General features: G+C 69.0%; 103 protein-coding genes (2 of these 103 running past the window's edge). 63 read left to right on the top strand and 40 right to left on the bottom strand.

All coding sequences use genetic code 11. The features are described from left to right. The 3 genes in view from POL67_RS50465 to POL67_RS50455 are tightly spaced (at most 11 nt apart) and all read right to left on the bottom strand, a layout consistent with a single transcriptional unit that may run on beyond the window. Window positions 1-711: the 5' end (the start) of a transglutaminase TgpA family protein gene (locus POL67_RS50465; protein WP_271929745.1), read on the bottom strand. 1,461 nt of this gene lie to the left of the window's left edge; 711 of the gene's 2,172 nt are visible here — the first part of the coding sequence; its start codon is at window positions 709-711; its stop codon lies off the left edge, out of view. Beyond that, the gene (locus POL67_RS50460; protein WP_271929742.1) at window positions 708-1,910 is read right to left on the bottom strand and encodes a DUF58 domain-containing protein; all 1,203 of its coding nucleotides are present in this window, start codon (window positions 1,908-1,910) and stop codon (window positions 708-710) included. Before POL67_RS50460 ends, POL67_RS50465 begins: the two co-directional genes overlap by 4 nt. A gap of 11 nt (window positions 1,911-1,921) precedes the next feature. Next, window positions 1,922-2,887, bottom strand: a complete 966-nt coding sequence (locus POL67_RS50455) for an AAA family ATPase (protein WP_271929741.1) — start codon at window positions 2,885-2,887, stop codon at window positions 1,922-1,924. Window positions 2,888-3,138: 251 nt separating this feature from the next. On the opposite strand from POL67_RS50455, the gene POL67_RS50450 reads away from it, so the two are divergent. The 8 genes from POL67_RS50450 to POL67_RS50415 all read left to right on the top strand — a co-directional run bounded on the left by POL67_RS50450 (window position 3,139) and on the right by POL67_RS50415 (window position 14,975). After that, window positions 3,139-4,125 (top strand): decaprenyl-phosphate phosphoribosyltransferase, encoded by a 987-nt coding sequence (locus POL67_RS50450; RefSeq protein WP_271929740.1) that lies wholly within the window; start codon window positions 3,139-3,141, stop codon window positions 4,123-4,125. Further along, on the top strand, window positions 4,125-4,850 hold the full coding sequence (locus POL67_RS50445; RefSeq protein WP_136926846.1) for a CPBP family intramembrane glutamic endopeptidase: 726 nt from the start codon (window positions 4,125-4,127) through the stop codon (window positions 4,848-4,850). Before POL67_RS50450 ends, POL67_RS50445 begins: the two co-directional genes overlap by 1 nt. After that, window positions 4,847-5,095, top strand: coding sequence for a YXWGXW repeat-containing protein (locus tag POL67_RS50440; protein WP_271929736.1), 249 nt, complete (start codon window positions 4,847-4,849; stop codon window positions 5,093-5,095). Before POL67_RS50445 ends, POL67_RS50440 begins: the two co-directional genes overlap by 4 nt. Window positions 5,096-5,147: 52 nt before the next feature. After that, window positions 5,148-6,275 carry a UTP--glucose-1-phosphate uridylyltransferase gene (locus POL67_RS50435; RefSeq protein WP_271929733.1) on the top strand — a complete coding sequence of 376 codons (1,128 nt, stop codon included), beginning with the start codon at window positions 5,148-5,150 and terminating at the stop codon, window positions 6,273-6,275. 83 nt (window positions 6,276-6,358) lie between these two features. After that, on the top strand, window positions 6,359-6,862 hold the full coding sequence (locus POL67_RS50430; RefSeq protein ID WP_271929731.1) for a DUF2505 domain-containing protein: 504 nt from the start codon (window positions 6,359-6,361) through the stop codon (window positions 6,860-6,862). Further along, the gene (gene sppA, locus POL67_RS50425) at window positions 6,859-9,339 is read left to right on the top strand and encodes a signal peptide peptidase SppA (RefSeq protein WP_271929729.1); all 2,481 of its coding nucleotides are present in this window, start codon (window positions 6,859-6,861) and stop codon (window positions 9,337-9,339) included. The genes POL67_RS50430 and sppA overlap by 4 nt, the downstream gene beginning before the upstream one ends. After that, entirely contained in the window at window positions 9,336-10,268 is a 933-nt protein-coding gene (locus POL67_RS50420) for an ABC transporter ATP-binding protein (protein ID WP_271929727.1), read from the top strand. Before sppA ends, POL67_RS50420 begins: the two co-directional genes overlap by 4 nt. A gap of 27 nt (window positions 10,269-10,295) precedes the next feature. Continuing rightward, the gene (locus POL67_RS50415) at window positions 10,296-14,975 is read left to right on the top strand and encodes a metallophosphoesterase (RefSeq protein ID WP_271929725.1); all 4,680 of its coding nucleotides are present in this window, start codon (window positions 10,296-10,298) and stop codon (window positions 14,973-14,975) included. Here the strand turns inward: POL67_RS50415 and POL67_RS50410 are convergent. Then, window positions 14,968-16,197: a hypothetical protein gene (locus tag POL67_RS50410; RefSeq protein ID WP_271929724.1), complete on the bottom strand. Its 1,230-nt coding sequence runs from the start codon at window positions 16,195-16,197 to the stop codon at window positions 14,968-14,970. The genes POL67_RS50415 and POL67_RS50410 overlap by 8 nt on opposite strands. A gap of 170 nt (window positions 16,198-16,367) precedes the next feature. On the opposite strand from POL67_RS50410, the gene POL67_RS50405 reads away from it, so the two are divergent. The 6 genes from POL67_RS50405 (at window position 16,368) to proB (ending at window position 22,798) form a co-directional block, all read left to right on the top strand. Then, window positions 16,368-17,945 carry a SulP family inorganic anion transporter gene (locus tag POL67_RS50405; RefSeq protein WP_271929722.1) on the top strand — a complete coding sequence of 526 codons (1,578 nt, stop codon included), beginning with the start codon at window positions 16,368-16,370 and terminating at the stop codon, window positions 17,943-17,945. Next, window positions 17,945-18,598: a carbonic anhydrase gene (locus POL67_RS50400; protein ID WP_271929720.1), complete on the top strand. Its 654-nt coding sequence runs from the start codon at window positions 17,945-17,947 to the stop codon at window positions 18,596-18,598. The genes POL67_RS50405 and POL67_RS50400 overlap by 1 nt, the downstream gene beginning before the upstream one ends. A gap of 99 nt (window positions 18,599-18,697) precedes the next feature. Then, a complete protein-coding gene (locus POL67_RS50395) occupies window positions 18,698-19,150 on the top strand; it encodes a hypothetical protein (protein ID WP_271929718.1) in 453 nt (150 codons plus the stop codon). Next, a complete protein-coding gene (locus tag POL67_RS50390) occupies window positions 19,147-20,973 on the top strand; it encodes an FAD-dependent monooxygenase (protein WP_271929717.1) in 1,827 nt (608 codons plus the stop codon). Before POL67_RS50395 ends, POL67_RS50390 begins: the two co-directional genes overlap by 4 nt. 42 nt (window positions 20,974-21,015) lie before the next feature. Further along, window positions 21,016-21,684: a hypothetical protein gene (locus POL67_RS50385; protein WP_271929715.1), complete on the top strand. Its 669-nt coding sequence runs from the start codon at window positions 21,016-21,018 to the stop codon at window positions 21,682-21,684. Beyond that, window positions 21,677-22,798 (top strand): glutamate 5-kinase, encoded by a 1,122-nt coding sequence (proB, locus tag POL67_RS50380; protein ID WP_271929714.1) that lies wholly within the window; start codon window positions 21,677-21,679, stop codon window positions 22,796-22,798. Before POL67_RS50385 ends, proB begins: the two co-directional genes overlap by 8 nt. Before the next feature lie 46 nt (window positions 22,799-22,844). Here proB and POL67_RS50375 read toward each other — a convergent pair whose 3' ends face one another. Beyond that, entirely contained in the window at window positions 22,845-23,351 is a 507-nt protein-coding gene (locus POL67_RS50375) for a hypothetical protein (protein ID WP_271929712.1), read from the bottom strand. A 509-nt stretch (window positions 23,352-23,860) separates the two neighbouring features. Between POL67_RS50375 and POL67_RS50370 the strand changes: the two genes are divergently transcribed. From POL67_RS50370 to POL67_RS50320, 11 genes are all read left to right on the top strand, one after another. Further along, window positions 23,861-24,406, top strand: a complete 546-nt coding sequence (locus POL67_RS50370; protein ID WP_271929710.1) for a hypothetical protein — start codon at window positions 23,861-23,863, stop codon at window positions 24,404-24,406. Continuing rightward, entirely contained in the window at window positions 24,403-24,924 is a 522-nt protein-coding gene (locus tag POL67_RS50365; RefSeq protein WP_271929708.1) for a hypothetical protein, read from the top strand. Before POL67_RS50370 ends, POL67_RS50365 begins: the two co-directional genes overlap by 4 nt. 457 nt (window positions 24,925-25,381) lie before the next feature. After that, entirely contained in the window at window positions 25,382-25,621 is a 240-nt protein-coding gene (locus POL67_RS50360; protein ID WP_271929706.1) for a hypothetical protein, read from the top strand. Between the two features lie 524 nt (window positions 25,622-26,145). Further along, window positions 26,146-27,000: a hypothetical protein gene (locus POL67_RS50355; RefSeq protein ID WP_271929704.1), complete on the top strand. Its 855-nt coding sequence runs from the start codon at window positions 26,146-26,148 to the stop codon at window positions 26,998-27,000. Window positions 27,001-27,020: 20 nt separating this feature from the next. After that, window positions 27,021-27,785 carry a hypothetical protein gene (locus POL67_RS50350; RefSeq protein WP_271929702.1) on the top strand — a complete coding sequence of 255 codons (765 nt, stop codon included), beginning with the start codon at window positions 27,021-27,023 and terminating at the stop codon, window positions 27,783-27,785. A 76-nt stretch (window positions 27,786-27,861) separates the two neighbouring features. Continuing rightward, the gene (locus tag POL67_RS50345; protein ID WP_271929700.1) at window positions 27,862-28,404 is read left to right on the top strand and encodes a hypothetical protein; all 543 of its coding nucleotides are present in this window, start codon (window positions 27,862-27,864) and stop codon (window positions 28,402-28,404) included. A gap of 144 nt (window positions 28,405-28,548) precedes the next feature. Continuing rightward, on the top strand, window positions 28,549-29,460 hold the full coding sequence (locus tag POL67_RS50340; RefSeq protein WP_271929699.1) for a trypsin-like serine peptidase: 912 nt from the start codon (window positions 28,549-28,551) through the stop codon (window positions 29,458-29,460). Between the two features lie 71 nt (window positions 29,461-29,531). After that, window positions 29,532-30,170 carry a signal peptidase I gene (gene lepB / locus POL67_RS50335; protein ID WP_271929698.1) on the top strand — a complete coding sequence of 213 codons (639 nt, stop codon included), beginning with the start codon at window positions 29,532-29,534 and terminating at the stop codon, window positions 30,168-30,170. A 77-nt stretch (window positions 30,171-30,247) separates the two neighbouring features. Continuing rightward, on the top strand, window positions 30,248-31,120 hold the full coding sequence (locus tag POL67_RS50330) for an FHA domain-containing protein (RefSeq protein ID WP_271929696.1): 873 nt from the start codon (window positions 30,248-30,250) through the stop codon (window positions 31,118-31,120). Next, a complete protein-coding gene (locus POL67_RS50325) occupies window positions 31,117-31,365 on the top strand; it encodes an FHA domain-containing protein (protein WP_271929694.1) in 249 nt (82 codons plus the stop codon). Before POL67_RS50330 ends, POL67_RS50325 begins: the two co-directional genes overlap by 4 nt. A gap of 11 nt (window positions 31,366-31,376) precedes the next feature. Then, window positions 31,377-31,766 carry a hypothetical protein gene (locus POL67_RS50320; RefSeq protein ID WP_271929692.1) on the top strand — a complete coding sequence of 130 codons (390 nt, stop codon included), beginning with the start codon at window positions 31,377-31,379 and terminating at the stop codon, window positions 31,764-31,766. Here the strand turns inward: POL67_RS50320 and POL67_RS50315 are convergent, their stop codons facing one another. The 5 genes from POL67_RS50315 to POL67_RS50295 all read right to left on the bottom strand — a co-directional run bounded on the left by POL67_RS50315 (window position 31,767) and on the right by POL67_RS50295 (window position 37,360). Beyond that, the gene (locus POL67_RS50315) at window positions 31,767-32,432 is read right to left on the bottom strand and encodes a GbsR/MarR family transcriptional regulator (protein ID WP_271929690.1); all 666 of its coding nucleotides are present in this window, start codon (window positions 32,430-32,432) and stop codon (window positions 31,767-31,769) included. Window positions 32,433-32,451: 19 nt separating this feature from the next. Continuing rightward, entirely contained in the window at window positions 32,452-33,120 is a 669-nt protein-coding gene (locus tag POL67_RS50310) for a TlpA family protein disulfide reductase (RefSeq protein WP_271929689.1), read from the bottom strand. Between the two features lie 43 nt (window positions 33,121-33,163). Continuing rightward, a complete protein-coding gene (locus tag POL67_RS50305) occupies window positions 33,164-33,415 on the bottom strand; it encodes a glutaredoxin family protein (RefSeq protein ID WP_271929687.1) in 252 nt (83 codons plus the stop codon). Then, window positions 33,412-34,893: a B12-binding domain-containing radical SAM protein gene (locus POL67_RS50300; RefSeq protein ID WP_271929684.1), complete on the bottom strand. Its 1,482-nt coding sequence runs from the start codon at window positions 34,891-34,893 to the stop codon at window positions 33,412-33,414. The genes POL67_RS50305 and POL67_RS50300 overlap by 4 nt, the downstream gene beginning before the upstream one ends. A gap of 82 nt (window positions 34,894-34,975) precedes the next feature. Further along, complete coding sequence (locus POL67_RS50295; RefSeq protein WP_271929682.1) at window positions 34,976-37,360, bottom strand: DNA internalization-related competence protein ComEC/Rec2; 2,385 nt, start codon at window positions 37,358-37,360, stop codon at window positions 34,976-34,978. 313 nt (window positions 37,361-37,673) lie between these two features. Between POL67_RS50295 and POL67_RS50290 the strand changes: the two genes are divergently transcribed. From POL67_RS50290 to POL67_RS50265, 6 genes are all read left to right on the top strand, one after another. Then, on the top strand, window positions 37,674-38,894 hold the full coding sequence (locus tag POL67_RS50290; RefSeq protein WP_271929680.1) for a S1 family peptidase: 1,221 nt from the start codon (window positions 37,674-37,676) through the stop codon (window positions 38,892-38,894). After that, complete coding sequence (locus POL67_RS50285) at window positions 38,891-39,748, top strand: ABC transporter substrate-binding protein (RefSeq protein WP_271929677.1); 858 nt, start codon at window positions 38,891-38,893, stop codon at window positions 39,746-39,748. Before POL67_RS50290 ends, POL67_RS50285 begins: the two co-directional genes overlap by 4 nt. Beyond that, window positions 39,745-40,506 carry a TlyA family RNA methyltransferase gene (locus tag POL67_RS50280; protein ID WP_271929674.1) on the top strand — a complete coding sequence of 254 codons (762 nt, stop codon included), beginning with the start codon at window positions 39,745-39,747 and terminating at the stop codon, window positions 40,504-40,506. The genes POL67_RS50285 and POL67_RS50280 overlap by 4 nt, the downstream gene beginning before the upstream one ends. A 109-nt stretch (window positions 40,507-40,615) precedes the next feature. After that, entirely contained in the window at window positions 40,616-41,824 is a 1,209-nt protein-coding gene (locus tag POL67_RS50275; protein ID WP_271929672.1) for an ABC transporter substrate-binding protein, read from the top strand. A gap of 27 nt (window positions 41,825-41,851) precedes the next feature. Beyond that, complete coding sequence (locus POL67_RS50270) at window positions 41,852-42,733, top strand: branched-chain amino acid ABC transporter permease (protein WP_136927177.1); 882 nt, start codon at window positions 41,852-41,854, stop codon at window positions 42,731-42,733. Window positions 42,734-42,782: 49 nt separating this feature from the next. Then, window positions 42,783-43,361, top strand: coding sequence for a hypothetical protein (locus POL67_RS50265; RefSeq protein ID WP_271929668.1), 579 nt, complete (start codon window positions 42,783-42,785; stop codon window positions 43,359-43,361). A gap of 59 nt (window positions 43,362-43,420) precedes the next feature. Here the strand turns inward: POL67_RS50265 and sdhB are convergent, their stop codons facing one another. Genes sdhB through POL67_RS50250 form a run of 3 tightly spaced genes read right to left on the bottom strand, consistent with a single transcriptional unit; the run spans window position 43,421 to window position 47,042 of the window. Then, complete coding sequence (gene sdhB, locus POL67_RS50260; protein ID WP_271929665.1) at window positions 43,421-44,206, bottom strand: succinate dehydrogenase iron-sulfur subunit; 786 nt, start codon at window positions 44,204-44,206, stop codon at window positions 43,421-43,423. A 2-nt stretch (window positions 44,207-44,208) separates the two neighbouring features. Then, entirely contained in the window at window positions 44,209-46,245 is a 2,037-nt protein-coding gene (gene sdhA, locus POL67_RS50255) for a succinate dehydrogenase flavoprotein subunit (RefSeq protein ID WP_271929663.1), read from the bottom strand. 11 nt (window positions 46,246-46,256) lie between these two features. Next, window positions 46,257-47,042: a succinate dehydrogenase/fumarate reductase transmembrane subunit gene (locus tag POL67_RS50250; RefSeq protein WP_271929662.1), complete on the bottom strand. Its 786-nt coding sequence runs from the start codon at window positions 47,040-47,042 to the stop codon at window positions 46,257-46,259. Window positions 47,043-47,104: 62 nt separating this feature from the next. Between POL67_RS50250 and POL67_RS50245 the strand changes: the two genes are divergently transcribed. The 5 genes from POL67_RS50245 (at window position 47,105) to POL67_RS50225 (ending at window position 52,248) form a co-directional block, all read left to right on the top strand. Next, window positions 47,105-48,895 carry a type 1 periplasmic-binding domain-containing protein gene (locus tag POL67_RS50245; RefSeq protein ID WP_271929659.1) on the top strand — a complete coding sequence of 597 codons (1,791 nt, stop codon included), beginning with the start codon at window positions 47,105-47,107 and terminating at the stop codon, window positions 48,893-48,895. 140 nt (window positions 48,896-49,035) lie between these two features. Continuing rightward, window positions 49,036-50,238, top strand: a complete 1,203-nt coding sequence (locus tag POL67_RS50240; protein WP_271929656.1) for a hypothetical protein — start codon at window positions 49,036-49,038, stop codon at window positions 50,236-50,238. Between the two features lie 11 nt (window positions 50,239-50,249). Then, window positions 50,250-50,732: a tRNA (adenosine(37)-N6)-threonylcarbamoyltransferase complex ATPase subunit type 1 TsaE gene (tsaE, locus tag POL67_RS50235; protein ID WP_271929653.1), complete on the top strand. Its 483-nt coding sequence runs from the start codon at window positions 50,250-50,252 to the stop codon at window positions 50,730-50,732. Between the two features lie 35 nt (window positions 50,733-50,767). Next, entirely contained in the window at window positions 50,768-51,559 is a 792-nt protein-coding gene (locus tag POL67_RS50230; protein WP_271929650.1) for an MlaE family ABC transporter permease, read from the top strand. A 2-nt stretch (window positions 51,560-51,561) separates the two neighbouring features. Continuing rightward, window positions 51,562-52,248, top strand: a complete 687-nt coding sequence (locus POL67_RS50225; protein WP_271929648.1) for a class I SAM-dependent methyltransferase — start codon at window positions 51,562-51,564, stop codon at window positions 52,246-52,248. 16 nt (window positions 52,249-52,264) lie between these two features. Here the strand turns inward: POL67_RS50225 and POL67_RS50220 are convergent, their stop codons facing one another. Continuing rightward, entirely contained in the window at window positions 52,265-53,056 is a 792-nt protein-coding gene (locus POL67_RS50220; RefSeq protein WP_271929645.1) for a hypothetical protein, read from the bottom strand. Between the two features lie 10 nt (window positions 53,057-53,066). After that, window positions 53,067-54,125: an eCIS core domain-containing protein gene (locus POL67_RS50215; protein WP_271929643.1), complete on the bottom strand. Its 1,059-nt coding sequence runs from the start codon at window positions 54,123-54,125 to the stop codon at window positions 53,067-53,069. A gap of 533 nt (window positions 54,126-54,658) precedes the next feature. Here POL67_RS50215 and POL67_RS50210 point away from each other — a divergent pair. Further along, window positions 54,659-55,720 carry an SMP-30/gluconolactonase/LRE family protein gene (locus POL67_RS50210; protein WP_271929641.1) on the top strand — a complete coding sequence of 354 codons (1,062 nt, stop codon included), beginning with the start codon at window positions 54,659-54,661 and terminating at the stop codon, window positions 55,718-55,720. A gap of 6 nt (window positions 55,721-55,726) precedes the next feature. Here the strand turns inward: POL67_RS50210 and POL67_RS50205 are convergent, their stop codons facing one another. Further along, window positions 55,727-57,574, bottom strand: coding sequence for an OPT family oligopeptide transporter (locus POL67_RS50205; protein WP_271929638.1), 1,848 nt, complete (start codon window positions 57,572-57,574; stop codon window positions 55,727-55,729). A 127-nt stretch (window positions 57,575-57,701) separates the two neighbouring features. Between POL67_RS50205 and POL67_RS50200 the strand changes: the two genes are divergently transcribed. The 4 genes from POL67_RS50200 to POL67_RS50185 all read left to right on the top strand — a co-directional run bounded on the left by POL67_RS50200 (window position 57,702) and on the right by POL67_RS50185 (window position 65,304). Then, window positions 57,702-58,349: a hypothetical protein gene (locus tag POL67_RS50200; RefSeq protein ID WP_271929636.1), complete on the top strand. Its 648-nt coding sequence runs from the start codon at window positions 57,702-57,704 to the stop codon at window positions 58,347-58,349. A gap of 55 nt (window positions 58,350-58,404) precedes the next feature. After that, window positions 58,405-60,036, top strand: coding sequence for a vWA domain-containing protein (locus tag POL67_RS50195; protein WP_271929633.1), 1,632 nt, complete (start codon window positions 58,405-58,407; stop codon window positions 60,034-60,036). A gap of 197 nt (window positions 60,037-60,233) precedes the next feature. Further along, window positions 60,234-64,172, top strand: a complete 3,939-nt coding sequence (locus POL67_RS50190; RefSeq protein ID WP_271929631.1) for a serine/threonine-protein kinase — start codon at window positions 60,234-60,236, stop codon at window positions 64,170-64,172. Window positions 64,173-64,239: 67 nt separating this feature from the next. After that, a complete protein-coding gene (locus POL67_RS50185; protein ID WP_271929628.1) occupies window positions 64,240-65,304 on the top strand; it encodes a hypothetical protein in 1,065 nt (354 codons plus the stop codon). A gap of 10 nt (window positions 65,305-65,314) precedes the next feature. On the opposite strand, the gene POL67_RS50180 is transcribed toward POL67_RS50185, so the two are convergent. Together POL67_RS50180 and POL67_RS50175 are read right to left on the bottom strand one after the other, a co-directional pair. After that, window positions 65,315-66,076: a hypothetical protein gene (locus tag POL67_RS50180; protein WP_271929626.1), complete on the bottom strand. Its 762-nt coding sequence runs from the start codon at window positions 66,074-66,076 to the stop codon at window positions 65,315-65,317. A 48-nt stretch (window positions 66,077-66,124) separates the two neighbouring features. Continuing rightward, on the bottom strand, window positions 66,125-67,414 hold the full coding sequence (locus POL67_RS50175; RefSeq protein WP_271929624.1) for a hypothetical protein: 1,290 nt from the start codon (window positions 67,412-67,414) through the stop codon (window positions 66,125-66,127). Between the two features lie 161 nt (window positions 67,415-67,575). Between POL67_RS50175 and POL67_RS50170 the strand changes: the two genes are divergently transcribed. Together POL67_RS50170 and POL67_RS50165 are read left to right on the top strand one after the other, a co-directional pair. Further along, entirely contained in the window at window positions 67,576-68,550 is a 975-nt protein-coding gene (locus tag POL67_RS50170) for an SMP-30/gluconolactonase/LRE family protein (protein ID WP_271929622.1), read from the top strand. 312 nt (window positions 68,551-68,862) lie between these two features. Next, on the top strand, window positions 68,863-70,038 hold the full coding sequence (locus POL67_RS50165; protein WP_271929619.1) for a hypothetical protein: 1,176 nt from the start codon (window positions 68,863-68,865) through the stop codon (window positions 70,036-70,038). Window positions 70,039-70,054: 16 nt separating this feature from the next. On the opposite strand, the gene POL67_RS50160 is transcribed toward POL67_RS50165, so the two are convergent. Next, window positions 70,055-70,687, bottom strand: coding sequence for a hypothetical protein (locus POL67_RS50160; protein ID WP_271929617.1), 633 nt, complete (start codon window positions 70,685-70,687; stop codon window positions 70,055-70,057). A gap of 205 nt (window positions 70,688-70,892) precedes the next feature. On the opposite strand from POL67_RS50160, the gene POL67_RS50155 reads away from it, so the two are divergent. Both POL67_RS50155 and POL67_RS50150 read left to right on the top strand, forming a co-directional pair. Further along, entirely contained in the window at window positions 70,893-72,302 is a 1,410-nt protein-coding gene (locus tag POL67_RS50155) for an FHA and sigma-54 interaction domain-containing protein (RefSeq protein WP_271929615.1), read from the top strand. A 527-nt stretch (window positions 72,303-72,829) separates the two neighbouring features. Then, window positions 72,830-73,573 (top strand): hypothetical protein, encoded by a 744-nt coding sequence (locus POL67_RS50150; protein WP_271929613.1) that lies wholly within the window; start codon window positions 72,830-72,832, stop codon window positions 73,571-73,573. On the opposite strand, the gene POL67_RS50145 is transcribed toward POL67_RS50150, so the two are convergent. The 3 genes from POL67_RS50145 to POL67_RS50135 are packed head-to-tail and all read right to left on the bottom strand — an operon-like array spanning window position 73,545 to window position 76,791. Further along, window positions 73,545-75,008, bottom strand: a complete 1,464-nt coding sequence (locus POL67_RS50145; protein WP_271929612.1) for a hypothetical protein — start codon at window positions 75,006-75,008, stop codon at window positions 73,545-73,547. The genes POL67_RS50150 and POL67_RS50145 overlap by 29 nt on opposite strands. Beyond that, entirely contained in the window at window positions 75,005-76,384 is a 1,380-nt protein-coding gene (locus POL67_RS50140; RefSeq protein ID WP_271929611.1) for a ParA family protein, read from the bottom strand. The genes POL67_RS50145 and POL67_RS50140 overlap by 4 nt, the downstream gene beginning before the upstream one ends. Before the next feature lie 2 nt (window positions 76,385-76,386). Next, entirely contained in the window at window positions 76,387-76,791 is a 405-nt protein-coding gene (locus tag POL67_RS50135) for a hypothetical protein (protein WP_271929610.1), read from the bottom strand. A 204-nt stretch (window positions 76,792-76,995) separates the two neighbouring features. Here POL67_RS50135 and POL67_RS50130 point away from each other — a divergent pair, with 204 nt between their 5' ends. The 3 genes from POL67_RS50130 to POL67_RS50120 all read left to right on the top strand — a co-directional run bounded on the left by POL67_RS50130 (window position 76,996) and on the right by POL67_RS50120 (window position 78,733). Continuing rightward, window positions 76,996-77,487, top strand: coding sequence for a flavin reductase family protein (locus POL67_RS50130; RefSeq protein ID WP_271929608.1), 492 nt, complete (start codon window positions 76,996-76,998; stop codon window positions 77,485-77,487). Window positions 77,488-77,633: 146 nt separating this feature from the next. Then, window positions 77,634-78,530 carry a universal stress protein gene (locus POL67_RS50125; RefSeq protein ID WP_271929605.1) on the top strand — a complete coding sequence of 299 codons (897 nt, stop codon included), beginning with the start codon at window positions 77,634-77,636 and terminating at the stop codon, window positions 78,528-78,530. A gap of 80 nt (window positions 78,531-78,610) precedes the next feature. Further along, entirely contained in the window at window positions 78,611-78,733 is a 123-nt protein-coding gene (locus tag POL67_RS50120; protein WP_271929603.1) for a hypothetical protein, read from the top strand. Between the two features lie 58 nt (window positions 78,734-78,791). Here the strand turns inward: POL67_RS50120 and POL67_RS50115 are convergent, their stop codons facing one another. Next, window positions 78,792-79,499 (bottom strand): hypothetical protein, encoded by a 708-nt coding sequence (locus POL67_RS50115; RefSeq protein WP_271929601.1) that lies wholly within the window; start codon window positions 79,497-79,499, stop codon window positions 78,792-78,794. Window positions 79,500-79,842: 343 nt separating this feature from the next. On the opposite strand from POL67_RS50115, the gene POL67_RS50110 reads away from it, so the two are divergent. Continuing rightward, window positions 79,843-81,483 (top strand): hybrid sensor histidine kinase/response regulator, encoded by a 1,641-nt coding sequence (locus POL67_RS50110; RefSeq protein WP_271929598.1) that lies wholly within the window; start codon window positions 79,843-79,845, stop codon window positions 81,481-81,483. Between the two features lie 3 nt (window positions 81,484-81,486). On the opposite strand, the gene POL67_RS50105 is transcribed toward POL67_RS50110, so the two are convergent. Next, window positions 81,487-82,788: a beta/alpha barrel domain-containing protein gene (locus POL67_RS50105; protein ID WP_271929595.1), complete on the bottom strand. Its 1,302-nt coding sequence runs from the start codon at window positions 82,786-82,788 to the stop codon at window positions 81,487-81,489. Window positions 82,789-83,103: 315 nt separating this feature from the next. On the opposite strand from POL67_RS50105, the gene POL67_RS50100 reads away from it, so the two are divergent. Beyond that, window positions 83,104-83,673, top strand: a complete 570-nt coding sequence (locus POL67_RS50100; protein ID WP_271929593.1) for a hypothetical protein — start codon at window positions 83,104-83,106, stop codon at window positions 83,671-83,673. A gap of 24 nt (window positions 83,674-83,697) precedes the next feature. On the opposite strand, the gene POL67_RS50095 is transcribed toward POL67_RS50100, so the two are convergent. Beyond that, entirely contained in the window at window positions 83,698-84,654 is a 957-nt protein-coding gene (locus tag POL67_RS50095; protein ID WP_271929592.1) for an AraC family transcriptional regulator, read from the bottom strand. A 164-nt stretch (window positions 84,655-84,818) separates the two neighbouring features. Here POL67_RS50095 and POL67_RS50090 point away from each other — a divergent pair, with 164 nt between their 5' ends. Further along, window positions 84,819-85,919 (top strand): Gfo/Idh/MocA family protein, encoded by a 1,101-nt coding sequence (locus POL67_RS50090; protein WP_271929590.1) that lies wholly within the window; start codon window positions 84,819-84,821, stop codon window positions 85,917-85,919. A 25-nt stretch (window positions 85,920-85,944) separates the two neighbouring features. Here POL67_RS50090 and POL67_RS50085 read toward each other — a convergent pair whose 3' ends face one another. Then, window positions 85,945-86,928, bottom strand: coding sequence for an ArsA family ATPase (locus POL67_RS50085; protein ID WP_271929588.1), 984 nt, complete (start codon window positions 86,926-86,928; stop codon window positions 85,945-85,947). Between the two features lie 100 nt (window positions 86,929-87,028). Here POL67_RS50085 and POL67_RS50080 point away from each other — a divergent pair, with 100 nt between their 5' ends. The 4 genes from POL67_RS50080 to POL67_RS50065 all read left to right on the top strand — a co-directional run bounded on the left by POL67_RS50080 (window position 87,029) and on the right by POL67_RS50065 (window position 91,044). Beyond that, window positions 87,029-87,805 (top strand): phosphoadenosine phosphosulfate reductase family protein, encoded by a 777-nt coding sequence (locus tag POL67_RS50080; protein WP_271929585.1) that lies wholly within the window; start codon window positions 87,029-87,031, stop codon window positions 87,803-87,805. 204 nt (window positions 87,806-88,009) lie between these two features. Further along, entirely contained in the window at window positions 88,010-88,669 is a 660-nt protein-coding gene (locus POL67_RS50075) for an HAD family hydrolase (RefSeq protein ID WP_271929583.1), read from the top strand. A 34-nt stretch (window positions 88,670-88,703) separates the two neighbouring features. Continuing rightward, complete coding sequence (gene larAH, locus POL67_RS50070; RefSeq protein ID WP_271929581.1) at window positions 88,704-90,329, top strand: NPN-dependent hydroxyacid isomerase, LarAH14/15/16 family; 1,626 nt, start codon at window positions 88,704-88,706, stop codon at window positions 90,327-90,329. A gap of 43 nt (window positions 90,330-90,372) precedes the next feature. Further along, window positions 90,373-91,044, top strand: coding sequence for an HAD family hydrolase (locus POL67_RS50065; RefSeq protein ID WP_271929580.1), 672 nt, complete (start codon window positions 90,373-90,375; stop codon window positions 91,042-91,044). 2 nt (window positions 91,045-91,046) lie between these two features. On the opposite strand, the gene POL67_RS50060 is transcribed toward POL67_RS50065, so the two are convergent. Together POL67_RS50060 and POL67_RS50055 are read right to left on the bottom strand one after the other, a co-directional pair. Further along, window positions 91,047-92,093, bottom strand: coding sequence for an aldo/keto reductase (locus POL67_RS50060; protein ID WP_271929578.1), 1,047 nt, complete (start codon window positions 92,091-92,093; stop codon window positions 91,047-91,049). A 55-nt stretch (window positions 92,094-92,148) separates the two neighbouring features. Beyond that, the gene (locus tag POL67_RS50055; protein ID WP_271929577.1) at window positions 92,149-92,781 is read right to left on the bottom strand and encodes a hypothetical protein; all 633 of its coding nucleotides are present in this window, start codon (window positions 92,779-92,781) and stop codon (window positions 92,149-92,151) included. Window positions 92,782-92,841: 60 nt separating this feature from the next. Here POL67_RS50055 and POL67_RS50050 point away from each other — a divergent pair, with 60 nt between their 5' ends. Then, window positions 92,842-94,140 (top strand): aKG-HExxH-type peptide beta-hydroxylase, encoded by a 1,299-nt coding sequence (locus tag POL67_RS50050; protein ID WP_271929574.1) that lies wholly within the window; start codon window positions 92,842-92,844, stop codon window positions 94,138-94,140. Between the two features lie 11 nt (window positions 94,141-94,151). Further along, on the top strand, window positions 94,152-94,631 hold the full coding sequence (locus POL67_RS50045; RefSeq protein WP_271929571.1) for a hypothetical protein: 480 nt from the start codon (window positions 94,152-94,154) through the stop codon (window positions 94,629-94,631). A gap of 18 nt (window positions 94,632-94,649) precedes the next feature. Here the strand turns inward: POL67_RS50045 and purB are convergent, their stop codons facing one another. Then, entirely contained in the window at window positions 94,650-95,951 is a 1,302-nt protein-coding gene (gene purB, locus POL67_RS50040) for an adenylosuccinate lyase (protein ID WP_271929569.1), read from the bottom strand. A gap of 131 nt (window positions 95,952-96,082) precedes the next feature. Between purB and POL67_RS50035 the strand changes: the two genes are divergently transcribed. From POL67_RS50035 to POL67_RS50025, 3 genes are all read left to right on the top strand, one after another. Next, entirely contained in the window at window positions 96,083-97,621 is a 1,539-nt protein-coding gene (locus POL67_RS50035; RefSeq protein ID WP_271929567.1) for a serine/threonine protein kinase, read from the top strand. Then, the gene (locus tag POL67_RS50030; RefSeq protein WP_271929564.1) at window positions 97,593-98,546 is read left to right on the top strand and encodes a tetratricopeptide repeat protein; all 954 of its coding nucleotides are present in this window, start codon (window positions 97,593-97,595) and stop codon (window positions 98,544-98,546) included. The genes POL67_RS50035 and POL67_RS50030 overlap by 29 nt, the downstream gene beginning before the upstream one ends. 265 nt (window positions 98,547-98,811) lie before the next feature. After that, window positions 98,812-99,453: a universal stress protein gene (locus tag POL67_RS50025; protein WP_271929561.1), complete on the top strand. Its 642-nt coding sequence runs from the start codon at window positions 98,812-98,814 to the stop codon at window positions 99,451-99,453. Here the strand turns inward: POL67_RS50025 and ggt are convergent. The 5 genes from ggt to POL67_RS50000 form a co-directional block, all read right to left on the bottom strand. After that, on the bottom strand, window positions 99,450-101,345 hold the full coding sequence (gene ggt, locus POL67_RS50020) for a gamma-glutamyltransferase (RefSeq protein ID WP_271929560.1): 1,896 nt from the start codon (window positions 101,343-101,345) through the stop codon (window positions 99,450-99,452). The genes POL67_RS50025 and ggt overlap by 4 nt on opposite strands. Window positions 101,346-101,387: 42 nt before the next feature. Further along, window positions 101,388-102,272, bottom strand: coding sequence for a hypothetical protein (locus tag POL67_RS50015; RefSeq protein ID WP_271929559.1), 885 nt, complete (start codon window positions 102,270-102,272; stop codon window positions 101,388-101,390). A 191-nt stretch (window positions 102,273-102,463) separates the two neighbouring features. Further along, entirely contained in the window at window positions 102,464-103,510 is a 1,047-nt protein-coding gene (locus POL67_RS50010) for a hypothetical protein (protein ID WP_271929556.1), read from the bottom strand. Further along, window positions 103,507-104,196, bottom strand: coding sequence for a hypothetical protein (locus tag POL67_RS50005; protein ID WP_271929554.1), 690 nt, complete (start codon window positions 104,194-104,196; stop codon window positions 103,507-103,509). The genes POL67_RS50010 and POL67_RS50005 overlap by 4 nt, the downstream gene beginning before the upstream one ends. 2 nt (window positions 104,197-104,198) lie before the next feature. Beyond that, on the bottom strand, window positions 104,199-105,281 hold the full coding sequence (locus POL67_RS50000; protein ID WP_271929551.1) for a hypothetical protein: 1,083 nt from the start codon (window positions 105,279-105,281) through the stop codon (window positions 104,199-104,201). Between the two features lie 175 nt (window positions 105,282-105,456). Between POL67_RS50000 and POL67_RS49995 the strand changes: the two genes are divergently transcribed. Then, a complete protein-coding gene (locus POL67_RS49995) occupies window positions 105,457-105,681 on the top strand; it encodes a hypothetical protein (protein WP_136926940.1) in 225 nt (74 codons plus the stop codon). A gap of 87 nt (window positions 105,682-105,768) precedes the next feature. Here POL67_RS49995 and POL67_RS49990 read toward each other — a convergent pair whose 3' ends face one another. Continuing rightward, window positions 105,769-107,070, bottom strand: a complete 1,302-nt coding sequence (locus tag POL67_RS49990; protein ID WP_271929548.1) for a citrate synthase — start codon at window positions 107,068-107,070, stop codon at window positions 105,769-105,771. 238 nt (window positions 107,071-107,308) lie between these two features. Here POL67_RS49990 and POL67_RS49985 point away from each other — a divergent pair, with 238 nt between their 5' ends. Then, the gene (locus POL67_RS49985; protein ID WP_271929546.1) at window positions 107,309-107,956 is read left to right on the top strand and encodes a hypothetical protein; all 648 of its coding nucleotides are present in this window, start codon (window positions 107,309-107,311) and stop codon (window positions 107,954-107,956) included. A 102-nt stretch (window positions 107,957-108,058) separates the two neighbouring features. On the opposite strand, the gene POL67_RS49980 is transcribed toward POL67_RS49985, so the two are convergent. From POL67_RS49980 to POL67_RS49960, 5 genes are all read right to left on the bottom strand, one after another. Further along, window positions 108,059-108,394 (bottom strand): HU family DNA-binding protein, encoded by a 336-nt coding sequence (locus tag POL67_RS49980; protein WP_271929543.1) that lies wholly within the window; start codon window positions 108,392-108,394, stop codon window positions 108,059-108,061. A gap of 419 nt (window positions 108,395-108,813) precedes the next feature. Next, on the bottom strand, window positions 108,814-109,773 hold the full coding sequence (locus POL67_RS49975) for an NAD(+)/NADH kinase (protein ID WP_271929540.1): 960 nt from the start codon (window positions 109,771-109,773) through the stop codon (window positions 108,814-108,816). Then, window positions 109,770-110,435 carry an NUDIX hydrolase gene (locus POL67_RS49970; RefSeq protein ID WP_271929538.1) on the bottom strand — a complete coding sequence of 222 codons (666 nt, stop codon included), beginning with the start codon at window positions 110,433-110,435 and terminating at the stop codon, window positions 109,770-109,772. The genes POL67_RS49975 and POL67_RS49970 overlap by 4 nt, the downstream gene beginning before the upstream one ends. A gap of 37 nt (window positions 110,436-110,472) precedes the next feature. Next, complete coding sequence (locus POL67_RS49965; RefSeq protein ID WP_271929536.1) at window positions 110,473-112,092, bottom strand: hypothetical protein; 1,620 nt, start codon at window positions 112,090-112,092, stop codon at window positions 110,473-110,475. 88 nt (window positions 112,093-112,180) lie between these two features. Beyond that, window positions 112,181-112,978 carry a hypothetical protein gene (locus POL67_RS49960; protein WP_271929534.1) on the bottom strand — a complete coding sequence of 266 codons (798 nt, stop codon included), beginning with the start codon at window positions 112,976-112,978 and terminating at the stop codon, window positions 112,181-112,183. A 41-nt stretch (window positions 112,979-113,019) separates the two neighbouring features. Between POL67_RS49960 and POL67_RS49955 the strand changes: the two genes are divergently transcribed. Next, a protein-coding gene (locus POL67_RS49955; protein ID WP_271929532.1) for a cyclic nucleotide-binding domain-containing protein crosses the window boundary here: on the top strand, window positions 113,020-114,438 show its 5' portion. Its footprint extends 768 nt past the window's final position; the window shows 1,419 of its 2,187 coding nt (coding positions 1-1,419); its start codon is at window positions 113,020-113,022; its stop codon lies beyond the right edge, outside the window.

The raw sequence follows: 114,438 nt of genomic DNA, 5'->3' as shown, positions 1-114,438 counted from the left end.
GCCGAGGTCGACGCGGCCCGAGAACCCGATCACGCGGCCGGAGTGCCCGCGGTTCAGGAGCAGGAGCGAGAGCCCGACGCGCGGGAAGAGCACGAAGAGCAGTGCCGTGAACACGAAGATCGGCACCGAGAGCAGGCACGTCACGCCGAGGAACGTGCGACCCACGACGCGGCGCGAGCGCAGGATGCGCGGCACGTCGACGGGCAGGCCCGTGCGATCACGCGCGCCTTGCCGGTAGTTGCCCTCGACCTCGCGCCGGAGGTGGCTCAGCACGAGTGCGCCCGGCGCCACGATGATCACGCCGAGGAAGCAGAGCCCGTAGCCGAGGCCCCCGCCGAGCACCGTGCCCGAGATCAGGTGCAAGAGCGCGAGCACGATCACCTGCTGGTCGTGCGCCGCGCCCTTGCGCGTCGCGAGCCGGATGATCTGCAGCGCCGCGGCGAACTCGATCACCACGTCGAGCACGTTCGCGTTCGGGTCGAAGAGCAGCCGCCCGATCTGCAGCGCGAGCACGCCGATCAGCGTGATCGCGTCGAAATGCTTGAGCGCCGGGTACTTCTCCCATACGTCGCGGATCAGAAGCGCGATGACGAGCCCGCCGATGAGCGAGCCGCTCACCCAGGGCCCGAACTGCCCGCTCGCGAGGAGCGCGAGGATGCCGAGCACCGCGAGCGCGTCGGTCATCACCCGGTGAACGAGCCCGAACCTCATGCGTGCCCTCCGCTCGTCCGCGAAGGCCCGCCCCGCGCGAGCCCGCGGCGCTCCTGGATCTCCTGCACCCGCTCCTCGTCGACGGCGTCGAGCAGCGCGAGGAACCGGAGGATCCGATCGGATCCGATGTTCCTGTCGCCGCGCGCCTCCTCGCCGAGGTTCGTCGCCACCACGACGCCGTCGCCGCGCTTGATGTGGGCCACGGCGCGCGAGGCCACCTCGCGGATCCGCTTCTCGAACTGCTGCGCGAACACGTCGCCCGAGCCCTTCGGCCGCACCACGTCGATCACGAGCCGCACGTCGGGCCGCGTCTCGCGCGCACGCTCGCGCAGCACCATCTGGTTCGTGATCGCGCTCTTCCGCCAGTAGATGTCACGCGGATCGTCACCCTCGCGCATCGGCCGGAGCGCGTACGTCTCGTCGCTCGTCCCGCGCCCCGCCGTGCCCACGCCGCCCAGCGCGCGTCCCCGATCCTCGGGCGGGAGGCGCACCGGATCGACGGCCGGATAGATCACGAGCTCCCCGTCGGCCGTGACCTCGCGGGATTTTTCGAAGAGCCCAAAGGGAAAACGCGTCGCGATGCGGAAGCCCGTGTGCCGATCGCGGCCGCGGCGCGCGGGCGTGCGCCGGTAGGCGGCGACTTGCGCGCTCGATGGGCTGATCTTCAGGAAGAAGCAGCGTTTGTCCGCGGGTTGCCCGGCGCGCAGATCCTCGACCTCGATCGCGTACGAGGGGATCCGCTTCTTGTGGTTGTAGACCTCGATCTCCACGAGGTGCGCCCGGCCCACCTGCGCTCGCGTCGGCAGCCTTCGCGTCACGGTCAGCGTCCGCAGCGACAGCTCGCTCATCACGCTCGACACGACCATCAGCGAGAGGAGCATCCCGAGCAGCAGGTACAGCAGGTTGTTGCCCGTGTTGATCGCCGCGAAGCCCACGCCGAGCGTGATGCCCACGAAGTATTTTCCTTCGCGGGTGAACTTCAGCCGCCGCGGCATCTTGAAGCTGAAAAACGAGCGCCAGAACCGCGTGAGGGCGTTGTCCGCGCGCGGCGGCGTTGCTGCCGGGGCGCCGGGCAGCGGCGCGAGCGGGCCGGGCACGGTCGGCAGCGGCGTTGCTTCCGGCCTCGTGACACGGCTGTCCCGGGGCGGTTTGTCGCCTCGAACGGCGAGCGACTCGGCCTGCCTCCGGTCCGCCACCATGCGCGCCTCGCTCAGAGCGGGACCGGCACCCGCGCGACGATGTCTCGCACTGCGTTCTCGCACTCGTCGCGGCTTGGCATGTAGCCCTCGGCGTGCGCGGCGAGGCGGATCCGGTGTGCGAGCACGGGTACCGCGAGGTCGTGGATGTCGTCGGCGATGCAGTAGGTTCGCCCGTGGAGCACGGCGCGGCTCCGCGCGGCGCGGGCGAGGTTCATTCCGGCGCGGGGCGAGGCGCCGAGCGAGAGCGTCGGGCTCGCGCGCGTCGCCGACAGCACGGCCTGCAGGTACGTCGCGAGCGACGCGTCGAGCTCCACCCGATCCACCTCGCGCTGGAGCGCGACGAGCGCCGAAGGTTCGAGCACCTGCGGCACGGCCTTGATCCGGTCCCCGTCGCCGCTCTGGAGCAGGAGGCGCATCTCCACGTGCGGCGGCGGATAACCGAGCCGGATGCGCACCATGAACCGGTCGAGCTGCGACTCCGGCAGCGGGAACGTGCCTGCGAAGTCCTGCGGGTTTTGCGTGGCGAGCACGAAGAACGGATCGGGAAGCGGCGTCGTCACGCCGTCGACCGACACCTGCCCCTCGTTCATCGCTTCGAGCATCGCCGACTGCGTCCGCGGGCTCGCGCGGTTGATCTCGTCGGCGAGCAGGATGTTCGCGAAGATCGGGCCTTGCCGGAAGACGAACTGCCCGGTGCGCTGATCGAAGACGCTCACGCCGAGCACGTCGCTCGGCAAAAGGTCGCTCGTGAACTGCACACGCCGGAGCTCGCCGCCCACGGCCTTTGCGAGGGCGCGCGCCAGCGTCGTCTTGCCGACGCCGGGCACGTCCTCGATCAGCACATGGCCGCGCCCGAGCAGCGCGATGAGCGCGAGCTCGACGGCTTCCGGCTTTCCTTCGAGGGCCTGCTCCACCGCGGAGCGGAGCTCCTGGAGCACGGGCGTCGTTTCCCGCGCGATCGAGAGCGCCGACGTCATTGGGGCTGATGCTAGCACGATCATCGCCGACGCCTGCGGTAACCTCCTGATTTCTGAAGCGCGGGGTACCGAGGCGTCGGTCCTTCCCGGCTCTCGCCCCCCGCCGGGCTTCCTTTCCGCACTCGTGTGGCCCGACCCCCGGGCCGCATGTATGCTCCGCCGTCGTGGCCGTCCCCGGTCCTTCTCGGGCCCCTTCAAACGATGACGACGAGCGTCGGAACGCCTCCTCCGCGGAGGCCGACGCGCTCGCCTTGACCCCGGCTCCGGGCGGCGCCGCCCTGGAGTTACCGGGGACGAGCGCGCCGCTCTCGGAGCCGACACCGCTCATCCCGCCTTCGAAACAGGGCAGCGCCTTCTGGCGCGTCCGCGGGATGATCCGCACGGTCCGACCGAGCCAGTGGGTGAAGAACCTCTTCGTCCTGGCGCCGGTCGTCTTTGCCAAGCACCTCACGCACCCGTCGATCATCAAGAGCGCGATCGGCGCGTTCGGCGTGTTTTGCCTTCTCGCCGGCGCGGTCTACACGATGAACGACATCGTGGACGCCAAGGCCGACCGGGTGCATCCGGTGAAGCGCTTCCGGCCGATCGCGAGCGGCCAGGTCCCGGTCTCGGTGGCCAAGACGATGGCGGTCGCGCTCGTCCTCACCGCGCTCGGCGGCGCGCTGCTCGGGCCGATCAAGTTCTTCATCGTCGCGCTCGCGTACTTCGCGCAGAACGTCGCTTACTCCTTCGGCCTGAAGAAGATCGCGTACGTCGACGTCGGCCTCATCGCCCTCGGCTTCGTGCTCCGCGTCCTCGCCGGCGGCTTCGCGACGAACACGCCGATCTCCGGCTTCATGGTCGGGTGCACCGCGCTCCTCGCGCTTTTCCTCGGCTTCGGCAAGCGCCGCCACGAGCTCGCCTCGGCGGCGAACGCCGGCAAGCAGCGCGCCGCGCTCGAGGCCTACTCGCCGCGCGCGCTCACCATCGCGCTCGCGGCGACGGGCGTCGCCACGATCGCCACGTACCTCGCGTACACGCTCGACCACGACACGCAGCGCTTCTTCCAGAACCCCTGGCTCTGGGCCACGACGATTCACCCGCTCTTCGGCGTCGTGCGGTTCCTCCAGCTCGTCGTGAGCCGCCCCAAGGCGGAGAGCCCCACGCAGGAGATCCTGCGCGACGTCCCCTTCATGATGAACATCATGATCTGGGTCGCCGAGGTCGTGTTCATCGTCTACCGGCTGAGGCCCTCCTGATGGCGGACGAGGCGAAGGCGAAGGAAGAACCGGGAAAAGTCCCGGAGAAAAGCGACGCCTGGACCGACCTCGGCCTGACGCTCCCCATCTTTCTCCTCTACCACCTCGGCGTCGTCTTCCTCCCCGTGCGGAACGCCGCCGATCCCGTCACCGCCGAGCTCTCGGCGCTCGCGAAAAACAGCCTGCCCACGTATGCGGGGCTCACGGTCGCGATCGGCATCGCGTTCGTCGTCGTCCTCGCCGCCACGGGGCAGAAGCGCGCGCTCGAAGGCAAGCGCTTCGCGCTCATCGCCCTCGAAGGCACGCTCTACGCGATCCTCATGCGGTTCGCCGCCTCGTACATCGTCGGTTCGCTCACGCTCGGGCCGAGCGTCGAGACGCGCGGCGTCTTCTCGGGCGTCGTCATGTCGATGGGCGCCGGCTTCTACGAGGAGATCGCCTTCCGCGCTGGGATCTTCGGCCTCGGCGCGCTCGTGGTGAAGGCGATCTTCGGCCCGGGGATCCGTCGCCTCGTGCTCACGCTCCTCTGGGCCGGCGTCGCGGCGGTCGCGTTCTCGGCCTGGCATTACGTGGGGTCGCTCGGCGATTCGTGGGACGTCCAATCGTTCGTCTTCCGCGCCGTCTGCGGCCTGGTCCTCACGGCGATCTACGTATTCCGCGGCTTCGCGCCTGCGGTCTGGACGCACGCCCTCTACGACGTGTGGGCGATGGTGCTTCACGGATGAATCGAACAGCCCGCTCGCTCGCCCTCCTCTTGAGCACGTTTCTCGCGGCGTGTGTCGCCGGCACACCCGAGACCCCTGCGCGGGGGCAGGGCGCGCCTCCGCCCCTGCCGGAGGTCAAGACGGCGCCGCCTGCGCCGAACATGCTTTGGATTCCGGGCGCCTGGCACGACGACGGCGTCCAATACGTATGGATTCCAGGGCGGTGGGAGTCCCCACGGCCCGCCACGCAAAACCCTGACGGCTAGCAGCGGCCGCGATGGGTTGCTTCGACACGAGCGCCGTGCTTTCTCCGCTTATGTGACGCTCGTCGACGCGATCGCTGCTCTCCCGCCGGCCCTGCTCGCTCGCCTCCGGGCGCGTGGCTTCGATCCCGACCGTCTCGCCGCGTGGGCCGCCACGATTGGCCAGGATCGCGACAAACGAAATCGTTACGCGGGTGAAGTACTCCCGCCCGCCGCAGGGGACGTCGTCGACACACCCGCGCCGGGCAGCCCCGAGCATGCGCGCTTCGAGGCGCTCGGCCGCGAGGCGCTCGCGCGGGGTGAGGTCGCGCTCTGTGTGCTCGCCGGCGGCATGGCGACGCGCATGGGCGGCGTCGTCAAGGCGCTCGTCGAGGCCCTGCCTGGAACGACGTTCCTCGATCTGCGCCTCGCTGAGATGGAGGCCCTCGCGCGCCGGGTGGGCGCGACTTGCCCGCTCTGGCTCATGACGAGCGAGGCCACCGAAGGCCCGATTCGCGCCGCGCTCGGCCGTCGGCTCGACAAGGGCGACGTCGCCACGTTCGAACAGTTCGTCTCGCTCCGCCTCACGCACGAGGGGACGATCTTCCGGGACGAACACGGCGAGCCGAGCGTCTACGCGACCGGCCACGGCGACCTGCCCGATGCGCTCCGCGCGAGCGGACTTCTCGACCGGTTCATCCAACGAGGTGGCAAGACCGTGTGGATTGCGAACCTCGACAACCTCGGCGCCACCGTTGATCCGGCGATCCTGGGCTTCCACCTCGCGCACGGCGGGCCGCTCACCGTCGAGGTCGTGAACAAGGTCGGCAGCGACAAGGGCGGCGGCCCGATTCGCTGGAACGGCCGGAAAATCATCGCCGAAGAGATGCGCCTCCCGCTCGGCTTCGACCCGGCGCAGATGCCCGTCTTCAGCACGAACACCTTCCTCGTCTCGGCGCAGGCGCTCGCCTCGCTCGACATGAAGTGGACGTACGTCGAGGTCGACAAGACGGTCGGCGAGGCGAAAGCGGTTCAGTTCGAGCGCATCGTCAACGAGATCACGACCGCGCTCGACCCGCAGTTCCTTCGCGTCCCGCGCGATGGGGCCGCGTCGCGCTTCTTGCCCGTGAAGGACGTACCCGAGCTCGAGCGCCGCAGGCCCGAGATCGAGGCCGCGCTCCGGGCCCGAGGGATCCTCGCCTAGGTCTACGATGCCTCTTGCCCCCTCTCCCGAGAGGGGGATGGGGGTGAGGGATTCGTTCAGCGACGCGCAAGGGAGCCACGGATTTGCACTTCGAGATCACGCATGAGTTCGACGTACCCCTCGATGCCCTGGAGCTCGCCGTCCTCTCGCCTGACATCGGCTTGATGATGGCCCCCTTCCTCGCGACCACGAGCGTCGCCTCGGTCGAGACGATCGAGCACGTCATCGCGAACGGCGAGCTGCGCCGCGTCCTTCGGTTCCAGGCGAACGCGCCGCTCGCCATGTTCCGCGGCTACGACATCGCCCGCGAGGCCCTCTCCTGGGAAGAGCGCTGCGTCTATCGGCTCGGCAACCACGTCGCCTCCTGGTCCGTCGCCCCGCGCGAGCAATTTCGCAAGTATTTCAGCGCTTCGGGCACCTGCCGGCTCGAAGCGGCGCCCGAGGGACGCGCGCGCAGGACCGTCGAGGGCGACATCGAGATCAAGGCTGGCGTACTCTCGTCGCTCGCCGGCCGCATGGCCTTGGTCGAGATCCGCAAGATCTACGACGCCGAGGCCGATACGTTGCGCCGCCTCTCGACCTTATGAAGAAGCTCTCCGCCCTGGCCCTCGGGGGCCTCGCCCTCGCCGCGCTCACCACGCCCTCGTCGGATCTCCACGCGCAAAGTGCATACGTCCCCGCGCCAGGCCGCCCCGTCGCGGCCGGCGACGATGCGTCGAGCATCGCGTACAACCCGGCGAACCTCGCGTTTTTGCCCGGCGCGGAGCTGCGCTGGACCATGGCGCAGGCCGGCGCGGGCGCGGGCACGACGAACGGGCATGCCTTTGATCTCGGCCTCCCCCCGATCCTCGGTTTGTCCACGGGCCTGCGCGTCGATTTGCTCGACGTCACGACGCCCATCGGCGCTTCGGCCTCGCAACGATGGCTGCGCTGGGCGCTCGCGACGAACCTCGGCGACACGTTCTCGATCGGCACCACGTTCGGCTGGTCCTACGCCGAGCGGCGGGACCTCGACGAACAGTTTGGCGTGACGACCGGCCTCACGATCCGCCCCTTCACCTGGCTCTCGGCCGCCGCCGTCGCGCGCGACTGGACCACGAACGCCGATCGTCGGTACGACGTCGGCTTCGCGTTCCGCCCCTTCTGGGGACGCCGGTACGCCGAGCTCGGCCTCGAAGCCTCGATCCACGAACGCACCGGTGACATCACGCCGCGCGCCACGCTTGGCCTCGACGTCCCGCACGTCGGCCGCCTGCGCGGCGAAGTCTCCGTCCGTGATCTCGCCGCGAGCCCCGACCTCACCGCGATGGTCGGCCTCGACGTGAACTTCGCGATGCTCCAGGCCGGCGGCGGCGCGATTTTCGGCGGCGGCGACGTCGGCTACTATGCGACGGCCGCGCTGCGCACCTACCGCGAGCCGGGTTTGCCCTCGCCCAAGCGCGTCGCGCGCATCCGCATCGACGGCACCCCCGGCGTCCGCAAGCACGTCCAGCTCCTCCGGCGCCTCTGGCGACTCGCTGAAGATCGCAACGTCGACGGCGTCGTCCTCCAGCTCCGCGCCGAGCCTGCGAGCTCGCTCGCGCATGCCGAGGAGGTCGGCGACGCGATCCGCCTGCTCCGCGTGAGCGGCAAGAAGGTCCTTTGCCACCTCGAAGATGCGGGCGGAAGGTCGCTCCACGTCTGCGCGCAGGCCGACCGCATCGCCATGAACCCGGCCGGCGGCCTTCGCTTCGCGGGCCTCTCCTCGCAGTACATGTATTACGGCGGTGTCCTCGACAAACTCGGCGTCCGCGCCGACTTCGTCCGCGTCGCCGAGCACAAGCTCGCGGCCGAGCAGTTCACGCGCAAGGATTCCTCCGAGATCGGGCGCCAGGACCACAAGGACCTCCTGATGCAGCTCGAAGGCATCTACATGCACGATGTCGGCGGCGGCCGGAGGATGCCGGTCTCCACGCTGCGCAAGACCATCGCGAAGGGCCCCTTCGTCGCGCCTGAGGCGCGCAATGGCGGCCTCGTCGACGTCCTCGCGTACGACGACGAGATCGACGAGGTCGTCGAGGAGATGATGGGCGGCCGCGCGCGCATCATCGACGACGCCACGCCCTCGAATGCGCCCACCTGGTGGGGCACGCCTTCGAAGATCGCGATCATCTATCTCTCGGGCGACATGGTCGACGGCGAGAGCCAGACGATCCCGCTCGTCGGCATTCGCCTCGCCGGCTCGTACACCATCGCGAAGGCGCTCAAGCGCGCGCGGGAGGACGCGAGCGTGAAGGCTGTCGTCTTCCGCATCGAGACCGGCGGCGGCTCCTCCCTCGCGGCCGACGTCATTCTTCGCGAGGCCATCCTCACCGCAAAAGCAAAACCCTTCGCCGTCTCCATGGGCACGTCTGCGGCGAGCGGCGGGTATTACGCCGCTGTCGCAGGGGGCCCGATTTTCGCGAACCGTGCCACGATCACCGGCTCGATCGGCATCTTCTACGGCAAGGTCGACCTCGTCGGCCTCCTCGGCAAGCTCGGCGTCGGCCTCGAACAGTTCCGCTCGGCCCCGCGCGCCGATGCCGAGAGCCTCTACCGACCCTTCACCGAGGAAGAGCGCATCGAGCTCGGCGTGAAGGTCAAACAGTTCTACGACCTCTTCATCGCGCGTGTCGCCGAGGGCCGCAAAATGAAGCCCGAGGACGTCGACGCTGTCGCGCGTGGCCGCGTCTGGACCGGCCAGCAGGCGCTCGAACGCAAGCTCGTCGATCGCATCGGCGGCCTCCGCGAGGCGCTTGACGACGTCCGTTCCCGCGCCGAACTCCCGCGCGACGCGCAGCTCGTCGAGTTCCCCGAGGACGACGACAACGTCCTGCTCGCGCTCGCCAAGCTCGCCGGCATCGCCTCGATCATGCCGCAGGCGGGGGCCGTGCCGATCGTCATTCCTCCGGCCTTGCTCGACCTCGCGCGGGGCCTCGCGCCCTTCATGGTCTACGACGGGACGAAGCCGCTCGCGCGCATGGACCTCGTCGGCGACGTCTCCTTTGGCGGCGCTTCGGCGACCGTGGATGACGAGCTCCCGTGAGCGACGCTGCGCCTCCGCCCGTCCTTCACGCCGAGGACGCTCGCATCACGATCGACGACGTCGTCGCGATCGATCGCCTCACGGTCCGCGCGCGCGGCGAGCGGGTCCTCTGCACCGGCGAGGCCGAGGCGCTCTTCGCGGCGCTCACAACCGTCCCGCTCCGCTCGCGCGCGCCCTCGCACGACGACGCGGCCATGCCGGGCGAAGCCTCGCTCGCCGCGGGCACCTTGCACGTCGCCGGCCTCGACGTCGCCACGCGCGCGCACCTCGACGCGGCGGGCATTGCTCCGCTCGACCCGCCCTTGCCCAAGGGCACGACCGCGCACGACTACGTCACCTGGAGCGCGCGCCTCGCCGGTTTCTCTCCCCGCGCGGCGCGTGACCTCGCTGCCTCTGCGCTCGAACGTGTGGGCCTCTCGGCCTTCCTTCGCCGCACCGTCGAGACCCTCGAACGCCCGCCGCGCCGCGCGCTCGTCCTTGCGCACGCCCTCGTCGCCGACCCTGCGGTCCTCGTCCTCGAAGCGCCGCTCGCGGGCCTCGACGGCCCGGGGGCCACATTCGTCATGAACGCTCTTGCTCGCGCGACCGATGGCCGCGGCGCGATTCTTTCGGCCGAGCGCCTCGATCCGGGCACGCCGGAGGGCGACCTCGCGCGCGGGGCCACCGACGTCCTCGTCTTCGCGGGCGGCGCGCTCGTGCTCGAAGGTGCGCCCGAGACGCTTTTTGCCGGCGTCCGCGTGTATGGCGTCACGATCCGCAAGAACCCCGGACCTTTCCGTGAGGAATTGCTGGCGCGCGGGATCGAGGTCACGGGTGGGCCATTGCGGATGAGCGTACGGCTTTCCCCGGATGCTTCGACGAAGGACATCGTCGCGGCGGCGAGCAAGGCGCGGGCGCCGCTCGTGGAGATGTTCCCGATCGTGGGCTAAGATCTGCCCTCGGGGGAGGGCGGATCCATGGATCGGGACGACGTTGCGTTCTTTGCGGGCACGCTGCCGGGGGCGACGACGGCCGTGGAGCTCTCGCCGCTCGTGGAGCGCCTCTTGCCGGGGAACGAGGGCGCGCGGGAGCTCGAGGTCCTCTCCGACGAGCTGGTCTCTGCCTGGGCGCAGCGCGAAGGGTTCGATCCGCAGGCGCATTACGTCGTCGAGGCGCACCCCACGCATTCCGAGGCTTATTCCGTCTCGCTCTTCGAAGCCGACGCCGTTCGCCATTGGTCGACGCCCGAGCTCGTCAAGCTCCTCCGCCTCGTCCCCGCCCTCTTCGCGCGGTATTACCCTGAATCCGCCGAAGCACGCGCGCTGCTCCCCGGCTACGACGGCTTCGACTTCCACGCCTTCGGCCGCCTTTATCGCGAAAAAATCGCCCGCGCGTTCGAGCACGTCAGCTTGCTCGGCTTTCCCCCGGATGCGCTCCGCCAGAAAGACGCCCGCGGCGACATCCGCCTCGCCGATCTCTTCGTCCCCACCCGATTCATCACCGACGATCGCGACCAGAAAAAGCCCACGCTGGCAGGCCTCCTCCAGTACGGCAGCTCGGCCCTCATCCTCGGCGATCCCGGCATGGGGAAGACCACGCTCCTCGCGTTCCTCTCGCTCCTTCATTCGGATCCGGGCGTCACCCTCGAAGGGTATCGCCCCTCGCAGCGGCGTATTCCTTTTTTCGCCTCCCTGCGCGAATACGCCATCGAGATCCACAAGAACGAGCTGACGCTCGTCGACTTCCTCGCAGCGCGCGCTCGCTCGGACCATTCCCTCCCGAATGCGCACCCCGCCTTCTTCGAGGCCACCTTGCGCATGGGCGAGGCCCTCGTCCTGCTCGACGGCCTCGACGAAGTCGGCGCCTCCACCACCCGGAGCCGCGTCGCCAAGGCCGTCCGCGAATTTCGCGCCGCCTACCCTCGTTGCCCCGTCTGGGTCACCTCCCGCATTCACGGCTACACGGCGGACATCGCGCTCCCTCGCAACGAATTCGAGCACCTCCGCATCGGCCCCCTCGCCGACGAGGACATCGCCCATTTCATCAAGCGCTGGTACCGCATCCAGATCCGCGAAAACGATCGCCTCCGCGAGAGCCAGCAATCCTCCCTCCGCCGCGCCGTCTTCCGCACCTCGCAGGTCCGCGCCCTCGCCGCGAACCCGCTCCTGCTCACGCTCATGGCCTTCGTCCACCGCTTCCTCGGCCATTTGCCCCAGGAGCGCGGCGAGCTCTACGAAAAATGCGTCGACATGCTCCTCCGCACCTGGCTCGACGCCAAGGAGCGCCCGGAAAAACATGCCTTCGAGCGCCGCGGCCTCCCCACCGAGCTCCCGCGCGCGTACCTGGAAAAACTCGCCCTCCACGTCCAATCCCGCGCGCCCGAGGACGCCTACAGCGTCCGTGGCCTCTTCTCGCGTGACGACGCCCTCGATTTCCTGACGCAGCTCCACCGCGAGCGCGCCGAGGACGAGGAGCGCGCCCTCTCCCACGAGGCCGCCCACGCGGAGATGCGCGATTTCATCGACTTCGCCTGCGACCGCGTCGGCCTGCTCGTCGACCGCGGCGGCGGCAAGATCTCCTTTTTGCACCTCACCCTCCAGGAATACCTCGCCGCCTACGCCGGCAGCTTCGACGTCGACGACGACGACGAGGGCCAGTTCGTCCGGAGACACCTCGGCGACGGGGCCTGGGAAGAGGTGCTGCTCCTCCGCTGGTTCGTCCTCGCGAAAAAACGCGGCGAACGCCGGCGCAAGCTCGTCCGTGATCTCCTCGGGGAAATCGTCGACGCGCTCGCCAAGACGCCCGAGCACCCGGGCTGGCTCACGCTCGGCCGCGCCATTCGCGACGGCCTCGTCTCCCGCGAGCGCGACCGGCGCGTCATTCTCTCCGTCATCCTCTCCCGCTGGGCGCAAAAGCCCGCCTTCTCGGGGGATATCTTCGTCGTCCTCGACGACATCTGCGAGTTCGGCGACTCCGATCTCCGGGCCGAGCTCCGCGCCGCCTGCGCCGATCTCCAGGAAAAAGGCACCGCCGCCGAAGCCCTCGCCGCCCTCCACCTCGAAGGCAAGCTCCTCGGCGACCTCCCCGGCGCGGCCGAGCGAATTCGCGCGCGCCCCGACCTCGCCGAGCTCTTGCCCGACCTCGTGGTGTTCCGCGACGAACCCGCGCTCGGCACCCTTCTCGACGAACGTTCCACCGTGGATCATTGGGCCACGGCCCTCGCCGCGCTCGGCGGCACCGCCGTCTACCGCACCACCCTCGGCTGGCTCACCGGCCTCTCCGAGAGCCCCGTCCCGTCCGAGGCCCCCTTCCTCGGCGCCGCGCGCTGGCTCCGCGACCGAAGCCGCGCCGAAATCAGCTCACGCTTCGCCTACACCGAACATTACCCCGAGCGTGTCCATTTCCTCCTGCAATCCCCCTACGGCTGGCGCCTCTCCGACTGGACGCATACCCTCACCGCGCCGCTCGCCTTCCGGACGATCCCGTCGGCCCTCGCCGCGCTCCCACAACCCGCGCCGATCACCACCACCCTCCGCCACCCCAAGCTCGCCCGGGATCGCATGGGCAACGCCGACCTCATCGAGGCCCCCATCATCGAGCGAATGGTGCGATTCAACCAGGACGCGCTCGCCACCTTCCCCCAGGGCGAACCCATTCCCGAGGACACGGTCCACCACATTGCCGTCGCCTTCGTCCGCACCGTCGTCCGCACGTTCGCCTGGAGTTTTCCGCGCTCCTTCACGGGCAACCCCAAGCCCACGTTCGTCCGCGAATTCGTCCAGTCCCTCGGCCGCGACCTCCGCAGCGACATTCTCCGCTCCTTTGGTCGCGCCTTCGCGCAAAACTTCCTGCGTGACTTCTTCCGCTCGCTCGGCCGCGCCTTCCTGCGTTCCTTCGGCCCCGCCCTCGGCCGTGATTTCGTACGTGACCTCGTCCCGGCGCCCGAGCGCCGTCGTTATGCCTCGGTCCTCGGAAACGCTGAGGCCTCGGCCAGCGCGCTCGACTGGGAAGCCCTTTGGGATCAGGCCCTCGGCGAGGAAGCGCACGTCGCCCGCGTCCTCGAACAGGACGATTTCTGGTGGCTCATCTACATCCACCGCCCGAGGCTCGGCATTCACGCCGAGGCCCGCCTCCCGAACCTCACGTTCGAGCTGAAGAACCCCCTCGCGTTGCCCGTGCTCCTCGCCGACGTGGGCAGCATCGCGGCAAACGAGTGGTTGTTTGCCTTGAGCCGGCACCTTCACGTCCAGCAATCCGACGAAAAATCCTCGGACGAGGCCTGGGAGACGTGGCTCGATCAGAACCCCATCGACGCCTTCTGGGTCGCCTTTGCCTGGGACGAGCACGCCAAGCTCATTCGCCAGCACCACGGCCGCCTCGACGGCCCGCTCGGCGCGCTCGCGCTCGCCCACGCCGATTACGCGTCCCTCATGACGGGGTTCGACCTCGTGGCCGCCTGTCCCACGTGGAAATCCCTGCTCGACGAGGCCGGCGCCGAAAAAGTCGCCGCCCTCCGCGTCCTCGGATCCATGCCCGCGCCCGCCGCCGCCGCCGCGCCCGTCTCCGCGCCTGCCGCTGCTTCCGCTTCAGCGCCCGCGTCCGTTTCCGCCTCCGCCCCCGCGCCCGAGGCCGCGCCGCTCTTCACGTGGCTGCACCTCTCCGATCTGCATTTCGGTCTCCCGGGCGCCGGCGACCGCCACAACCAATCGCAGATCCTCTCGATCCTCCGCGACGATCTCTCCACCCTCGCGCGCCAACACCTCCCGCGCCCGGACGCCATTCTCGTCACCGGCGACATCGCCTGGAGCGGCAAGCCCGATCAATACGCCGAGGCCTCGAAATGGCTGCTCGACGTCGCCCAGCGGCTCGGCCTCACCCCCGACCGTATCTTCGTCGTCCCCGGCAACCACGACGTCGATCGCAGCATCGACGCCGACCGCAACGTAAAACGCCTCCTCCGTGGCCTGCGCGGCGGTGACGACGACCTCGACGACGCCCTCGACAACCCCGACGACCTCGACCTCCTCCGCCGCCGCCAGGCCGCCTACCTCGCGTTCGCCGCTTCCTTCGCGCCCGCCTGCCGGGACCTCTTCTGGTCGAGCACCGAGACCCTCCGCGAAGGTTTGTCCCTCCGCCTCATTGGCGCCAACACCTCGCTCCTCGCCGCCGGCGACGACGACGCGCGCAAGTTACGCCTTGGCCAGCGCCAGCGCGCGCTCCTCAACGACGCTGCGCGCGAACGTGAGCTCGTCCTCGTCCTCGGCCATCACCCGCTCGAAGACGATTGGCTCGCCGAGCAGCGCGACCTCGCTCGATTCCTCGGAAGCCGCGCCCACGCCTACCTCGCCGGCCACGTCCACGACGCGAAGAGCGAGCGTATCGTCACGGGCGGTGGCGCCGATGCACTCCGCATCATTGCAGGCGCGGTCTATGGCGGACGCGAGCGCGACATCCCCCACGGCCACGCCTACAGCGTCACGTCCATTCACCGCGCCCCGAGCGGCGGCGCCGTCCTCCGCGTCCACCCGCGCCGTTTTTCCTTCAAGAACTACGACTTCCGGCTGGATATCGACAGCACGGACGAGGGCCGCTCGTATGCCGAGCACCCCCTCGCCCGATGGTCGCTCCCCCCCGCGGGCCCGCGCTTCGTCAGTTGAGCCCCTTGATCCGGAAGATCAGCCCCACGCTCTTGGCCTCGAAGTCCTTCGGCGCGTTCTCGGGCACCTTCTCCTTGTGCGACGCGGCCATGTACGCGACGCCGCCCTTCGCCATCACGAGGTCCACGGGCCACGAATAGTTCAGGCCGAGCAGCGTGTTGATGTCGACGACCCCCACGTACTTGCCCTTCGTGTCCCACACCGCGAGATCACGGCAATTCGAGTCGACCACGCAGAGCCCGCCGGCGCACGCGTCCGCGTCGCGCGCCCAGCAGATGTTCTCGCCGTCTTCCTTCGTGTCCTTGCTGCTCTTGCCGAGCGTGAACTTCTTTTTCCCGTCCGCCCCGTGGATCGCCACGTAATGCGTGCTGTCGACCGACGCGGCCACCACCACGTCCTTCCCCCACGACCGCACGAACTGAATGCTCGGCTTGTCCTTGCTCTCTTTGCCGGTCGGCCAGCCCGTGTACGCCCACGGCGTCGCCTTGCACTCGGCCGCGAGATCGACGCTCTCGATCTCCTCGGCGAACGACTTCCAGCCCCGCTTGCCATTCGGGTCGATGCTCTTCAGCGAGCAATCGAGCGTCTCGAACTTCCCGTCCTTGTACTTGTGGGTCTTCTGGAATTCGAAGCCCACGATCGTGCCGTCGGCGAGCACCTCGATCGCATCGTCGAGCTCGCCGGGGAACGCGAGCACGCCGCCCTTGCCGAACGCCGGATCGAGCCCGAGCTTGCATGGCTCGCCCGGCTGCACCACGTACCGCCGCACCTTCTTTTCGTGATCGAGCACGATCAGCGCGCCATCCGGGGCGAGCGCCATCGACCGGATCGCCTGGCTGAACCACTCGTGCCGCAGCTCCGGCGCCGACGTGTCGAGCAGGCACGCCTCCGCCACGAGCTCCTTGCCCGCGAGCGTCAGCTTTTCTCGCTCCTCGCCCGTCGCGATCTCCACGTTCGGCAGCGCGAACTTTTCTTTCTTCCCGGTCACCGCAGCGGGCTTTTCCTCCGCCTTCGCCGCATCCGCGGCCGGCGCCGGTGCCGCTGCTTCTGCCGCCTTCGATTCGCCTGCCGCCTTCGGCTCGCCCGCCTTGGCTTCCTCGCCTGTCTGCGGAGCCGACGTGGCCGCGCCGCCGCCGCCACACCCCGCGGCCGCCAAGCAAAGGCCGAGCACGGCCGGGACGAAGGTCATGAACATCGAGGGACGCGGACGACGGGTCGACATAGGCGCGGTTTCTCCTGAAACCCCGTTTTCCGGGGTCAAACGCGCGCGCACGGTACAGGAGGTCCAGGCGGTTCACAACGGCCGCCGTCGTCCCGGACATCGACGCTTTGTGCACAAATCTGATGTTCTGTCTGGCTCGCTGACAGTAACGATCGTATGCGACGGTCGGGATGACGCTCAAGGAGAACATCGGGAAGGACCACCTCCGCTACGACGCGGCCGCGGGGTTGGTCGTCTTTCTCGTCGCGCTTCCGCTTTGCCTCGGCATCGCGCTCGCATCCGGGGCGCCGCTGCTCGCGGGCCTCGTCGCTGGGGTCGTCGGCGGCATCGTCGTCGGCTTCTTGTCAGGGTCGGACGTCAGCGTGAGCGGCCCGGCCGCGGGCCTCACGGTCATCGTCGCGACCGCGATCCACGGCCTCGGCTACCAGGCCTTCCTCGCCGCCGTCATCTTCGGCGGCGTCCTCCAGCTCGCCTTCGGCGCCCTCCGCCTCGGCGCCATTGCCGACTACGTCCCCACGGCTGTCATCAAAGGCATGCTCGCGGCGATCGGCATCGTCATCGTCCTGAAGCAGATCCCGCACGCCCTCGGCCGGGATCTCGACTTCGAGCTGGACATGAGCTTCATCGAGCCCGACGGCAAGGAGAACACCCTCTCCGCCATCGTGAAGTCGCTCCTCAGCGCGAGCGGCGGCGCCGTGGTCGTCTCGCTCGTCTCGCTCTTCCTCCTGCTCACCTGGGACAAACTCGTCGTCCCTCGTGGCAAGATCTTCAAGCTCATCCCCGCGCCGCTCGTCGTCGTCGTCGTGGGCACCCTGATCAACGAGGCGTTTCGCTTCGGCACGAACGGGTTTCATCTGAAGGGCGAGGACGGGCACCTCGTCTCGCTCCCGATCCTCCGCTCGCCCGTGGACATCCTCGGCGAGCTCCCGCGCCCCCTGTGGGCCGCCTTCAAGGATCAACGCATCTACGTCACGGGCGCGACGCTCGCCGCGGTGGCGAGCCTCGAATCGCTCCTCGCCCTCGAAGCCGGACAGCGGCTCGACCCGTACAAGCGCATCGCCTTGCCGAACCGCGAGCTCATCGCGCAGGGCCTCGGCAACATCACCTCGGGCCTGCTCGGGGGTTTGCCCGTCACGTCGGTCGTCGTGCGCACGAGCGCGAACGTGTATGCCGGCGGCCGCACCCGCTGGTCGACGATCCTCCACGCCGTCCTGCTGCTCGCCGCGGTCCTCTTCCTCGGCCGCATCCTCAATCGCGTCCCGCTCGCCGCGCTCGCCGCCATCCTCATCGTCATCGGCTCGAAGCTCGCGCCGCGCGCGCTCTTCCAGCAGATGTGGCGCGAGGGGTTCGGCGTGTTCGTCCCGTTCATCGTGACGATCCTGGCGATCGTCTTCACCGATCTGCTCAAGGGCGTCCTCATCGGCCTCGCCGTCGGCGTCTTCTTCGTCATCCGCACGAACTCACACGCGGCGATGATCGTGGTCTCGCAGGACAACTATTCGCTCCTGCGCTTCAACAAGGACATCAGCTTCGTGCACAAGGCCGAGCTCAAGGAGAAGCTCGCGAGGGTCCCCGAGGGCACGACGCTCATCGTCGACGGCACCCGCGCGCTCCACGTGGATCGGGACGCGTTCGAGGTGCTCGACGATTTCGTCGAGAACGCGAAGTTCAAGGACATCAAGGTCGAATTCAAGAACCTGCGTGGAAAACGCCCCGACGGGGAGCTCCCGCCGGCGAGGACATCGTGATGGACGCGTACAAGAAGCTCCTGCTCAGCAACAAGGCCTGGGTCGCCGAGAAGCTCGCCATTCGCGCCGACTACTTCGAGCGCACGGCGACGACCCAGACGCCCGCCTACCTGTGGATCGGCTGCTCCGACAGCCGCGTCCCCGCCGAGTCCGTCACCAGCACCGAGCCCGGCGAGCTCTTCGTGCACCGGAACATCGCGAACCTCGTGGTGCACACCGACCTCAACATGCTCTCGGTGCTCCAGTACGCGGTCGAGGTGCTCGAGGTGAAGCACATCATCGTCTGCGGCCATTACGGTTGCGGCGGCGTGCGCAACGCGATGACGAACCGCTCCTTCGGCCTCATCGACAAGTGGCTCCGCCACATCAAGGACGTCTATCGCGTCCACCGCCGCGACCTCGAGACCCTCGCCGACGTCGACAAGCGCCTCGACCGCCTGGTCGAGTTCAACGTCGCCGAGCAGGTGCAGAACCTCGCCGAGACGAGCTTCGTCCAGCACGCCTGGGCGCTTCACAACCGCCCCACGCTGCACGGCTGGGTCTACGACATCCGCACCGGCTTTCTGAAGGAACACGCGCTCATGAAGCCAGGCACCCCGCTCGAAGACATTTACCGTTTCGACTTCGACGACGTGCCTCGTTCGGAGCATTGAGCGTCCCCCGCGACGGCGGCGGGGCATGGCTCATGTTCAGCCACCCCATGGTCATCTCTGGCCATCACGCCCCGCCTCGCCCGTGCTCTGCTTGCTCTCATGAACGCCGAGCAACCGCCTTCCTCCACGACCTGGGTCGCGGGCAAGGCGCTTTGTATCCTCTCCGCCTTCACGTACGGCCTCCTCACGGCGCTGATCGACGTCCTCGATCCGCACCACCTCCGAAACCCCGATTGGCCGGGGCATGCGCGGTTCCACCTGCTCTGGCTCATCAGCGGCGGGGCCCTCGGCGCGCTCGTCTCCATCTACCTCTTCTGGACCGCCACCCCTCGTTCCTTCGGGCGGATCCGGACGGGCGCCCTCCTCGGGGCCCTCCACATCGGCGGCTTCTTCGTGGCCGCCCTCTTCAAGAACGCGGCCGGCGCTGCATTCGACGCCGATGGCCGGGTCCTCTTCGGCTTCCTCCCGCCGGCCATGCTGCACCTCGGCACCTCGGCGGCGCTGCTCTTTGCCGGTGTTCGTCTGTGCCACCCGAAAGGCAATGCGACATGAGCGATCGAACCGTCTCCGCACCCGTCCTCATCATCGGCGCCGGGCCTTCGGGCATGGTGAGCGCCTTGTGCCTCGCGAAGCGCGGCATCGATTGCATCCTCCTCGAGCGCCGCCAGGGGACGGACACGCATCCCAAGGCCCACGAGCTCTCGGCGCGCTCGATCGAGATCCTCCACGAGGTCGGGCTCGGCTACGACGAGCTCTCCGCGGAGGCGTCGCCGGCGGAGGACGCGGCGAAGGTCCTCTTCTGCGACACGATCGGCGAGGAGTTCGGTTGCATCGATCTGCAAGCCGGCAGCATCGGGCGCAAATACCGCGAGCACCTCGAAGCGCCGATGCCTTACCTCAACCTCTCCCAGGTCGAGCTGGAGAAGATCCTGCAAAAACACGTCGCGGCCTCGCCGCGCATCCAGGCGCTCTACAACCACCAGTGGGAGTCCTTCGAACAGGACGAGGAAGGCGTCGCGAGCCGGATCCTCAATCGGGCGACCGGCGAGACCTTCACGGTCCGGAGCCGGTACGTCCTCTGCGCCGACGGCGCCGGCAGCCGGGGCCGCAAGGCGCTCGGCATCGAAATGAGAGGCCCGGACAAGCTGCTCGACGTCGTCAATGCCTACTTCCAGGCCGACCTGCGCCACGTGGTTCGCACCCGCGGCAAGCTTTATTTCATCTTCTCGCCCAAAGCGCCGGGCAGCGCGTTCATCGCCCACCACGTCGAGAAGCGGTGGGTCTTCCACCTCCCCGTGGCGACGCCCCACGAAACGATCGAGGAATACACCCCGGAGGTGATGCGGAAGAAAATCAAGGCGGCGCTCGGGCGCGAGGACGTGGACATCCAGATCACCTCGATGAGCCATTGGCGCATGACCGCGCAGGTGGCGGACCGCTTCCGGAGCGGGCGTGTCTTTCTGGTCGGCGACGCGGCCCATCGATTCCCGCCCACCGGCGGGCTCGGCATGAACTCCGGCATCGGCGACGCGCACAACCTCGCCTGGAAGCTCGCCATGGTGCTCGATCGCCGCGCCCCGCCCGAGCTGCTCGACACCTACGAGGCCGAGCGCCGCCCGGTGGTCCAGACGAACTGCGACGAGAGCCGGCTCAATTTCGACCGAATGAACGAGGTCGCGGAGGCCTTCGGCATCGACGTGAACGACGCGCGATGGGCGACGGAGAAGCTCGCGAGCTCCACGATGCGCGCGCTGCCCGACAAGGTCCGCGCCTTCGCCGAACGACAGGCGCAACGTTACGCCGAGAGCGTCCTCTCGCGGTACCATCGAGACCCTTCCGTGCGGGCGTGCGTCCTCGCCGCCATCGCGCAGCAGCGGTCCCATTTCGATCGGATCGGCCTCGACCTCGGCTACACCTACGAAGAAGGCGCGCTCCTGCGCGACGGCACGAAGCCGCCCGTGTCCGACGACCGCGTGTCCTCGTACGTCCCCTCGACGCGGCCGGGCGCCCGATTCCCGCATTTCTGGCTCGACGGCAACACGCGCCGCCGCGGCAGCCGCTCCATCATCGATTACCGCACGTCCACCCTGCTCGTCGGCGCGGCGGTCGCGACGCGGCCTTCGGACGTCGAGGCGCTCGGCCAGATCGAGGCGCGCCACGGCGTCCGGCTCTTCGAGCTCGGCGCGGCGGACATCCCCGTCTGTCACGTGGCCGCGGTGCACACGGCGCTCGAGATCGAGCCCGACGGCGCGCTCTTGATCCGGCCGGACGGACACGTCGCGTGGCGACAGGCGCGCGGCGTCACGCTCTCCGACGCCTTGATCGCGTCGATCGTCGGGCACGTTTACGGCAGCGGCGAGACGCTCGGGGGGTGAGGGCTTGCCCCGCCGCCGGCCCCTCGGGTACGGTCGGCTCCCATGACGACCCCCGCCCCTGCCGTGCGCCCTCAGAGCCAGAGCACCGTCGCGGTCCCCACGGCGACGCCCGCGCCGTCCGGCCGCCTCGCCGTGCTCTCTGCGGCGGCGATGGGCGCGCTCGCCATCCCGCTGCCGATCCTCCCGGACCGCATCGTCACGCGCCTGCGCGGCGCCGTCGCTCATGACACGGCCACGCGCCACGGCATCAGCCTCACCACGGACGCCCGCGCGCTGCTCGCCAACGTCGAAAGCGAACAGAACGCCGGCCGCGCCATCGCCCGCAGGGCCGCCGAGGTCATCGGGTTCGCCATCTTGAAGCGTGGCCTCGGCCCGCTCAGCGCGATCACGAACGTCGCCCGCGCCCTCGAAGTGTTTGCCTTTGGCCACCTCTTCGACCGCTACATCATGCAGGTTCGCCGCTCCGGCGCCGTCCGCATCCACGCCGAGGAGGCCCGCAAGATCCGCGAGACCATCGATCGCGCCTTCCTGCACGCCTTCTCCCCGATGCTCCGCCCGACCCCGATCACCTTGCCGGACACCGTCGAGGATCTCCGCGACGAGTTCACCCGCTGGGTCGACGCCGCGATCCTGACGAGCGCCTCGCTCCCGAGTTACGTCGAGCGGCGCCTCGAAGCCGCCTTCGACGAGGTCGTGACCCACGATGGTTGAGCGAGACGCGGTCGATCCTTCCCACCCGCGCGCCGTCCTCGGAAAAACCCGGCGCGCCATCCTCAAGATCGGCTCGAAGAGCCTCACCGGCGACGCTTGGGACCGCCTGGCCCAGGACGTCGCCGCCTACCGCGGCCATCGCGCCGGGCGTGGCGGCGGACGCAGTGTCGTCATCGTGTCGAGCGGCGCGATTGCCCACGGGATCCAAAAACTCGGCTTGAAGAGCCGCCCCAAGGACATCGCCTGGCTCCAGGCCGCGGCGGCGGCCGGCCAGAGCATCCTCATGCAGCGTTACGAGGAGGCCTTCGACAAGGTCGGCATCCCCGTCGCTCAGGTCCTGCTCACCCACGCCGACCTCGCCGACCGCGCGCGGACGAACAACGCGCGCGGCGCCCTCGGCGCGCTCCTCGAAGCTGGCTGCGTCCCGATCATCAACGAGAACGACGCCGTCGCCGTCGAGGAGATCAAGTTTGGCGACAACGACCAGCTCGCCAGCATGGTCGCGCCCCTCGTCGACGCCGACCTCTTGCTCCTCCTCTCTGACGTCGAGGGCCTGCTCGACGCCGACGGCCGCCGCGTCCCGATCGTCCGCAGCATCGCCACCGAGGCGCGCCCGCTCGCGGGTGGCTCGACCTCGGGTGTCGGCACGGGTGGCATGACGAGCAAGGTCGAGGCGGCGCGCCGGGCCACGCTCGCCGGGGCGCACGTCGTCATCGCGCACGCCCGCGAGCCGGGCATCCTCGGCCGCGTCGTCTCGGGCGAGGACGTCGGCACGTTCTTCCCGGCCGTCCCCCAGCGCCTCAGCGCGCGCAAGCACTGGATCGCCTACACCTTGCGGCCGCGTGGCGTCATCCTCGTCGATCGTGGCGCGGCGGAGGCCATCTGCGCCAAGAACCGCAGCATCCTCGCGGTCGGCGTGCTCGGCGTCCGCGGCGTGTTCCAGCCGGGGGACGCCGTCTCCGTCGTCGACCCGGACGGCCGGGAGATCGCGCGTGGCCTCTGCCGCCTCTCCCAGTCCGACGCGGCGCGTGTGGCTGGGCAGAAGCGTGAGGAGGAAGGGGAGGAGATCGTGGTCATCCATCGGGACGACCTGGTCGTGCTTCCGATGGAGTGAGATCAGGCTGGAGGGAGAGGGGAGGGGGCGGGGAGCGGACGAGCGTTTAGCCCTGGGCCTTTGCGCCTGCGCCCTCGGCTGCGTTCGCCTTGGCGCTCTTCGTCCGTGTCTTGACGCCCTTCCTCGCGACCGCCGACCGATAGGTCCGCGTCTTCTCGTATTTCGCGAGCAGGTGTTTATCGTCCGTCATCTTCGCGCGGCGCTCGATCGAATCGGCGAACGCGTTCACCTGCCGCTGCCTCTTGTCGTCTTCGAGCGCGCGCGTCTCTTCCATCATTTCGACGAGCTTCTTCAGGGCAGGCAAATGGGCGTCGACCATCGCGACGCGGTGGTTCGACTCCTGGAAGGCCTCGATATCGGACTTCGTGATGCCGGCCTTGTCGCCGAGCGAGGCCTGATTGGTGAGGATCTCGATGACGACTTCCGAGAAACCTTCCTGTTCCGAGCACATGCCCATGCGGGCGCGCGGCGGCAGGTCGACGAGGAAGTGCGCGAGCGAGGTGCAATCGTGGACGAGGACGTCGAGCGCGACGGGCTCCAAGGGATTCGGCATGATGGGATCTCCTCCCCGAAACCGGGGGGAACGGGTGCATTGCATTTCCACGCGCAACGGCGCGAGGAAGGTGTGGACGAGGCGTACGGCGGATTTATTCGCAAGGGGAAGGGGCCGAATCCTGCTCTCGTGGAGGGGGATGCCGCGGGCGGGGTCGATCGATGCTGCGCGCGGCTTCGCAGGTGCCGTCCGCGGCTTCCCCGAAGCCGCGCGCGGGGTCGTCGATGCCGGGCGCGGCCTTCCCGAGGCTGTGCACAGGGGCCACGATGCCGCGCGCAGGGTCGAGGGAGGGCGGTCGCGGCTTGTATGAGGCTGCGTGCGGGGTCTGCGAAGCCGCGCGCGGGGTTCGGGATGCCGCGCGCGGGGTTTGGGAGGCCGCCTACGGCTTGCATGAGGCCGCGTGCGGGATCCGCGAAGGCGCGTGCAGGGTGGTGCGATGCTGCCCGCGTCTTCGCCGAAGCCGAGGGCGGCCTCCTCGATGCCGCCCTCGGACCGGGGCGATCATCGGCGTGGTGCCCGGCGGGAGTATCGGGGCGCAGATCGCGATCGATTCGGGGACATTGGCGAAGGGGACGCCGCAGGCGCGACTCGGGAAGGCGATCGGCGAGATTGGCATCGGGCTCGTGCAGATGGCGCTCGGCGTGGGCGGGTCGTTCGTGGGTGGTGGGATGAGCACGACGGGCGGGGGCGCGATCGTCGGGGTGCCGATCGCGGTGGCGTCGGCCGGGATGCTCGTGAATGGGTATGCGGCGGTGGGGGTGGGGTGGGATGGGTTCTGGCAGGCTTGGTCGGAGGGGTCGGGAGCGGGCTCTGGGGAGGGCAGCGCCATCGACTCCGGCCGCAAGGGGTGGACTCACATGGCAGAGGCTGGACGTCACGTTCCGCGCCACACGTTGGCGGAGGCGATTCAACACGGCACCCGGATGCCTGACCCGCAGGGCGCTCCCGGGGCGATCAAGATCCTCCAGCAGATCACCGTCAACGGCAAGTCGAGGACGCTCGAAATCATCTATCGCGAAGCTGATAACACCATTCTACACTTTCTCTACAAATGAACCTCATCGTCGAGTTCCACCCTGAAGTCAGACTGGCAGCGCGAGCTGTGTACCGCCGAAGCGAGCTAGCCTTGGAGTACGCTCGAGAGCCCACGCCAGCCGCGCCCGAGCGTAGTGGCATCCAGGCGAACGTGGATGCCGCGCTCGGCATTACCTCGCCGAAGTGGCTGGCCATCGCAGACACGCTCGTCATGGTGTTTTCGGGTAGCGATGCCTCTCTTACTGCGTTTGATGCGTACACGAACATCGACCTCTGGACACGCACAACGGAGTTGGCCACGCCAGAGGTGGTCGGCGGGGGGAAAGTGCGTCTCTCTGAACCGCCCTCCGACACGGACCGGATCGACATGGGTGTCGTGCCTAGCTTCCAATACTCTGAGCGACAAGCTCGGCTTCGGATCGACTTCGGGCGGCAGCGACACGGAATTCGTCACTACGCGGTATCCGATTGTTTGATCGTTGGCATCGACGATAACGGTCTTGCGACCCTGGAACTGAGTAACCTTCGAGTCGAGTAAGCCTGGCTCGGAGAGCTCCACCAACCAGCTCCGGGGCGGGTGGGTCGTTCGTGGGCGGCGGAATGAGCACGACGGGCGGGGACGCGCTCGTCGGGGTGCCGATCTGATCCACGCGCGCAACAGCCCCACGGGCACGTTCCTGGTGTAAACAATCCAGACGGCACCCCGTGGCTGCCGATCAACCAAGAAGAGGAGCCATGCAGCGGCCTACTTGGGGAGACACGGTTCGGGTCAAGAGCAACGCTCCGCACGAGATGCTTCCCGGGCGTCTGGCGGCAGTTTGCGGCATGAGGGAGGTCGAAAACGGCGATCAAGCCAAGCAGTTCGGCTGCGCGATCGGGACGACTCTCTATCTCATTGAATTCGGGGACGGACACTCTATCGAGATCCCGGAGGACTTGGTGGAGGTTGCCAACTTGGACGCTCACCGGCAGAGATTCTGCGCGGGAGGTGGACAATGAATTCATCCACAGAGTCCCTCTACCTTCGGGACCTCGGCGGGCTGCTCAAAGAGATGGCGCTCCGAGCGAAGAAGGAGGCTCTCTCGGCCTCCGAAGCAGACCGTGGCTTTGCTCTCGGGCGACTCATGGCGATGCACGAGGTGGTCTCGCTCATGCAGCAGCAAGCCGATGCCTTTGGGCTCGACGTGAAGGACATCGGCCTCGAAGGGATCAGCCCTGAGCAAGACCTTGTTTAGAGCTTCGATCTCCATCGACCTCTCGACCTGGGCGGCGGGATGAGGACGACGGGCGGGGGCGCGCTCGTGGAGGGGGCCGATCGCGGTGGCGTCGTCGTCATCCACCGGGACGACCTCGTTGTGCTTCCGTCCGAATAGGCACTTCGGTTACAGTGCTGGGACTTTTTTCGAAGTCCTGGCCGATGTCCTCTTTCCGTCAACATCTCCTGTGGTTCCCGGCGGCTTGGCTGGTCGTGCTCGCGGCGCCGGGGGCGGCCGCGCAGGGCACCCCGACGTCGCCGACGCCTTCTCCAAACACGCCGACGCCATCGGGAGCATCGGGAGCACAACCTCCGCCGACCGGTTCGACCCCATCACCGACCGAGTCGACCCCATCACCGACCGAGTCGACCCCATCACCGGCCGAGTCGACCCCATCGCCGACCGGTTCGACCTCATCACCGACCGGTTCGACCCCATCGCCGACTCCGCCCGCGCCCATCGCCCCCACGCCCACGCCGGCCCCCGAGCTCACGAAATTCCAGGTGCAATCGCACGCTTACAGCGGCCTGCGCTGGCCTGGGTACACCGTGGGGGCCAGCATCCGCGGCGGCGGCGGCATGTTTGGCTCCTCGCTCGGCCAGGGCAATCCGCTCGTCACCGGGTACCGCTTCGTCGAGCGGGGTGGCTTCATCTCCGGCATCGTGGTCGGCGGCATCTTTTATCTGCTCGGCGCCACCGCGGCGAGCATGCCGGACTCCACCAGCGTCTCGACCTCGTCCTATTTGCGCACGAACAACCGCGGCGAAACCGAGCGGGTCACCACCACCACGTACACCGCGACCTCCACCAGGAGCGCCGCAGAACGCGAGGCCGCCCTCGAGGCGGCCGAGGCGGGCGCCAAGGGGCTCGTCGCCTATCGCCAGCAATCCTTCGAGCTCGACGTCTTCACCCGCAAGTGGTTCGGCTCGGACCTCGGCGACGCCCGCGGGTATCGAATGAATTTTCTCTTCACCGTTTACACGGGAAAACGATTCATCATCGAGGGAGGGTTCGGCTTCGGCGACGTCAGCGCGATCGTCCCCAACAAGGACATCCTCGTCGAGGAGAAGTACGTCGGGATCCCGGTCCGCTTCATCGTCCCCTGGGGCCCGTTCTACGCCCAGGCGGCGGTCGACCTGAACTTCCGCGGGCTCGACTTTGGCCTGCTCGCGGACGACGAAATCGAGACGCGCGAGGTGGACGGGCGCCGCATGCGCGTGGACCCGGTGCGGCCGATCCCGCTGACCTTGTCGGTGAATGCGATGCTCTGGCGGCTGCACCTCTCGGTGGGCGTGGAGACGGCGCGGCCGTGGACGGGCCAGTTCGGGTATGTCGCCACGGCGGGGGCGAGGTTCTAGCCATGGTCTTGTGTACACGAATGCCCCGCCCGATCGCCGCGGCCTCGTTCGTCTTCGCCGCGCTCGCCCTCGCGTCCGGCGTGGCGCGCGCCGACGATTGGAGCCCGAGGGACGAGTTCTCCTCGGACGACGTTTTGCAGAGCTACGGCCTCGGCACGAACCACTTCGGGAGCGTGGCGATCGTCTACACGCCGCGCTCCGTGTTCGATTTCGAGGAAAACGAGCAGAACCCGCCGATCGCCGGCACGGGTGCTCTCACGATCGCCGCGAGCTTCCTGCCGCTGCCCACGCTCTTCGGGGGCATGGGCGGCATGGAGGGGGATTTCACGATCGGGTTCCCCCTGTTCAAATCGTACTTCGGCGGCTTCGGCGCGAACCTGGGCCTCGTCGTGCAGCCGATTTCATTCCGCCACCTGCGCGTGAGCCTCGCGGTCGGCGGCGGCTTCAACGCCCACGGGTATGGGTACTTGAAGCCGCGTATCGCCTTCACGATCGTGCCGCACTACATCGACGCCGAGGCGACGTACCGCTGGATCCCGGAGACCGCGAGCAACGTCTTCGGCGGCCGGACGGATGGCCTCGAAGACGAGGGCTTCGGCGAGCACAAGCTCCGCGCCTCCTTGTTCGTGTCCTTCCGCAAGAGGAAAGACCGCGACGACTTCAGCGTCCCCGGCGTGCACCTCTTCTTCGAGTACACCCGCATCTCGGGCGACACGGAGGAGCTCGAGCGCGTCAGCATTCGCCCCGGCGATTACATGAGCTTCGGGCTCGGCGCGGCCCTCTGACCCAGGGGGGCCCGGACACGCGTCCGGATTTTTCGAAACGCGGGAACCCACCCGCCCGAGCGCTGTCGGTCGGACCATGCGCTCGGGCCTCCTCTTCATGAACGGCATCCTCCTCGCGGGTATCGCTTTCGCCCTGGGCATCGGCCCCGGGACCCACTCCAAGCGCCTCCTGCCCGCCGACACCACGAAGGGCACCGAGACCTCCGTCGACATGGCCGCCCTCGAATCGGCCGCCGCGCTCTCGCCCACCGCCGACTCCGTCGTGGCCCTCGCCTCGGCGTACGTCGACCGTGGTCAGCCCGGCCTCGCGAGCGCCGTCATCGACAAGGCCCCCCGCGCCATCCAGCTCGATCCCCGCGTCGCCGACATCGCGGCCCGCGCCCTCTTCCACCGTGGGCAAGTGCGAAAGGCCCTCGCGACCGTCGAGGGCGCGCTCGACGCCTGCGACGCCGACGCTGTCGCGTGCAGCTCGTGGCAGGTCGCGAAGGCCCGCCGCCAGGCCGCGTTCCTCCATGAAGTCGTGGCCGCGGGCGTCGAGGACCCCATGACGGATCCCGCCGCCGTCCGGGCCGCGTACGAGCGTTCGACGCAGAAGGTCGGTCTTGTCGCGATGCGTTGAAGCCGCCCGGGGGCGCGTCCGTCACGTGACGTAAGACGCACCCAAGGAAAATCGGGCGGCGTTGTCGGATGCCCCATCGGCGCCGCCATGTCACGATTCTTTTTCTGGTTCGTCTCAGGAAGCGATGACTGGAACCCACCGACGATGCGTACGCGGGAGGCCATCGCCAGCGTGCTGAATCGACGCGAACCCCGCTCCTCCCCGCCTTCCTCCCTCGGCGCCCGCCTTTCGGGTGGTCTGCCTTGGGCGACCGTCTTCGTCTCCACCTCCCTCCTCGTCGGCTGCGGCCAGCCCACCAAGCGCCCGATCGCGACCCCCGCGTCGCACGGTCAGGCCGAGGAGCGCCCCTTCGTCTTCCAGCCGCCCGTGGACCTCGACATCGAGAACAAGGTCAACGCGGTCGTGCGGATCGTGGGCGACGTGACGTGCACGGGCACGCTCATCGCGGAGGACCTCGTGCTCACGGCGCACCACTGCGTCTCGGAGCGCGACGCGGACGGGACGGTGCACAACCGCGACAAGGATCCGGAGAGCCTCACCATCGAGCTCGGCGGCGACGACCTGCCCTGGGGCGAGGTGAAGGTGCGCGCGATCGTGAGCCCGGATTGTGGCTACGTGTCGGGCGAGGGCGACATCGCGATCCTCGTGCTCTCGCGGAAGCTCGTCGGCGTGCCCACGCTGAGCCCGCGCATCGAGGAGGCGCCCACGCCAAACGAGTCGATTTACCCGATCGGGTTTGGAAGGTGCGCGCTCTCGCGTGGGCCGATCCATCGCATCGAGCGCGTGGGCGGGCCGATCGGGAAGGTGCGCAGCGGCGATTTCTTCGCGGTCGCCTCGGTTTGCCCCGGCGATTCGGGCGGACCGGCCTACAGCGCGAACCGGCAAGACGTGGTCGGCGTGGTTTCGGCTTCCGTGATGGATGGCGACGACGCGACGGCGGCGCCCTCGATCTTCGTGCGGCTCGACGCGTGGCGTGAGCTCTTCAGCGCCGCCAAGGAAATCGCGAACGGGACGAGCCCGAGCGAGCTGCCGCCCTTCCGAAGCTGCCAGCGCTGAGCGCCCGCGCGCGGCGCGGCCCGCCGGATGCTCGCCCGCCCGGCCGCACCTGCGATACGATCTGCGCTCCGATGCAGAAATTCGGCAAAGCGCTCGGCTACACCGTCCTCGCCCTCGTGGTGGTCTTCGGGCTCCTCCGGGTGCTGCTCTTCAAGACCTGGGCCGTGCCGACGACGCTCCGTCTCTCGGCGTCGGTCGCGCCCACGCTCGACGGTGGGGACTTCGTGCTCCTCTTGACCCGAGGCACGCCGGGCTTCGGGGATCTCGTCCGCTGCAAGGATCCCGAGGATCCGACCCAGTACGTGGTCGGCCGCATCATCGGCGTCGAGGGCGACTCCATCGAGATCACCGCGCGGAGCGTGCTCGTCAACGGGAAGCGCTACAACCCCGTCCAGGCGTGCCCGACGCGCAAGTACCAAACGCTGCACCCCAACACCGAGGCCGAGGTCGAGCTCGAGTGTGGCGTCGTGGAGATGGGCGGGGGGTGGCATTACCGCGGGCAGACGAAGTCCAAGACGAGCCCCTCGACCTTCAAGGCGGAGGTGGGCGAGGGCATGGTCTATCTGCTCAGCGACAACATCGACCTCTACGACGATTCTCGCGAGTTCGGTACGCTGGAGCGCGCCACGTGCAAGGAGCGCGTGGTCTTCCGGTTCGTCGGCAAGAACGGCTGGGGCGACGAGGATGCCCGGATGATGGTGATCCGATGAGGCGATCGTTCGGATCCTTGTTTGCTTGACCCTCCTCTCGATCGCCGTTTAGAACCGGGTGTCCCCGAGGAACGACGTTGGGCAACGAGCAGCACGAGATAGGCATCGTTTGCGGTCAGTGCGACACGTGGAGCTCCATGGGCGCCACGAGCTGCACGGCGTGCGACAACGATCTGGCCCTGTTCGGGAGCCGGCAATCCGTCCTGCCGACGCCGCTGCCGCCGGCGCCCGTGCGTCCGGCCGTTTCGGCCCGTCCCGCGACGACGCCAGCGCCGCCGCTGCATCGCCCCGCGACGCCGCTGCCCGCCGCGGCGACCTCCGTGGGACCTCGCCGCGCCCCCGCGGCGGGCGCCGTTCCCGCGCAGAAAACACCAGCACGAAGCGAGTTCGCGGACCTATCGCAGGAGGAGCTCATGGAGCAAGCCCGTAACTACGTCTGCCGTTCCTGTTCGAGCGGCGTCCCCTCGGGCCACAAGTTCTGCGGGAGGTGCGGGACTGCGGTTCCGCTCGAGATCATGAACGCGCAGACGCTCTTCTTCGGGGACATGCAGAACCCGGCGAAGGCGAAGCTCATCCTGATCCGCGGCGAAGGCATGGACGGCCTGAGCTTCCACCTGAAGGCCGAGCAGCACATCGTCGGCCGAAACGGTCAGCTCGTCTTCCCCGACGATCCGTTCGTCTCTCCGAAACACGCGAACTTCTTCTACCGAGACGGCAAGCTCGTCGTGCGCGACGAGGGCTCGCTGAACGGCGTCTACATCCGCGTGCGCGGCACCGTCGACATCGTCCCGAGCGACACGTTCCTCGCCGGCGAGCAGCTCTTCCGCCTCGATTCGAGCCCAAGCCCTCCGACGGGCAGGACCCGGACGGCACGTATTTTTATTCGTCGCCGAAGCATCCGAGCCCCTTCCGGCTCACGCAGATCCTCCAAGGCGGCGCGGTCGGCATGACGGTGTGCGCGCGTGGTTCGTCGCTGCAGATCGGGCGCGAAGGCGGCGATCTGAACTTCCCGGGCGACCTCTACATGTCGGGCTCGCACTGCCGGATCGAGGAGAGCAGCGGGCGCTTCTCGCTGACCGATCTGAACAGCCGCAACGGCACGTACGTGCGCATCAAGAGCGAGCGCGAGCTCGGGCACGGCGACTACCTCTTCATCGGCCGCAAGCTCTTGCGCGTCGAGCTCAACACGAACTAGGCGGATCCCTCGTGACCACGAAGCCCCATCGGCCGCTCTGCTTCGCCGACGCCACAGGCGGCGCGCTCGCGGCCCTCGGCGCCGCGGTCGCGCGCGCGCTCGGTCATACGGACGCAGTGGCGGCGACCTCCGGCGAGCTGTCGCCGCTGCCCGCCGAGGTGCCGGCGGTGCTGGCGGAGATCGGCCTGGAAACGCCGTCGATCTTGAAGCTCGACGAGGCGCTGGCGAGTCCGCACGTGGTCGTGTGGCTCGCGGAGGGAGCGGCGCCGGTGGCGGATGCGCGGACGCTCGCGTGCAAGCTGCTGCCGGCGGACGCGGGCGAGTTCGAACGGATGGCGACGGCGCGGATCGTGCGGGATCGGATCGAGCGGATGCTCGAACAGGATCAAGCGGCGAGCTAGTCAGCGCTTGCGGTTCGCGCGACGGAGCGCTTCTTCGTGGTGCGTGGCGATCGTGTCGGCCACGGAGAACGCGGCCTTCACGGCCGTCATGAGCGCGCGCAGGACGGGCTCGGGGATCAGGGCGATGAGCCGTTCGAGGTCCACCGGGCCGTCCGTGTTCGGGACGTAGCGGTCCATCAGCTCGGCGAAGAGATCGTATTTGCGCGAGAGGTCGTCGAGCCGCTTGCGGAGCGCGTTCGCCTCGTCGCCCTGCGCGTCGCCGAGCAGGCCGAGGGCGCGGCGCGAGAGGGCGCGTTTGTCCTGCACGACGCGGCGCAGGCGCGCGAGGTAGGCGCCGATGATCACGTCGGGGTACTTGCCTCGCAGCGTGTACGAGTCGTGCCGCGCGCCGGACTCGCGTCGGCGCTCGATGATGCCCGCCGCTTCGAGGCCGCGCAGGTTCGCGAAGATGTTGCTCTTCGATCGGCCGAGCTCCATCGAGAGCTCGTCCATCGAGCGCGGGCTGTCGGCGAGGTAGAGCGCGGCGACGACCTGCCCGCCGAGCCGCGTGATGCCGGGGAACGAGGCGGCGATCTCCGCGCCGACGCCTTCGAGCAGCGCTTGGCGCGCGGCGACGACGCGTTCGTCGGGGGCGCTCGGTTCTCCGTCTGGCCTGCGAGAAGTCATCGCGGGCGCCAATGTAGCTTCAGGAGTCGTCCATGCACAGGGACGCGTGTTTGCCGCGAGGCACGCCCTGGATGAAGTCGACGGGGCAGCCGAAGTCGAGGACCGCGCCCGAGGGCTTCTTGAGCATCTCGCCGATCTCGATGGCGCTCGCCTCGGACCAGTCGCGTGCGCCGTCGAAGCGGGCGCGGATGATGCCGTTCTTGTCGATGAGCCAGGTCTCCGGAAAGAGCTTCGTGCCGTAGCGGTCGGCGACGATCTTCGAGTCCGTGTCGAAGAGCACGGGGAAGGGCGGGTCGCCGTCGAGCAACACGCGCAGGAGGTCACGCACCTTCGTGCGGTCCTCGTCGATCGTGACGGTCAGGAGGACCATGTCCTTGCGGCCGTGCAGCACGCGCGCGAGCGTGGCGAGCGAGGGCATTTCCTCTTTGCAGGGGCCGCACGTCTCGGTCCAGAAGTTGAGGAAGACGACCTTGCCGCGGAACGACGAGAGCCGGACGGGTTTGCCGTCGAGGTCGGGCAGCTCGAAGTCGGGCGCGAGACGATCGCGGCCGGCGTACGCGGGGCTGAGGCCACACATCGCGGTGCAGCTCGCGCGGACCTGATCGTTCTTCGCGGCCGTGACGAAGCCGAAGACGGCGATGGCCGCGGCCACGATGAAGACGATCTGCAGGAGCGTGGACGACTTCATGCCTCGACCTCCATAGCGCAAGGGCGCCCTTGCGCCCACTCGCTCACGCCTCGGATGCGCGGATCAACCGCAGGAGCCGCGCCTCGTCGACGCGGTGCTTCATGATTTTACGGCCGTCGAGCTCCAGGACGGGCACGTCCCAATCGTAGGCCGCGCGCTTTTCGGCCGGGGCCTCGTGGTCGAGGTCCACGACCAGAAGCTCGAAGGGCTCCGTGCTGCGCACCTGTTCGAGCGCCTCTTTGGCCACGTCGCAGAGGTGACATCGCTCCCGTGTGTACAGGGTGATGGTCTTCATGCGCTGGCGACGATGGTGAGACTCTTCTTCGGCTTCTTCGGGGTGAAGGCCTCGAACGCGCGCTTGTAGGCGGCGAAGGTGCCGCCGGCATGCACGGCGTCGAGCACCGCGCGGCCCTCGGCCTCGCCGCCCTGCGCGAGCACGGCCTCGACCCAGGCCCACTTCGCGCTCGTCGAGCGCACGTCGGCCCGGCCCTTGAGGCCACGGCGCAGCCGTTCGAGACGCGCGTTCACCACGTCGATGCCCGCGAACGGCGCATGCGCGAGCGGTGTGTTTCGCTTCGGGCAGAAGGGCGCGATGCCGAGCGCGATGGGGATTTGCTGGGAGAGCTGCGTGACGAAGCGGACGCACTCATCGACGTCCACGTCTTCCTCGCCGGGCACGCCGATCATCAAGTAGAGCTTCATGCGCGGCATGCCGTGCTTGCGCGCCATTTCGGCCGCGCGCTCGAGGTGGCGGATGCGCGCGCGCCGATCGAGCGTCTCGCGCACGCGCTCGCTCGTGCCGTCCATCGCGGTGGTGAGCGTGCGGTAGCCGGCCAGCTTGAGCGCGCCGACGAACTCGTCCGAGAGCTTGTCCGGGCGCAGGCTGGAGAGGCCGACCTCGCAGCCGCGCTCGGCGAGGGTGCGGACGATCTCCACGATCTTCGGGTGATCGCTGACGGCGGCGCCGACGAGGCCGATACGACGCGCGTCCTCGGGGATGAGGCCGAGGATCTTGTCCTTGGGGACGATGCGCATGCCGCCGTTCGTCGAGCGGCGCATCACGCAGTAGGTGCAGCCGCGCGAGCAGCCGCGCTCGGTCTCGATCAAGAACATGTTCGAGAGCTCGGTGTCGGGCGTGCGGATCGGGGCCCACGCGGGCAAAAGGTCGTCGTCGCACTGCGCGATGCCGGGCATGGAGGTGCCGTGGCGCGCGGGGACGAAGACGTGTGGGGTCTTCGCGAGCGCGTCGAGGGCGGCCTCGCGCGAGGGCGTGTCGCGCAGGATGCGAAGCACGTCGACGGCGAGCGTGTCGGCTTCGCCCATGACGATCGCGTCGGCGAAGGCCGCGAGCGGCAGCGGGTTCGAGTTCGTCAGCGGGCCGCCTGCGAGGATGAAGGGATCACGAAACGAACGTTCCTCGCGGAGCGGCGCGATCCCCGTGGCTTCGAGCAGGCGGATGACGCCCGCGACCTCGAGCTCGTAGGCGACGCTCATGGCGATCACCGGGTAATCGCTGAGCGGGCACCGCGACTCGTACGTGAGCGGGACGGCGCGCGGCCCGTGCTCGTCGTCGGGCAGGAAGGCGCGATCCGCGGCCATGTCGGGCTCGTTCTGGATCGACTTGTAGATCTGGAGGAAGCCGAGCGAGCTCATGCCCGTGCGGTAAGGCGACGGGTAGGCGAGCGCGATGCGCCAGGGCGCGTGTTTGTCGAGGCGGCCGACCTCCTCGGCGAGCCGCCGCCGGATGGTCGCCACGGTGACGTCACGTGACATTCGGGAAGAGACTCCTTCAGCAGGCTCGGTGGCGCAAGCGATCCCAGCCGATTTCCTCAAGGAAACACCCGAGATCCCCGCGTCAGCGGGCGGAGGGGCGCGCGAGGTGTACGGCCTCGCCGTCGGTCTCCCAAACAACGTCGCCGCCCCGGTCGGTCCGGGCGATGGTGATGGCGCGGGCGCGCAGCGAGGCGAGGACGCCGGGGTCGGGGTGGCCGTAGCGGTTGCGCACGCCGGAGCAGACGAGGGCCACGCTCGGGCGCACGGCGTCGAGGAAAGTCGGCGTCGTGGAGGTGCGGCTGCCGTGGTGGCCGAGCTTGAGGAGATCGGCGCGGAGGGCGGCCGGGTTCTTTTCGACGAGCGAGCGTTCGGCCGCGGCCTCGGCATCACCGACGAGCAGCGCCGACCTTTGGCCGTAGGTGATGCGTAGAACGAAGGAGTTGTCGTTCGCGCTCTCGTCGGGGACGAACCCGGGGCAGGGGGCGAGGACTTCGATGGTGGCGCCGCCGATCACGTGTTTGCCGCAGAGCGTGTCGGGCCTGCGAATCGGGATCTTCCGGTGACGTAGGTTCGCGAGCATCGAAGCGTAGGTCGGCCCAGCGCCGTGGTCTTCGCCCTGGCCCGTGTCCCACAGCTCGCCGACCTCGATCGCGGGAAGCGTGGAGACGAGACCGCCGAAGTGATCCGGGTGCGGGTGCGAGAGGACGACGATGTCGACGCGCTCCTTGCGAAGCGCGCGCAGCACGGGGAGCACGACACGTGTCCCCGTGTCGACAGGGCTCCCCATGAAGCCTCCGCCGTCGATGAGCATGGTTTTTCCGTCGGGCAGGTCGATGAGGATCGAATCGCCCTGGCCCACGTCGAGCGTGCGGACGCGGAGCCGTCCTCGGGCGCTCCCCGCATGGGCGGCGCCCTGCTCCAGCACGAGGAGCGCGGCAAACCCGAGCGCGAGCGCAGCGCCGCGGCGAAGCGCGTCCTTGGCGAGGATCGCGGCGAGCGCAGTGACGGCCACGGCTGCGAGCTGGGAGGGCGTGGGCGGTGGGAAGGTGACGATCCCGCCGAGATCACTCGTCACGCGGGCGACCGCGCGCACTGCGAGCAGCGCGCCCGAGCCGAGGAGGGCCGCGCCACGCTCGACCGGAGGCGCCCACGCGAGCGTGGCGTGCAGGAGGCAAACGGGCAGCGCCGCGAGCTCGCCGATCGGCGCGGCGACGAGGTTCGCGAGGATGCCGAGCAACGACAAGGAAGGCGTCATCATCGCGAGGAACGGCGTGCAGCCGACCATCGCGGCGAGCGTCGTGGCGATCGGTCGCAACACGGCGCGCACGAGCGCGGGGCCACGCACGAGGTGGTGCGCGATGGGTCGATCGAGCCCGAGCAGCCCCGCCGTCGCCGCCGCGGACAGGACGAACGACGGGTCGCTGCCGACGAGCGGATCGAGGATCGCCGCGAGCAGGAGCGAACCGCCGAAGGCACGCACGCCGCTCGGGCGACGGCCGAGCGCGCGCACGAGCATCACCACGGAGAGCATGCCCGCGGCGCGCAACGCCGAGCCGCTGCCGCCCGCGAAATCCGCATAAAGCCACGACGTGGGGATCGCGAGCGCCGCGGAGATGCGGCCGACGTCGAGGCGCGCCGAGAGCGGCGTGACGCGCAGGAGCAAGGCGCGCGCGGCGGCCGCGAGGCCCGCGACGGCGAGAACGAGGTGCGTGCCGGAGACCGCGAGCAGATGAGACAGGCCGCTCCGGCGGAAGGCCTCGTTGTCGGCCTCGTGGAGATCCGTCTCGCCGAGGACGAGGGCGCGCGCGAGCGGCTCGGCCTCGGGGTGGAACGTCGCCTCGATGCGGCGGCGCACGTGGGCGCGGGCGCGATCGATCCACGCGGGGATGCCCTGGCCGCGCGAGACGCGTTCGAGATCGACGAGGCCACCCGACGCGGCGACGCCGCTCCGCGCGATGGAGGGGCGCGGGTCGGGCAGGCTCTCGTTCAGGAAGAGATGGACCGGGGCGAGGTCCGCGACGAGACGCACGCGATCGCCACGCGCGAGATCCTCGGGTGCGCCGTGAAGCCTCGCGCGGAGCGGCCCTTCGAGCGGGCCACGTTCACAGGCGCCCTGGAAGAGCTCCACCTCGATGCGGGCCTCGCCGCGTTCTTCTCCTGGAGGCGCGGGCTCGCCGCGCTGCACCACCGGCGAACGCAGCACGATAGCTTCCCCTTCGCAGCGGCCTGGAGGGCCGAGCGCCTCGGTCACGCGCGCGTGCAGGGCCGCGGCTTCGTCGATCGCCGCGCGGGCCCGCAGCGCGCCGAGGGCGAGGACGAGCGCGAGGACCACGAGCGCCCACCGTTCGAGGTGACGGCGCAAGAGGAAGAGCGAGACCACGGCCGCGAGTGCGGCGGGAAGCGGCGCGCGTGCCAGGGCGGAACCCGCGGCGAGCGCGAGCGCGGTGAGCAGCAGCTTGTCGGTCACGTCCCGCGATGCAGCAAGCGCCGGGCCGCCCTTGCATCGGCCGGAATTCCGCGCGATCGCTCACCCAACACCCTGGCGCCGCCATGGCGGGCCCCGGCGGCCGCCACCTTGGCGAAGGCGCGTGGCCCGCCCTCTCCCCCACGTCTTGCAATCGGATTGCAGGATTCCGCGCCGCGTAAAACTCTCGTATCCCGCGGGCGTCGCACAGAGAACGCGTGCGCGTCCGGAGGCGCCTTTCTACAATGGCGCCTCCTTGCGCGTGCTCTCCCGATGCATCGTGGCGCACGCGCGTGCCGCTCCCTGGAGGTCGCTGATGGTCTCGTGTCCGCCCCGCGCTCGTTTTGCCCTGTTCCTCGGCGTTTTCGCGCTCGTCGCCGGCTGCGGTGACGTGTCGCAACCGGCGCCCGAGGGCGCCGTTGCCGAGGCGGAGCTCGACATCAGCGGCGGCTATCCGGACGACAAAGACACCGCGGTCGTCGGGATTTACGCGACGAACCTCGGCGGCATCTGCACCGGCTCGCTCCTCGCGCCGAACCTCGTGCTCACGGCGCGCCACTGTGTCTCGGAGATCAACAACAACCAAGGCACCGTCGAGTGCGGTGTGACCAAGTTCTCTCCGCCCGCCGCGCCGAGCAGCTACCTCGTCACGACCGGGCCCGAGCTCTCGCAAAACCCCTCGGAGTACCGGGCCACCAAGGAAGTCGTGCTCCTGCCCGCCGGTGACGATTTCTGCGGCCAGGATCAGGCGATCCTGATCCTCGCGGAGAACATCCCCGAGGCGGAAGCGAAGCCCCTCGTGCCGCGCCTCGACGAGCCGCTTGTCACGGGCGAGAAGTACTCCGCGATCGGGTTCGGCGCGACGGACGGCGCGGGCAACGGCGCGGGCGCGCGTCGCCGCCGTGACGACCTCACCATCACCTGCGTCACCGAGGAGTGCCCGCAGGGGCAGGTCAAAACGACCGAGTGGATGGGCAACGCCGGCGTCTGCCAGGGGGACTCCGGTGGGCCTGCGATCGACCTGAAGAACCGCGTCATCGGCGTGACCTCGCGCGGCGGCTTCAACTGCTCGACTCCGATCTACGGCTACGTGAAGGCCTGGGATCAGTGGATCAAGGACACGGCGATCAAGGCCGCGGAGATGGGCGGTTATCCCGTGCCCGCGTGGGCGAACGGCGCGTCGACGGACCCCGACTACACGTACACGCCCGGCGACGCCTGCAATGAGCCCTCGGACTGCGCCTCGGGCCGCTGCGTGAACGACGGCAAGGAGCAGTACTGCACGCGCCTCTGCAACGAGAAGGCGCCCTGCCCCGACGGCTGGTACTGCGATGCCGACAGCAACGGCCAGGGCGTCTGCTTCAAGGGCGAAGGTTCGTCGGGCGCCGGCTGGGGCGAGGAAGAAACGCCCGGTCCCGACCTCTCGAACGACAGCTCCTGCAGCGTGAACGCCGATCCGACGAAGCCCGTGCCCTGGCGCGGCGGCATCTTCGCGCTCGCGCTCGTCGCGCTCGGTCTGCGGCGCCGCACGCGGTGAAGCGACGCTCGTTCACCCTCGCGCTCGCCGCGCTCGCCTTCTCCGCGTGCTCGCGGGGCACCGGCAAGGACAAACCGCTTCGTGTCGTCTCGCTCTCGCCGAGCACGACGGAGACGATGTTCGCGATCGGCGCCGGAGGCCTGCTCGTCGGGCGCTCCCGGTACTGCGACGCTCCGAAGGAGGCCGAGGCGCTGCCCGTCGTCGGCGGGTACGCCGATCCAAACGTCGAGGCGATCGTCGCGCTCGCGCCCACGCTCGTCGTCGGCGCGCGTGGCCCCGCCGGGCCCGCGCTCGAAGAGGGGCTGCGCGCCCACGGCATCGACACGTTTTTCCCCGAGACCGAGTCCCTCGACGGCATCACGAGCATGATCGTCGAGCTCGGTCGCCGCGTGGGCCACGAGGCCGAGGCGAAGCGGATCGCGCAGGGCATCGAGGAGAAACGGAACACGCTCGCCGCGCTCGTCGCGGGAAAACCTAAAAAACGCGTGCTCTTCGTGTTCGACGTGTCGCCGATCGTCGTCGCCGGTCCGGGCAGTTTTCCCGATGAGCTCGTGCGCCTCGCGGGCGGCGAGAACGTCATCACCCGCGGCGGCGCGTACCCGACGATCGGCCTCGAGCACCTGCTCGCGCTCGATCCCGACGTCCTGCTCGACGGCGCCTCCGACATGCGCGCCACGAAGACGCTCCGCGAGCGCGTGGAGAACACGCCCGGCTGGCGTGAGCTCCGCGCCGTCCAGAAAGGCCAGATCCGCGTCGTCGGCTCGGACGTCTTGCGCCCCGGCCCCCGCATCGGTGATGGACTCTTCGCCGTCGCCCGCGCCATCCACGGCGAGGACCTCGCGAAAGCCCCATGACCCGCTCGCCCGCCCGCGTTCGCGCCGATGCCCTCCTCGTCACCCTCGGCCTCGCCGAGACCCGCGCGCAAGCGCAGGCCCTCATCATGGCCGGCAAGGTCACGTGCAGCGACGTGCGCGTGGACAAACCCGGCGCGCTCGTTGCGCCCGATGCGCCTCTCCGCGTCGCCGCGCCGCCGCGCTTCGTCTCCCGCGGCGGTGACAAGCTCGACCACGCGCTCACGTCCTTCGCCGAAAAGGGCCTCGACGTCGCCGGCCGTCGCTGCCTCGACGTCGGCGCCTCCACGGGCGGCTTCACCGATTGCCTGCTCCAGCGCGGCGCCGCGCTCGTCGTGGCCGTCGACGTCGGCTACGGCCAGCTCGCCGAGAAGCTCCGCGCAGACCCGCGCGTCGACGTCCGCGAGCGGGTGAACGCGCGCGACCTTGGCCGCAGCGATCTTCCCGTGGGCGTCGACCTCGTCGTCGTCGACGCCTCGTTCATCGGCATCGGCAAGCTCATCGGCGCGATCGCGGCCTTGCTCGATCCGGGCGCGGACCTCGTCGCGCTCGTCAAGCCGCAGTTCGAGGCGGGTCGGGAGGCTGCCTCGCGGGGACGGGGCGTCATCCGGGATGAGGACACGCGGCAGGCCGCGATCGCCGCGGCGCGTCGGGCCGTCGAGGAAGGCGGGTTCGAGGTCGTGGCCGAGGTCGACAGCGCGGTTCACGGGCCCAAAGGCAACGTGGAGCGGTTCGTCTGGGCGCGCCGCCGCGCCGGCTGATCCCGAGGCCGCGCGCGCTCGGGGCTGACGACATGCGACGATGATGGTACTCATCGGCCGGCACGGGGCATCGCGCGATTTCGCGGCCCTGACCGGCGAGGAGAGGTCGATGCTCGGACGACGGCGTTGGGTGATGGCGATCGTGGCCCTCGGCGCGAGCGCGCTGGGGCTTTTCGCATGCACCCCGAAGGACGCGCCTCAGAAGGAGGCCGCGGGCAAGGATCCGAGCATCCCCGCGGCGGCCGAGCCCTGGAAGGTCGGCGCGTACCTGAGCCTGTCGGGCGCCGAGACGCAGTTCGGCATCGAGACCAAGGAAGGCATCGAGCTCGCGGTCGACGAGGTCAACAAGAAGGGCGGCGTGAAGGGCCGGCCCGTGAAGGTCTTCTACGAGGACAACAAGTCGAACCCGCAGGAGACGAACAACAAGGTCCTGCAGCTCATCACGCGGGACAAGGTCGTGGCGCTGCTCGGCGAGGTCGCCTCCTCGCGCTCCACGATCGGGGGCATCGTCGCGAACAAGCACAAGATCCCGATGATCACGTCCTCGGCGACGGCGCCTGAGGTCACGCAGATCGGGCCCTTCGTCTTCCGCGTCTGCTTCACGGACGACACGCAGGGCCAGATGGGCGCCGAGTTCGTGGTGAAGACGATGGGCAAGAAGCGCATCGGGATCCTCTACGCCTCCGACGACGTCTACTCCTCGGGCCTCGCGACGCAGTTCCGCGACGCCGCGAAGAAGCTCGGCGGCGAGATCGTCGTGGAGAAGAGCTTCATCAAGACCGAGACGAACTTCACCACGTACATCAACGAGATCCGCGACGCGAAGCCCGAGCTCGTCTACGCGCCGATCTACTACAACGCGATGGTCCCGATCGCGCGGCAGGCCAAGGCCGCGGGCATGCCGGGCAGCATGTTCGTCGGCGGCGACGGCTGGGACGCCGAGACGCTCCTCCAGGACGCGGGCGAGGAGATGGAGGGCGCGTACTTCACGAACCACTACGCGCCCGACGTCCCCTGGCCGAACGCGCAGGCCTTCCTGAAGGCTTACAAGGAGCGCTTCAAGCGGGATCCGTCGAGCCTCTCGTCGCTCGGCTACGACTCGGCGCAGCTCCTCTTCGACTCCATGGGCCGCGCCAAGGGCGACACGCCCGAGGCCATCCGCGACGCGATCGCCGAGACGAAGAACTTCGCCGGCGCGACGGGCACGATCACCATCGACCCGAACCGCAACGCGGACAAATCCATCGTGATCGTTCAGATCAAGAACAAGAAGTTCACCTACTTTGCGGCGGTGAACGACAAGGCTCAAAAGCCCTGAGGCGCGAGGTCGAGTGATTCCATGGCCATGAAGATCCTCAACGCCCTCATCACGGGGCTCGCCCAGGGGTCGATGATCGCGCTCGTCGCCCTCGGCTACACGATGGTCTACGGCATCCTGAAGCTCATCAACTTCGCCCACAGCGAGGTGTTCATGATGGGCGCCTTCATCGGCTTCTTCGCCATCACGGCGCTCGGCGGCAAGGACGCGCCGGTCCTCGCCGGCGTGGGCGGGACGCTCGCCGCCATGGCCTTCGCGGGTCTGCTCGGCATGATCGTCGAGCGCATCGCCTACGCCCCGCTGCGCACGCGCGGCAAGGGCAAGGCGAACACCCGCGTCACCCCGCTCGTCACGGCGCTCGGCATGAGCGTGCTGCTCCAGAACCTCGCCCAGCTCCTCTTTACCGCGCAGTACCGCGGCTATCCGCAGCTCCTGCCGATCGAGGACACGCGCAAGGTCATCTTCATCGCGGCCTTCTCCGTGATGAGCGCGCTCTGGTTCGTCGTGCACAAGACCTGGATGGGCAAGGCGATGCGCGCGCTCAGCGTGAACATCGAGGCCGCGCGCCTCATGGGCATCCGCACGAGCCGCGTCATTTCGATCACGTTCATCACGGGCTCGGTCCTCGCCGCGCTCGGCGCCGTCCTCTACTGCCTCGATCAGTCGCAGGTCTACCCGACGATGGGCGTCGTCATCGGCAACCGCGCGTTCGTCGCCGCCGTCATCGGCGGCATCGGCAGCATCCCGGGCGCGATGCTCGGCGGCCTGCTCATCGGCATCATCGGCGAGATGACCAAGCTCACGGCGTACTCTGGCCTGCAGGATGTCCTGGTCTTCACGGCGCTGATCGCCGTTTTGCTCGTCAAGCCCACGGGCCTGCTCGGAAAGGCCTCGATCGAGAAGGTTTGATCGTGCCGGGCCCTGACCGAGGGCTCGCTTGCGTACTATCCTTGGACCGATGATGCGGCGCTTGATCCTCGCCTCCGCCCTCCTTCTCGGCGCCTGCGCGCCGGGCGCTCCGGCCAACTGGGCCCGCGGCGGCGCGATGCTCGACGTGCCCCGCGCCCGCTGGGTCGTCGGCGTCGCCGTCGTGGATGTCTACCCCGACGGCCGCGTGATGCTGAACGACAGCCAGGAGATGACCGTCGACCGTGGCGGGCGCGTCTACGACCCGAACAACGACCCCATCGCGCTCCTGGAGCCCGGCGGCAAGCTCGTCGGCCCTGGCGACAAGCTCCTCGGCAACGTCGGCATCCTCCACGCCTCGCAGGGCGAAGATTCAGAAGCCTGGCTCAGCGTCATGCCCACGGGGGAGGTCGTTCGCTACGAGGACGACGGCGGACGCAGCTCGCTTGGCGTCTGGATCGGCTGCAACCAGACCTACCTGCAGCACCAGACGTGCACGCTCGTCAGCCATCTGCTCACGCCGCGCATCGTCGCGCAGACGCGCAACACGAACACGCTCATGCCGAATGGCCTGGGATATGGCCCCGGCGGCTACATGCCCGGCATGGGCTTCGGGTTGCCCTACCGCTGATCCCGCCTCTGAGCCCCCTCTCCCGCGAGGGAGAGGGGGTTGGGGGTGAGGGCGTCGCTCTACTTGAGCAACCAGCCGAACAGAAGCCGCTTCGTCGCATCCCGCGACACCTGCGCGATCGAATCGACGAGCGGGATCTCCTTCGGACAAACCTCCACGCAGTTCTGCGACTTCCCGCAGTCCTGCACGCCGCCCTCGCCCATGACCGTCTCCAGCCGCGCGTTCTTATGCAGCGCGCCCGACGGATGCATGTTGAAGAGCCGCACGAGGTTCAGCGCGAACGGCCCGACGAACTGCGTCGAATCGTTGTACTGCGGGCACGCCTCGACGCAGCACCCGCACGTCATGCAGCGCGACAGCGGGTAGCGCTCCTGCTGCGCCTCGGGGCTCTCGCGTGGACCCGGGCCGAGCTCGTGCGTCCCGTCGATGTCGATCCACGCTTTGACCTTCTTCATGTCCTGGAACATGCGCTCGCGGTCGACGATGAGGTCACGCACGAGCGGGAACTTCGTCATCGGCTCGACCTGGATCATCTCGCCGTTCGGCGCGATCTGGTCCACGAGCGCCGAGCACGCCTGACGCACGCGCCCGTTGATCACCATCGTGCACGCGCCGCAGACCTCTTCGAGGCACGACGACTCCCACACGACCGGCGCGACCTCTTTCCCGTCGACCGTGCGCGGCTCCTTCTGCACCTGCTGCAGCGCGCTGATGATGTTCATCTGCGGCAGGTAGGGGACCTTGAACTCCTCCCACCGCCGCGTCTCCGGGAGATCGGGGCTGTCCTGGCGCTTGACGCGCAGATGCACGAGACGCCCGGTGCCCTTCGTCGTGTCGTTCGCCATGGTCAAACGCTCTTCTGCTGCTCCGAGGCAGCCGGTTGCTGGATCTTCCCGGTCGCGGCGGCGCTCGCGGCGCCCGCCTGTTCGTACTTGCGCTCGCGCGGGGCGACGAGGCTCGCGTCGACGGCGTCGGTCACGTGGACCGGCTGCCCTGCGCACGTGTAGTCGAACTCCCGCAGGTACTTCACGGCGCCCTTCTGCTCGTGTTTCGCGAGCGTCGTGCGCATCCAGTCCGGATCGTTCCGCTTCGGGAACGCGGGCTTGTAGTGCGCGCCGCGCGACTCGTCGCGGTTCTTCGCGCCCTGCGCGATCACGCGGGCGAGCACCAGCATGTTCTCCAGGTGCCGCACGAACTGCGCGCCCTGGTTCGCGCGCGGCGAGCCGTCGGGGCTGGCGACCTTCTTCACCCGCTCGTCGAGCTCCGAGAGCTTCCCGAGCACCTGCTCCAGCGTCGCGTTGTCGCGCTCGATCGTCACGTCGCGCAGCATCATGTCGCCGAGCTCTTGGTGCAGCTTGAAGGGGTTCTCGGCGTTCTTCGCGTCCTGGTTCTGCTTGAGGATGCGCTCGTAGTCGTCCTGGCAGCGCTTCTCGGCCTTCTCGAAGGTCGACTTCGGCAGGTCGAACGCGCTCTTCGCGAGGCTCTTCTGGTAGCTCGCGACCGAGGGGCCCGTGACCATGCCGCCGTAGATGCACGAGAGCAGCGAGTTCGCTCCGAGCCGGTTCGCGCCGTGGTACTGGTACTCGACCTCGCCCACCGCGTAGAGCCCGGGGATGCTCGTCGCGTGGTTGCGCGGCGAGCCCGCCTTCAGCGACCCACGCGCGTCCTTCTCGAAGTCGACCCAGAGGCCGCCCATCGAGTAGTGCACGGCGGGGAAGACCTTCATCGGGTTGTGGTACGGGTCGGTCCCCGCGAACTTCTCGTAGATCTCGAGGATGCCGGCGAGCTTCGAGCGGAGGAACTTCTCGTCCTTGTGCGTGAGGTCGAGGTAGACCTCGTTCTCGTTGCGCCCGGTCTTCTGGTTGAAGACGCCACGCTTCTCGTGGAAGCAAGTTTTGAAGATGGCACGTGAAGCGATGTCACGGGGCACGAGGTTGCCGTAGCCCGGGTACATGCGCTCCAGGATGTAGTCGCGCTCCTTCTCGGGGATCTCCTTGGGATTGCGCTGATCCTTCGCGTCCTTCGGCACCCACACGCGGCCGCCCTCGCCGCGCGCGCTCTCCGAGATGAGGCGGAGTTTGTCCGCGCCCGGGATCGCCGTCGGGTGCACCTGGATGAACTCGCCGTTCGCGTAGACCGCGCCCTGCTGGTAGACCGTCGAGGCGGCCGTCCCCGTGCAGATCACGCTCATCGTCGAGCGGCCGAAGACGATGCCGTTGCCTCCCGTGGCGAGCACGACGGCGTCGCCCTGGAAGTACTTGATCTGCATCGTCTTGAGGTCCTGCGCGATGCAGCCGACACAAGTGCCGTTGTCGTCGAGCACGGCCTGCAGGAAGTCCCAGAACTCGAACTTGCGGACCATCTTCTCGCCCGGGATCGACACGCCGTGCTCGTCGACGACGTCGGCGATCTCGTAGCGGCGCACCTGCTCGTCGAGGGCGTAGAGGAGCTGCTGCCCCGTCGTCGCGCCCGCGAACGCCGTGCGGTGGAAGAGCGTGCCGCCGAAGCGACGGAAGTCGAGCAGGCCTTCGGGCGTGCGGTTGAAGGGCACGCCCATGCGGTCGAGCATGAAGACGATGCCCGGCGCCGCCTCGGCCATGCCCTTGACGGGCGGCTGGTTCGCCAGGAAGTCGCCGCCGTAGGCCGTCTCTTCGAGGTGGATCTGCGGGCTGTCGCCCTCGCCCTTCGTGTTGACGGAGGCGTTGATCCCGCCTTGCGCGCACACCGAGTGCGAGCGCTTCACCGGGACGAGCGAGATCAGGTCCACCGGGACCTTCGCCTCGCAGAGCTTGATCACCGTCATGAGGCCCGCGAGGCCCCCGCCGACGACGACCACCCTTCGAACCTTGCCCCCCTCGCTCCGGATCGTGCTTTTCGCAGCCATGCCTCAGAACCTCACTCGATGACCGGCCCGACGGAGGCGGGCTTCTGCGTTTGCTGGAGGATGTCGACGCACGTGCGCGCGTCGGAGCCCCCCTTCTTGCCGAAGATCATGTCCTGCACGGAGGACCCCGTGGAGAAGTAGATCGCCGTGTTCGCGCCGAGCAGGAAGATTGCGACGCCGAGCACCCCGAAGACGGCCGCGGCCATCTGCTGCGAGCGGCGCGACACCGTCACGCCCCACGAGAAGCAGAAGCCCCAGAGCCCGTTCGCGAAGTGGAAGACGCTCGCCGCGATGCCGAGCACGTAGAGCAGACCCACGACCGGGATGCCCTTCACCGTCGCCGACATGTTCTGGCAGAGCGCGGGGTAGAACTGCTCGGGCGCGAGCTTGCCCGCGAGCTTCTTGCCCCAGTACTCGTAGAGGTGGAACGCGATGAACGCGAAGGCCAAGAGGCCCGTGACGCGCTGGAGCGTGAAGGCCCAGTTGCGCGTGGTCTTGTACTTCGAGACGTTGTACTTCGCGTCGAGCGCGAGCTTGACCCCGTAACCCGCGTGGAAAAGCAGGGGCAAGAGGATCAGCCCCCACTCCAGCACCGCGAGGTACGGCGTGTGCGTGATCTCTGCGACCGCCTTGTCGAACGGCTCCTGTCCCTGGAGCGCCTTGGCGTTCGTCCACAGGTGAAACACCATGAACGCGCCGACGGGCGCGACGCCTGTCAGCGAGTGCAGCTTGCGCAGGAGAAACGCGCGGCGGTTCTGCGCGAAGAGAGATTGATCGGCAAGCGCTGCTTCGGACACGAATGCTCCTCGTCGTCTTGCGGGCGACCGGCGATGTATGGGACTCTAGCCAGGACGTCAAGGTGACGCGATCTTTAGGTAACTCGCTCGGCCGCTGGCCCTGGGCGATCGCAGGGTTCGGCCTGGCGGTCGCGTGCGCTGCGTGTGGTGCCGCGTGTGGTGGATCGCGGAACGACGCCATCGCGCCGACGGTCCCGCTTTCGTCGTCGATCGAAGCGCAGACGGAGCTTCGGGGCATCGAGGCCTCGTTCGCGCAGTCGAGCCGCGCCGAACGCCAGGCCCTGGAAGACCGGCTGCTCGCCTTCCAGGAGCGTTATCCCAAGGACGCGCTCGGCCCCGTGGCCGACGTCATGCTCGCCTGGATCGCGCTCGAACGCGGCGATCTCAGCCGCGCCACCGAGCTCTCGTCCCGCGCCGAGACGCAGACGAAATCCGTCGGCACGACCGCGGAGCTCGCCCGGATGATCCAGGGCGCCGCGCTCCGCCGCTCCGGCAAGGCCGAGGCGGCGCTGGGCAAGCTCTTGCCGCTGCTCGGCAAGCTCATCGACCCGCACGCCCGGACGTTCCTGAACGAAGAGGCGACCGCGAGCGCGATCGGCGCCAAGCACCACGGTCAGGCGATCGAGCTGATGCTCGTGTGGCTGCACGAGGCGTCGATCGAGGAGCGCGCCGAGGTGCGCTCGAAGCTCGCGGAGCTGCTCGCGAGCATCCCGCCGGCGGCGCTCGCGCCGATCCTCGAAGCGCGGCGCAAGCAGCACCCGGAGCCGCTGCACGAGGAGCTCGAGGTGCAGAAGACGCTCATCGAGCGGCTCTCGGGCGCGGCGATCTCGGCGCGGGATCAACAGCTCGCGCGCCGGCTTCTCGCCGCGGCGATGCCTCTGCTCGGGACGAGCGCAGACGAGCTCGCCGAGCTCGCGGCGGGCGCGGGCGGCGCGCGTGTCGAGGCGCCGACGCTCGGCCTGGTCTTGCCCACGCGCAGCCTCGAAGCGCGGCGGCGCGGCACGCAGGTCGTGAGCGGGGTGATGTTCGGCCTCGGGCTGCCGGGTTCCGCGGCGCGGCTCGTGACGCGTGACGACCTCGGGCGCGACACGGGCATCGAGGACGCGCTCGAAGGGCTCGGCGCCGACGGCGCGGCGATCGTGATCGCGGGCGTCGATCGGGAGGAGGCCACGATCGCGGCGAAGTTCGCGGAGCGCGAGTCGATCCCGGTGGTGCTCTTGCATCCGCCTGCGCCGGACGTGGCCGACTCGGCGTTCGTGTTCGTGGTCGGCGAGGAGCCGGAGCGCGTGCGCAAGGCGCTCGTCGGGGCGCTGCCGGCGAAGGGGCAGGTCGTGTGGGTCGGCGACAAGGGCAGCGTGGACATGGCGCGGGAGGAGGCGTTCGAGTGCACGCGCCTGCCGCCGTCATGGCGTGGCATCGGCGGCGTCGTGGTCTACGGGAGCTGCGTGTCCGACGTGCTGCTTTCGGTCTCCGGGTCGAGCGTGAAGACCGCGGTGGGCCTCGACCTCGGCGGGGTGAACCTGCCGAAGGGCACGTTCGCGGCGACGGCGGGGGCGTACCCGATCGATCCACGAGCGCCGGGGCGGGAGTCGCTTTCGGCCTGGATGGCGGCGCACCCGGATCCGCCGAGCCTGTGGGCGGGGCTCGGGCGGGACGCGGCGGTGCTCGCGTGGGTCGGCGTGGAGGGGTTGCCGACGCAGGGGACGCGGGACCCGAAGGAAGTGAAGCGTCGGCGGGAGCAGGCGGCGGCCGCGCTCGCGGTGGCGGAGCGGGACTTGTGGACGACGGAGGCAAAAGGGTTTGGCGGGGCGCGTCGGCTCGCGCGGACGATTGGGGTGCGCGAGGTGCGGTGAGGGGGATTCTTGCCGCGGCGCAATCACGAGGCCTCCCCTTCCTCGTCAATCGCATTGGCGCGTTCCGCGTCGTCGCCTTCCGCCCCCCCGCACCTTCGTCCTCGCCCCCCCGCCCCAATCGCGGTACATCCATCCCTGGCATGCGTCTCCGCGCCCCCGCCTTTTTCCTTGTCCCCTTGCTCCTCCTTTCGGCGGCGCCTGCGCTGGCCGATCGTGTCGTCGTCTTGCCTTCGCAGGGCAGCGCGGCTCCGGCGGCGCGCCTTGGGTTCGATCAGGACATCATGCGGGGGGCGGCTTCGTTCAACCATTCCATCGCGTCCGAGGTCGAGACCCAGGCCGCGCTCGTTCGCATCGTCGACGGCACCGCCGATACGCCCGAGGAGTTTGCCACCGTCGCCAATGTCCTCCGGGCGAACTGGATCCTCTCGGCCCGCGTCGAGCCCGCCGCCGTCACCATCCGCGTCGAGATCGCTGCCTACCTCGCCACCCTCGGCCGCGTCGAATCCGTCGCCCGCGACGTCGACCCCCAGAAACAAGCCACCCAGGTCCAGGAGATGCTCGCCGTCCTGATGCGCCCCGAAGGCGTCGGCGTCGGCGCCCTCCCCTGGGAGCAGCCCCTTCCGCCGCCGCCCCCGCCGCCCCCCATCCCGCCGCCGCCGCCCCCGCCGCAGCAGCAGCAGCTTCCGCCGTTCGGGACACCACAAACCCCCTGGAACATGGGGCAATTCATGCCCCCGCCGCCCCCTCCGCCGCCGCAGCCGGCGCCGAAGAACGAGGTCTCGATGAAGTACCTCGGCGGCTCCCGACAAACCGTTTGGCCTCCCTACGCCGCGGGCAAGCCCGTCTTCCTCAGCGCGCTCATCGGCTTCTCCGCCGCCGCCTCCTCCGGAAGCCGCGCCACGGGCGGTAGCGGGGCCTTCGTGGGCGCGCTGCGTGGCGGCTACGCGATCGGCGAATCCGGGCTCGAGCTCTTCGCCGGCCTCGCAGGCAACCTCGCCGGACCCCCTGCCTTGTGGATCGACCTCGGCGGCCGATGGCTCTTCTCGCCCACCGTCAACACCGCGCCCGACGGCCGCAAGGAGGGTTTTTCCTTTCACGTCGGCCCCGAGCTCTTCCTCGGCCCCTTCGTCCGCCTCGGCAGCACCCTCACCGCGCCGAACGGCGTCACCTACGAGGGCCGCAGCACCGGGCATTTTTCCATCGGCGGCGCCCTCGATCTCGTCGTGGGCCTCTCGCCTGCGCTCCGCATCGACGCCCAGCTCGGCAACCTTCGCTTCGTCCCCACCGAGGACGGCACCATCGTCCTCATGGGCGCCACCCTCGGCATGACGTACCGGTTCTGAGGCGGGGCGCCTTGGCCACGATCGTCCCGCTCCCCACGCGTCGCGCCACGATCCGCCTCGCGCGGGCCGTCGCCGCCGCGCTCCGCCCGGGCGACCTCCTGATCCTCTCGGGGGACCTCGGCGCGGGCAAAACCTTCTTCACCCGCGCCCTCTGCCGCGCCCTCGGCGTCCCCTCCGCCGAACCCATCACGAGCCCCACCTTCACCCTCGTCCACGAGCACGCGGGCACCCTCCCGATCGCGCATGCGGACCTCTACCGCATCGGTGACGAGGAAGAGCTCGTGCAGCTCGGCCTCCGGGATCAGCGCGGCGAAGGCGCGGTCCTCGTCGTCGAGTGGGGCGCGCCGTATGCTGCGGCGCTTGGCGGGGATGCGCTCTTCGTCACGTTCGAGGTCGCGGCGGATGGAACGCGGCGGGCGCGGATCGAGGCGGATGGGGTTCGGTCGGCGGCGCTCCTCGCGGCGGCTACCGGGGGGCTCGGCACGTCGGCCTGACGGGCGCCGGACGGCCGTGATAAAGAGGTCCTCGCGTGGACGACTCCGAACCGAAGCTCTTGCAGCGGATCCTCGATCCCGTGCTCGGCTTCTTCGAGAACATCGGGACCACGGTGAGCCTCACCTTCCAGACCGTGGCCTGGCTCTTCCGCCCTCCGTTTCGGGCGAGCCAGATGCTCGCCGCGATGGATTACATCGGCGTCCAGTCGGTCTTCCTCGTGGGCCTGACCGGCCTCTTCAGCGGTATGGTCGTCGCGCTCCAGTCGGTCGCCGCGCTCAAGCAGTTCAGCGCCGAGGCGAACGTCGGCGGCATCGTGGCCGTCTCGCTCATGCGGGAGGTCTCGCCCGTCTTTTCGGCGCTCATGATCACCGCGCGGGCGGGCAGCGCCATGGCGGCCGAGCTCGGCAACATGCGCGTCACCGAGCAGATCGACGCGATTACCACGATGGGCGTGAGCCCGGTCCAGTATCTCCTTTCGCCGCGCCTGCTCGCGGGCGTCACGATGGGCCCGCTCATGTGCATGCTCTATTCGACCATCGGCATGATCGGCTGCTACATCGTGGCCGTGGCATGGCTCGGCGGCGACTGGGGTTTTTTTCTGCGCAGCGTCCACGACTTCGCCCGGCCGCGTGACCTCTTCATGGGCCTCGTGAAGGGCGCGATTTTCGGCTTTTTGATCGCTTCGATCGCCTGCCGTCACGGCTTTTTCGCCTCGGGGGGCGCGCGCGGCGTGGGCATGGCGACCACGCGCGCCGTCGTCGAGAGTTGTGTGGCGATCCTCGTGGCCAATTACATTCTCACGCAGGTCATGCTGGGAGACATCTAGGGATGGCGAATCCGCACACGCCCGAGGGGCTCGATGTCGGGGCGTTGAACGACAGGCTCGCCCGCGAGCACCCGATCGACGCCTATTACGAGCGCTCGATCCTGCCGATCCGGCTCATCGAAAAGGGCCGCCTTTCCATCATTCGTCGCTTCGCCGGTCCCGCGGACGGCCTCGACCTCGCCGAGATCGGCTCCGGCGGCGGCCACGTCCTGCGCATGTTCCCGCGCGCTCGCATCACGGCGATCGACGTCTCCGAGGTCTTCCTCGACACGGCCCGGAAAAACCTCGCCGGCTACGACGCGCGATTCTTGAAGGGCGAGGTCGACAAGATGGACCTGCCGCCGCGCTCCTTCGACCGCATCATCTGCACCGAGGTCCTCGAGCATTGCGTCGACCCGCAGGCGATCCTCGGGGCGATCGCGCGGCTCTTGCGGCCCGAGGGCGCGGCGGTGATCACGATCCCGAACGACCCGCTCATCCTCGGCTTGAAGGGCTTTGTCCGGCGCACGCCCGTCGGCTGGGCGCTACGTGATCGGATCGAATGGGGCGGCGACCGGTACCACCTGCATACGTGGACCCCCGGCGAATTCGGCCGCCTGCTCGAAGGGTTTTTCCGGGTCACCCACCGCGCTTCGTCGCCGTCCGATCTGCTCCCGATCCGGGCGTGTTTTCGGTGCGTGCTTCCGTGAGGATGCGAGACGGCGCTCAGGCCCACGCGGGATCGGGAAGCCCGATACGCTCGGCCTGGCGCCGCGCCCAGCTCATCAGTGCTTCCTGCTCGGCCGGAGCGAGGTTGCGCTCCAATCCCTGCAAGACCCGACGCGTCGCCGCCTGAGAGAGGATGACCTTCACGAGGTCGGCCGACGCCTCGACGACCCCGATCCTCTCCCCGTCTCCGGCGCCGTACGCCGCTCTCGCTTCGAGCCAAGCCTCCCACGCCGTCGCGCTCGGCTCGGCAGCGGCCTGCACGCGCCGGCGTAGCTCCCGGCCCGCTTTGGGATCGACGCCTGCCTGCACGAGGGCGCAGATTCGCTCGAGCAGCGCGGCGGGAAGGTCCGGCGGCACGGTGAGGCCCTCGTCGGTGGTGGTCCCGCAAAGCCGACCGAACAGGTGATCCCAGGCGGTGAGCGCATTCGAGGCATGCTCGTCCACGACGTGGAGGACACACCAGACGCGCAGCGCCGCCGCGCTCGCCGTGTCGAGCTCCGCCCCGACGTCCTGGAAATACCGCTCCAATCGTTCCCGCTCTTCGAGGAGCCGGCGCTCGCTGGGCGGCGCCCCGGAGCCTTTCTCGGCCGCGGCCCGCTCCTCGACGTAGCGCCTCGAAAGGCGCGCCGTCGGCTCCGGCGCGCTCGTCAACGCCGGCGGCAGACCCATGGCCTCGAAAAAAGGCCACCAGCGCTTCATGCCGAGCACCGACAGCGCTTGTTCCCAATCGATGAGGTTTCGCGCCGTGACCGGGAGTGTCGTCTCCCGTTGCTCCCACTCGTCCGACATGTGAACGCTCCTATTCGCTGATCAACCAGCCAATCACGGCTCCCAGGGTCGTCCCCACCGCTGCGCCCGCCCAGGCGCCCGCCTTCGCCCCGGCGACTCCGCCCGCCGCGCCTCCGCCGAACGTACCGAATCCTGGGGCTACCAGCGTGCCGCCGCCACCTCCCAAAATGGCACCGGCACCAGCGCCGAGGACCGCCCCGACCCCCGCACCGATCAGCCCGCCCGCCGCTGCTGCGCCGAGCTTCGCGCTTCCCGGCGCCGTCCACGGCTTCGGCTTCGGCGCCGGCTTCGGCGTGGGGTTGGGGATCGGCTCTTTCACCCATTCCCAGGCCTCCTTCGGCACGCGGAAAGGCGTGTCGTTGCAATCATCGTCTTTCCATGCATCGAGCAGGTTCTTGAGCCGGCGCTGGAGGTTCCTGAATTTCTCTTGATGCCCCTCGACCGATCCGATGTTGTGTCCATCGATGATCAACGGGTTGCTCTTGGACCAGTTGTTGAACTGGAGGTTGTACACGTCATCGACGATCCCCTGCCAAAGCGCCTTCAGCGCCGTGATCACCTCCCAGATCTTCCTGAGCAGGTCCTTGCACTGATCATTGTTGTTCGGTGCGGGCGTCGTCTGTCGCTGAATCTGGTGTTCGCCGAGGCCGCGCTGCTGTACCACGTGCGTGAGCTCGTGGGCCATGAGCCGCTTCCCATCGGCCGTTGCCGGTGCATATTCGCCCTCGCCGAACACGATATTGCGCCCGACGGTATATGCCCGTGCCTTCACCGCGCGCGCGGCACTCGCGGCTTGGCTGTCGGTATGAATTCGAACCCGATTGAAATCGTACCCGAAGCGCGGCTCGAAGAAGGAACGGAGGTCGCGGGGAAGCGGCGCGCCCCCCCGTCCTGCGCCTCGCAGAGCAGCTCCGACGTCCAGCGAGCCTTCGGTATTCGCCGAAGGCTCGTGCTTGGCCTGGATCGTCGCCTTCTCCTCCTCTTCGCACGACGCACATTTGCGCTGCACCCTTTCCGGCGCTGCGCCGATGGACGCCGGTTCAGCCATGCGCATCACCTCATCGGCCACATGGTCCGCCTCGCGCTCGTACGCGTCGCCCGGCGTGCTGATGCCAGGCTTGCGTTGGATCGGCGGCGCCGTGAGGGGGATGCGCGCGTCCGTCGACGATTCCGCGCCCTCCGCACGGCTCGGAGCGCTCGATGGGGACAGGGGTATTTCGAGGAAGGAGCGTCGCCACGCAGCGAACGGCAGCGGAGCAAGAGGCTCGTTGGGCTCCAAAAGCGAGGATCGATGCCGTGTGGGCTTCGGGATCAGCGGAAGCGTTTCGGGAGTTCGTTCTTTGCGAGCGAGCATGAACACGAGAGCCTCCCTTCATCAAGGAATGTCAGCTTACATCAAAATCGAGCTGGCGACATCGATATTTCGACGCTTGGGCGCGGCGCGCGGCATGCTTCGCGCGTGGCGGGCAACCGTGTCCTTCCCTCATCACGCCTCGTCGCCATCCGAATCTGCTCCCGATCCGGTGTGTTTTCGTCGTGTGCTCCGGTAGCAAAAGGATTCACCCCTTCTCGCCGCGCGCCGTCGCCGCTAGAATCCTGTCCATGCTGAAACGCGCGCTTTCTTTGGGTTTGATCACCACCACCTTCCTCCTCGCCGCTTGCAGCGACGGAGGCTCGAACACGAGCGGCTCCGGCGCCGGCGGCAGCGGCGCCGCGGGCGGCACCGGGGGCACCGGGGGCACCGGGGGCATGGGCGGCATCGGGGGCACGGGCGGCGCCGGTGGCACGGGCGGCGACGGCGGCATGGGCGGCGCTGGCGGCGGCGGCGGCGTGGTCGAGGTCGATCCGCTCGTCGGCATCGGGACCGTCGAGCAGGTCCAGGGCAATTTCATGTTCACGGAGGGGCCGCAATGGAACCCCGCCACGAAGACGCTCCTCTTCACCGACATCCCCGCGAATCGCATCTACGAGCACACGCCGGGCGGAGCGATCGACGTCTTCCGTGAGCCCAGCGCCAACACGAATGGCCTCGCCCTCGATCAAAACGGCCTTCTCATCGCCTGCGAGCACAGCGGCCGGCGCGTCTCGCGCACGCTCGCGAACGGCACGCTCGCGAGCATTGCCGATACATACGACGGCAAGAAGCTGAACAGCCCGAACGACGTCATCGTGCATTCGAACGGAACGGTGTATTTCACCGACCCGCCCTACGGCCTTCCGGATCCCGGCCAGAGCGAGCTCGGCTTCTTTGGCGTCTTCCGCGTCACGCCCGGCGGCGAGGTCACGCTCGTCGCCGACGACATGCAGCGGCCGAACGGCATTGCGCTTTCGCCGGACGAGAAGACGCTTTACGTCGCCGACACCGCCACCAGCGAGCTGCGCGCCTGGCCGGTGAACGCCGACGGCTCGCTCGGGGCCGGGAGCAAGCTCGTCAATACGAGCCAAGGCCCCGACGGAATGGCCGTGGACGAGAAGGGCAACCTCTTCGTCACCACGTCGGCCGGCGTCGAGGTGTACAGCCCCGCGGGCAAGCTCTACGGCGCCATTGGGGTCCCCCAGCAGCCCGCGAACTGCGCGTTCGGCGGCGAGGACAAGAAGACGCTCTACATCACGGCGCGGACCGGCCTTTACCGCGTGACGCTCCAGGGCGCCGGCCTCTACTGATTCGCGTCACATTCGCCCCGCCGCCCAGATCGCCACCGCCACGCCCATCACGCTCTCGCCGGCGACGAAGCCCGAGGCCGTCGCCGTCGTGTACAGCTCGTCCTTTTTGGGGAACTTCCAGGCCAGGATCGCGGCGACCGCGGCCCCCACGAAAAGCGTAAAACTCGTCGACGCCGGCAGGATGAACGCGAGCCCGATTCCGAGGGGCGACGGCACCCAAGGGGCGAGGCGCTTCGGCCCGAGCTCGCTCACGATCGTGCACACCACGGCGACGCCCGCCGCCACGGCCATGATCAGGGGCGCCTCGGGCGGCAGGCCGGCGAAGCCTCGCGTCAAGAGCTCGGCCGCGCCTTTGAACATCTGCACGCCCGGGGCGGGGTATTTCGTGCCGAGCAGCTCCAGCGGGAAGGCCTTGGCGAAGATCAGCGCCGTGACGAACCCGCCCGTCACGACCCCGAAGAGCTGCGCGAGGAGCTGCTTTTGCGGCGACGCGCCGAGGAGCCGGCCCGTCTTCAGATCCTGCATCATGTCGCCGCAGCTATTGGCCCCCGCGTTCGTCAGCCCCGCCGCCATCAGGCTGGCCTGCGTATGGCCGCCCGTGAGCACGGCAAAGAGGAGCTGCGTCACCATGGCCATCGGGCCGATCGGATTCACGTCCGTCTCGCCCAGCGTCCGTGTCCCCACGAGCGCGAGCGCGCCCGCGAGCACGATGGCCGCGAGCGTCGTGCCCGGGTGCATGCCGAGGACGAGCCATTGCGTGACGATCGCCAGGATCACCGCCGCAAGGAGGCCCCCCACGAACCAGCGCCGTGGCACCTCCACGTCCTCGCGCACCACCTCGCCCGGCGCCTTCGCCCCCATGGCGCCGAGCGACCGCACCGACGCGGCGATCGACCCTCCTTTGAGCGCAAACGACACGAGGCCGCCCACCACGAGCATCACGACGCCCGGCCAAACGGTGAAACCCACCGCGTCGCCATAAAGCGTCAGCGCATCCGGCGTGGGCGTCACGATGCCGCGCCCGAGGGCCCACGGGACGACACCTGTCCAGCAGAGCGCCGCGCCGACGGCCATCCACGCGGTCGTTCGCAGCCCGACCAGCGCGCCCGAGCCGAGCGTCATGAGCGACACGTCGAGCCCCAGCGTGAGCCGCGCCAAGCCCATTCCGCCGAGGCTCGCGAACGCGAACGGCACCGTATCCGGGACGAACCCGAGGCCCCCGCGCGTGAGGGCGAGCATCGCGCCGATCCCGGTCGCCCAGAGCAATGCGCGTGCTTTCTGGGCCCCGCCTTCACCCTCGCCGTGCAGCGCGAGCGTCGTTTGTGCTGCGGCGATCCCCGAGGGAAACTTCAGGTTCTCACGGTTGATCATCTGCCGCTTGAGCGGGATCGCGAAGAGCACCCCGAGCAGAGCGGCGGTGACGACCCACGCCGTGATCTCCAGCAGCGAGAGCCGCCGCTTCGTCACGATCATGAGCGCCGGCACGGCCGTCACCATGCCGGCGCCGGCCATCGCGGCCGCGGCCGAGGCGGCCGTCTGCATGGTGTTGTTCTCCAGCACCGAGAACGCGGGCCCGGACACGACCCCGCGCCAGAGCCGGAACAGGAGCCACCCCGAGAGCGCCGCGGTGATCGAGGCGCCGTACGTGATGCCGATCGTGAACCCCGTGTAGAGGTTCGCGGCGGACAGCACCGAGCCGATCACGCACCCGAACACCACGGCGCGCAGCGTGAATTGCGGCTCGAGGGGCCGGTAGACCTGCGCATACCACGCTTCGTCCGAGACCCGCCCGTGCACGTCCGCGGGCTCCTCGCCGTGCGGTTCGTTCGTGACGTCTGCGGGCAGGCTCGACATGGATGCATCGTCCCAGCGGGAGAGGGTCGAGGTCAAGGCGCGCAGGGATCCGTCCGATGTACAACCGTTTCGTGGTGATTTTCCACGCGGGCGTCCTAGACTCTCGCACATGCTTGGAAATCGAAAAGTGACCTTCACTTCCATGTTTCTGGTCCTCGCCCTCGCCGCGTGCGGGGGACAAACCTCGGGCGGCGGCGACGGCGGCGCCGGGGGCGAAGGAGGCAACGGCGGCAACGGTGGTAACGGCGGCGGAGGCAACGGCGGCGCTGGGGGCGGCGGCGGCAATGCGGCCTGCGACATCGTCGGATCCTCGACGCTCCCCGGCGTCTCGGTCGAGTTCGTCACGACCGATTGCACGTACACCGTCGCCGAGGCCGCGGCCGGCATCAAGATCGATTACAACATCGTCGCGGCCTCCGCGGTCGCGAACGTCTATCCCGCGTCGCAAAGTAGCTGCGGGCAGCCGGACGACAGCGGCCTCATTCCCCTCGCGGTCCTCTCCGGCGCCGGCCAGAAGTATTGCCTCTGCGACGTCGGCATCTGCCCCGCCCCGGGCGACGTGCCGAACGTCGTCCCCGCGGGCACCTCTCCCGGCTCGTTCACGTGGGACGGGGTCAACTGGAACGGCCCCAGCGATTTCGGCGCCCCGAAAGGCGAGCCCTTCCCGCCCGGCGATTACACGCTCAGCGTGAGCGCCATTGGCGAGTATGACGACGCCGGCGCGAAGAAACCCTTCAAGGTGGAAGGCACGTTCCTCCTGCACCTCGTGCCCTGAGCCGAAAGATCGAGGCGGCCGGGAACTTCCGGCCGCCTGCGCGCTCGGATCGGGCATGTCGATCCGCCGGCTCGCCCCCGCCCTCCTCCTCGTCCTCGCGGCTTGCGCCAAATCCACGCCCGGCCCCGAAGCCGCCGCGCCCGCGGCACCTGCGCCGAAGACCCTCGCCAAGACCACACCCCCGCCCGTCGACGAGCCTCTCGCGCCGCCCGTCGTCCAGAGCGACGCGCCTCCGCCCGTCGCCGTCGCGCCCACGCCCGTCCCCGACGAGCCCCTCGCGCCGCCCGTCGATACCCGTTCTGCCGACCCCCTCGTCGCGAAAGGGTCGATGTGGGGAGACGCCGGCATGGACAAGAAAGGGTCCGGCGGCCTGGGTTTGTCGGGGATCGGCGAGGGCGGCGGCGGGCGCGGGGAGGGCATTGGGCTCGGCTCGATCGGCGTGATTGGACGCGGGGCCGGCGTGGGCTCGGGCGCGGGCTTTGGATCGGGGCATGGCAGGCTCGGCGGCTCGCACCGCGGGCCGGCGGGTGTGCGCGTGGGGCCGGGTGGCCTCGGCGCGTCCGCGCAATCGCAGGGCGGCGTACGCACGGGGGAATGGGACGACAACGCGAACTACCGCGAATACGCCCGCTGGCTCGGCAAGGAGCGCGCCCCGGGCGCCGCGACGATCGACCTCTCCGCGCGCCGCTTCCTCGTCGTGCGCGACAGCGCGGGCAAACCCGTCCCGAGTTGCCCCATCGAGGTGCGTGATTCCGCGGGGACGACGCTCTCGCTCCGCACGACCGCGAATGGCCGCGCCCTCCTGTTTCCGCGCACCGAGGGCCTGAAAGGCCCGGACCTCGTGGCCACGGCGCGCTGCCAGGGCGAATCCGTCGCGAAGACGACCACCGTGGTTCCGGGCGACGGCGTCGTCGACCTCGTCCTTTCCGGCACCCGTGTCTTGCCCGAGGCGCAGACCATCGACGTCGCGTTCGTCCTCGACACGACGGGCTCGATGTCCGAGGAAATCCATGCGCTGCGCGACACGCTCGAAAAGGTGGCCGGCGCGCTCTCCAAGATGAACGTCCGCCCGCGCGTGGGCCTCGTCGAGTACCGCGACCGCGGCGACGAATACGTGACCCGCATGCACCAGATGACCACGGACGTCACCGGCCTCCAGGCCCGGATCGCCACGATCAGCGCGGGCGGCGGCGGCGACACGCCGGAGCACGTCAACGAGGCGCTCCGTGTCGCCGTGCGCAATCTCCGCTTCCGGCCCGAATCGCTGGCGCGCCTCGTCTTCTTGATCGGCGACGCGCCCCCGCACCTCGATTACGCGCAGGACGAGGGGTATGCCGGGGCGATGAAGGAAGCGAGCCACGCGGGCGTGCAGGTCTATTCGATCGCGGCCTCGGGCATGGATACCCTCGGGCAGGTGGTCTTCCGGCAGATCGCGCAATACACCGGCGGAACGCACATGTTCGTCCTGCGCGGCGGCGCGGGGCCGGAATCGGTGGGCGGCGGTGATCCGCGCGCGAGCTGCGGCGGCACGCACACGGATTACACGAGCGGAAACCTCGACGCGCTCATCCTGGGGAAGGTGCAGGGAGCGATCGCGGCGAGGGATGCCGATCCGATGCGGATCGCCGGGCTGAACCAGGACGAGAAGGACCGGCCTTGTGATCAGCGGATCGTGATGGCGCGGTGAAACGGCGGGCCAGCACACCTGTGTCCACGTAGCAAGAAAATTCGACCTGCAACGATTTGTCCCTCGGCGTCGAGGCGCGCCCTCGACCCGTGTACACGACGGCACGATCGGCATATTCTCCCCACGATGCAGGGTCCGGTTTTACCGGGCCCCCGTGCTCCCGCGCGCGGATGCTGCGTCCTTGAACTGGAGGGAACGTGCCGCTCTCGAAAGGGTCCTTCATCGCGGGTCGTTTCACGATCGAGGATCTCGCGGGGAAGGGCGGGATGGGCGAGGTGTACCGCGCCCGGGATGGGCTCACCGGCGCGGAGGTCGCCCTCAAGGTCCTGAACGAGCAGACGGATGGATTCGAGGCGCTCGAGCGCTTCGCGCGGGAGGCGCGGCTGCTCGCGGAGCTCGATCATCCCGGGATCGTCTCGTATCTCTCGCATGGCCAGGCGGAGGACGGCCGGGCCTTTCTCGCCATGGAGTGGCTCGCGGGGCAGGACCTCGGCCAGCGGCTCACGCGCGGGCCGCTCGCGCTGAGGGATTGTTTGACCCTCGCGAAGTGCGCCGCCGACGCGCTCGCCGTCGCGCACCGCCGCGGCATCGTGCATCGCGACATCAAGCCGACCAACATGTTTTTGCGGGACGACAGGCTCGACCGCGTCACGCTGCTCGATTTCGGCATTGCGCGCCAGGCGTTCGCCACGACGGGCATCACCGGCACGGGATTCATCATGGGGACGCCGGGCTACATGGCCCCGGAGCAGGCGCGCGGCGACTTCGATATCGGGCCGAGCGCGGACGTCTTCTCCCTCGGATGCGTGCTCTTCGAGTGTTTGACCGGAAAACCCCCGTTCGTCGCCCGCGACCCGATCGCGCTCCTCGCCAAGGTCCTCTTCGAGGATGTGCCCGCGGTCGAATCGCTCCGCCCCGATACACCCCCGGAGCTCGCGGCGCTGCTCGCGCGGATGCTCGACAAGAATGCGCTCGCACGGCCGGCCGACGCGCACGTGCTGCACGAGGAGCTCGCCGCCCTCACGCTGCCGGCGTCCGGGGACACGTCGTCGCCGCATGCAGCGAACGCCACGATTCCCGGCGCGGCGCTCAGCGGCGAAGCCATGCAATTGCTCTGCGTCGTCGTGGCGGTCCCGGGCGACGCGCAGGCGCCCAGGGATGCGCAGGTGCACGCGGAGACGGAGCGCTCGCCGGGCGTCGCTCGTACGGCCCTGCGCGCCCGGCTGATCGGCCTCGGCGTGCGCGTCGAATGGCTGGCCGACGGCTCGCTCGCCATCGTCGTGCCCCCGTCGCAAAGCGCGATCGACCAGGCCACGCAAGGCGCGCGTTGCGCGCTCGTGATCAAGGAGGCGTGGCCCGAGGCGCGCGTCGCGCTCACCACGGGCCGCGGCCTGTTCAAGAATCGCCTCCCCGTCGGCGAGGCGATCGACCGCGCGGTCTCGCTCCTCCACGCACGGATCGAAAAAGAGCGCGCCGCGCCCTCGCCCGCGGAGACCCTGGGCGTCTTGATCGACGAGCTGAGCGCGAAGCTCCTCGAGAGCCGCTTCAGCATCGAGTCGACCGGCGTGCGCTGGCGATTGCACAGCGAGCGCGCGGGCGGCGTCGACGCGTCCCGCCCTCTGCTCGGCAAGCCCACGCCCTGCGTGGGGCGTGAGCAGGAGTTGTCCATCCTCGGCGCGACGATCGACGGATGCATCGAGAATGCGGAGCCACGTGTCGTGCTCGTCATCTCGCCTCCCGGCGTGGGGAAGAGCCGCCTGAAGCACGAACTCTTGCGCCGGCTCCGCGCGCGCTCGCTCGACATCGAGCTCATCGACGCGCGCGGCACGCCGATGACCGCGGGCTCGCCTTATGGGTTGTTCGTCGATGTGCTTCGCGGGCTCTCCGACATGTGTGTCGGCGACCCCATGCCCCTGCAGGGGGAGAAGCTGCGGGCGCGCGTGGGCAGGCACCTGCCGCCCAAGGACGCGGAGCGCGTCGCCGAATTCCTCGCCGTCTCGTGCGGGCTCACCGCCTCGGAGCCGAGCGCCGCGCTGCTCGCGGCGCAGAGCGACCCGAAGCTCATGAACGAAAAGATCCAGGAGGCGTTTTTGCGCTTTTTCCGCGCGGAGTGCGCGGCGCGCCCCTGCCTCCTCGTGCTCGAAGATCTGCACTGGGGAGACCCGGCGTCGGTCCGGCTGGTCGATACGGCCCTGGGCGAGCTCAAAGAGCTGCCTTTTTGCGTGCTCGCCTTCGCGCGTCCCGAGGTGACCCACATTTTTCCGAAGATATGGGAGCGACGCTCGATCCAGCAAATACGTCTCGCGGCGCTCGGAAAAAAGGCGGCCGAGCGGCTGGTCGCCGCGGTGCTCGGCGCGGACGTCGCCAAGAGCGCGGTGGCGCGTATCGTCGAGCAGGCCGCGGGCAATGCGCTGTTTCTGGAAGAGCTCATTCGTGCCGCCGCCGAAGGCAAATCCGAGGAGCACCCGGACACCGTCCTCGCGATGCTACAGGCGCGGCTCTCTTGCCTCGATCCGGCGATTCGACGGGTGCTCTGCGCCGCGAGCGTCTTCGGACAAACCTTCTGGCGGGGCGGCGTGTCCGCCCTGCTCGGCGAGGAGCGGACCGTCCAGCAGACGGATGGCTGGCTGAACGAGATCGTCCAGGCGGAGCTCGTCGAGAAACAACCCACGAGCCGCTTCGCCGGAGAGGTCGAGTATCGTTTTCGCCACGCGCTCCTGCGCGACGCGACGTACGACCTGCTCGCCAAGGACGACCGGACGCTCGGTCACCGGCTCGCGCTCTCGTACCTGGAGCGTGCGGGGGAAACCGAGCCGGTCGTGCTGGCCGCGCATGCCTATCGCGGCGGGGACATGGAGCGTGCGACGCACCATTATCTCCGCGCGGCCGAGCAATCGTACCAGAGGGACGATCACGACGGGCTCTGGAGCGCGGTCGAACGGGGGCTCGCGTGCGGCGCGAGCGGGGCGGTGCGAGGGCAGCTCCTCGCCTTGAAGCTCGAGGTGTGCTTCTGGCGCGAGGGCTGGGAGGCCCAATCTCGCATGGGCAGGGAGGCGCTCGAGCTTTTGCCGCGCGGCAGCGTCCCCTGGTGCAGGGTGCTGAGCTTCCTCGCCCACGCGCTCCCCAACATGGATATGGGGCAGGAAATGACCGTGCTCGAAAGCGCGATCTGGGGCACGGACCCCGAGCCTGGCGCCGAGGCGAGTTATTGCCAGGCGGCGTCGATGATCTTCCACATGCTCACGATGATGGGTCGCCTCGAGCGAGCGCTCCGCGTGCGGGTGCGGCTCGACGCATTCACCCCGCGCGTGCCGGAGAGCGCGCTGTACGAGCTCGGATACGTCTACAATGGTCGATCCACGTTCGAGTATTTCCTGGGGGACGATCCCTTCCTGGCCTACGCGGATTCGATCCGGATGGAGGCGGCGTTCGCAGGCGCGTCGGCCAGGCGCTGGCAGAGGATCGGGCAGATCGTCCTCGGCATTGGGCTCTCGGCGGTCGGCGCGGCCGAGGACGGGGAGAGGGAGCTGCGCGAGGTCATTCGGCGAGGGCTCGACGCAAACGATCCGTGGTCGGTGACCCTCGCCCGGCTGTATCTGGCGCGCCTGCTCGCGGAGCGCTGCAAGCCGGAGCAGCGGGACGAGCTCATCTCCCTGGCGAGGCAGCTCATCGAGCTTCAGGGCACCAATGGCGTCGTGGGGCCGGCGTATGGCGCGCTCTCGCGGGGCCTCCTCGCCGAGGGGCGCCTCGCCGAGGCATGGGAGGCGACCGAGAGCGCGCTCGCGAGAATGGCAGACTTTCGCTGCTGGCGCCCGGAGGTCCACCGGACGCGCATCGAAATACGTCTCCGCGAGGGGCACCCGGAAGCGATCCGAAGCGCCGCGGAGGAAGGCCTCCGCTGCATCACGCACCTCGGCGGATGCGTCGGCCATTCCGAGATCCCGCTGCGTCTGGCCATCGCGGAGGCGCTCGCCGCGGACGGTGACATGGAGGCGGCGCGCCGGGGGCTCGAGGCGACGTTGTGGGTCATCGAGAGGCGCGCTGCCAAGATCGAGGACGCTGATTTCAAGGAGCGTTATCTCGCGGTTCCGGAGCACGTCCGCGCGAGGGAGCTCGGCCGCGTTTGGCTTTCGTGATAGGCAGCCCGGCGACTGCTGCCTCCGGCTTGACACCCCGCACCCGAAGCGGGACAACGCGCCCCTCATGTCAGCTCGAATCATTTCCCTATCGATGCTCTTGTGGATCGCGGGCTGCGGCGGCGCGCCCGCCGTGGTTGCTCCGCCTGCGTCCGCGACGACGGAGGACGCGAAGGCGACGAGCACGTCCTCTGCATGGGTGAAGGATTCGCCCTTCGCGGGGCAGGCCCCGCCGCAGGGCGCCGTGGATTTCGTGGCGCTCGCGGATGGATCGTTCGTGGTGGCGCTGTCGTACGCTTCCGAGGCCGAGCCGTTTGTCCTGCTCTCGGGGAACAAGGGCGCGTTGTCGAAGAGCAAGGCGCCCTGGACCTGCGCAGGCGGGCCGGCGGAGATCGACGCGAGCGGGACGTCGTTATGGGTGCATTGCATGGGCCCCGAGGAGCCTGCGCGGGTCCATTTCTGGCACAGCGCCGATCTCGGAAAGACCTGGACACGCGTCGGCGCCCTCGACGGGGCGATCGCGCTGGGCTCGTACGCAATGGCCGGCGACAAGATGTACGTCTCCGGGACGTTCGAGGGTCAAAAGGCGCGTCTGCTCGTTGTCGCGCGCGGAAGGGATGGCAAGTTCTCCCGGAGCAGCGCCAAGGAGACCCTCGGCTGGCCGGCGGACGTGCAGCCGACCCTCGCGGCGTCGGCCGACGGCAGCACGATTGCGCTCCTTGGCCGCGGCAAGCCCGGCGAGTTGTGGGTCGCGGCGTCGACGGATGGGGGGGCTACCGTCCATTCCGTCTGGAGAGGGGCATCGGAATCGGCCTCGCCGCCGTCCAGCGCTTCGATCGAAAACGGGGTGCTCACGTTCCTGATGCAGCAAGACAGCGGGCCGGTGGGCATTGGAGTGATTGAGCTCGCCGATGCGAAGCAGAGGAGGGTGTCGCCGTTCCCCTCCGCAGCGGAAGATGCCTGCGTGGCTGGACCCCACGTCGTGGCGCGGCTCGAGGGGGGCGATTGGGTGATCTCCAGCGACGCAGGCGGGTCGTTCACGAAGCTCGCCGCGCCGCAGGCCGAGGAGATGGCCGCCCTGGAGTGCTCGCCGCGCGGGGCACGGTATGGGTCGCAGTTCCTTGGGTGGTGACCCGCCTCCCTCATGGGGCGTGGGTGCCGGGGGGAGGGGGCGCGGAGCGGGAGCGGCATTTCCCGCCTTCCAGGGCGCATGTGTAGGGCGGCGCTTCGATGCGCGGCGGCGTGCTCCAGGGCGGGCAGAGCACGCCGGACGGCAGGACCCGCGCCGCCTCGCAGCGATCACCCACGGTGCACACGTTCTTCACCGTGGCCAGCTCGCCGCGCGGGACCTGCTCGCCCTCGCCCTCGGCGACGAACCACCCGTCCTGCGCATTTCCGGTCATGAGGGCGCAGCCGGCCCACGCGTCGCAGACCATCGCGGGGAGGCATCGCTGCTCGACCGGTACGCGCATGGGCTGTCCGTCAGGGCCCGTCGCCGTCGCCTCGCAGAGGCCGTCGCGGCAGACGGCGCGCGTGGGCCCCTCCGGGCACGCGAGCGGCGGGCACGCCGAAGGTGGGTGGGCCGCGCAGGTTCGCTGCAGATCCGCGTGCCAGCGGCGCGTGCCAGGCGTCGTCCCGCAACCCGCGCAGCACATGTACGCGCCCGCGACCTCCACCCGCGCCACGGCGCAGTCGTCGTCCCGCGTGCAGGCGCGCTCGACCTTGGGCGGCGCTCCCGCGGCGACCCCAGCGCCGGGGGTGGGAGGCGCGGAATCGGCCTGGGTCGCCGCGGAATCGGTGGTGGACGCATCGGCGCGCCGATCGGGCGCGTGGCAGGACCCCAACAGCAAACCCGTGCTGGCGACCAGTGCGCGTGAGCGGAGCAGCACGTTCATTCTCGTCATATACCCCTCTGCCCGCAACGATCGACCCCCCGTCCCCTCATCGCGCGGTCACTGGCACACGCCATAGGCGACACACACGCCGGAGACGCAGGCGAGCCCGTGCGCACACGGGCAAGCCTCGCCCGGGCTTCCCCATTTCACACAGAGGCTCTTCGTCAGGTCGGTGGGGTCGGACACCGTGCAGTAGGCGCCCGCGGCGCAGGAGAGGGACGTGCAAGGCTCGCCGGGCTGGGGATAGGGTCGACACGCGCCCTGGCAATCGCTGCCGGGCGAGCATTCCTCGTGGCAGTAGAGCCCCGGCTCGCATTGGACCTTGGGGAAGCTCGCGCTCGTGCAGGCGGCGCCGTCCGGTAGGTACGTGGGCGCCGTGCATACCGCGCTCTCGTCGCAAAGGAGGTCCGCGCGGCAAAAGCCCACCGAGCAGCTTTCGCCCTCGGTGAGCCCGGTGGGCCTCGTCGCGCAGGTGCCCCCCTTGCACCAGGTAGAGGCGCACATGGCGTCGTCCGAGCAGCCCGCGCCGTTGGCCGCGAGCGTCTCACAGACCCCTCCCCTGCAGGAGAGCCCGTCCGCGCAATAGTTGTTCGCATCGCACGACGCGCCGGCCTGGCCGCGGGGGACGCATGTGCCCCATGATGGGCCAGAATCGGTGTGCTTGCAGTACAGCGTCAACTGGCACTCGATTCCGTGCGAGATGCATTCCTCCCCCAGCTTCTTGCCGGGGGGCTGGCATGTCCCTTCCCGGCAGCTCCCCTCGACGCAGAGGTCCGTCGCCTCCGTGCAGCTCTCGCCGTCTGCGCGGGCGCGTTTGCAGACGCCGCAGGTCTCGAGGACGCTGTGGTCGCAATGGCCGCTCTGGCATTGCACGTTGGCAAAGCACACATCGCCCAGCGTGAAGGTGCCCTTCTTGTCGTGTCCGGGATAGAGCAGGTCGCCGCCATAACCGACGCACGAGGGGAACACGCCTCCGCCCAGGCAGGGCGAGGCATCCATCTGGTCGGCGCAGGCCTTGATGTCCAGGGGCGTGAGGGTGACGCCCGGCGCCGTGGCAATGCCGGCGCACGTGTCGACATAGGCCTGCTCGTCGGCGGCGGAGGGCAGCACGCTGGGGCCGGTGCAGCGCTCGGCGAATGCGACGCGCCGGAGGAAGAGGTCATGACAGGCAGAGACGACGTCGGCCGGTATTTCGACGGAACCGCAGGCTGGGACGACGAGGTCGTGGCAGGCGGCGTCGAGGTTGGGCGGTGTTTCAGCGGCACCGCAGCCGAGCAGCAGGAGTGCGAAGACGCCGGCGACGGAGCGCGCCCACGACCCTCCTTGCAGCGGAAGGGGTCGTCCCATGAACCCCGCTCCAGCGGCCCGAGAAGGACGCTTTCGTCCGGGTCGTGAACTCCCATTCACAGTTGGATCCTTCCTCATGAGGCCTTCCACTTTTTTCCTTGGAACGGATGGTTGGCACGTTGCGTGCTCCGCGCCCGCCGGCTTTCTTCCAGGAGGATCCAATGCGTATCATTTCGTGGATGCTGGTGTCTCTGCTGATCGCTGGGTGCAGCGACGCGGCGACGAACGATCCCTCGAATCCGAGCTACGGGCCTGGCGGGTGCCCCCTGGTCACGTTCAACGAGGGCGTGGACGAGAGCGGGACGAACGGCATCGTCGCGGATGCGAGCGGCGTCTACTGGACCCGCGCGGACTCGGTATGGCGCGCGGATCCGGGCGGCGCCTCGCCGAGGCGCCTCGCGCAGGGGTTCACGGAGGCGTACACGCTGGCGATGGACGACGAGGCGCTGTACGTCGTGGACTATGCCGAAAAGCTCGTACGGATGAACAAGGACGGGGGCGGAGCGGTGGTCCTCGCGCAGGATTCGATCGGCGCGGTCGCGGTGGATGAGGACAGCGTCTATTTCATGTCGACGGCGGGCCTCTTCCGGACACCCAAGGACATCTCCAAGATCGAATCCCTCGCGCCGATCTCGAGCGTGGGTTCCATCGCGGTCGACGATATGCACGTCTACGTGCGCACCCTCGGCAACGTGGACGATCCTTCGGGCCACATCGTGCGCGTGCCCAAGGCAGGAGGCGCGATCGAGGAGATCGTGCCTCCGACCGCGGTTGCATACCACTATTTTGCCCAGGAGCTCGCGGTGGACGGGACGAACGTCTACTGGGTCGAGCCCTCGGCCGGTACGCTGATGAAGGCCCCGAAGGAGGGGGGCACGTCCGTCGTGCTGGCCAAGGACCTCGCCGATCCCGTCAGCCTCACGCTGGACGGCGAGGACGTCTACGTCACGCTGCGCGGCAAGGATGACGGCTCGCTCGACGAACGGGGTGTCATTCGTGTCCCCAAGGAAGGCGGCGACGTGGCGGATGTCGCGCGTGGCTCGCAGATAAGTGCGTTCGGCGTGGCGGTGGGTGCCGAGCACGTGTACTGGACCGCGCGTGTGACGAGCGCAGGCGTCACCGCGAGCTGCAAATGAGGCAAGACGAACGCTGAACGCGACCTGGCGCCCCCCTGCCGACTTGGCGCCCTCCCCGCTATCTTTTGCACAACGTGCACCCGCACACCCGCACCGCGCCGTGGGGGCACGCTGTGCCAGGGCCCGGCCGCCGGGAGCCGTCGGCTTCAGCGCCTCAGCGTCCTAGACGAGCACCTCGCTGATTTCGTCCCAACTCCAGAGTGTCGCACCGCCATCGATACCGATGCCCCGCCCCGTGCTCGTGCGACACGCTGACGACAAGGTTTGTCGCCGGCCTTGCGCACCATGGCGTCGACGTGTAGGGTCGAAGGCATGGTTCGTCCTGGCAAAATTATTTTTTACCTCGTATCAACCACGTTCTTTCTGACGGCCGTGATCGCGGGCTGCGAGAGCAGCGACATCTTCATCGGCAGCGACTGCATGCACGACGGGAAGCAGGTTCTCGATCCCGCCTGCTGCCCCTGTCCTTTGCCGGAAGATTGTCCCAACGGCCCCAAGCCCATCCCTGCGGGTTGCCCGAACGCACCTGCACCGGATGGCGGGACGGGGGGCGAGGGCGGCATGTCGTCCCTCTGCAACGACGGCGCATGTGTCTCGGAGCCACCCGACGACTGGATGTCCGTCGCCTTCTTCTCGGACTGGAGCGATCCGCCGATTTGCCCCGAAGACACGCCGATCCTCGCGTTCGAGGGCACGCCGGCCCCGCCATCGCCCACGTGCGGCGCCTGCTCGTGCGACGCGCCCGACGGCACGTGCAAGCTCCCGGCGACGTGGACGATCAGCTCCGCGCCCTGTTCCGATCCTGCGGGCGGTGTCAAGACAAACTTCAATCCGCCGACAAACTGGGATGGCTCCTGCAACCAGGACAAATCTTTCCCCCTCGACATGCTTTGTGGTGGTTCTCCCTGCGTCCGTTCGATGACGCTCGAAGCCCCCGTGATCGAGGAGCAGCCGTGCACGCCACACGTGAGTGGAGATTCCGAGCAGCCGCCCCCGAAGTATTGGCCCGGCGGGCCGGAAACACCCCTCGGCCGCGTCTGCAAGAGTGACAAGCCCTGGCCGACCTGCGTGAATCAGAGCGGGAAGGTGTGCGGACCGGCCGCCGACGGCTACGCCTCCTGCATCTTTCGCGAAGGCGAGCACCTCTGCCCCGAGGGCTGGGAGGATCGGCACCTTCTTTATGGTGTCATCGACGACGACCGGACGTGCTCTGCCTGCACGTGCGATCCGCCGACAGGCGGGGTTTGTCAAGTCAAGTGGCACACGTTTGCCGGCGCCGCGTGCACGGCAGAGAACGCGGCGAACGACGTTTACGCGGGCATGATCCCCCCCTGCAACGACTACATGCCGGGCGTCGCGCTTGCCGGAAAGTCGGCGGAGATCCTCTCCTACACAAAGGGCACCTGCGCTCCGAGCGGCGGCGAAGTCGAGGGCACCTTGTCCCTTGACAAACCCGCGACGGTTTGCTGCGCCCTGGTCACGAGCTGAGCCGCGCGCCTCCCGCTCAATTGAAGAGCGGCTTGCGTCCGTGGTCGTGGCCGAGCGTGTAGAACAGGTAGAGGCCCACGCTCCCGATGAGCGGGCTCACGTCCCAGATGGGCGCGCCGCCGCCCCGCAAGCTCGGTATCGAGAGCGTCTTCAGCACGTCGAGATACACGCGCATGTAGATGCCCGTGGTCAACCGTAGCTCGTAGCCAGCGCGGAACCCCGCGTTCGAGAACCAGGTCTGGCCGTCCGCCGGGTAGGCCATCGTGCTCGTGCCCTCCCGATCGTCTCGGTACCCCTGCGCTTCGAGCTTCGCGGATGCGTATACGCCGCAGCCCATGAAGCCGCGGCTCTCGTAGCAGAGCGCGATCGGCACGATCATGCCGTTCCAATCGACCTGCGTGACCTCCGCGGGCTTCCGCCATCCACCCCATAGGACCTGGGTCTCGAACAGGATCACGAACGGCGAGCGCCGGATGCCCGCCGAGAGCGCAGTCATCCCGGTCAACCCAGGGCCCACGCCGTACGAGGCTCCGGCGCCGGCTCCGATGAAGAAGTTCGTGAACAGGCGGGTCTCCGCCGGGACGTCCGTGGCCGTGCTCGATGTGCCCTGCGGTGGAGGCGTGGACGGCGGTTCTTCCGCGTTTGCCAACGAGGACCCAGCAACGCTGAATGTCGCGATTGGAACCAGCACTGCCCCAAGGCGCCGCGAGGAGGAGGAGCTCATGTCTCGTCTATATCTATATCCTGCTGGTCCGCTCCACGCCTACCCTTCCTCGGTACCGCTCGCTCCCTGCTCCATGCGTCCATGTCGCATCGCTTGTCCCGCTGAACGAGCGTCGCCTAGGATGCCCGCCATGGCCCACTCCCTGGCCACCACCGACAACGAGTTCGAGGCCGCGACGCATCCGACGACCCTCGGCGTCCTCGTCTTCGTCCTCCGTTACGAGGACCTCTGCGCGGCGGACTCCGTGGCTTTGCCTCCGCTCACGCACGACGGCGCCGGCTTCGAAATCGGGCGAGCCTCCGAGGTCCGGCCGCCCGCAATGGAGGGAAGAACCTTTCTCCTGCCCGACCGTTTCGTATCGCGCGTGCACGCCCGCGTGGTTCGTCGTGACGGCAAGGGCTTCCTGGAGGACGCCGGGAGCAAGTTCGGCACGTTCGTCCGCGGTGAGCGCATTCAGGGGCCCGTCCCCCTCGCCGACGGCGACGTCGTGGAGATGGGACAGTCGCTCTTCGTGTATCGGCTGGTCGACGAGCCAACGGCCGTTCGTATGATCACCCAGCGCGCGGGGGTCGCGTTTGGCCCGACGCGCACCCTTTGCCCCGAGCTCATGAGCCTCGTGCTCGACCTCGCCCGCCTTTCGCGCTCCGATCAGCCGATCCTCGTGCTCGCCGAGACCGGCGCCGGCAAGGAGGTCGTCGCGCGGTACGTGCATGACAAGAGCGGCCGCGCGGGGCCCTTCGTCGCCGTCGATTGTGGTGCCATCCCCGAGCACCTCGTCGAGGGCGAGCTCTTCGGCCACCGCCGCGGCGCGTTCAGCGGCGCGCACGAGGAGCGCAAGGGCCGCATTCGCAGCGCGGAGGGGGGCACGGTGTTCCTCGACGAGATCGGCAATCTGCCCGGGAGCGCGCAGGCGAGCCTGCTCCGCGCCATTCAAGAGAACGAGGTGACGCCGGTGGGGGCCGATCGGGGGCAAACGGTGGACGTGCGGTGGATCGCCGCGACGAACGTGGACGTCTTCTCCGAAAGGAGCGCCTTTCGTGCGGATCTAAGGGAGAGGCTCGCCGGGTACGTCGCCATGCTCCCGCCGCTTCGAAAGCGCCGTGAGGATCTCGGTTTTCTGGTCGCGCACCTGCTCCGGCGGCGGGGCATCGAGCGCGCGTCGATCACGAAGCCGGCGGCGCGCGCGCTCTTCTTTGGCGACCTGCCGGGCAATGTGCGCGAGATCGAGCGCACCCTCGGGAGCGCGTCCCTGCTCATGGGCGACGGTCCGATCGACCTGCGGCACCTGAGCGCCCTGCGGGCGCGCGCGGCGAGCAAGACGGAGGAGCCGGAATCGGAGCCACAGGGCGCCGAGGTGATGGATGAGGCGCGGCGCAACAAGAAGCGCCCGCCGCGGGAGAGGATCGAGGCGGCGCTGTTCCGGGCGCAAGGGTGCCAGGTGGATGCGGCGCGTCTGCTCGGGGTGCACGACAGGCAGCTCGCGCGGTGGATGGATGCGTACGGGATCCCGCGATCGCGGAAGGGCACTTCCGGCGGGTGAGGCGATGTCCCGCGAGGGCGGGATCGTTTTCCGGAAGGCCGGGGCGGTAACCCACATGGGCGGGGTCATGTTCCGCAAGGGCGGGCGGGCGTCCCACGACGGCGGGACGGCGTTCCACGACAGCGGGTCGACGTTCCGTGACGGCGGGACGGCGTCCCACGACGGCGGGGCGGTGTTCCGCAAGAGCGGGGCGGTGTTCCACGACGGCGGGGAGGCGTCCCGCAAGGGCGGGGTCATGTTCCGCAAGGGCGGGGAAGCGTCCCACGACGGCGGGTCGGCGTTCCGCAAGAGCGGGTCGGCGTTCCGCAAGGGCGCCCAAAATGTCCGGACAAATTCGGACAAGTTCTGGACAAATCTCCCCGCGCCGCCCGTGCGTCTCCCGGCCCGCGCGTCGCGCGATCTTTTCTTTCCGTGGGATTTCAAGCGGTTCGCGCCTGCGCGCGGGGATTGTCGAAGCTTGGCATTCCTCGTGCACACCCTCGCGCCCGACGCGACGTCGTACCCCCTACCGCGTCAAGGGAGGAATCATGACTGCAACGTTGATCGTGAAGAGCTCGCATCCCCGGAAAGGTTTCACCGCCATCACGCAGCTCGGCCTCAAAGCTTTGCAACTGGCACTCACGCACGCCGCCACGATCTCGCCGCGGCTGCCGCAGGACTTGGTCGAAGGCCTCAAGAATGACATCGAGAGCTTCGGAGACGTCGTCCCCGGCGTGAAGCAGGCCCGGAGCGAGTCGGTCGCCGCCACGAGCGGGCAATTCGCCGCGCTCGCAGACGGACACGAGCGCGCGCGGCAGGTTCGCGCCACCCTCCGCCGCGTCAAGGCGCCCGCTGACGTGAAACGTGCCTATGGCGTGGGCCGGAAAATGAGAAAGGACAGCGTGTCCGACGTGAAAGCAGCGATCCAGCAGATCCTCGAACGCGCCAAGGAAAAACCGGCCGAGGCCGAGGCGCTCGGCATCGTCCAAAAGGACCTCGACGGCCTCGCGCTTGCGCTCGCCGCGATCACGGACGCCGATGCGAAGCAGGACCAGAGACGCGCGAGCGCTCCGCTCACGACGCAGGAGCGGAATCGGATCGGGAATCGGATCCTCGCGGCCGTCGCGCGGATCGAGGGCGCGGGACGGCTCGAGTTCGCGAACGACGCCACGAAACGCGAGAGCTTCGAGGCCCTCGGCGCAGGGCCGAGGGGAAGGCGGAAGGTGGACGTGGGGAGGGAGGTCGGGGAGGCAGGTCAAGCCATCATATCGGTGCAGTCCCACCCTTCTTGAGCAATTTCGCGGCAACGCGAAACAGGTCCGGCATGTCGATGCGGTCGTCCTTTCGGCGCATCATGACGCCGATTCGTTCGAGAGCATGGTAGAGGTCTCGCTCAGTCGGGGATTTCCCCGGCGCGGTGTGGACGGGAGGCAGGTAGCCACCCGTCTTGGCGTCCGTCATGGCAGACTGGAGCGTACGCGCCTGGCGCCAGACGTTGAAGACCTTCTCATCCTCCTGCGGTAAAAGTAACCCCGCCAGCGGCGCCAGCACCCCCTTGATCCACGGGAATTCGTCGTGAAGCTGATCCACACGCGTCTTCGATGCAGCTCGGAGACCGTGATGTATGCCCGCGGGGGTGATGACTCGGTCTGAGGGGGCCGCGCCATGCCGGGCGGCGGCTATCATGAGGCCAAGGAAACTTCGGGGTGTGACCTCGTTGAATGCGTCCGCCAGGTGCTTCAGGGGCCACTCGTAGGTTCTGCCTTTCTTGTAGCCATGAACCCCCTCGGCCATGTAAGGGCCCGCCATTGCCGTCATCAGGTTCTGTTGCTGGGTTGCATCCTGCCCTGGTGACCAGAGGCGCCTGAGGATTTCCTCTCGGGAGGCTGTTTGCAAACCGAGCCATTTCAAGAGGCGCTGGAACGAGGTTTGCGCGTCACCGAGCGCGATACGCGAGAAGAGGAGGCCATAAAGATCGGTCTCCGACCAGGTGAGCCGCACGGCGCCAGCTCGTAGCTTTGGCAGCTCGACGAAGCGCACCGCGTCGTCCTCGATCTGATCAGGGCGCAAGAAGAGCTTCACCCGGACTGCACGGTATGCCCGCATCGCCCATACGACTTCTAGCAACGCCTGTGTCAACAGCCGTCGCCGTGGCCAGGATGTCGCCATCGTATCGAGGGCATCGTAGACGATGACCAACTTTCTTCCGTGCTCCTGCAGGCCGCGATCCATCGCGGTGAGCTCCGCGGCGCGGGTGTCGAGCTTTCGTGCCCGTGGCAGGAGCTTCGGGAGGCTGGAAAGCTGCTTACCCTGGGCATTATCGATGGCATATAGGATGGTCGCCCAGAAAAAAACGCGCGCTTCCTCGATGTCGGCGCTCGCGGGGACGCATTGATCCAAGGTCTCGCGCCCGATGCTCGGAGGTGAATCGAACCCGGTATAGCCGAACTGAACGTCGAGACTCGTCAAGTGTAGCCGGGGATATGCCGTCGCCGCGACGGCGCGCAGGTCGTCGGCACCGAGCACCCCCGCCCAGAAGCTCTTGCCGGTGCCGCGAGCGCCGGAGACGATCGGCGTACTGGGATCCAGCGCCGTGGCATGTGTCGCCGGTGCATAGAGCTCATCGAGGGTGGGCGCGGATGCGCCGATGGCGTCGTGCGAGACGTCGGGGGGCAGTGCGGCGATTGCCGCACGAATTGCGTGGAGGTCGGCAACGGAGGGTTTCAAGCGTCACCTCCGGCAGAAGTCGCGTCACCTGACATGACGAGCGCGTCGATCCATTCGATGAGGGCACCGAACGTTGCGCGATAGACGGCTTCCGACAGAAGGTCTCGTCGTCCGAGTGGCTCGAACCGTTGGAACCGCGCATCGTACAAGATGGCGAGCGGATCAGGGACAGGAGATGCAGCGGGCAGGACCGCATCATCGCTCAGTTCTTCGTCCCACGGTACGTCCCCGAAGGGGCCAGCCGGGAGCACGACCTCGTTTACCGCCGCCTCGGGAGCCGTCACGATTCCTGCGGCGATGAACAATTCGTGACACGACTGCACGAAACTCGCGCGCTCCTCGGCGTCGATCGGCGCTTTTCCCTGGACGATTGTCAATCGTTCCAACCATTCGGGTGTCTTGGCGGTGGGAGATAAAAAGCGGGCGAGATGCGCGAGCATCGCCTTGTAGCCCTGAAAGGTCTGTGCCTCGTCGAGCCCGAAGAGGAGAACCTCGGCACCGAGCCCGAGGACAGCGGAGGCCGTGCTCTCGTGGAGACCCGCTCGTGCATCGATCAGAACGGCATCGTAGCGTTCAGGGTCCGCGCAACGCTCGACGATGGCCCGAACCTGTTCGAGCAGCGTCGCCACCGATCCGTCCTGTCGAACATCTTCGGCATAGGCCCGGGCAATCTTTGCGAGAACGTCGGCAGGGTTTTCGAGGCTCCGTCGACCGAACGCAGGTATGACATCAATTCGGCCTCGCTTGCCCGCGAGTTCCGACGCGCCAATGAGGTCGGCGTAGAATGTTTCATCGAGACCCGTCAAGCCATTCTCGACCAACGCATCGAGCATTCCGAATTCGGGCACGGTCTCCTTTGTCAGCAACATCGCACCGAGTCCAGGCGCCTCCATGTCCAGGTCCACCGCCAGGACCCGGCATCCCCGTCCAGCGAGGTGCGCCGCGACGATGGCCAGAGCCGTCGACCGACCGACCCCACCCTTGAGGCTCGCAAAGACGACGCGCGGGGGCGGCCCTGCTGGAGGGTTCGGCGCATGCAACCAATCCGCGCCTACCAGGCGTCTATCGACCAAGCGTACCGGAAAGTGCTCGACCAGGACGGTGAGAGCGCTGGCGTCGGCACGCACGGCGGCCGACCCGTAGTCGTCCGAGCCCGCGATGACACGATCGGAGCGGGCGTAGGCGCCCAATGCATCCCGTAAGGTCGCCGATAAGCTCTCCGCTGTGATCTCGTCGAGCGGAGCGGCGGAAAAAAAGGCCAGGCAGCCAGCCGCGTCGCGGAGCACCGTGCCGTCCCTCATCGCAGCGTCGCCCAGCGTCGACCTGATCACGTTGGTGAGGATCGGCAGGCTGTCATCAAAACGGACGGTCTTCATGATCAGGTATCCATGGCGCTGACGGCGTCCTTGGCCTGCGCTTTCCATGCGCGGATCCACTCGTCGCGGATTTGCCTCGCGTCCGAATATCGCATGGAGATATGCCAGTTGTTCATGAACGAATCGTCGAAGACAAACCGGTAGAGCGCGCCGGTCGATCTCCGCCGCCCCTCGAGCGCATCGCGGAGCAATGTGCGAAGCTCAGGAAAATGGGCAAACCAAATCTTGTCTTTGTCGTGCACGGCTGGCAGGGGGAGCGGGGCGATCATGTGCTTGACGGCGCACTCGGCCGCGATACCGTAGAGATATCCTGCGACGTCTTTGCGATGGCCAGGCTCGGCGCATAACATCTCCGCGGCCTGCAGGTGGCGGCGCGCGGCATCCGGCAGCTTCGCAATAAACGCCATCAGCCGTGCCTAGTCCATTTCCCGAGCTGACTCAAGCTTCCAAAGGGGCGTTCGCTGGTGAAGAGCGTAGCTGGAGTCGAGCAGAACACCGCCCCGAGTCGAGCCACCGACCGGCGCGGGAGGGATCCATGCCCTCCGGACAGGCCCAGCCTCGCCCCCGAACCGCCTCGCCACCCGGCAAGAACCACCCTACAGTGCAGCGCGATGGCCATCGACGGCGTCGAGTTTCGTAGGGTCCTCGGGCAGTTCGCGACGGGCGTCACGGTCGTCACCACCCGCCACGAGGGCGTGCCGCAGGGCATGACCGCGAACTCGTTCACGTCCGTCTCCCTCGACCCGCCGCTCGTCCTCTTCTGCGCCGACAAACGCGCCCGCTCCGGCATGCTCGTCGGCGCGGCCGGCTGCTTCGCCATCAACGTCCTCGCCGAGGAGCAACGCCACCTCTCCGACCTCTTCGCCGGCAAGGGCACCGACGAGCACCGCAGGACCCTGCTCGACGAGATCGGGCAAGACGCCGTCACGGGCGCGCCCGTCCTGCCCGGTGTTCTCGGCTGGCTCGATTGCCGTCTCGAACGTGTCGTCGACGCCGGTGATCACGTCGTCTACTTCGGCGAGGTCGTGGCCGCCGGCGGCGGCGATCGGGCTGCGCCCTTGCTCTACTTCCGCAGCAGCTACCGCCGCCTCGGCTCGCTCTGATCCCTCCGCGCCGTCGGGGTTGCACCCGTTTGTCCGTGGTGGACGTCGTGCGCCGTCATCGTGCGACCTCGACGACCTGGAAAGGTGGCCGTTGAACAGCGCCGCCTGACCCTCTAAGGTACCCGCGAATCCCGCAAGGAGAGCGCATGGCCCTGGGTGACGTGGTCTTGGTGGCGACCGACCTGAGCGACTCCGCCGACGAGGCGATCAAGCTCGGACACGAGTACGCGAAGCGGGCGGGCGGCAAATTCGTCGTCTGTCACGTCGTGCACGAGGTGCTGCGCTCCGCGCCCCTCTTCCCGCAGGCGATCCAGGCCGACATGGAGGCCTTGATCCACGCCGAGAGCCGCGCCGCCGCCGCGGTCGAGGATCGCGTGAAGGATCTCACCGGCCTCCCCAGCAGCGGCTTCGAGGTCCGCATCGAGAGCGGCGGCGCCGACGCCGCGATCCTCCGCGTCGCCGAGGACGTCAGCGCCACGCTCGTCGTCACCGGCAGCCGCGGCCTCACCGGCATCGCGCGGCTCCTGCTCGGCAACGTCGCCGAGCGGATCGTGCGGTACGCGCATTGTCCCGTGCTCGTCGCACGCCCGCACGCGCGGTCGAAGAAGATCCTCGCCGCGACCGATCTCTCCGAGCTCTCGCAGCCCGGCGTCGCGCTCGCGGGTCAGGTCGCCGCGGAGCAGGGCGCCGCGCTCACCGTGGTGCACGCGCTCGACGTTCTGCCGGCGCCGGCGCTCGGCTTCACCGTGCCCTTCGGCGGAGCGCCCCTCATTCCTCCGCCCGAGCTCATCGCGCAGATGCGCGACGGCGCGGACGGCGTGGTCGGGGGCATGATCGACCGGCTCGGGATCAAGGCCGATCGCCGCGTGATCGAGGGAGATGCCGCCACGGTCGTGATCCGGACCGCCGAGCAGCTCGACGCGGAGCTCGTCGTGGTCTCGACCCACGGCCGCACGGGCCTCGCGCGCGTGGCGCTCGGCAGCGTGGCCGAGAAGGTCGTGCGCGGAGCCCACTGCTCCGTCCTCGTTGCGCGCTCCCACTGACGTCCGCGGTTGACGCGGCGGCGCGCCAGTGTCACGGAAGCACCCGCGCCGGCGCCCGCCGGCCGCGCTTGGGAGGCATCATGGCGACCGATTCATCGAACGAGAAGGCCCCGACCGAGGACTGGAGCGTGCCCATGCTCCTCGGGCTCGCGGTCGTGGTCCTCGGCGGCTTCTTCGTGTTCATCAACGCGATCTCGCCCTGAAAGGCCGGGTCTCCCCGCGCGCCGGGGAGACCCTCCTTCCGCCTTCCGGGCAGGGCCGTCACTTCAAGAAGAACCCGACCGACAGCTCCGCGTTCCAGCGGATGTCGCCGATGATCCCCACTTCGCCGGCGGCCTGCGCGAAGAACCACTTCCGCACGTGTGCCCGGGCGCCTGCGCGCCCCGAGAACGCGAAGCTCACCGCCCCGTAATCGGCCTTGTAGCCGTCGATCGAAAGCTCGGTGTCCACCCAGTGGACGCCGCCGAGCAGGTCCGCGAAGATCGCGACCTTCGTCCACGCGTACTCGCCGCCGATTCCGAAGCGCAGCTCCTTCGCCGACAGCGACTGCACCGTCACCTTCCGCTGCGTGCCGCTCACGTCGTAGAACGCCGTCGAGTCGCTCACCTTGTAGGTCGGGAACGGCACGTCGAAGCCCACCGTCATCCGGATGTGGCTCATCACGAGGCGCAGGTCGTAGCGGAGTCCGAGCACCGTCGTGTTGTCGAAGGGCGGCTTGACGAAGGGCGCGACGAGCCCGCCGCCGCCGATCCCCTCGGCCGCGCCCTCCTCGAACTTGAAGGACGTCTTGGAGTAGGACCGCTGCCCCGCGAGGAAGCCCATCGTGAACTCGAAATGGTCTCCGTTGGCCCAGCCATCGGACTCCGGTTCCTCGTCCGAGGGGGGCGGAGGCGGGGGCGGCGGCGTGGGGTACTCCGGCACCTGGAGCGGCCGTTGCGGCGGCGGCGGGCTCGGGGGCGGCGCGGCCACCTCGATCGGGTCGGCCTTCTTTTCGCCCGGCGGCAGCGCTCGGGCGAGGACTCCGCCTGGGCGAGCGCGAGGGCGGGCGCGGCGAGGCCGATGAGGGCGAACGTGGCGAAGGACAGGGCGAACGTAGAAAAGCGGCGCATACGGAGCGGTTCCTTCCGGGGCGCATCGTACCCGAGTTTTCGAAACCGAAACACCGTCGCGGGAGAGGGCGTGAGGCCGCCCATGCAGGAAGCGTCCCATGCCGGGTCGCCAAACGATTGCGATTTTCTACGAAAGGCGCATTGACTCGTTGCGCCGGGTGCTCGATCATCAAAAGCCGCCTAGGAAAACGGGAGGGACCTCGATGATCCAGCAAGACCCATGGACGCGGCCCGCGGACGCGGCGCGGGAAGGACATGGCGCGCTGGAGGCGGAGCAGCGGTTCCACGACCTCCTGGAGCGCCTGCCGGCGGCGGCATATACGTGCGACGCCCAGGGGCTCATCACGTTCTTCAATCGGTCCGCCGAGAAGATCTGGGGGCGCGCCCCGAAGCTCCGCCACGAACAGGATCGGTTTTGCGGCGCGTTCCGCCTGTTCACCCCCGAAGGAGAGTTCCTCCCCCACGACCAGTGCTGGACGGCAAAGGCGCTAAAAACGGGCACGCCGCACAACGGCTGCGAGATCGTCATCGAGCAGCCCTCCGGCGCGCAGGTCGTGGCGCTCGCGCACGCGAGTCCGCTCCGCGATCGTCAGGGCCGGCTCACGGGCGCCGTCAATGTCCTGATCGACATCACCGACCAAAAACGCGCCGAAGAGGAGCGCCGCGAGCTCGAGACCCAGGTGTTCCACGCGCAAAAGCTGGAGAGCCTCGGCGTCCTCGCGGGCGGCATCGCCCACGATTTCAACAACCTGCTCACCGTCATCACCGCGCAGGCGAGCCTGGCCCTCGGCGAGGTGTCGTATCCCTCGCCGCTCGCCGCGATGCTGCAGGAGATCTCGATCGCGGCCGATCGCGCCGCCGACCTCGCCCGGCAAATGCTGGCCTATTCCGGGCGGGGTAGGTTCGTGACCCAGCACGTGCGGCTCGATACGGTCGTCCGGGAAATGGCCGTCCTCTTGCGGACGATCGTATCGAAGGGCGCGACGCTGGAGCTCGATCTGTCGCGCGCGTGCGTCGACGGGGACGCGACCCATTTGCGGCAGGTCGTGATGAACCTCATCACGAATGCTTCAGACGCGCTCGCGGGCAGGCCCGGCGTCATCCGGCTCCGCGCCGGCGTGCAAAAGCTCTCGGCGCCGCGGTTCTCGGCCTGCATGAAGGAGCCCCTTCCGCCCGGCGATTATGCCGTGGTGGAGGTCGAGGACTCCGGCGAGGGGATGAGCGAATCGGTCCTCGCCCGGATCTTCGATCCATTTTTCACGACGAAGGTGGGGGGCCGGGGCCTCGGCCTCGCCGCCGTGCTCGGGATCGTCCGCGCGCATCGAGGCCTCGTCGACGTGACGAGCCGGCCGGGGCAGGGGACGACATTTTCCTTGCTGCTGCCGAGCGCCCTCGAGCACGTGTCCATCCTGCCCGGCGCGAGCGACGAGGCGTCGCCGAGATGCCACTGCTCGCACGGCACGATCCTCGTGGTCGACGACGAGGACGCCGTTCGTCGCGTCGCGCACCGCGTGCTCGAGCGCGCCGGCTACCGCGTCCTCATCGCCACCGACGGCCGCGAAGGGGAGCGCACCTTCCACGAGCATCGCCACGAGATCAGCGCCGTCATCGCCGACCTGACGATGGGCGAGATCGGCGGGATCGAGCTCATCCGCGCGCTCCGCGCGATCGATCCCGCGCTGCCCGTGCTGCTCATGAGCGGCTACAGCAGCGAGGACTCGGCCCCGATCTCGTGCCTCGGCGTGCCGTTCCTCGCGAAGCCGTTCACCGCGAACATGCTCGTGGCCGCCGTGCGCGAGACGCTCGCGGGCCCAGGCGGGTGCGCCGGCATCTCGGCGGCGTAGGTCTCACCCCTTTCGAAAAGGCATGTGCGCGCGCGCCCGCGCCGCCGCCTCGCGCTGCGCGGTGACCGCCGCGGATTCCTCCACGCGGTACGACGCGGGGGCGCGCAGGTACGTCACCGCCTCGGGCAAGGTCGCGCGCGCCGCGATCGATCGATCCCGCCCGAGCGACGGCGCCTCCGGCCGCTCGAGCGCGCGGCCTTGGCGCACCCGCGGCCGCGAGAGCGGCGTGAGCGTGGTCGCCCCGAGATCCTGCGGCGAGCGCATCCGCTCCGCCATGAGGTGCACGACGTCCGCGACGAGCCGCCCCGCGTTGTCCGTGTACCGCACGACCATCTTCCGACCCGGCCGCGGCGCCGCCTCGTCGCCGAGATCCGCGGGCGGCACGCCCCACGCGCCGCCCTGCTCGAGCGCCACGAGCTCGCAACGCATTGGCAGCGCCCGCGCCTCCGCGTCGTCGAGCCCGCGCGCGATCCAGCCGCCCGCGCGCCGTCCGCGCCGCTTCGCTTCGAGCAGCATCGCCTCCTCGTCGTCGCCCGCGCCGAGGTCGGCGAGGTCGTCCGTGTCGAGCGCGCCCCAGCCGTCGACCACGGTCGTCTCCAGGGAGGGCCCCGTCGGACCGAGCACGAGCCCGGGGCTCGCGCGGAAGGGCACGCCGAGCGCCATCGCCGCGATCACGTTCGTCGTCGCGCTCGCCCCGCCCACGTACGCCGCGCGCGCGACCCGCATCGAGGCCTCGGCCCCGGCCGCGTGCGCGCTCGACCCGTCGATCACGGGATCGCCCGCGGCCGCGAGGTGAAGCCGCGCCGTGCGCGTGGCGATGGCCGTCGCGCGCCGCGCCGCTGCGCGCAGGAGCGAGGCGAGCAGCGAGGCTTCGAGGAAGGGGCCTTCCACGGTGGCGATCGGCGCCCCGGGGAAGGCGAGCGTGCCGTCGGGGACCGCGTCGAGATCGATGGCGGGCACGAGGTGGGCGAGCCGCTGGGCGAGCGCGTCCGAGAAGCCGACGAGGCTCTGCGCGGCGGCGACGGCGGCGGGATCGATGAGCGGCCGACCGAAGAGCTCGAGGGAGCTCTCGAGCCCGGAGACCACGAGGAAGCCCGTGTGGGGCGGCGCGGCGCGGAACGAGAGCTCGAAGCTCGCCCGGCGATCCGCGAGCTTGGCGGAGAGCAGGCGATCCGCGTCGAGCAGCGCGCGGCCATCGAGGAGCAGGGGACTGCGGTGCGGCATCTCTCCACAAGGCAGCGCTCGTCCGTCCTTGTCAACCGCCGCGATGCAGGGCCCGGGGGTGACGTTCCGGGAGCGCGCCATGCAAGGATCGTCGTGCCAGCCTGGGTTCCACCCTCGTGCGACGCCCTACCTTGGTCCACGGCGGACCTGAAAGGCTGCAATCCATATGCCTTTCACAACTGCAAGGATCGCCCGAGCGAGCTCCTACAAAGTGACGAGGATTCGTCACTTCGGGGTTGGCCCATAGGTTGCTCTATCTACGGGCAGAGCGCCTGCTCCGGTCCCCCCCCCCGCCGTCGAGTAGGCGCTCTGCTTTTTGTCTCGCGGCATCGTTGCTCCGCGAGGGCGTCGTTCTGCCGCGTCGCGCTATGTTCGGCTCCGGAGACGGAGGAGCGGATGCGCGACGCGTGGACGTGGTGGAGAGGCGTGGCCGTGCTGGTCATGGCCCAGGCGATCGGGTGCCTCTCGCTCTCGACGGGCGACGGGGGCCCGGGAAGCACGGGCGGGGGCGGCGGGAGCGGTGGGAGCGGCGGGAGCGGCGGCCTGGGTGGCCTCGACGGCGTGCCCGGGGGCGGCGCCGGCGGCACGGGCGGGGACGAAAGCGGGGCCGTGACCGCGTCGTCGTCGAGCGGGGCCACGTCGAGCAGCAGCAGCGGGGCCGGCGGCGGCGGCGAGAACGGCCAGTCCTGCATCGAGGCGCCCGAGTGCCTGAGCGGTGTTTGCGTCGATGGAGTGTGCTGTGACTCGGCCTGCAACGGCACGTGCGTGTCGTGTGCTCGGCCGACCAGCCTCGGCACGTGTACGAGCCTTCCCCTTCAGGAGGAAGATCCGGGGAGCTGTACGCTCACGATGGCTTGCGACGGCAAGGGCGCGTGCAAGTTCAAGAATGGGCAGGCGTGCAACAACAACAGCGAATGCCTGAGCAACAACTGTGGCGGCGGCGCTCCGAAGATCTGCATGAACTGAGCAGGTTTCCCCGCGACGAGGCCGTCACCTCGGTCCCGCCGCGGGCACGGCGTCCGCTTCGCGCTCCTTGAGCCGGCGTCGGAAGGCGCCGGGCGTCTCGCCCAGGTGTCGCTTGAAGGCCTTCACGAAGGCGCTGTCCGTCTCGTAGCCGACCGCCTGCGCGATGGCGGTCGTGGACGCCGCGCCCCCCGCCATGAGCTGCGTGGCCCTGTGCATGCGCCAGCGTGCCAGGTAGGTCAGCGGTCCTTCGCCGACGACGGCCTTGAAGCGCGCCGCGAACACCGAGCGCGACATGCTGGCCAAGTGCGCCAGGCTCTCCACCGTCCAGGGTTTCTCCGGGTTCTCGTGCAGGCGTTGCAGGACGACGCCGATCTGCGCGTCGGTCAGGGCGCGGAGCCAGCTCGCTTGCTCGACGGGCAAGGACGCCACGTGCGTGCGCAGCGCTTGCACGAACAAGACCTCCGAGAGCCGGCTCGCCACCGTCTCGTAGCCGGGCTGCTCGGCCTCCATCTCCGAGGCCACGAATTGCAACGTGGATTCGAGCCACCGCGCGGCGATGCCTCCGTCGCCCCTCACGTGGATCAGCGGCGGCAAGCTCGCGATCAGCGGGTCGAGCGACGTGCCTTCGAACAGGAAGCAGCCGGAGACGAGCGTGGTCGGTGCGCCCGCGCCGCCGTGATGCACGAGCCCGCCACAACGCCCGCCGCGTATCGCATAGATCTCGGCGACCGGGAGGGGCCGCGTGCCCGGGGCATCCCGAAGGACATGGGTGCTCCTGCCCAGCAGGAAAACGAAGTCTCCTCCCGAGAGCGGGATGCGCGCGCCGTCGACCTCGAGCAGGCAGCTCCCGCGCGAGACCGCGTAAAACAAAGCGTGCCCCGGCTTCTCGACGCGCATGCCCCAGGGCGCCCGCATCTCCAGCCGTCCATACACCTTGGTCCGCAGGTGAAGCCCGCGCAGCACGTCCGCGAGAACGTCCATCGTCCCTCCGTGACGGACGATCGAACCACAAAAACGGACGTGGTGCCAATGATCGTCCGCTGCTTCCGGAGTACGGTCCCTCCCAGGCCATTCGATGCAAAAGGGGGCGGACGAGCGCTCGGTCCCCAGGCACGGGTGCGTCCGCACGAAGGGATGGAGAGATCATGAGCAAGACGGGGACGTCGAAGAAGATTCGCGTGGGTATCGTCGGGGCAAATCCGGACCGGGGATGGGCCTCCCACGCGCACCTGCCCGCGCTCCAAGCGCTGCCCGCGGCGTACGAGATCACCGCGGTGAGCACCACCCGACAAACGAGCGCAGACGAGGCCGCGCGCCGCTTCGGGGTGCCCCACGCCTTCGACCGCGCCGAGCTGCTGATCGAGCACCCGGAGGTGGACCTCGTCGTCGTCTCCGTCCGCGCGCCCTTGCACGCGGGGCTCGTGCGCGCCGCCATTGCCGCAAAGAAACACGTGTTTTGCGAATGGCCCCTCGGCGTCTCCCTGGACGAGACCGCCGAGCTCGCGCGGCTCGCGGAGTCCGCCGGCGTCCGCACGTTCATCAGCTTGCAGCGGCGCTTCGCCCCGGGCGCGCGATACCTCCGTGATCTCCTGGCCGAGGGGTATGTCGGCAAGGTCCGCTCTGTCGATCTCCATGTCGCCGTGCCCTACCTCGGCGCGCAGATCCCGCAAGCTCTTGCGTATACGACCGACGTGAAGAACGGGGCGAGCACGCTGTCGATCCTCACCGCGCATTACCTCGATACGGTGCTCGCCGCGGTGGGCGACTTCCAGAGCGTCTCCGCGGTGGTCGCGCGCCAGTTCGATCAGGCGACGATTGTCGAGACGGGCGAGACGCTCCCCGTCACCGTGCCGGACCAGGTGCTCATCAGCGGGACGTTGCAAAGCGGCGCGGTGCTGTCCGCCCACATCGAGGGCGGGAAACGCAATGGCGGGGAGATTTTCGCGACGATCACGGGGACCGAGGGCGACCTGCGTTGGGCCCCCGATTTCACCGTGTCCGGCGCGCGTGGCGACGGCCAGCCGCTCGCGCCGCTGAAGACGCCCGAGCGATATCGATCGCCCGTCACGGCGGAGCTCCACGAAGACGCCGAGCAGACGGCGCACCTTTATGCGGCCCTGGCGAAGGATCTCGCCGAAGGGACCGAGGTGGTCCCGACGTTCCGCGACGCCTGGAAGCTCTATCGGTTGATCGACGCGCTTGCGGTGTCGTCGGCGACGGGAAAACGCGTGGAATGGAAAGGGTGAGCGGTCGGAAGCGCGAACGGGCGCGCTAGAGCAGCTTCGAGAGGATCCTCGTCCCCTCCACCGTCGAGGCCTCGTCGAAGAGGTGCGGCAGCGTGATCTGCGGCAGGTCGATCTCCTGCGTCAGCCGCGCAAGGCTCTCGGCCTGCACCTTCTCCCGCACCGCCCGCCGCGCCCCCGCCACGAGCGCGCTCTCCGCCGTGCCGTCCGTCCGGCCCGGCGCGTCGATCGAGAGCAGCGACGCCTCCTGCGCGAGCCGCTCGCGCTCCTCGGGCGAAAAGAGCGGCGTGAGGACCGCATTCACCACGAGGCGCAGCACCGGCAGCGTGAGGTCTTTCTTGATCGCGTCGACGAGCTCGATCGTCTCCTGCGCCGGCATCTCCTCGGGCAGCGTGACGACGACGATTCCGCTCCGCACCGGGTCGCGGAACATCGCCCACGCCTCCTCGGCGTCGCGGCGCAAGACGCCAGGCGGGACCACGTCGAGGATCACCTTCGGCACGCGCATCATGTCGAGGCCGTGGCCCGTCGCCGGCGCGTCGAGCAGGACCACGTCGAAGCGCGGGCGCCCGTCGGCGCCGAGTTCCGTCGTGTGAAACCACGCCTTGCCGAGCATCGCCCACTCGTACAGGCCGGGCACCGCGCGGAAGAAGGTCTTCGTGTAGCGGTTGTCGAAGACGGCGTGCGCCACGCTGCGCACCTTGAGGACCATCTCGCCGTACTCGGTGAGCGCCTTCTCAGGCGAGATGTTCACGGCCCACACGCCCTCGGCGACGGGCATGATCTCGTCGCCGATCGGCTTCGTCCCGAGGATCGCCGAGAGCCGCTCTTTCGTGTTGCAGAGGGCGACCAGGACCCGTTTGCCCTCACGCGCCAGCGCCACTGCGAGGGCCGCGGCGAACGTCGTCTTGCCCACGCCTCCTTTGCCCGTGACGAAGAGGAAGCGGCGCCGCCCGAGGTCGTCGACGAGCCGCCCCGGCGCGTGGCCTTGCGAGGGAGAAGAAGGGGGCATGCGAACCGGCGATCCTCTAGGCGACGGGGCCCGGAAAGGCAACCGGGTTCTGCACGGCTTCGCCCGGCGAGCCGCGCCGCGCTCTGCTACCTACAGGGACATGCGCGTCACCGAAGCGGGCCTCGAGGCCCTGAACGGGCGCCTCGCCGGCGCCGCGCCGCTCGATGTCCTGCGTTTCGTGCACCAAACGTTCGGCCGGAGGGCCGCGATCCTGACGAGCATGCAGCGCGCCGGTACGTGGCTCTGCCGGCTCGCCGACCAGGCCGGGCTCGACTTCGACGTGGTCTTCGTGGACACGGGCGTGCTCCACGAGCAGACGCGCTGGGCGCGGGACGAGCTGGCGCGGACGCACGCGAATCTCCGGGTGATCACGCTCTCGCCGGCGCGTACGTTCGCCGAGCAAACGGCCGAGGAGGGCCTGCTTTACCTCTCGGTCGAGGGCCAGGAGCGCTGTTGCGATCTGCGCAAGACGGCGCCGCTCCACGCGATCCGGGGCCGCTACGACGCGCTCGTCTCGGCGCTGCGGCAGGGCGAGGGCGGGGCGCGCAGCAAGGTGCGTCCGCTCGGGCTCGACCTCGCGATGGGCGCCTTGCGCGTGCACCCGCTCGCGCACGTGACGAACGAGGAGCTCGACCGGGCCCTCGCCGCCGATCCCGGCGTGGTCCTGAACCCGCTCCACGCCATGGGGTTTCGGACGATCGGCTGTTTTCCCTGCACGACGCCGGTCCTGCCCGACGAAAGCGAGCGCGCCGGCCGCTGGCGGCATTTGGCGAGCGTGCAGTATTGCGGGATCAATCCGGTGGATCGCGGCGCCGCCGAGGGCGTGATCGAATTGGACGATCGTTATGCCGAGGCGCTCGCCGGGCCCGCGGTGTAGGCGGACGAACGGCCGCGGGGGCGCCTGCCCATCCGCCAACTCGACCTCCCTGTCAAGAGCCTCCCTCGTGTGGGATGACGCTCCTGTCTGGGTCGCGAAAGCGCAGGCTGGGGGCCGAGCGGACCGAGAAGTTCCGGCGCGAAGCTCCTTTCGCGTCACCTTGTGCTTGACGAAAGGCCTCGCAGAGGTGATTCCGGGACGCAAATGGCAGCGAGCTACTTCGACGTGGACGGCACGCTGATCCGCACGAACCTCGTCCACCCCACGCTCTATTACGTCCTGAACCAGAACACGCCGCTGCACAGCCTCGCGAAGCTCGGCGGAGCGCTGGTGAAGGCCCCGTGGCTGGTGTGGGCGGAGACGCGGGACCGACGCATCTTCAACGAGCTTCTCTTCACGTCCTACGGCGGGATGAGCGAGGACCGGCTCGTGGGGCTCGCGGCCGAGACGTTCGAGCGCGTGATCAAGCCCAACATCTACCCCGGCGCGCGGGACCTCGTGCAGACGAGCCTCGACAAGGGGCACGACGTGGTGCTCGTCTCGGGCGCGCTCGACTTCCTGATGCGTCTGCTCGCCGAGCACCTCGGCGCAACGGACGTCATTGCGAACCGCCTGGAGATCAAGGACCGCTTCGCGACGGGCAAGCTCCTGCGCCCCGTGGTCGCGGGCCCCGAGAAGTCGCGGCTCATTCGTGATCACGCGAAAGGCCGTGGCCACGACCTCGACGAGTGCTTCGCTTACTCCGACAGTTACTCGGACGTCCCCATGCTCAGCATCGTCGGCCACCCGGCCGCCGTGAACCCGGACAGGAAGCTGTCCCTGCTCGCGAACGCCTACCACTGGCCCATCATCCACGTCGACTGAAGCGGGCGGGATTGCCGCCGAATACGAGAATGCCATGAGCCATCCCTGTGTCGTGACGATCGACAGCCGCAGCGCACCCCGCGTCCTCTTCTCGGGCGACCGGCTGGTCGAGGTCGACCTGCCGACGGGCAGCCGCGTCGTCTACCCGAAGCCCCCGCTCAAGCCGTTGAAGGACGTGGACGCGGCCATCCGGTACGCGATCAACCACCCGTACAACTCCGAGCCGCTCTACGCGAAGCTCCGGCCGGGGATGAAGGTGACGATCGCGATGGACGACATCTCGCTGCCGCTGCCGCCGATGAAGCGGCCGGACATCCGCGAGCGCGTGCTCACGATCGTGCTCGATCTGCTCGCCGATTACGGCGTCGACGATGTCGAGATCATCGTCGCGACGAGCGTGCACCGGCGCATGAAGGATTGGGAGCTCCGGCACGTCGTCGGCGACAAGATCTTCAACGCGTTCTGGCCGAAGAGGCTCTACAACCACGACGCCGAGAACCTCGCCAACATGAAATACCTCGGCACGACCGAGGAGGGCGAGGAGGTCGAGCTCAACCGGCGCGCCGTGGAGAGCGACCTCATCATCTACGTGAACCTGAATCTCGTGCCGATGGACGGCGGCCACAAATCGGTTGCCGTGGGCCTCTGCGGCTACCGGAGCCTGCGCGCGCACCACAACCCGCGCGTGATGCGGCAGTGTCATTCGTACATGGACCCGAAATCGTCGGCGCTCAACACGAGCGTCGTGCGCATGGGCCGGCTCGCGAACAAGAAGCTGAACGTCTTCACGATCGAGACGACGATCAACAACCGGATGTTCGATACGCCGCTCGAGTTCCTCGCGAAAAACGAGGATGACCTCTCGCGGACCGAGCGAAACGCGCTCCAGGCGCTCCGGTTCACGCTCGACAAGATGCCGCAGCCCGCGCGCCAGGCGATCTTCCAGCGCGTGCCCTCGCCGTTCGGCGTGACGGGCGTGTTCGCGGGCGAGACCGAGGCCGTGCACGAGCACACGCTCCGGAAGAGCTTCGAGCAATACTGCGTCCCGGTCGTGGGGCAGAGCGACATTCTCATCACGGGCATTCCGTTCATCAGCCCGTACAACGTGAATTCGTTCCTGAACCCGCTGCTCGTGCAGGTGATGGCGAACGGGTATCTCTTCAACCTGTATCGCAATGCGCCGATGGTGAAGAAGGGCGGCACGATGATCATCATGCATCCGTGCACGGACCTCTTCGACAACGAGCACCATTCGCCGTACATCGAGTTCGTGCACCGCGTGCTGCCCGAGACGCGCGACGCGATGGAGTTGCACAAGGTCTGGGAGCCGAAGTTCGCGAAGAACCCGGCCTACATCGAGATGTATCGGTACGGCCACGCCTATCACCCGACGCACCCGTTCTTCATGTGGTACTGGGGCGAGGCGGGGCGGCAGCACCTCGGCCGGGTGATCGTCGTCGGCGCGGACAACGAATACATCCCGCAGCTCCTGGGCTGGGAGACGGCGCGGACGATGGACGAGGCGCTGCGGATGGCGAAGCAGACGGCGCCGCCGAACCCGGACATCCTGGCGCTGCATTGCCCGCCGATCTTCATGGCGGACATGTCCGTGGAGAAGCAGCGCGCGCCGATTGCGGCGCTGCCCGAATCGCAGGGCTGAGAGACGCCCGCACCCCCCGAACCTCCCTCTCCGCGGGTGACGCATGACCGAGGTCCTCCGCGCGGCCATCTTCGACATGGATGGCACGCTCGTCGACAACATGGCCTTCCACAATCGTGCGTGGGAGATCGTCTCGGAGCGGCTCGGCGTGCCGACCACGGCCGAGCGTTTTCAGCGGGAATTCGCGGGAAAGAAGAATGAGGAGATCTTTCCCGCGTTGCTCGGGCGGGCGGTGTCGCCGGACGAGCTCGCGCGGCTCGCCGAGGAGAAGGAGGGGCTCTACCGCGCCACATACCGCCCGCACCTCGCGCTCACGCGCGGGGCCGATGCCTTCCTGGAACGGCTGCGGCTCCGCGGCGTGCGGCTCGCAATCGCGTCGGCGGCACCGCTCGGCAATCGCGATTTCGTGCTCGATGGGCTCCGTCTCCGCGAGCGATTCGAGCGCGTGGTGGGGGCCGAGGAGGTGACGCGCGGCAAGCCATCGCCCGACATCTTCCTCCTCGCGGCGCAGGATCTCGGCGTCGCGTCGGCCGCGTGCGTCGTATTCGAGGATGCGGCGAACGGCGTGCGCGCCGCGAAGGCGGCGGGGATGGTGGCGGTCGGGATCACCACCGCGGCGACGGCCGAGGAGCTGCGCGACGCGGGCGCTGACTGGACGTCCGCGGATTTCACGTCGCTCCCGGCGGCGCTGCTGGAACGGCTCGGGATCGCGTAGATTCAGCGCGGGCGCGTCACGGCCGGCAGGTCGATGTCGTTCGCGCGGTCGCCGTAGACGATGCCGCGGATGCGGGGGTTCCCCAGGAAATCGTGCGGGAAGCCGAGCTCGATCCGGCTCACGTCGTGGAGGCGGCGGAGCTGGTCGTCATTGAGCGTGAAATCGAGAGAGCCGATCACGTCCTTGATCTGCGACGCCTTGCGCGCGCCCACGATGGGCACGACGTTCGCGCCGCGTTGACGCACCCAGTTCGTCGCGACCTGCGCCGAGGTCTTGCCGAGCTCGTCCGCGATCGTGTCCACGGTCTTCGCAATGGCGAGGTTCTTCGGCGAGAGACGTTGCTCGTTGCCCGCAGCGCGCTTCGTGTCTTCGGGCGCGCTGCCGCGTGAATACTTGCCCGTGAGCACGCCGCCGCCGAGCGGGGCCCAGGGCGTCACCGTGATGCCGAAGGCCTCGGCCATCGGGATGAGCTCCCGCTCCACCGTGCGCTCGATCAGGCTGTATTCGATCTGGAGCGCGGCAAAGGGCGAGAGCCCCCGCAACGTCGCCACGGTGTTCGCTTGCGAGACGATCCACGCGGGCGCGTCCGAGATGCCGATCGAGAGGACCTTGCCCGCGCGGACGAGGTCGTCGAGGCCGCGCATGACCTCCTCCACGCCCGTCGTGAAATCCCAGGCGTGGACCCAAAGCAGGTCGATGTAATCGGTCCCGAGCCGGCCGAGGCTCTTGTGGACCGCCTGGATCATGTTTTTCCGCGAATTGCCCGAGGCGTTCGGATCACCGTTCGCCGTCGTGAGCGTGAACTTCGTCGCGAGCACCCAGCGGTCGCGGTTTCCTGCGATGATCTTGCCGCAGATCTCCTCGGTATGGCCCTCGTGATACTTGTTCGCCGTGTCGAGGAAATTGCCCCCGGCCTCGGCGTAGGCCGCGGCGACCTCGATGCTCGTCGCCTCGTCCGCCCCGAATCCCCACCTGTCGCCGAAGCTCATCGTGCCCAGGCACAGCTCCGACACCTTGATCCCCGTACGACCCAAGAGCTTGTAACGCATGCTTCCTCCCGCGTATTGCGGATCGGGAGGTGCGTACGCGGGGCGGGGCGCGGAATCAAGGGGAGGGCCGGTTTTTGGCTTCCCGTCGTTCCTTCGCGTACCCGATGCCCACGTTGATGCCCACGAGGACGATCGCCGCGAGGCCGATGCCCGCCATGCGCGGAATGTCGAACGCGAGCCCGAAGATGAACACGAGCGCGCCGAGCGCCACGCCGAGCAGCGGGCCCTGGATGCGCAATTCGCGCTCGGCCCTCACCATCTCCGCCGTCGCCTGCTCGAAACACGACTTGCAGCGTACGCCGTCCACGGCGGCGCACGTATTGCAGAGCCCGACGCGGCAGATGCCGCAGGCGAGCTTCGCCGCGGGCATGGCCCCCGGCTCCCGATAGCCCGCCGTGCCGCCCGGGTGCACCTCGCACACGCCGTCCATCGGCGGCTTGCGCCGCGGGATCGGGTCCTCCGAGGGCGGCACCTTCACGCCGTCGATCCAGACCTCGCTCCGCGCGACGTCGAGGTTGCGCACGCGCCTGAGCATGACCTTGCGTTTGCCGACCACGAGCGGGTAATCGCCGAGCAGATGCGTCGGGATCACATGTTCGAGCATCTTCTCCTCGTCGAGGAGGATCGTCAGGAAAGGCGCGCGGACGTCCACCTCCAGGCGATGTTTCCCGATGGACCAGCCGGCCATGCGTTTCTGCGTACCACGCCGCCGCCGCGGAATGAAGCGGCGCGCCGCATGCCTTCTCGCTTGTCGCCTCGCACCCTCCTCGCCCACAATGGCGCCGTGCCTCCCGCCCTCGCCACGCGCCCGCTCGATCCGCCCGCGGATCTCACGATCCCCGCGCCAGGCTCGGAGACGGCCAAAGGCGTCCTCTCGCGCGCGCTCGGTCGTCTCGTGCCCGAGCTGCTCGGCGTCGGACAGGGGCTCGCGCTCTCGCCCGAGGCGCGCGCCGATCTCGCGGTCTTCCAGGCGCTCGTGCGGGAGGTCGCACGGAAAAACGTCGGCGCGCTGCCGAGCGTCCTGCGGCGCACGGCGATGGGGACGCTCGTCCGATGTCTGCGAACCCCGCGCGCCGATGCCGAGGCGTGGGTCCGCGAGCTCGTGGGGGTTTTCCTTTTGCACCTCGCGCGCGCCTCCGCGCTCCCGCGGGCCATTCGGCAGAAAGCACCTCCGAAGCAGCTCGTCTCCACCACGGCGGGCATTTCGATTGGTTTGCCCGAGGATACGCGCGCCGTCGTGTTCGAGAACGAAGGAAAGATCGTCGTCGAGCGCGCGGAGGGCGTCAAAACGCTGAGCCTTCAGGCGCTGGAGGCCGCGCCGCCAGGGTATTCCGAGACGCGCGACGGCGTGAACGTGTCGCGGCCGTTTTTCCCGATCGACGGGAGCACGGTGCTCACGCTCGCCGACACGAATCCGCTCGCCATGGTGGAGGCGCACCCCGACAAGGAGGGCAATGCGATCGACCTCGGCGGCAAGGACGTGTCGGAATGGACGCGGTCGCTCTCCGCGGCGCTCGATCTCGTAAAGGAGCACCTGCCGGACCTGCGGGGCGAGATCGAGCTCTTCGTGCAGCAGATCGTGCCCGTCGGATACCACGACGAAAAGCACCTCTCCGCGTCGTACCAGGAGGCGATCGGGACGATCTACATGTCCCTGCACCCGAGCCTCATGACGATGGCGGAGGCCGTCATCCACGAGTTTTCGCACAACAAGATCAACGCGCTCTTCGAGATCGATGCGGTCCTCGAAAACGCGTTCTCCCCGCTCTACACCTCGCCCGTGCGGCCCGACCCGCGGCCGCTCCACGGTGTGCTGCTCGCGGTCCACGCGTTTTTGCCCGTCGCGCGGCTCTACGAGCGCATGATCGAGGCGGGGCACCCGCTCGCGAAGGCGCCCGGTTTTTCCGAGCGATTCGCGCGCATCCGGCAGATCAACGCCGAGGGCGCGGAGGTGGTCCTCGGGAACGGAGAACCGACGCGCGTGGGGAAGGCAGTGCTGGATGAGATTCAGCGCTGGCACGATCACTACAAGACCATGGATGCCTGAGGAGCGCCCGCGTGCGTCCCGATGAGCGCTTCCTCCGCGATACGTTCCGGGAGCAGCTCGCGCGCCTGCGTGCCCTCCGGGTCGATCTGCGCACGCTCGGGCCACGGGCCACCGAGGCGCACGCGGCGCGCCTCGCGGAGGAATTCGTCGAGCCAGACCGGAGTGTTGCCTTTCGGCAGGCGCTCGAAGGGAAGGGCAGGCCTGTCGACTTCGAAAAATGGCTCCGCCAGGATCGGCTGTCGCCGCGGGAGACGCGCGGCTGTCTCGAATGGCTCGCGGCCGGCGTCGAGGCGCTCGTGTGCGTGCGGTTCGATCGGCGCGCCGGGTTCCCGGCCGTGACGCTCGTGGTGCGCACGCTCGACGAGGCCTGGGCGAGCTCGTGGCCCGGCGTGTACGTGCACTTCGCGGCGGGCCGAGCGCTCGCCGTGACCGTGCATTACGAGCTGTTTCAGTGTGATCTGCGGATCGGGATGGGATCGCCGTATCGGTAGCGCGCGCCGTTCCCGGGATCAGGGCGCCGCGATCGCGCGGTCGACGATGCCGGAGGCGTGCGAGAGCGCGTGGTCGAGGTCGAAGCATCGATCGAGCTCGGCCGCGGAGAGGCGCGCGCTCACGTCCGGATCGGCCGCGAGGAGGTCGCGGAAGGTGCCCTCGCCGGCGAGCGCCTTCATCGCGTTGCGCTGCACGAGCACGTACGCCTCCTGCCGCGGGAGCCCGTACGAGACGAGCGCGAGCAGCACGGCCTCGCTGAAGAAGAGCCCACCCGTGAGCTCGAGGTTCTTCCGGAGGTTCTCCTCGCGCACGACGAGGCCTTCGACGAGCGAGGTCGTGCGCTCCAGCATGAACCCGAGCGTGGTCGTCGTGTCGGGCACGATCATGCGCTCGACGGAGGAGTGCGAGATGTCGCGCTCGTGCCAGAGGACGACGTCTTCGAGCGCGGGGATCGCCGCGGCGCGCACGATGCGGGCGAGGCCGCAGAGGTTCTCGCTGAGGATGGGGTTGCGCTTGTGGGGCATCGCGGAGGAGCCTTTTTGCCCCTTCGTGAAGGCTTCCTCGGCCTCGGCGACCTCGGTGCGCTGCCAGTGCCGGACGTTCGTCGCGAACCGCTCGATGCCCGCGGCCACGAGCGCGAGGGCGTTGAAGAACGCGGCATGACGATCCCGCGGGACGACCTGCGTCGCGACGGTCTCGGGGCGCAGGCCGAGCGACGCGAGGGCCTGGGCTTCGAGCTTCGGCGAGAGGTGCGCGTAAGTGCCGACCGCGCCGGAGATCGTGCCGACGGCGATCTCGCTACGCGCCTCGCGTAGGCGCGCGCGGCCGCGCTTCATCTCGGCGAGGTGGCCCGCGAGCGCGAGGCCGAAGGTGATGGGCTCGGCGTGGATGCCGTGGCTGCGGCCGATCATGGGCGTTCGGCGATGTTCGTCGGCGCGGCGCGAGAACGCGACGACGAGGCCGTCGAGCCGTTCGAGCAGGAGATCGGCGGCGCGGACGAGGAGCACGGCGAGGCTCGTGTCGAGCACGTCGCTCGACGTCATCCCGCGATGGAGCCACCGCGCGTCGGGCCCTGCGAGCTCTTCGACGTGCGTGAGGAACGCGATGACGTCGTGCTTGACCGTGCGCTCGATCTCTTCGATACGCGCCGGGTCGAGCTGCAGGTTCTTCGCACGAAGCGCTCGGGCCACGCCGACGGGCACGAGGCCTTCGGCTTCCATCGCCTCGCAGGCGGCGAGCTCGACGTCGAGCCACACGGCATAACGAGTCTCGGACGACCAGAGCGCGGCGAACGCGGGCGGGGTGTATCGCGGGATCATTCGCGGCGAAAGCTGGGAGAAGTCGCGCGCGCCGTCAAGCGGGCCGGGCCCGAGCGGCGCGGCAGGAAAGGCGACGGGCTCGGCCGGGCCGTGCTAGGCTCGGCTCGTACTTTTCGGGGGGCCCTCGCTCCATGAGCACCGAGAAACTCCATCCCGGCCTCGTGATCGCCGGCCGCTACCGCATCGTCAAGCAGCTCGGCGAGGGCGGCGTGGGGGCCGTCTATCTCGTGCAGCACGTCCACACCGACGAGCGCCTCGCGCTGAAGGTGCTGCACAACGAGACGCTCTCCGATCCGAGCACGATCGAGCGGTTCCGCACCGAGGCGCGCGCGCCGGCGCGCATCGACAGCGACCACATCGTGCGCGTGACCGACGCCGACGTCGCGCCGGAGCTCTCCGGCGCGCCGTTCCTCGTGATGGAGTTCCTCCGCGGGCGAGACCTCGCCGGCGAGGCGGAGGCGCGCGGAAGGATGCACCCGAAGGAGGTCGTGCTCTACCTGCGGCAGGCCGCGCGCGCGCTCGACAAGGCCCACGCGATCGGCATCGTGCACCGCGATCTCAAGCCGGAGAACATCTTCCTCTCGGTCCGCGAGGACGGCACGCCGTGCGTGAAGCTGCTCGACTTCGGCATCGCGAAGCTCACGGGCGGCGCGGCGAGCTCGATGGGCGCGCACTCGAAGACGAAGACCGGCGCCATCTTCGGCACGCCGCTCTACATGGCGCCCGAGCAGGCGCGGGCCCAGGCGCAGCTCATTGGACCCCATACGGACGTATGGGCGATCGGGCTCATCGCCGCGCGGCTCCTCCTCGGCTTCGATTACTGGCAAGCCGAGACGATCAGCGATCTCGTCGTGCAAATCGTGGTCGACCCGATCCCGCCGCCTTCGCAAAAAGGAAGCTCGTTCGGCCCGAGGTTCGACGCATGGTTCTTGCGCTGTTGCAGTCGCGACGCCTCACAGCGCTTCCGCACGGCCGGCGAGGCGATCACGGAGCTCGCCGCCGCGCTCGGCATCGCCGAGGGGCCCGCGCTCGTGCTCGAAGTGACGGAGATCCTGCAGAAGGCGCAGGCCGGCGAGGGGGCGCCGAAGAACACGGTCGTCGGCGCGCCGATGCCGATGGCGCAGAGTGCTGCGGCCGCGCGGCCCGCCTTCGCGAGTACGCCGCAGCCGCAGAACCCGATGGCCCTGAGCCCGATGGGGGGAGGAGGCATCTCGCCGCAGACGGCCATGGGCGCGACCGTGCTCGCCGCCTCGACGGCCGTTCCACTCGCGCAAACGGGCCAGACGCCGAATCCATCGGGCAGCAGCAAGGCCCCGATGTTCGCGGCGATCGCCATTGTGCTGCTCGGGATCGTCGGCGCGGCCGTGATCTTCGGCGCGAAGGGCGACGCCAAGGATCCGAAGCCCGCCGCGGCCGCCGCCACCGAGGCCGCGCCCTTGCCCCTGCCGACGCCGACGCCGAAGGCCCCCGTGGCCGCCGATCCGCCGGTGAACGTCGAGCCTGCCGCAGCAGCCTCGGTCGAACCCGCGGTCGCGCCGCCCGTTGCCTCCGCGAAGCCCGCCGCGCCCACGCAGACCACCCCTTCGGGCCGCAAGCCGCCGCCGCCGCCTCCGCCTGCAACCAACAAAAAGAAGCCGAACGATGACGAACTCATGTCCGGTCGCCGCTGACGTCGAGCCGCGGCGCTCTCTGCGATTCGTCGCCCCCGCGCTCCTCGGCGCAGCGGTCTTGCTGGCCCAGGCCCCGGCGCTCGCCAATGATCCGGCCGCGGCCGAGGCCCTGTTCCGCGTGGCCAAGGGCCTGATGGAGAAGAAAAACTACGACGAGGCCTGCCCCAAATTCGACGCGAGTTACAAGCTCGATCCGGCCGTCGGTACGAAGCTGAATTGGGCCGATTGTCTCGAAAAGCAGGGGCGGCTCGCGACCGCCTGGGGCGCCTGGGGCGAGGCGCGGGACCAGGCCAAGCGCGAGGGCGACGCGCCTCGGGCCGAGCTCGCCGCGCGCCGGCAAAAAGCGCTCGATCCGCGCCTGCCGCAATTGACGGTGCAGGTAAAGGGCAGCATCGAGGGGCTTAGCGTGTATCGCGACGAGATCAAGCTCGAACCGGCCTCGTTCGGCGTGCCGCTGCCGGTCGACCCGGGCAAACACGTGGTGTCGCTCCGGCGCGGCAAGGACGTGCTCAAAGAGGCGAGCGTCGAATCGAAGGAGAAAGGCACGGACGAGGTCACGCTCGACGCGACCGACGTGCCGCCGCCGACGCCCGAGCAGATCGTGCAGGCGCAGCCGACGCCGGGCCAGGGGGACAAACCCAAATATCGGGTCGCCACGGTCCGTCGCAGCACGGGCATGCTCGTCGGCGGCATCCTCATCGGCATTACGGGTGGGTTCGTCACGATCGGCGGGCTCGTCGGGCTCGAAGCCACGAGAGGCGCGCCGGTCGCGTGGGGCGTGACGACCCTCGGCGCATTGATGTTCGGGGGTGGCATCGCGATGGGCGTCATCGGCAACCAGAAGATCAAGCGCCAGCTCGAGGTGACGTACGTGCCCGAGGTCTTCGTCGGGCCGAGCTCGGTCATGGTGCGCGGGGTGTTCTGAGCGGAAGGCGCGCGACGCCGCGAGGCATTTCGACGGTTTGCCTCCGCGCGCTCGCCGGCGCGCCGCCCTGTCGGGCTCGGTCGGACCGGCCGCATTCCCGCCTCGGTCGGCCTCGCCATTGCATTCCTGCGCTGAGGCCGCCCGCGCCCGTTCCTGGCGGCCGAGCCCGTCCGGGCGCGCCGCGCGCCCGCTTTGAAATGCTTCCGCTCGAAGAAGCAGCGAAGGGGCTTGCGACCACGCGACGCGATCCAAACATTCGCTGGCAATGGTCGCATTAGCTCCGTCCACGGTAGAGCCCGGCCCCGATTCGCCCGCCCAGGACACCGAGGAAACGACGCAGCCGAGGCTGCGCGCCGTCTCGGTTCCCCCGCCGGATTCGGCGGTCCGCAGGATCACGCCGCCGGCGGAGCGAAAAAAGGACCCGTACATCGTGCTCGTGGGGCTCGACCTCTCGGAGCCCGGCGGCCGGGCCTGGCGGTTTGCTTTTGATCTGGCGGAGCTGCGGGGCGAAGAGACCGAGATTCACGCCGTGGTGATCGGGGCGCGTGGCATGGCGCCGCGAATCAAGGACGTGGCCACGCCGCGGGTGTCGACCTCCCACGCGAGCGAGGCAAAGCTGCCGCCTTTGAAAGTGCTCGAACATCGCTCCGCGGGCGGGCAAGCGCGGCTCATGGCCATGCATTATCGCGACGGACGGCCGGACAAGGCCATCGTGAACCTGGCGCACGAGATCGGCGCCGACCTGATCGTGGTGGCGAGCCATCCGCCGAGCCGGCTCGAACGCCTCTTCGGCGGCCCGCTCGCCGATCGAATCGCGCGCAATGCGCCGTGCCCCGTCGTGATCGTCCGCCCGAAGCGCGACGAGGACGACCCGGGCGTCGACCAATACGATCCGCGTCTTCGTTAGGGACGGGCGCTTTTCGCCTTTTCCACCTCGGCCCGGGAGACTCCCTCGGCCGTGCCTCCCTCGCGGGGATCGGCGAAGCCGTAGGCGATGCCCGTCTGCGGGTCGACGAGGATGTCGTTCGCGTCGCCTTGCGTGAGGTTGCTCTGCTCGATCGTGTGGCCGCGCCGCGCGAGCTCGGCGAGCACCTCCCGCGGCGGCGGGCGTTGCTTCTCCACACGCAGTTTGTCCGGTTGGAACTGGTGGTGCAGGCGGCCGCTCGTGATGGCCTCGTCGATCGTCATGCCCCAGTCGACGAGGTTCCTGAAGACCTGGGCCACGGTGTTCGGGATCGTGTCGCCGCCCGGCGAGCCGAGCACGAGCGCGAGGCGTCCCCCTTGCGTGACGAGGGTCGGCGACATCGAGGTCGCCATGCGTTTGCCCGGCGCGACGACGTTCGGGCCGTCCTTCGAGAAGCCGCCGAGCGCGTTGCCGAGCAGGACGCCCGTGCCGGGCACGACGACCTTCGCGCCGAACCCAGCCGAGAGCGTGTACGTGCAAGCGACAGCGTTGCCCTCGGCGTCGACGATCGAGAAGTGCGTGGTCTCGGGCGACTCCTGCGCGGCCTCGGGCATTGCCGCCGCGAGCGTGGCCGAGGGCGTGGCGCGCGCCGGGTCGATCGCGGGCTTGCGCGTCGCGAGGTGCGCGCCGGAGAGGAGCGCTTGGAGCTTCGTGTCGAGGTCCTTCGGCCCGAAGTCCGGATCGGACGCGACGATGCGGCGATCGGCGTAGGCGCGCCGCGCGGCCTCGACGAAGAGGTGCAGCGCGTCGGCCGAGCCAGGCTTCTGCTCGTACACCCGCGCGCGCTCGAGCGAGAGCATGATCTGCGCGAACGCGACGCCCCCCATCGACGGCGGCGGGGCGGTCTCCACCGAAAAACCTCGGTACGAGAAGCGCAGCGGCGCGCGTAGCTTCGCGTGGTAGTCGGCCATGTCCTTGGCCGTCACGTACCCGCCGCCCTTCTTCATCCACGCATCGATCGTGCGGGCGAAAAATCCTTCGTAGAAGGCGCGTGGGCCTTCCTTTGCGATCGACTCCAGCGTGCGCGCGAGGTCGGGCTGGCGCACGCGTTCGCCTTCGGCGAGCGGCTTTTTGCCTTTGCCCCAGATCGCGCGGGCGGCGGGGTCGTGCTCGAGTTTGTTCCACGCCCACGCGAGCGTGAGCGCTTGCCGCGGGCCGAGCGCGTGTCCTTTTTTCGCGAGCTCGATGGCGGGCGCGAGGAGCTCGGCGAGCGGGCGCGTGCCGAAGCGTTCGAGCGCGAGGGACAAACCCGCGACGGTGCCCGGGACCCCCGCCGAGCGGAGGCCGATGCCGCCGTCGTGATCGAGCATCGCGAGCACCTTTTCGGTCGTGGCGCCGGCAGCGGGCGCGGTCTCGCGGAAGTCGACGAAGTGGGTCTCGCCGCTCTTCAGGCGGATCATCATCACGCCGCCGCCGCCGATGTTCCCGGCCGAGGGATGCGTGACGGCGAGCGCGTAGGCGACGGCCACCGCAGCGTCGACGGCGTTGCCGCCGCGGCGCAGGACGGTCGCGCCGATGCGCGTGGCGTTTTTCTCGACGGAGGTGACGAGACCGGCCTCGCCCTGCACGGCGCGCTTGCCGCCCGGTCGAAGGGCGACAGGCGGATCGGGCGGCGGTGGGGCCGGGTAGGGGTCGGGCGCGGGCGCGGGCGCGCTCGCGGAGGCTGACGTCGCGGGGACGACGGCCACGGGCGCGGTCGTGGAGGCGGTCGTGGAGGCGGCCGTCGCGGAGGGGGGAGGGGGCGCGGCGTCGTCGCGCGGCGCGGGCGTCTGTGCGACGCAGGCCGAGACGAGCGCCGCCGCGAGGAGGAAGAGTCTCGGAGGGGGCGCGGGCATCAGCAGGGGGGACTCTAGCGCACGCCCCCCCGAAGCCAGCGACTACTTCTTCTGGTTCTTGCGGCGGCCGAGCGCGAGGCCAAAGGCCGCGATGGCGCCGAGGATGCCGGCCGCGCTGCCCGACGTGTTCCCGGGGCTCTGCGCGCAGGAGACGCCCGCCTCGCCCGTGGCAGTGCAGCGACCGCCGCTGCACTGCGCGTCGCCGCGCGCGTAGCCCTCGACCTTGATCTCGAGCAGGCTCTCGAGCTGCGCGACGCACTCGTCGATCTGTTCGCCGACGTCGACGTACTGGCCGTCGCAGAAGAGCGCGCCGTCGGGCTTCGTGCAGGCGACCTCGCAGCCGCCCTGGAGCTTGGTTTCGCAGTTGATGAAGCCCTTGGCCTGGCAGTCGACCTGGCAGTCGATGTTGGCCTGCGCGTCGCAGGAGCCGGTGCAGCACGAGGAGCACTGCGCCTTGCAGTTCGCGCTGGGCGGCGTGGCCTCGCAGCGCGCGTCGCACTCGCCGCCACACGTGGCCTCGCAGGAGGCGCGGCACCGAGCGCTGTCCGGATCGGCGGCGCAGGCGCCGTTGCAGCTCGCGCCGCAGTCGGCGCGGCAGGAGGCGCCGCACTCGAAGCTGCCGGGGTCGACGTTGCACTCGGCCTCGCAGCTCGCCTGGCAGCTCGCGGTGCACGAGGCTTCGATCTCCGCGGTGCACTGGCCGCTGCAGCCGACGTAGAGGTCGGCGGCGCACTGGACCTGGAAGTTCAAAGGCTGGCAGGCGGCGGTGCATCCGCCCTCGACGCGCATCTCGCACTTGGCGCTCGCGGCGAGCTCGATGCCGCCACAAGCGCTGATGGTCTTGGCGTCGGCCGAGGAAGCAAAGCCGAAGGTCGTGGCGGCGGCGAGCGCGGCGGCGGCGAAGATCGGGGCAAGGGAAGTACGCATGAGTTCGTTCTCCTGTGTGGACGAGGGGTCCCTCGATCGCGGCGCCCCCGTGTGCAAGGGGACGACCACCCGCGAGGGTACGTCCTGCGTTCGACGAACCGCCGAGGATTTCGAAACGGTCGAGCGTCGTCGTTCACGCAGCGTCGGACGGCGCTGTCATAGCGGTGGTCGCACGTCCGACCAGGTCGTGCTCACGGCGTGATGCGATCCGCGATCCTGCCCGTGCCGTACCGCGCGACGATGCCTTCGCGTGCCGCGCCCGGCATGCTGCTCGTCACGAAGTTCCCCCCGACGGCCCAGTACGTGCCAGTGCCATCGGCCCAGGCTGCGTGCAGATCGGCATAAGGTGGCACGTCGAACTCGTCGACCCACGTGCCCGCGTCGAGGCGCTGCTTCGAGCCGCCGAAGCCCACGACGACCACCTCGCCGGGCGCGTTGCAAGCCACGCCGTTCACGCCGTTCGTGAGCGCGACGTCGAGCTTTTGCCAGGAGGCGCCATCCGAGCGGAGCACGTCGAACGTGCCGACGGCGTAGACCTCGTTCGGGCCACAGCCGGACACCGTGAAGAGTGTGCCAGACGCGAGGGGTGGGTCCGATTCGAGGGCCCATTTTGCGCCTTTTTTATGCCAGATCGTGCCGAACTCGCCGACCACGTAGAGGTCGGCGGAACTCGTGCCCCAGACCTTGTAGTGCGCCCGTCCGAGCGGCATGCCGGGCAAGGTCACGGGCGTCCAGGTACTCCCGTCCCAGTGCAGGACCACGTCGTTCGGCGCGCCGGTGCCGCCCTCGGGCGTGCCGCCGACGGCCCAGGCGTCGGCCTTGCCGGCCGCCCAAACGCCCCACAGCGTCGCCGTGGTGCCGGAAACGTGCTCCGTGAAGGTAGAGCCGTCCCAGTGGGTGATGCGGCCCTCTTCGCCGACCATCCAGACGTCGTCCGGCCCCGAGCCGGAGACCCACCAGTACGTCTGGTCGCCGCCGGGGTGGAGCTCGCGGAAGGCGTCGCCGTCGAAGTGGACCATGAGCGACTCCTTGCCGTTGCCGAGCGGGCCGCCGACGGCGAAGACGTCCTTCGGGCCGCTGCCCCACACGCTGAGCACCGCACGGTCGAGGTCGCCCCCGTCGAGCGCGACTTGCCACGCGGGCGTTTCCGAGGAAGGCGGCGGGTCCGGGGGCGGATCGGAGCAGCCGGCCGCGAGCGCGGCGAGCGTGAGCACGAGCGGGAGGCGAAGGCGCTTCACGGCGCTCCTCCAGAGGCATCCGCGGCCCCGTCCGCGCCGGCGTCGAGCTCCGGATCGAGCGGGCCGGCGTCGGGATCACACTGCATGCCGAGGATGTAGTCACCCGCGCACATGCAGAGGCACTCGGCCTCGCGCCCGGGTTCGTCGCAGCGCGGGGTGACGGTCATGATCTTCGTGACCTTCTTCCCGTCGCGATCCGTGAGCGAGACCGTGAGCTCGTAGGGGTTGTCGAAGAGGTCGTTCTCGGCCCACTGGTTCGGACACGCGGCGATGTTCGAGAACGACGAGATGTCCGTCGGCGTGCTGCGGCCGTAGCCGTCGTCCGTGGGTTCGAGGTTGAGGATGCGATTGTCCAGTCGAACTTGCTTCGTCACCGGGTCGCGCAGGGCGCCCGCGACGCGGACGGCGCACGGGTCGATGTTCGTCGCCCGCACGCCGGCGAAGACGACGCGGCCGCCCTGCGGCGGGAAGATCAAGGAGATGCTCGATCCATCACTGATCGGCTGGAGCTCGCCCTCGGGGCCGAGCGCGATCACCTCCATGATCGGCTCGGCCGAAGGGTCGCCGAGATACGCGAGCTTGCAACCCCCGATGATGATGCCGGCGTCCTTCTCCGACGGCGGCGGCGGCACGGGGGAGCTGCAAGCAGCGAGCACGAGCGCGAGCGCGAGACAGCGTTTGTCCACGGCTAGAAGCAGTTGATGTCGTCGGCCTTCGGGTAGTAGTAGACGAAGATGTTGCAGTGCTCGTTGGCCTCGACGATCGGGCCGAACGTGTAGCAACAGTCGTTCGCGCCCTGCTTGTCGAGCGCGTTCAAGCCGTCGCAGCCGACGGAGGCCTCGGGCATCTGCCACTGGTACGAGCACGTGTAGAACACGCCGCCGCCCGCGGGGACCTCGCGGTCGAGCTCGGGGGACGTGAGCATCGGCGGCTCATCCCAGGCCTGCGACGAGTAGAAGCGCTGATCCATCGGCGGCTGCTCGACGCTCACGCCGTCCCACTGGAACATGTCGAACTTCTTGCCGCGGCTGTGGAAGTGGCCGTTCGCGCCGATGATGTGGACGGGCTTGTCGCTGTTGAACTGGCAGGAGCCGTCGAAGGAGGGCGTCGGGTTCGAGGCACAGACGCGGATCGACTGCTTGGTCGCGAAGAGCGTGCCGAGCTGCGCCTTCACCTTCTCCTTGGGGATCGTCCAGAAGTTCACGTTGACCTTGCCCTCGCCCGAGGGCGTGCCCTGGGTCGCGGCGTTGACGTAGTGCGTCTGGAGCATGAGCCACTCGTCGGGCATGAACTCGTTGGCGACGCCCTCGGGGAAGGTCCAGTCGAGCTTGCCGTCGATCTGCGAGTTCGCGACGAGCGGCCAGTCCGCCCAGTTCGCGCTCTTGAAGCACTCGCCGACGTTGTCCTTGCCCTCCTGGATCGCGCCGTTCGCGGGATCGAGGCCCACGATCGTCCGGACGCGGAAGACGTTCATGTGGTGCGAGCCGTCTTTTTGCGCGATCTGCACGCGGTTCACGTAGACGGGGCTCTCCGGATCGAGGCCATTCGCGGCCGCCAGGTCACGCACCTTGAAGAAGTAACAGTCCTGCTTCTCGACGCCGGCCGGGACCTCGAAGAGGTTGGTCTCGATCTGGAAGCCCTGGCCCTGCGGAGGTGGGTCGATATGTGCCGGGTCTGCCTCCGGTGTCGGGGGTGGGTTGGGCTCGCTGGAGCAAGCGAAGAAGAGGGGCGTGGCGAGCGCAAGCAACACGAGAGATCGGAAAGCGGACATAGGTTTCCTCCCCGGGGGTGAGAAAAAGGGGACGGTAGGGACGCTACACGAAAGCAAGTCGTCGGCCATCCAGGCACGGCGGTCCCGGCGCCCGGCCTTTCCGTGGAAGGGATGCGCAGGGAGGCGCGCGCCGGGCGCCTTGCTGCTATGGTCGCCGCACGGAGGATTTTCGTCGATGGCTGGCAACAAGCAGTGCGGAGAGCACACCGAGCTCGCGTCGAACAGCGCTGTCCGCGTGACGCGGTGCACGTGCGGCACGGTCCACGTCACCATGCTTCAGAACGGCGTGACGGTGCGCATGTCGGCCGACGCCCTCCGCAACGCGTGGGCAGGGCTGAAGGGCGCGATCGATCGGATGGACGAGCCCGTGCCGAGCTTCGGCAGCTCGATCATCAACTAGCGTTCGCGAGGAACCGGGGAAGGGAGGGCGCGCGGGGGGAGGAGGCCCTCCCCCCACGCAGGCCCGAGGCGGCAAGCGCGGGGCGCGCTAGCTCCGCTCTTCGATCGGCGTGTAGTTGCGCTCGACCTCGCCGGTGTAGATCTGGCGCGGGCGGCCGATCTTCGTCGACGAGTTCTCGTTCTGCTCTTTCCAGTGCGCGATCCAGCCAGGCAGGCGGCCGAGCGCGAACATGACGGTGAACATGTTCGTGGGGAAGCCGAGCGCCCGGTAGATGATGCCGCTGTAGAAGTCGACGTTCGGATAGAGCTTGCGCTCCACGAAGTACGGGTCGCTGAGCGCCGCCTCTTCGAGCTTGCGCGCGATATCGAGCAGCGGGTCCTTGATGCCGAGCTTGGCGAGGACCTTGTCCGCCGCGACCTTGATGAGCTTCGCGCGCGGGTCGTAGTTCTTGTAGACCCGGTGGCCGAAGCCCATGAGGCGGAAGTTCGAGGTCTTGTCCTTCGCGAGCTTGACGAACTTCGAGACGTCGCCGCCGTCCTTGCGGATCTCCTCGAGCATCTCGACGACCTCCTGGTTGGCGCCGCCATGCAGCGGGCCCCAGAGGGCACAGATGCCCGCCGCGATCGAGGCGAAGAGGTTCGCCTTCGCGCTGCCCACGAGCCGCACCGTCGACGTCGAACAGTTCTGTTCGTGGTCGGCGTGCAGGATGAGCAGGAGGTTCACGACCTTCACGATGTCCTCGTCGATCTCGTACGGCTCCGCCGGGACCGAGAACATCATGTTGAGGAAGTTCGCACAGTACGAGAGCGAGTTCTGCGGGTAGACGAAGGGCTGGCCGATCGACTTCTTGTACGAGAAGGCCGCGATCGTGCGGACCTTCGAGAGAAGACGCGCGATCGTGATGTCCACCAGCTCGCGGTTGTCCGCGTTGATCGCCTCGGGATAGAAGCTCGAGAGCGAACACACCATCGACGACAGGATCGCCATCGGGTGCGCCGTCGAGGGGTAGCCCTCGTAGAAGTGCTTCATGTCCTCGTGGATCAACGAGTGCCGCGTGAGGAGCGTGGAGAAGCGCACGAGCTCCGCGCGGCTCGGGAGGTGGCCGTAAATCAGGAGGTAGGCGACCTCCACGAACGTGGACTTTTCACCGAGCTGCTCGATCGGGATGCCCCGATACCGCAGGATGCCCTGCTCCCCGTCGATGAAACAGATCGAGCTCGACGTGGACGCGGTGTTCACGAACGCCGGGTCGAGCACCACGTAGCCGGTCTTTGCGCGGAGCGTCGAGATGTCGATGCCCTTCTCGTTCTCCGTCCCGGTCACGATCGGAAGCTCGATCGTCTGCTCCTGTCCATCTTTCTTGAGCGTGAGCTTGGCCGATTCCTGCACGCGTCCTCCTTTCACCACACCCGCCGCAGCGGCGGCATAAGTACCACGGCTCCTCGACATAAGCCGAGCGGAACCACACGGGAAGTCTCCACGTGGACGCAAATCCCCTGAGGACGCCGGAAAACGCAGGCTTTGGCGCGAGGAAGTGTTGGTCTGGCCACCAAAAGCCGCGGCGAGCGAGGGGTCTCTCGGGGCAAACCGCGCGGCGGCCCGGGAAAACTTTGGTAGGTACACGAGGATGGCCGCGCTCGAACCGATGGTCCGAGGCAAGCTCGCCTCTCACCCCGAAGCGTCCACGTTCGCCGCCGAGGTCCTGCGCGTCCATCGGCGTTACGCGACGGAGATCGTGCAGGCGTACGCGCTCTGTCCGTTCGTCCGGGATGTGGACGTGGCGTTCGGGAAGTTCTGCGTGATGCTCGACCACGAGCCCGATCTCGACGCGACGCGAGAAGCCGTCGTTGCGGCGCAAAGCAACGTGCTGCACGTGGTCTTTCCGCTTTCGTTGCCACCGCCGAACGTGTTCGAGCGCTTCGCTTCGACGCTGCTCGCCCGGCTGCAAGGGTTTTTCCCGGAGGCGCCGGTGATGGCGGCGTTCCACCCCGCGCTCGTGGGGGATCGCGACGCGCCGCATCGTCTCGTGGGGCTCTTGCGCCGCGCGCCCGACCCGTTCGTGCAGTTCATCCCCGCAGGCGTGCACGAGGGCGGCACGGTGTTCGCGAGCTCGGTCGAGGAGTTCGAGGCGAGCGCGGTCGACCGTTCGGAGCTGAACTTCCAGAAGCTCGCAGGCGAGCCGATCGAAGCGCTGCTCGCGCGGGCGCAGGAGATCCGCGCGGATCGGGATCGTGCATACGCGCGCTTCGCCAGTCTCGTGGGCCCGGCAGCGTAGGCGCAGGACAAAAAAGAAAACGGGCCGCGCGCCGGCTTCGCACTTGCGAAGACCGGCGTTTCGCGACCCGTGCCCCGTCCGTCATGGGACGGGAGCGAAGGCTCAGCCCATCGCGTCCTTGACCGCCTTGATCGGGCGGGCGCGGACCGTCTTGCTCGCCGGCTTGGCCGGGAACGTCATCGGCTGCTTCGTGAAGGGGTTGACGCCCTCACGCGCCTTCGTGGCCGGCTTCTTCACAACGCGGAACTTGGCGAAGCCGGGCACGGTGAAGATGCCGGCCTTCTTGAGCTCGCGGTAGGCGATCTGCGAGAGGTTGTCGAGGACGAGCTTGACCTGCTTGCGCGTGATCTCGTTCCCAGCCTCCTCCGCAATCGCGTTCAGAAGCGCGCTCTTGCTGATCGAGGCCGCCTTCTTCGTCTCCGTCTTCTTGCCAGCCATGATGTGTTTCCTCCGAGGTAAATGCCCTCTCGCGGCCCAAACAACCACAAGGAACGCGTTAGGTCGAGCGGGAAATCGTCGTTCGGAGCGACAAAAACAGGCCATTCGGCGCCGCTCCCGTCCGAGGGCGCGGGGGGAAGGGGCCGTCAGCGCGGCGGCGCGAGAGGCCCAAAGAGCCTCGATTTTCAGGCAAAACCCGCGATCTTCCGGGAGAACCCTCGCGGCGCGGAGCGGAGGATCGCGGCGCGGTGGGAGGTCCGGCTACCACGAAAACGTCGGATCCCGAAGGCTCCGCGCAGATCCGGCTCCCGCGGGGGGCGCACGCGGCGCACGTCGATGCGAGGCGAATTTTTCACCGGACGGCCGCGAGACAGGCCTCCGGCGAGACGGACACGCGCGGACGAACTCCTCTTGCCAGCTCAGCGCGCGTGGTCGTCGCGGTGCGCGGCGCCGCGCGGGGCAGGCGTCGCAGGTTCGTCCTGGTCAACGCCCCAGCGCCGCGTGGGCGCGATGCCGAGCACGGTGAGGGCCTCGCTCGCCTGCGTGAACTCCAGGAGATCCCCGACGCCGACGTCGATCGTGCGGTTCGGCCCGTCGATGAAGAGCTTCGCGTCCGTCATCTTGCTGCGGACGACGAGCGTCGTCCCCGGCGGGATGAGCGCGTGGCGCAGCCGATACCGCTCGCCGTGCGGCGTGTAGGGCTCGCGGACGACGAGCTGCAATCGTTTGGATGTCAAAGGAATCACGCGGCCGCCGGCGGAGCGCTGCGCTGCGGTGGAGCCGGCTGCCGGGCCGATCCAGAAGCCGCTCGACTTCTGCTCCTCCTCCTCGTCGCCGAGCCGGACGATGTAACGCGAGGTGGCGGCAGGCGAGACGTGGCAGAAGAGCGCGTCGTTGAGGACGCGGGCCGCGACGACACGGCCGTTCACGCAGACCTGCATGCGCGTGAGCACGGCGCGGCGGAGCTCGCCGCGGAGCGCGCGGCCGATGGCGACGGCCGCCTCCCCGCGGCGCGCGCCGCAGAAGAAGCCGACGGAGTACTTGGGCGCGCTGTTGATGCCGAGGATGGGGACATCCGCGACGGAGTGCGAGGCGCTGAGGAGCGTGCCGTCGCCGCCGACCGTGATGACGAGGTCGAGGCCGCGGGCATCGAAGGCTTCGCCGACGCTGCCCTCGAATGCGATCTCCACGCCGAGCACGGCGAGCGCGGCCTTCACCTCGCGCACGGTGGCCTCGTGTTCCTCGTGCGCGGCGCGCAGGTGCGCGACGGTGGGGTCGTGCGCGGCGAGGAGGCGCTGGATGCGGCCGTTCTTGCGCTCTTCGACCTGCACCCGATAGGCCGAGCGCTTGATGATGAGCGCGACCTTGGCGCGCTTCACGAGTCGAGCTCCGCGAGGCGGCGGAGCGCGAGCTCGGTCTTTTCATCCTCGAGGAGGCCGCTCCGCGCGAGCGCGAGCGCCTCGTCGAGCGGGAGCGCGGCGATCGTGGCCTTGCGTTCGAGCACGGAGCCGTCCTCGGTCGGCGCCGCGCGCCGCGAGGGATCGACGGTGACGTGGAAGAAGAAGTGCCGCTCGCCGACCATGCCGGGCGCGGGAAACGAAGAAGGGCCGAGCGGCGCGAGCGCGCGCGGATCGACCTCGAAGCCGAGCTCTTCCTGGAGCTCGCGCGCCGCGCAAAGGAGGAGGCCTTCGGGGCTTCTCTCGTCGACTTCGACGAGGCCCGCGGGCAGCTCCCACAGGTTGCCGAGGTCGTCGCGCTCGGGGATCGGCGAGGCGGCGCGGCTCCGCAGCGCGACGGGAGGCCGCACCGAGGAGCGGAGGTAGACGTGGCGGATGCCCTTCGCGTCGCGGAAGTGCGCGGCGATGACCACAGCGTCGAGCCGCTCCCGATCGACGATATCGTAGGAGAAAGGCTCGCTCTGCTCGCCATCCGGGAAGGAGGCGCGGAGCATGACGCGCTGGACGCGCAGGAAGGCGGGCGAGCCCGGTTCTGCGTGCGGGTCCTGCGTGAGCAGGATGCGTGGCAAGGGGGGCAGCGGCATCGCCGGAGCCCGGAGCATACGCCGAACGGTCGGTGCGTTACAGGACTTTTCCGGCCCAGAGCGTGGCGTTGTACGCGAGCTGCTTGCCCCACGTGTAGCCCGAAGCGAGCGAACAATCGGACGTGAGGTAATGAAAATCGAGATAGACGACGCGGCCGCTGCCGTACTGCCACTTCGCGACCGCGTGTCGGCTCAGGTCTCCGAGCCACACGACCGAGCTCTTCGCGCCGGGTTTGAGCGTGAACTGGATCTCCTCCCAGCCGACGAAGTCGCCGTTCTGGAAGGTGACGCCTTCCAAGAGGACGTCGGTCGGGTCGGTCACGGTGACGTTGAGCGGGTAGCTCTGGAAGCTGTTGATGAGCTTGCCCGTGACGGGCAAGGCGTCGAGGTCGCCGTAGTTGCTGTACATCCACGGCGTGGCGATGACGCCGCCGCCGCCCTGCACGTAGGTGTTGATGGTGGAGGGGCTGAAGCAGCTCATTTGGCCGTGAAGGATCACGACGTCGAACGTCTGCAGCGTCGCGAGCGAGCAATCGGTGTTCACCACGGCCGAGCCGACGAAGGGCTGCGTGGCGAGGTGGGCGCGCAGGTCGTCGACGTAGAACGGTCCGCCCATCACGCCGATCTTGAGCAGCTTGCAGTCGTCGTCGGTCGAGAGATCACAACCCGCAGGGCAGCAGCCGTCGCCATGGGCGCAAGCGAGGATGGGCGCGCCGCCGCCGCAGGTGCCGGCCTCGCACGTCTCGCCCGTGGTGCAGGCTTTGTTGTCGTTGCACGTGGTGCCCGGAGGCACGGGCGCGCCGCTGCTGCACGCGCCGCCCGCGCATACCTCGCCCGCGGTGCAGGCGTTTCCATCTTCGCACGCGGCGCCGTCGTTGCCGGCGATCGCCACGCAGGTCTTCTGGATCTCGTCGCACTGCGGGTTCTTGCAAGGGTCGGCCGTCGGCGTGCACGGGTTCGGCGTGCCGACGCACTGGCCGGAGATGCAGACGTCCTCGACCGTGCAGAAGAGCGTGTCGTCGCAAAAGACGCCGTCGTTTTGCGGGACGGCGATGCAGCCGACGACCGGGTCGCAGGTGCCGACGGAGCAGAGGTTGTTGAGGAAGGAGCAATCGAGCTTCGGCCCCAGCTGGCACGCGCCGGCCTTGCACACGCCGAGCTCGGTGCACGGGTCGCCGTCGTCGCAAAAGCCGCCCTCGTTGACGGGCCCGAACTCGCACGCGTCGGTCGCCTCGTTGCAACTGCCGATCTTGCAAGCCTCGCCGTTCGACGGGCAAATCATCGAGGTGCCCGCGGTGCACGCGCCGCTCAAGCAGACGTCGTTGACCGTGCAGAAGAGCCCGTCGTCGCAAGGGCCGAAATCGTTCTTCGGCACGAGCTGACAGCCGTTGTCCCCGGCGCACACGCCATCACTGCAAGGGCCTTCGAGGGGCACGCAGTCGAGGTCCGTGGTGCATGGTGAGCCCGGCGTGACGTCGGGGCCCCCGTCGAGGCCTCCCGCGCCGCCCATACCGCCTGCGCTGCCCGCGCCGGCGTCCCCCCCCGCGCCGGTGCCGAGGTCGGGTCTTTGAAGAGGATTCGCGCACGCAAAAGGCGCCGCGGCGAGTGTGAGCAGGGGGAGGAAGAGGACCGGTGATGTAAGCGAAGCCATACGCATGGTCGCCATACTTACCGTGACGAACGTGCAGCGTCACGGCGACGGCGACTTCTCGACGGGGGCGTGTCGAGGGCGTGTCGAGGACGGCTCAGTCTTGCAAACAGGCGCTGACCTGCGGTCCGCACTTCTGCTGCACGCAGCCAAAGCACGCCTGCGTCGGCTGTCCGCCCTGGCAGGAGCTTCCGCACTCGTTCGCGCAGCTCTGCTGGCAGGTGCAGTCGAAGACCGCGCCGAGCAGCACGTCCGAGCCCTGGCAAGGCGGATCATTGCCTTCGCCCTGGAGGATTTGCGAGCACGTGCTGCACGCAGGGCCGCCGCCCGTACCGCTCGCGCTGCTGCTGCTCACCGTCGTCGTGCTCGTGCTCGATCCGCTCGCGCCGTCGCAGAAGGTGCCGCACTGGCCGCTGCACGAGGCGCACGTGCAATCGTAGGACGGTTGCGCTTGCGGGAACTGCGTCAGGCAATCGTCGACGCAGAGCTTGTCGGTGCAGTTCTGCGCGCAGCCGAGGAAGCCCTGACACGGCTGGCCACACGCGAAGAACTCCGCCTGGCAAGCGCCGAACGCGCATTGCCCGCAAGCCTGCGGATCAAAGCCGCCGCCGCCCTGTCCGCCCTGTCCCCCGGTGCTCGCGCTGCTCGAGCTCGGGCCCGTGCCCGTGGCCGCGCTGCTCGAACTCGCGGCCCCGCCTTGTCCGCCCGCGCCGCCTTGTCCGCCCGCGCCGCCGAGCCCGCCTTGTCCGCCCGCGCCGCCTTGTCCGCCCGCGCCACCTTGTCCGCCGGCCGTGCCGCCGCCGGAGAAGAGCGATTCCACCTCGGCGGCGCATGCGGCCACGGAGCCGAGACTGAGCACGATCGACAAAAGTCCAAGTCGAAAAGAAGTACGCATGAAGGCACCTCGCGCGCGCATGGTAGCTCTCCCTGCGCCGTATGTCGTCGCCCACGCTGCCCTATCTCCCCACGTCCATTCCGCCTGCATCCGTGGACGCACTCGCCGCTACGAGTGTGCTTTTCGCGCAGGTCTGCAGCGCGACGTCGTCGAGGCTGGTTTCGTACCTCGAACACGTCGAGGTGCCGCCGCAGTCGGTGCTGCTGCGTGAGGGCGAAGTCGGACAGGAGATGTTTTTCCTGGTGTCGGGCGAAGCGCGCCTTCGCCGCGCGAACGTGGACCTCGGGCGCATCGAGCCGGGCGCGCATTTCGGCGAGCTCGCGCTGATCGCAGGGCGGCTGCGGACGTCGAGCGTGATCGCAGAGTCGACGCTCACGCTCGCGCGGCTCTCGCGTGCGCAGTACGAGCAGATGTCGAAGCGAGACCCGGAGCTCGCGCTTTGCCTGACGCAGGCGCTCGTGGCGTCGCTCGGAAAAGAGCTCACCGAGATGACGGAGAACATGGGCGCGCTCTTGCACGAGCGCTCCTTGCCGCGGCGCGTGTTCGTGGACGTCACGGTGAACCGCGCGTGGACGCGGGTGCGGACGGGGACGCCCCTCGGCGAGCTCTTGCCGCGGGACGTCGGCGGCGATCCCGTGGTGGCGGCGCTCGTGAACAACAAGGCCGTGTCGCTCGGGATGCCGATCACCTCGGACGCGCACGTGGAGCCGCTCTGCGCATCGCACTGGGAAGGCAAGCGCGTGTATCGCGCGAGCCTCGGGCTGCTCTTGCTCGAAGCGTCGCGGCAGGTCGATCCCGACGTGTTCGTGCGGCTCGGGCCCGGCGCGGGTTTTGGTCAACCGATCGATTTGCTTCGTCCGGGCGCGCTCTCGCTCGTGGCGTGGGCCGAGCGCGTGACGGGGAAGATGCACGAGCTCATCGCGGCGGACGTGCCGTTCCAGCAAGAGCTCTGGACGGTCGACGAGGCGCGCAGCCACTTCGCCGAGGAGGGCGCGCGGGACCTGCTCGCGCTTCTCCGAACGTGGCGAACGGGGCACGTGCAGCTCGTCTGCGCGGGGTCCGAGGCGTTGCTGTCGATGACGCCGCTCCTGCCGAGCGCGGGGCACATCGCGCGGTTCCCGTTCCGCATCGAGGTCGACGGCGAGGCGGTGATGTTGTGTTATGGCGACGAGCCCCGCGTGACGCCCGAGGGCGGCGCGGCCCCGCCGCCTTCGCGGCTGCACGAGGACATCCAGCCTGCGTCCGCGCGGCTCGGGGTGCGACAGGACGAGCCCTGGTTGACGACGCTGGGCATCACGAGCGTGGGCGCGTTCAACGACGCGTGTGTGCGCGGCAAGACGCCGGAGATCATCCGGGTGAGCGAGGGCCAGCACGAGAAGCGCATCAGCCGCATCGCCGACGCGATCGCGGGGCGTGGGACGATCCGGGTGATCTGCGTGGCGGGCCCGTCGTCGTCGGGC

It is taken from the genome of Polyangium mundeleinium (assembly GCF_028369105.1).
Classification (GTDB): Bacteria; Myxococcota_A; Polyangia; order Polyangiales; family Polyangiaceae; genus Polyangium; species Polyangium mundeleinium.
Note: the sequence above shows the minus strand (reverse complement) of the source record. Positions and strands in the feature narration are given on the sequence as shown.

Bases quoted from the DNA above. Each gene is read 5' to 3' on its own strand.
- POL67_RS50460 (WP_271929742.1), bottom strand. From the start codon at position 1,910: ATGGTGGCGGACCGGAGGCAGGCCGAGTCGCTCGCCGTTCGAGGCGAC.
- POL67_RS50455 (WP_271929741.1), bottom strand. From the start codon at position 2,887: ATGACGTCGGCGCTCTCGATCGCGCGGGAAACGACGCCCGTGCTCCAG.
- POL67_RS50445 (WP_136926846.1), top strand. From the start codon at position 4,125: ATGGCGGACGAGGCGAAGGCGAAGGAAGAACCGGGAAAAGTCCCGGAG.
- POL67_RS50440 (WP_271929736.1), top strand. From the start codon at position 4,847: ATGAATCGAACAGCCCGCTCGCTCGCCCTCCTCTTGAGCACGTTTCTC.
- sppA (WP_271929729.1), top strand. From the start codon at position 6,859: ATGAAGAAGCTCTCCGCCCTGGCCCTCGGGGGCCTCGCCCTCGCCGCG.
- POL67_RS50415 (WP_271929725.1), top strand. From the start codon at position 10,296: ATGGATCGGGACGACGTTGCGTTCTTTGCGGGCACGCTGCCGGGGGCG.
- POL67_RS50410 (WP_271929724.1), bottom strand. From the start codon at position 16,197: ATGTCGACCCGTCGTCCGCGTCCCTCGATGTTCATGACCTTCGTCCCG.
- POL67_RS50405 (WP_271929722.1), top strand. From the start codon at position 16,368: ATGACGCTCAAGGAGAACATCGGGAAGGACCACCTCCGCTACGACGCG.
- POL67_RS50400 (WP_271929720.1), top strand. From the start codon at position 17,945: ATGGACGCGTACAAGAAGCTCCTGCTCAGCAACAAGGCCTGGGTCGCC.
- POL67_RS50395 (WP_271929718.1), top strand. From the start codon at position 18,698: ATGAACGCCGAGCAACCGCCTTCCTCCACGACCTGGGTCGCGGGCAAG.
- POL67_RS50390 (WP_271929717.1), top strand. From the start codon at position 19,147: ATGAGCGATCGAACCGTCTCCGCACCCGTCCTCATCATCGGCGCCGGG.
- POL67_RS50385 (WP_271929715.1), top strand. From the start codon at position 21,016: ATGACGACCCCCGCCCCTGCCGTGCGCCCTCAGAGCCAGAGCACCGTC.
- proB (WP_271929714.1), top strand. From the start codon at position 21,677: ATGGTTGAGCGAGACGCGGTCGATCCTTCCCACCCGCGCGCCGTCCTC.
- POL67_RS50375 (WP_271929712.1), bottom strand. From the start codon at position 23,351: ATGCCGAATCCCTTGGAGCCCGTCGCGCTCGACGTCCTCGTCCACGAT.
- POL67_RS50365 (WP_271929708.1), top strand. From the start codon at position 24,403: ATGAACCTCATCGTCGAGTTCCACCCTGAAGTCAGACTGGCAGCGCGA.
- POL67_RS50360 (WP_271929706.1), top strand. From the start codon at position 25,382: ATGAATTCATCCACAGAGTCCCTCTACCTTCGGGACCTCGGCGGGCTG.
- POL67_RS50350 (WP_271929702.1), top strand. From the start codon at position 27,021: ATGCCCCGCCCGATCGCCGCGGCCTCGTTCGTCTTCGCCGCGCTCGCC.
- POL67_RS50345 (WP_271929700.1), top strand. From the start codon at position 27,862: ATGCGCTCGGGCCTCCTCTTCATGAACGGCATCCTCCTCGCGGGTATC.
- POL67_RS50340 (WP_271929699.1), top strand. From the start codon at position 28,549: ATGCGTACGCGGGAGGCCATCGCCAGCGTGCTGAATCGACGCGAACCC.
- lepB (WP_271929698.1), top strand. From the start codon at position 29,532: ATGCAGAAATTCGGCAAAGCGCTCGGCTACACCGTCCTCGCCCTCGTG.
- POL67_RS50325 (WP_271929694.1), top strand. From the start codon at position 31,117: ATGACGGTGTGCGCGCGTGGTTCGTCGCTGCAGATCGGGCGCGAAGGC.
- POL67_RS50315 (WP_271929690.1), bottom strand. From the start codon at position 32,432: ATGACTTCTCGCAGGCCAGACGGAGAACCGAGCGCCCCCGACGAACGC.
- POL67_RS50310 (WP_271929689.1), bottom strand. From the start codon at position 33,120: ATGAAGTCGTCCACGCTCCTGCAGATCGTCTTCATCGTGGCCGCGGCC.
- POL67_RS50305 (WP_271929687.1), bottom strand. From the start codon at position 33,415: ATGAAGACCATCACCCTGTACACACGGGAGCGATGTCACCTCTGCGAC.
- POL67_RS50300 (WP_271929684.1), bottom strand. From the start codon at position 34,893: ATGTCACGTGACGTCACCGTGGCGACCATCCGGCGGCGGCTCGCCGAG.
- POL67_RS50290 (WP_271929680.1), top strand. From the start codon at position 37,674: ATGGTCTCGTGTCCGCCCCGCGCTCGTTTTGCCCTGTTCCTCGGCGTT.
- POL67_RS50280 (WP_271929674.1), top strand. From the start codon at position 39,745: ATGACCCGCTCGCCCGCCCGCGTTCGCGCCGATGCCCTCCTCGTCACC.
- POL67_RS50275 (WP_271929672.1), top strand. From the start codon at position 40,616: ATGCTCGGACGACGGCGTTGGGTGATGGCGATCGTGGCCCTCGGCGCG.
- POL67_RS50270 (WP_136927177.1), top strand. From the start codon at position 41,852: ATGAAGATCCTCAACGCCCTCATCACGGGGCTCGCCCAGGGGTCGATG.
- POL67_RS50265 (WP_271929668.1), top strand. From the start codon at position 42,783: ATGATGCGGCGCTTGATCCTCGCCTCCGCCCTCCTTCTCGGCGCCTGC.
- sdhB (WP_271929665.1), bottom strand. From the start codon at position 44,206: ATGGCGAACGACACGACGAAGGGCACCGGGCGTCTCGTGCATCTGCGC.
- sdhA (WP_271929663.1), bottom strand. From the start codon at position 46,245: ATGGCTGCGAAAAGCACGATCCGGAGCGAGGGGGGCAAGGTTCGAAGG.
- POL67_RS50240 (WP_271929656.1), top strand. From the start codon at position 49,036: ATGCGTCTCCGCGCCCCCGCCTTTTTCCTTGTCCCCTTGCTCCTCCTT.
- POL67_RS50225 (WP_271929648.1), top strand. From the start codon at position 51,562: ATGGCGAATCCGCACACGCCCGAGGGGCTCGATGTCGGGGCGTTGAAC.
- POL67_RS50220 (WP_271929645.1), bottom strand. From the start codon at position 53,056: ATGTCGGACGAGTGGGAGCAACGGGAGACGACACTCCCGGTCACGGCG.
- POL67_RS50210 (WP_271929641.1), top strand. From the start codon at position 54,659: ATGCTGAAACGCGCGCTTTCTTTGGGTTTGATCACCACCACCTTCCTC.
- POL67_RS50205 (WP_271929638.1), bottom strand. From the start codon at position 57,574: ATGTCGAGCCTGCCCGCAGACGTCACGAACGAACCGCACGGCGAGGAG.
- POL67_RS50195 (WP_271929633.1), top strand. From the start codon at position 58,405: ATGTCGATCCGCCGGCTCGCCCCCGCCCTCCTCCTCGTCCTCGCGGCT.
- POL67_RS50185 (WP_271929628.1), top strand. From the start codon at position 64,240: ATGTCAGCTCGAATCATTTCCCTATCGATGCTCTTGTGGATCGCGGGC.
- POL67_RS50180 (WP_271929626.1), bottom strand. From the start codon at position 66,076: ATGACGAGAATGAACGTGCTGCTCCGCTCACGCGCACTGGTCGCCAGC.
- POL67_RS50175 (WP_271929624.1), bottom strand. From the start codon at position 67,414: ATGGGACGACCCCTTCCGCTGCAAGGAGGGTCGTGGGCGCGCTCCGTC.
- POL67_RS50170 (WP_271929622.1), top strand. From the start codon at position 67,576: ATGCGTATCATTTCGTGGATGCTGGTGTCTCTGCTGATCGCTGGGTGC.
- POL67_RS50165 (WP_271929619.1), top strand. From the start codon at position 68,863: ATGGTTCGTCCTGGCAAAATTATTTTTTACCTCGTATCAACCACGTTC.
- POL67_RS50155 (WP_271929615.1), top strand. From the start codon at position 70,893: ATGGCCCACTCCCTGGCCACCACCGACAACGAGTTCGAGGCCGCGACG.
- POL67_RS50150 (WP_271929613.1), top strand. From the start codon at position 72,830: ATGACTGCAACGTTGATCGTGAAGAGCTCGCATCCCCGGAAAGGTTTC.
- POL67_RS50140 (WP_271929611.1), bottom strand. From the start codon at position 76,384: ATGAAGACCGTCCGTTTTGATGACAGCCTGCCGATCCTCACCAACGTG.
- POL67_RS50135 (WP_271929610.1), bottom strand. From the start codon at position 76,791: ATGGCGTTTATTGCGAAGCTGCCGGATGCCGCGCGCCGCCACCTGCAG.
- POL67_RS50130 (WP_271929608.1), top strand. From the start codon at position 76,996: ATGGCCATCGACGGCGTCGAGTTTCGTAGGGTCCTCGGGCAGTTCGCG.
- POL67_RS50125 (WP_271929605.1), top strand. From the start codon at position 77,634: ATGGCCCTGGGTGACGTGGTCTTGGTGGCGACCGACCTGAGCGACTCC.
- POL67_RS50120 (WP_271929603.1), top strand. From the start codon at position 78,611: ATGGCGACCGATTCATCGAACGAGAAGGCCCCGACCGAGGACTGGAGC.
- POL67_RS50110 (WP_271929598.1), top strand. From the start codon at position 79,843: ATGATCCAGCAAGACCCATGGACGCGGCCCGCGGACGCGGCGCGGGAA.
- POL67_RS50105 (WP_271929595.1), bottom strand. From the start codon at position 82,788: ATGGCGCGCTCCCGGAACGTCACCCCCGGGCCCTGCATCGCGGCGGTT.
- POL67_RS50100 (WP_271929593.1), top strand. From the start codon at position 83,104: ATGCGCGACGCGTGGACGTGGTGGAGAGGCGTGGCCGTGCTGGTCATG.
- POL67_RS50095 (WP_271929592.1), bottom strand. From the start codon at position 84,654: ATGGACGTTCTCGCGGACGTGCTGCGCGGGCTTCACCTGCGGACCAAG.
- POL67_RS50090 (WP_271929590.1), top strand. From the start codon at position 84,819: ATGAGCAAGACGGGGACGTCGAAGAAGATTCGCGTGGGTATCGTCGGG.
- POL67_RS50085 (WP_271929588.1), bottom strand. From the start codon at position 86,928: ATGCCCCCTTCTTCTCCCTCGCAAGGCCACGCGCCGGGGCGGCTCGTC.
- POL67_RS50080 (WP_271929585.1), top strand. From the start codon at position 87,029: ATGCGCGTCACCGAAGCGGGCCTCGAGGCCCTGAACGGGCGCCTCGCC.
- POL67_RS50075 (WP_271929583.1), top strand. From the start codon at position 88,010: ATGGCAGCGAGCTACTTCGACGTGGACGGCACGCTGATCCGCACGAAC.
- larAH (WP_271929581.1), top strand. From the start codon at position 88,704: ATGAGCCATCCCTGTGTCGTGACGATCGACAGCCGCAGCGCACCCCGC.
- POL67_RS50065 (WP_271929580.1), top strand. From the start codon at position 90,373: ATGACCGAGGTCCTCCGCGCGGCCATCTTCGACATGGATGGCACGCTC.
- POL67_RS50060 (WP_271929578.1), bottom strand. From the start codon at position 92,093: ATGCGTTACAAGCTCTTGGGTCGTACGGGGATCAAGGTGTCGGAGCTG.
- POL67_RS50055 (WP_271929577.1), bottom strand. From the start codon at position 92,781: ATGGCCGGCTGGTCCATCGGGAAACATCGCCTGGAGGTGGACGTCCGC.
- purB (WP_271929569.1), bottom strand. From the start codon at position 95,951: ATGATCCCGCGATACACCCCGCCCGCGTTCGCCGCGCTCTGGTCGTCC.
- POL67_RS50035 (WP_271929567.1), top strand. From the start codon at position 96,083: ATGAGCACCGAGAAACTCCATCCCGGCCTCGTGATCGCCGGCCGCTAC.
- POL67_RS50030 (WP_271929564.1), top strand. From the start codon at position 97,593: ATGACGAACTCATGTCCGGTCGCCGCTGACGTCGAGCCGCGGCGCTCT.
- POL67_RS50025 (WP_271929561.1), top strand. From the start codon at position 98,812: ATGGTCGCATTAGCTCCGTCCACGGTAGAGCCCGGCCCCGATTCGCCC.
- ggt (WP_271929560.1), bottom strand. From the start codon at position 101,345: ATGCCCGCGCCCCCTCCGAGACTCTTCCTCCTCGCGGCGGCGCTCGTC.
- POL67_RS50015 (WP_271929559.1), bottom strand. From the start codon at position 102,272: ATGCGTACTTCCCTTGCCCCGATCTTCGCCGCCGCCGCGCTCGCCGCC.
- POL67_RS50000 (WP_271929551.1), bottom strand. From the start codon at position 105,281: ATGTCCGCTTTCCGATCTCTCGTGTTGCTTGCGCTCGCCACGCCCCTC.
- POL67_RS49995 (WP_136926940.1), top strand. From the start codon at position 105,457: ATGGCTGGCAACAAGCAGTGCGGAGAGCACACCGAGCTCGCGTCGAAC.
- POL67_RS49985 (WP_271929546.1), top strand. From the start codon at position 107,309: ATGGCCGCGCTCGAACCGATGGTCCGAGGCAAGCTCGCCTCTCACCCC.
- POL67_RS49980 (WP_271929543.1), bottom strand. From the start codon at position 108,394: ATGGCTGGCAAGAAGACGGAGACGAAGAAGGCGGCCTCGATCAGCAAG.
- POL67_RS49970 (WP_271929538.1), bottom strand. From the start codon at position 110,435: ATGCCGCTGCCCCCCTTGCCACGCATCCTGCTCACGCAGGACCCGCAC.
- POL67_RS49965 (WP_271929536.1), bottom strand. From the start codon at position 112,092: ATGCGTATGGCTTCGCTTACATCACCGGTCCTCTTCCTCCCCCTGCTC.
- POL67_RS49960 (WP_271929534.1), bottom strand. From the start codon at position 112,978: ATGCGTACTTCTTTTCGACTTGGACTTTTGTCGATCGTGCTCAGTCTC.